General features: G+C 69.0%; 101 protein-coding genes and 2 pseudogenes (1 of these 103 running past the window's edge). 32 read left to right on the top strand and 71 right to left on the bottom strand.

The features are described from left to right. Positions 1-891, bottom strand: partial view of a DNA polymerase IV gene (locus IRT45_RS10160; RefSeq protein ID WP_375540083.1) — the 5' portion only. The gene continues 438 nt to the left of window position 1, outside the view; only the first 891 of its 1,329 coding nucleotides appear in the window; the start codon lies at positions 889-891; the stop codon falls past the left edge of the window. Between the two features lie 236 nt (positions 892-1,127). On the opposite strand from IRT45_RS10160, the gene IRT45_RS10155 reads away from it, so the two are divergent. After that, positions 1,128-2,006 carry a UTP--glucose-1-phosphate uridylyltransferase gene (locus IRT45_RS10155; RefSeq protein WP_039777434.1) on the top strand — a complete coding sequence of 293 codons (879 nt, stop codon included), beginning with the start codon at positions 1,128-1,130 and terminating at the stop codon, positions 2,004-2,006. Between the two features lie 80 nt (positions 2,007-2,086). Here the strand turns inward: IRT45_RS10155 and IRT45_RS10150 are convergent, their stop codons facing one another. Then, a complete protein-coding gene (locus IRT45_RS10150) occupies positions 2,087-2,500 on the bottom strand; it encodes a MarR family transcriptional regulator (RefSeq protein WP_309240872.1) in 414 nt (137 codons plus the stop codon). Between the two features lie 88 nt (positions 2,501-2,588). Between IRT45_RS10150 and IRT45_RS10145 the strand changes: the two genes are divergently transcribed. Beyond that, positions 2,589-3,746 carry an ABC transporter permease gene (locus tag IRT45_RS10145; protein WP_194805610.1) on the top strand — a complete coding sequence of 386 codons (1,158 nt, stop codon included), beginning with the start codon at positions 2,589-2,591 and terminating at the stop codon, positions 3,744-3,746. 118 nt (positions 3,747-3,864) lie between these two features. Here the strand turns inward: IRT45_RS10145 and IRT45_RS10140 are convergent, their stop codons facing one another. The 23 genes from IRT45_RS10140 to IRT45_RS10030 form a co-directional block, all read right to left on the bottom strand. Further along, complete coding sequence (locus IRT45_RS10140; protein WP_228534096.1) at positions 3,865-4,440, bottom strand: C40 family peptidase; 576 nt, start codon at positions 4,438-4,440, stop codon at positions 3,865-3,867. 937 nt (positions 4,441-5,377) lie between these two features. Beyond that, positions 5,378-8,605: an isoleucine--tRNA ligase gene (ileS, locus tag IRT45_RS10135; RefSeq protein ID WP_194805609.1), complete on the bottom strand. Its 3,228-nt coding sequence runs from the start codon at positions 8,603-8,605 to the stop codon at positions 5,378-5,380. A 309-nt stretch (positions 8,606-8,914) separates the two neighbouring features. After that, positions 8,915-9,115 carry a hypothetical protein gene (locus tag IRT45_RS10130; RefSeq protein WP_036500385.1) on the bottom strand — a complete coding sequence of 67 codons (201 nt, stop codon included), beginning with the start codon at positions 9,113-9,115 and terminating at the stop codon, positions 8,915-8,917. Positions 9,116-9,249: 134 nt separating this feature from the next. Next, entirely contained in the window at positions 9,250-10,080 is an 831-nt protein-coding gene (locus IRT45_RS10125; RefSeq protein ID WP_194805608.1) for a DivIVA domain-containing protein, read from the bottom strand. 75 nt (positions 10,081-10,155) lie between these two features. After that, positions 10,156-10,458: a YggT family protein gene (locus IRT45_RS10120; protein WP_025348651.1), complete on the bottom strand. Its 303-nt coding sequence runs from the start codon at positions 10,456-10,458 to the stop codon at positions 10,156-10,158. Positions 10,459-10,580: 122 nt separating this feature from the next. Continuing rightward, complete coding sequence (locus tag IRT45_RS10115) at positions 10,581-11,384, bottom strand: cell division protein SepF (protein WP_194805607.1); 804 nt, start codon at positions 11,382-11,384, stop codon at positions 10,581-10,583. Between the two features lie 187 nt (positions 11,385-11,571). Beyond that, complete coding sequence (locus IRT45_RS10110) at positions 11,572-12,342, bottom strand: YggS family pyridoxal phosphate-dependent enzyme (RefSeq protein ID WP_194805606.1); 771 nt, start codon at positions 12,340-12,342, stop codon at positions 11,572-11,574. Then, positions 12,339-13,064: a peptidoglycan editing factor PgeF gene (gene pgeF, locus IRT45_RS10105; protein ID WP_036500366.1), complete on the bottom strand. Its 726-nt coding sequence runs from the start codon at positions 13,062-13,064 to the stop codon at positions 12,339-12,341. The genes IRT45_RS10110 and pgeF overlap by 4 nt, the downstream gene beginning before the upstream one ends. 388 nt (positions 13,065-13,452) lie before the next feature. Further along, positions 13,453-14,673, bottom strand: coding sequence for a cell division protein FtsZ (ftsZ, locus tag IRT45_RS10100; RefSeq protein ID WP_062999062.1), 1,221 nt, complete (start codon positions 14,671-14,673; stop codon positions 13,453-13,455). A 424-nt stretch (positions 14,674-15,097) separates the two neighbouring features. Further along, complete coding sequence (locus IRT45_RS10095) at positions 15,098-15,799, bottom strand: FtsQ-type POTRA domain-containing protein (protein ID WP_194805668.1); 702 nt, start codon at positions 15,797-15,799, stop codon at positions 15,098-15,100. Positions 15,800-15,929: 130 nt separating this feature from the next. Continuing rightward, positions 15,930-17,375 carry a UDP-N-acetylmuramate--L-alanine ligase gene (murC, locus tag IRT45_RS10090; protein ID WP_194805667.1) on the bottom strand — a complete coding sequence of 482 codons (1,446 nt, stop codon included), beginning with the start codon at positions 17,373-17,375 and terminating at the stop codon, positions 15,930-15,932. Between the two features lie 98 nt (positions 17,376-17,473). Further along, a complete protein-coding gene (murG, locus tag IRT45_RS10085) occupies positions 17,474-18,649 on the bottom strand; it encodes an undecaprenyldiphospho-muramoylpentapeptide beta-N-acetylglucosaminyltransferase (RefSeq protein ID WP_194805605.1) in 1,176 nt (391 codons plus the stop codon). After that, positions 18,646-20,169 carry a putative lipid II flippase FtsW gene (ftsW, locus tag IRT45_RS10080; protein ID WP_309240871.1) on the bottom strand — a complete coding sequence of 508 codons (1,524 nt, stop codon included), beginning with the start codon at positions 20,167-20,169 and terminating at the stop codon, positions 18,646-18,648. Before ftsW ends, murG begins: the two co-directional genes overlap by 4 nt. Beyond that, the gene (murD, locus tag IRT45_RS10075) at positions 20,166-21,629 is read right to left on the bottom strand and encodes a UDP-N-acetylmuramoyl-L-alanine--D-glutamate ligase (RefSeq protein WP_194805604.1); all 1,464 of its coding nucleotides are present in this window, start codon (positions 21,627-21,629) and stop codon (positions 20,166-20,168) included. Before murD ends, ftsW begins: the two co-directional genes overlap by 4 nt. A 48-nt stretch (positions 21,630-21,677) precedes the next feature. Then, the gene (mraY, locus tag IRT45_RS10070) at positions 21,678-22,754 is read right to left on the bottom strand and encodes a phospho-N-acetylmuramoyl-pentapeptide-transferase (protein ID WP_062966230.1); all 1,077 of its coding nucleotides are present in this window, start codon (positions 22,752-22,754) and stop codon (positions 21,678-21,680) included. Then, the gene (gene murF, locus IRT45_RS10065; RefSeq protein WP_194805603.1) at positions 22,751-24,271 is read right to left on the bottom strand and encodes a UDP-N-acetylmuramoyl-tripeptide--D-alanyl-D-alanine ligase; all 1,521 of its coding nucleotides are present in this window, start codon (positions 24,269-24,271) and stop codon (positions 22,751-22,753) included. Before murF ends, mraY begins: the two co-directional genes overlap by 4 nt. Further along, the gene (locus tag IRT45_RS10060) at positions 24,268-25,929 is read right to left on the bottom strand and encodes a UDP-N-acetylmuramoyl-L-alanyl-D-glutamate--2,6-diaminopimelate ligase (RefSeq protein ID WP_375540079.1); all 1,662 of its coding nucleotides are present in this window, start codon (positions 25,927-25,929) and stop codon (positions 24,268-24,270) included. Before IRT45_RS10060 ends, murF begins: the two co-directional genes overlap by 4 nt. 207 nt (positions 25,930-26,136) lie before the next feature. Beyond that, on the bottom strand, positions 26,137-27,999 hold the full coding sequence (locus IRT45_RS10055; RefSeq protein WP_228534094.1) for a penicillin-binding protein 2: 1,863 nt from the start codon (positions 27,997-27,999) through the stop codon (positions 26,137-26,139). Positions 28,000-28,055: 56 nt separating this feature from the next. Beyond that, complete coding sequence (locus IRT45_RS10050; protein ID WP_228534093.1) at positions 28,056-28,976, bottom strand: hypothetical protein; 921 nt, start codon at positions 28,974-28,976, stop codon at positions 28,056-28,058. 84 nt (positions 28,977-29,060) lie between these two features. After that, on the bottom strand, positions 29,061-30,032 hold the full coding sequence (gene rsmH, locus IRT45_RS10045; protein WP_194805600.1) for a 16S rRNA (cytosine(1402)-N(4))-methyltransferase RsmH: 972 nt from the start codon (positions 30,030-30,032) through the stop codon (positions 29,061-29,063). Between the two features lie 164 nt (positions 30,033-30,196). Further along, positions 30,197-30,628 (bottom strand): division/cell wall cluster transcriptional repressor MraZ, encoded by a 432-nt coding sequence (gene mraZ, locus IRT45_RS10040; RefSeq protein WP_030514722.1) that lies wholly within the window; start codon positions 30,626-30,628, stop codon positions 30,197-30,199. Positions 30,629-31,115: 487 nt separating this feature from the next. Next, entirely contained in the window at positions 31,116-31,547 is a 432-nt protein-coding gene (locus tag IRT45_RS10035; RefSeq protein ID WP_194805599.1) for a DUF3040 domain-containing protein, read from the bottom strand. Between the two features lie 124 nt (positions 31,548-31,671). Then, positions 31,672-32,115, bottom strand: a complete 444-nt coding sequence (locus tag IRT45_RS10030; RefSeq protein WP_062999078.1) for an SAV_6107 family HEPN domain-containing protein — start codon at positions 32,113-32,115, stop codon at positions 31,672-31,674. Positions 32,116-32,354: 239 nt separating this feature from the next. Between IRT45_RS10030 and IRT45_RS10025 the strand changes: the two genes are divergently transcribed. From IRT45_RS10025 to IRT45_RS10005, 5 genes are all read left to right on the top strand, one after another. Then, entirely contained in the window at positions 32,355-32,981 is a 627-nt protein-coding gene (locus IRT45_RS10025) for an N-acetyltransferase (protein WP_194805598.1), read from the top strand. Next, positions 32,978-34,540: an NAD(P)/FAD-dependent oxidoreductase gene (locus IRT45_RS10020; RefSeq protein WP_194805597.1), complete on the top strand. Its 1,563-nt coding sequence runs from the start codon at positions 32,978-32,980 to the stop codon at positions 34,538-34,540. Before IRT45_RS10025 ends, IRT45_RS10020 begins: the two co-directional genes overlap by 4 nt. Next, the gene (locus tag IRT45_RS10015; protein WP_194805596.1) at positions 34,537-35,322 is read left to right on the top strand and encodes a carotenoid biosynthesis protein; all 786 of its coding nucleotides are present in this window, start codon (positions 34,537-34,539) and stop codon (positions 35,320-35,322) included. The genes IRT45_RS10020 and IRT45_RS10015 overlap by 4 nt, the downstream gene beginning before the upstream one ends. 74 nt (positions 35,323-35,396) lie before the next feature. After that, positions 35,397-36,104 carry an LppM family (lipo)protein gene (locus tag IRT45_RS10010; protein ID WP_194805595.1) on the top strand — a complete coding sequence of 236 codons (708 nt, stop codon included), beginning with the start codon at positions 35,397-35,399 and terminating at the stop codon, positions 36,102-36,104. Between the two features lie 67 nt (positions 36,105-36,171). Continuing rightward, positions 36,172-37,395 carry a glycosyltransferase family 2 protein gene (locus tag IRT45_RS10005; protein WP_194805594.1) on the top strand — a complete coding sequence of 408 codons (1,224 nt, stop codon included), beginning with the start codon at positions 36,172-36,174 and terminating at the stop codon, positions 37,393-37,395. Here IRT45_RS10005 and IRT45_RS10000 read toward each other — a convergent pair. Continuing rightward, on the bottom strand, positions 37,379-38,086 hold the full coding sequence (locus IRT45_RS10000) for a hypothetical protein (protein ID WP_194805593.1): 708 nt from the start codon (positions 38,084-38,086) through the stop codon (positions 37,379-37,381). The two genes, IRT45_RS10005 and IRT45_RS10000, sit on opposite strands and share 17 nt — an antisense overlap. A 150-nt stretch (positions 38,087-38,236) precedes the next feature. Next, on the bottom strand, positions 38,237-39,229 hold the full coding sequence (locus IRT45_RS09995) for a methylenetetrahydrofolate reductase (protein WP_083870699.1): 993 nt from the start codon (positions 39,227-39,229) through the stop codon (positions 38,237-38,239). A 474-nt stretch (positions 39,230-39,703) separates the two neighbouring features. Here IRT45_RS09995 and IRT45_RS09990 point away from each other — a divergent pair, with 474 nt between their 5' ends. The 5 genes and pseudogenes from IRT45_RS09990 to IRT45_RS09970 all read left to right on the top strand — a co-directional run. Further along, entirely contained in the window at positions 39,704-40,828 is a 1,125-nt protein-coding gene (locus tag IRT45_RS09990; protein WP_194805665.1) for a polyprenyl synthetase family protein, read from the top strand. Then, positions 40,825-42,402, top strand: a complete 1,578-nt coding sequence (gene crtI / locus IRT45_RS09985) for a phytoene desaturase family protein (protein ID WP_194805592.1) — start codon at positions 40,825-40,827, stop codon at positions 42,400-42,402. Before IRT45_RS09990 ends, crtI begins: the two co-directional genes overlap by 4 nt. A gap of 83 nt (positions 42,403-42,485) precedes the next feature. Beyond that, positions 42,486-44,102, top strand: a complete 1,617-nt coding sequence (locus IRT45_RS09980; RefSeq protein WP_194805664.1) for an alpha-(1->6)-mannopyranosyltransferase A — start codon at positions 42,486-42,488, stop codon at positions 44,100-44,102. After that, positions 44,099-44,272: pseudogene (locus IRT45_RS09975) on the top strand (squalene/phytoene synthase family protein); the annotation flags it as partial. The gene IRT45_RS09980 and the pseudogene IRT45_RS09975, both read left to right, overlap by 4 nt. Before the next feature lie 519 nt (positions 44,273-44,791). Beyond that, positions 44,792-45,421: pseudogene (locus IRT45_RS09970) on the top strand (phytoene/squalene synthase family protein); the annotation flags it as partial. Between the two features lie 177 nt (positions 45,422-45,598). Here IRT45_RS09970 and IRT45_RS09965 read toward each other — a convergent pair. Continuing rightward, positions 45,599-45,967 carry an Rv2175c family DNA-binding protein gene (locus IRT45_RS09965; protein WP_194805591.1) on the bottom strand — a complete coding sequence of 123 codons (369 nt, stop codon included), beginning with the start codon at positions 45,965-45,967 and terminating at the stop codon, positions 45,599-45,601. Positions 45,968-46,137: 170 nt separating this feature from the next. On the opposite strand from IRT45_RS09965, the gene pknB reads away from it, so the two are divergent. Next, a complete protein-coding gene (gene pknB, locus IRT45_RS09960) occupies positions 46,138-48,087 on the top strand; it encodes a Stk1 family PASTA domain-containing Ser/Thr kinase (protein WP_194805662.1) in 1,950 nt (649 codons plus the stop codon). Between the two features lie 8 nt (positions 48,088-48,095). On the opposite strand, the gene IRT45_RS09955 is transcribed toward pknB, so the two are convergent. The 3 genes from IRT45_RS09955 to IRT45_RS09945 all read right to left on the bottom strand — a co-directional run bounded on the left by IRT45_RS09955 (position 48,096) and on the right by IRT45_RS09945 (position 50,347). Continuing rightward, positions 48,096-48,410, bottom strand: coding sequence for a hypothetical protein (locus tag IRT45_RS09955; RefSeq protein WP_157126259.1), 315 nt, complete (start codon positions 48,408-48,410; stop codon positions 48,096-48,098). 145 nt (positions 48,411-48,555) lie between these two features. Further along, on the bottom strand, positions 48,556-48,948 hold the full coding sequence (locus IRT45_RS09950) for a hypothetical protein (RefSeq protein ID WP_194805590.1): 393 nt from the start codon (positions 48,946-48,948) through the stop codon (positions 48,556-48,558). 13 nt (positions 48,949-48,961) lie between these two features. After that, a complete protein-coding gene (locus IRT45_RS09945) occupies positions 48,962-50,347 on the bottom strand; it encodes a class II 3-deoxy-7-phosphoheptulonate synthase (protein ID WP_030514740.1) in 1,386 nt (461 codons plus the stop codon). A gap of 170 nt (positions 50,348-50,517) precedes the next feature. On the opposite strand from IRT45_RS09945, the gene IRT45_RS09940 reads away from it, so the two are divergent. Further along, entirely contained in the window at positions 50,518-51,033 is a 516-nt protein-coding gene (locus IRT45_RS09940; protein ID WP_194805589.1) for a polyadenylate-specific 3'-exoribonuclease AS, read from the top strand. Between the two features lie 54 nt (positions 51,034-51,087). Here IRT45_RS09940 and IRT45_RS09935 read toward each other — a convergent pair whose 3' ends face one another. From IRT45_RS09935 to IRT45_RS09890, 10 genes are all read right to left on the bottom strand, one after another. Continuing rightward, a complete protein-coding gene (locus IRT45_RS09935) occupies positions 51,088-51,813 on the bottom strand; it encodes a 1-acyl-sn-glycerol-3-phosphate acyltransferase (RefSeq protein WP_194805588.1) in 726 nt (241 codons plus the stop codon). Positions 51,814-52,172: 359 nt separating this feature from the next. Then, positions 52,173-53,231: an ROK family protein gene (locus tag IRT45_RS09930; protein WP_194805587.1), complete on the bottom strand. Its 1,059-nt coding sequence runs from the start codon at positions 53,229-53,231 to the stop codon at positions 52,173-52,175. Next, a complete protein-coding gene (locus IRT45_RS36750) occupies positions 53,228-54,031 on the bottom strand; it encodes a hypothetical protein (protein WP_228534092.1) in 804 nt (267 codons plus the stop codon). The genes IRT45_RS09930 and IRT45_RS36750 overlap by 4 nt, the downstream gene beginning before the upstream one ends. After that, complete coding sequence (locus tag IRT45_RS09920) at positions 54,028-55,272, bottom strand: ArsA family ATPase (RefSeq protein ID WP_309240887.1); 1,245 nt, start codon at positions 55,270-55,272, stop codon at positions 54,028-54,030. Before IRT45_RS09920 ends, IRT45_RS36750 begins: the two co-directional genes overlap by 4 nt. A gap of 53 nt (positions 55,273-55,325) precedes the next feature. Continuing rightward, entirely contained in the window at positions 55,326-55,763 is a 438-nt protein-coding gene (locus tag IRT45_RS09915; RefSeq protein WP_036500238.1) for an SRPBCC family protein, read from the bottom strand. A 23-nt stretch (positions 55,764-55,786) separates the two neighbouring features. Continuing rightward, positions 55,787-56,170: a hypothetical protein gene (locus IRT45_RS09910; protein WP_036500236.1), complete on the bottom strand. Its 384-nt coding sequence runs from the start codon at positions 56,168-56,170 to the stop codon at positions 55,787-55,789. Positions 56,171-56,282: 112 nt separating this feature from the next. Next, entirely contained in the window at positions 56,283-57,455 is a 1,173-nt protein-coding gene (locus IRT45_RS09905) for a glycosyltransferase family 4 protein (RefSeq protein ID WP_194805586.1), read from the bottom strand. Positions 57,456-57,681: 226 nt separating this feature from the next. Beyond that, on the bottom strand, positions 57,682-58,683 hold the full coding sequence (locus IRT45_RS09900) for a hypothetical protein (RefSeq protein WP_194805585.1): 1,002 nt from the start codon (positions 58,681-58,683) through the stop codon (positions 57,682-57,684). Between the two features lie 53 nt (positions 58,684-58,736). Continuing rightward, positions 58,737-59,834 carry an NlpC/P60 family protein gene (locus tag IRT45_RS09895; protein ID WP_084460732.1) on the bottom strand — a complete coding sequence of 366 codons (1,098 nt, stop codon included), beginning with the start codon at positions 59,832-59,834 and terminating at the stop codon, positions 58,737-58,739. Positions 59,835-60,008: 174 nt separating this feature from the next. Further along, positions 60,009-60,599, bottom strand: coding sequence for a C40 family peptidase (locus IRT45_RS09890; protein ID WP_194805584.1), 591 nt, complete (start codon positions 60,597-60,599; stop codon positions 60,009-60,011). A gap of 550 nt (positions 60,600-61,149) precedes the next feature. Between IRT45_RS09890 and IRT45_RS09885 the strand changes: the two genes are divergently transcribed. After that, positions 61,150-62,985, top strand: a complete 1,836-nt coding sequence (locus IRT45_RS09885; RefSeq protein ID WP_194805583.1) for a DEDD exonuclease domain-containing protein — start codon at positions 61,150-61,152, stop codon at positions 62,983-62,985. A gap of 22 nt (positions 62,986-63,007) precedes the next feature. Here IRT45_RS09885 and IRT45_RS09880 read toward each other — a convergent pair whose 3' ends face one another. The 5 genes from IRT45_RS09880 to IRT45_RS09860 all read right to left on the bottom strand — a co-directional run bounded on the left by IRT45_RS09880 (position 63,008) and on the right by IRT45_RS09860 (position 67,791). Beyond that, positions 63,008-63,283, bottom strand: a complete 276-nt coding sequence (locus tag IRT45_RS09880; protein WP_036500227.1) for an Lrp/AsnC family transcriptional regulator — start codon at positions 63,281-63,283, stop codon at positions 63,008-63,010. Between the two features lie 142 nt (positions 63,284-63,425). Then, complete coding sequence (locus tag IRT45_RS09875; RefSeq protein WP_194805582.1) at positions 63,426-65,054, bottom strand: cytochrome bc complex cytochrome b subunit; 1,629 nt, start codon at positions 65,052-65,054, stop codon at positions 63,426-63,428. After that, positions 65,051-66,223, bottom strand: coding sequence for a ubiquinol-cytochrome c reductase iron-sulfur subunit (locus tag IRT45_RS09870; RefSeq protein WP_084460734.1), 1,173 nt, complete (start codon positions 66,221-66,223; stop codon positions 65,051-65,053). Before IRT45_RS09870 ends, IRT45_RS09875 begins: the two co-directional genes overlap by 4 nt. Continuing rightward, positions 66,220-67,098: a cytochrome c gene (locus IRT45_RS09865; RefSeq protein WP_083870697.1), complete on the bottom strand. Its 879-nt coding sequence runs from the start codon at positions 67,096-67,098 to the stop codon at positions 66,220-66,222. Before IRT45_RS09865 ends, IRT45_RS09870 begins: the two co-directional genes overlap by 4 nt. Before the next feature lie 81 nt (positions 67,099-67,179). Next, positions 67,180-67,791: a heme-copper oxidase subunit III gene (locus IRT45_RS09860; protein WP_062999114.1), complete on the bottom strand. Its 612-nt coding sequence runs from the start codon at positions 67,789-67,791 to the stop codon at positions 67,180-67,182. Positions 67,792-68,000: 209 nt separating this feature from the next. On the opposite strand from IRT45_RS09860, the gene IRT45_RS09855 reads away from it, so the two are divergent. Beyond that, positions 68,001-68,438 carry a hypothetical protein gene (locus IRT45_RS09855; protein ID WP_194805581.1) on the top strand — a complete coding sequence of 146 codons (438 nt, stop codon included), beginning with the start codon at positions 68,001-68,003 and terminating at the stop codon, positions 68,436-68,438. 184 nt (positions 68,439-68,622) lie between these two features. Continuing rightward, on the top strand, positions 68,623-69,675 hold the full coding sequence (trpD, locus tag IRT45_RS09850; protein ID WP_194805580.1) for an anthranilate phosphoribosyltransferase: 1,053 nt from the start codon (positions 68,623-68,625) through the stop codon (positions 69,673-69,675). A 103-nt stretch (positions 69,676-69,778) separates the two neighbouring features. On the opposite strand, the gene IRT45_RS09845 is transcribed toward trpD, so the two are convergent. From IRT45_RS09845 to IRT45_RS09825, 6 genes are read right to left on the bottom strand one after another with little or no spacing between them, the layout of a single operon-like run. After that, complete coding sequence (locus IRT45_RS09845) at positions 69,779-70,231, bottom strand: MaoC family dehydratase (RefSeq protein WP_194805579.1); 453 nt, start codon at positions 70,229-70,231, stop codon at positions 69,779-69,781. Between the two features lie 40 nt (positions 70,232-70,271). After that, entirely contained in the window at positions 70,272-70,472 is a 201-nt protein-coding gene (locus tag IRT45_RS37730; RefSeq protein ID WP_309240886.1) for a hypothetical protein, read from the bottom strand. Next, the gene (locus IRT45_RS37985; RefSeq protein WP_375540078.1) at positions 70,417-71,421 is read right to left on the bottom strand and encodes an AMP-binding protein; all 1,005 of its coding nucleotides are present in this window, start codon (positions 71,419-71,421) and stop codon (positions 70,417-70,419) included. Before IRT45_RS37985 ends, IRT45_RS37730 begins: the two co-directional genes overlap by 56 nt. After that, entirely contained in the window at positions 71,418-72,575 is a 1,158-nt protein-coding gene (locus IRT45_RS09835) for an acyl-CoA dehydrogenase family protein (protein WP_194805578.1), read from the bottom strand. Before IRT45_RS09835 ends, IRT45_RS37985 begins: the two co-directional genes overlap by 4 nt. A gap of 20 nt (positions 72,576-72,595) precedes the next feature. After that, positions 72,596-73,354: a 3-oxoacyl-ACP reductase FabG gene (gene fabG, locus IRT45_RS09830; protein ID WP_194805577.1), complete on the bottom strand. Its 759-nt coding sequence runs from the start codon at positions 73,352-73,354 to the stop codon at positions 72,596-72,598. A gap of 25 nt (positions 73,355-73,379) precedes the next feature. Further along, complete coding sequence (locus tag IRT45_RS09825) at positions 73,380-74,531, bottom strand: acyl-CoA dehydrogenase family protein (protein WP_194805576.1); 1,152 nt, start codon at positions 74,529-74,531, stop codon at positions 73,380-73,382. 140 nt (positions 74,532-74,671) lie between these two features. Between IRT45_RS09825 and IRT45_RS09820 the strand changes: the two genes are divergently transcribed. Continuing rightward, complete coding sequence (locus IRT45_RS09820) at positions 74,672-75,337, top strand: TetR/AcrR family transcriptional regulator (RefSeq protein WP_194805575.1); 666 nt, start codon at positions 74,672-74,674, stop codon at positions 75,335-75,337. 89 nt (positions 75,338-75,426) lie between these two features. Here IRT45_RS09820 and IRT45_RS09815 read toward each other — a convergent pair whose 3' ends face one another. From IRT45_RS09815 to cysD, 5 genes are read right to left on the bottom strand one after another with little or no spacing between them, the layout of a single operon-like run. Continuing rightward, a complete protein-coding gene (locus tag IRT45_RS09815) occupies positions 75,427-76,563 on the bottom strand; it encodes a sulfotransferase (protein WP_194805574.1) in 1,137 nt (378 codons plus the stop codon). 13 nt (positions 76,564-76,576) lie between these two features. Next, positions 76,577-77,368, bottom strand: a complete 792-nt coding sequence (locus IRT45_RS09810) for an SDR family oxidoreductase (RefSeq protein WP_194805573.1) — start codon at positions 77,366-77,368, stop codon at positions 76,577-76,579. Beyond that, the gene (locus IRT45_RS09805; RefSeq protein ID WP_228534091.1) at positions 77,365-78,603 is read right to left on the bottom strand and encodes a hypothetical protein; all 1,239 of its coding nucleotides are present in this window, start codon (positions 78,601-78,603) and stop codon (positions 77,365-77,367) included. Before IRT45_RS09805 ends, IRT45_RS09810 begins: the two co-directional genes overlap by 4 nt. Positions 78,604-78,638: 35 nt before the next feature. Continuing rightward, a complete protein-coding gene (gene cysC, locus IRT45_RS09800) occupies positions 78,639-80,525 on the bottom strand; it encodes an adenylyl-sulfate kinase (protein WP_194805572.1) in 1,887 nt (628 codons plus the stop codon). After that, complete coding sequence (gene cysD / locus IRT45_RS09795) at positions 80,525-81,430, bottom strand: sulfate adenylyltransferase subunit CysD (RefSeq protein ID WP_194805571.1); 906 nt, start codon at positions 81,428-81,430, stop codon at positions 80,525-80,527. The genes cysC and cysD overlap by 1 nt, the downstream gene beginning before the upstream one ends. Before the next feature lie 626 nt (positions 81,431-82,056). Here cysD and IRT45_RS09790 point away from each other — a divergent pair. The 3 genes from IRT45_RS09790 to IRT45_RS09780 are packed head-to-tail and all read left to right on the top strand — an operon-like array spanning position 82,057 to position 84,088. Beyond that, complete coding sequence (locus IRT45_RS09790; protein ID WP_228534090.1) at positions 82,057-82,941, top strand: IclR family transcriptional regulator; 885 nt, start codon at positions 82,057-82,059, stop codon at positions 82,939-82,941. A gap of 36 nt (positions 82,942-82,977) precedes the next feature. Continuing rightward, entirely contained in the window at positions 82,978-83,277 is a 300-nt protein-coding gene (locus tag IRT45_RS37980) for a PASTA domain-containing protein (RefSeq protein ID WP_194805658.1), read from the top strand. 28 nt (positions 83,278-83,305) lie between these two features. Then, complete coding sequence (locus IRT45_RS09780; RefSeq protein WP_194805570.1) at positions 83,306-84,088, top strand: phosphotransferase; 783 nt, start codon at positions 83,306-83,308, stop codon at positions 84,086-84,088. Here the strand turns inward: IRT45_RS09780 and IRT45_RS09775 are convergent. Next, positions 84,070-84,837 (bottom strand): SDR family oxidoreductase, encoded by a 768-nt coding sequence (locus IRT45_RS09775; RefSeq protein WP_194805569.1) that lies wholly within the window; start codon positions 84,835-84,837, stop codon positions 84,070-84,072. The two genes, IRT45_RS09780 and IRT45_RS09775, sit on opposite strands and share 19 nt — an antisense overlap. 384 nt (positions 84,838-85,221) lie before the next feature. On the opposite strand from IRT45_RS09775, the gene IRT45_RS09770 reads away from it, so the two are divergent. Both IRT45_RS09770 and IRT45_RS09765 read left to right on the top strand, forming a co-directional pair. Then, entirely contained in the window at positions 85,222-86,133 is a 912-nt protein-coding gene (locus IRT45_RS09770) for a CPBP family intramembrane glutamic endopeptidase (protein WP_194805568.1), read from the top strand. A 28-nt stretch (positions 86,134-86,161) separates the two neighbouring features. Beyond that, positions 86,162-87,445, top strand: a complete 1,284-nt coding sequence (locus IRT45_RS09765) for an FAD-binding oxidoreductase (RefSeq protein ID WP_194805567.1) — start codon at positions 86,162-86,164, stop codon at positions 87,443-87,445. Positions 87,446-87,579: 134 nt separating this feature from the next. Here IRT45_RS09765 and IRT45_RS09760 read toward each other — a convergent pair whose 3' ends face one another. Both IRT45_RS09760 and IRT45_RS09755 read right to left on the bottom strand, forming a co-directional pair. Further along, positions 87,580-87,996 (bottom strand): cytochrome c oxidase subunit 4, encoded by a 417-nt coding sequence (locus IRT45_RS09760; RefSeq protein WP_036500184.1) that lies wholly within the window; start codon positions 87,994-87,996, stop codon positions 87,580-87,582. Positions 87,997-88,014: 18 nt separating this feature from the next. After that, the gene (locus IRT45_RS09755) at positions 88,015-89,013 is read right to left on the bottom strand and encodes a cytochrome c oxidase subunit II (RefSeq protein ID WP_194805566.1); all 999 of its coding nucleotides are present in this window, start codon (positions 89,011-89,013) and stop codon (positions 88,015-88,017) included. A 456-nt stretch (positions 89,014-89,469) separates the two neighbouring features. On the opposite strand from IRT45_RS09755, the gene asnB reads away from it, so the two are divergent. The 3 genes from asnB to IRT45_RS09740 all read left to right on the top strand — a co-directional run bounded on the left by asnB (position 89,470) and on the right by IRT45_RS09740 (position 92,290). Beyond that, on the top strand, positions 89,470-91,395 hold the full coding sequence (gene asnB, locus IRT45_RS09750; RefSeq protein WP_194805565.1) for an asparagine synthase (glutamine-hydrolyzing): 1,926 nt from the start codon (positions 89,470-89,472) through the stop codon (positions 91,393-91,395). Between the two features lie 225 nt (positions 91,396-91,620). Beyond that, entirely contained in the window at positions 91,621-91,980 is a 360-nt protein-coding gene (locus tag IRT45_RS09745; protein ID WP_194805564.1) for a hypothetical protein, read from the top strand. Between the two features lie 40 nt (positions 91,981-92,020). After that, positions 92,021-92,290, top strand: a complete 270-nt coding sequence (locus IRT45_RS09740; RefSeq protein ID WP_194805563.1) for a DUF2277 family protein — start codon at positions 92,021-92,023, stop codon at positions 92,288-92,290. A 13-nt stretch (positions 92,291-92,303) separates the two neighbouring features. Here IRT45_RS09740 and IRT45_RS09735 read toward each other — a convergent pair whose 3' ends face one another. After that, positions 92,304-93,767 carry an aminotransferase class I/II-fold pyridoxal phosphate-dependent enzyme gene (locus IRT45_RS09735; protein ID WP_194805562.1) on the bottom strand — a complete coding sequence of 488 codons (1,464 nt, stop codon included), beginning with the start codon at positions 93,765-93,767 and terminating at the stop codon, positions 92,304-92,306. 226 nt (positions 93,768-93,993) lie between these two features. On the opposite strand from IRT45_RS09735, the gene IRT45_RS09730 reads away from it, so the two are divergent. After that, complete coding sequence (locus IRT45_RS09730; RefSeq protein WP_194805561.1) at positions 93,994-95,766, top strand: metallophosphoesterase family protein; 1,773 nt, start codon at positions 93,994-93,996, stop codon at positions 95,764-95,766. Positions 95,767-95,950: 184 nt separating this feature from the next. Here IRT45_RS09730 and IRT45_RS09725 read toward each other — a convergent pair whose 3' ends face one another. From IRT45_RS09725 to IRT45_RS09700, 6 genes are all read right to left on the bottom strand, one after another. Beyond that, a complete protein-coding gene (locus tag IRT45_RS09725) occupies positions 95,951-96,670 on the bottom strand; it encodes a maleylpyruvate isomerase N-terminal domain-containing protein (RefSeq protein WP_194805560.1) in 720 nt (239 codons plus the stop codon). 21 nt (positions 96,671-96,691) lie between these two features. Beyond that, the gene (locus tag IRT45_RS09720) at positions 96,692-98,695 is read right to left on the bottom strand and encodes a hypothetical protein (RefSeq protein WP_194805559.1); all 2,004 of its coding nucleotides are present in this window, start codon (positions 98,693-98,695) and stop codon (positions 96,692-96,694) included. 39 nt (positions 98,696-98,734) lie between these two features. After that, on the bottom strand, positions 98,735-99,976 hold the full coding sequence (locus IRT45_RS09715) for an acetyl-CoA carboxylase biotin carboxylase subunit family protein (protein ID WP_194805558.1): 1,242 nt from the start codon (positions 99,974-99,976) through the stop codon (positions 98,735-98,737). Positions 99,977-100,270: 294 nt separating this feature from the next. Next, positions 100,271-101,011 (bottom strand): adenosylcobinamide-GDP ribazoletransferase, encoded by a 741-nt coding sequence (locus IRT45_RS09710; RefSeq protein WP_375540082.1) that lies wholly within the window; start codon positions 101,009-101,011, stop codon positions 100,271-100,273. Positions 101,012-101,336: 325 nt separating this feature from the next. Continuing rightward, positions 101,337-103,331, bottom strand: a complete 1,995-nt coding sequence (gene cobT / locus IRT45_RS09705) for a nicotinate-nucleotide--dimethylbenzimidazole phosphoribosyltransferase (protein WP_194805556.1) — start codon at positions 103,329-103,331, stop codon at positions 101,337-101,339. A gap of 356 nt (positions 103,332-103,687) precedes the next feature. Beyond that, positions 103,688-104,356, bottom strand: coding sequence for a DUF3043 domain-containing protein (locus tag IRT45_RS09700; RefSeq protein WP_062999860.1), 669 nt, complete (start codon positions 104,354-104,356; stop codon positions 103,688-103,690). A gap of 313 nt (positions 104,357-104,669) precedes the next feature. Between IRT45_RS09700 and IRT45_RS09695 the strand changes: the two genes are divergently transcribed. The 4 genes from IRT45_RS09695 (at position 104,670) to IRT45_RS09680 (ending at position 107,255) form a co-directional block, all read left to right on the top strand. Then, entirely contained in the window at positions 104,670-105,020 is a 351-nt protein-coding gene (locus tag IRT45_RS09695; protein WP_036500157.1) for an iron-sulfur cluster assembly accessory protein, read from the top strand. 102 nt (positions 105,021-105,122) lie between these two features. Then, positions 105,123-106,094: a carbohydrate kinase family protein gene (locus IRT45_RS09690; protein WP_194805555.1), complete on the top strand. Its 972-nt coding sequence runs from the start codon at positions 105,123-105,125 to the stop codon at positions 106,092-106,094. 104 nt (positions 106,095-106,198) lie between these two features. After that, positions 106,199-106,912, top strand: coding sequence for an MBL fold metallo-hydrolase (locus IRT45_RS09685; RefSeq protein ID WP_194805554.1), 714 nt, complete (start codon positions 106,199-106,201; stop codon positions 106,910-106,912). Between the two features lie 187 nt (positions 106,913-107,099). After that, a complete protein-coding gene (locus tag IRT45_RS09680; protein WP_194805553.1) occupies positions 107,100-107,255 on the top strand; it encodes a hypothetical protein in 156 nt (51 codons plus the stop codon). Here IRT45_RS09680 and IRT45_RS09675 read toward each other — a convergent pair. After that, on the bottom strand, positions 107,242-108,912 hold the full coding sequence (locus IRT45_RS09675) for a SulP family inorganic anion transporter (protein ID WP_194805552.1): 1,671 nt from the start codon (positions 108,910-108,912) through the stop codon (positions 107,242-107,244). The two genes, IRT45_RS09680 and IRT45_RS09675, sit on opposite strands and share 14 nt — an antisense overlap. A gap of 25 nt (positions 108,913-108,937) precedes the next feature. Then, positions 108,938-109,918 carry a formylglycine-generating enzyme family protein gene (locus IRT45_RS09670; RefSeq protein WP_194805551.1) on the bottom strand — a complete coding sequence of 327 codons (981 nt, stop codon included), beginning with the start codon at positions 109,916-109,918 and terminating at the stop codon, positions 108,938-108,940. A gap of 241 nt (positions 109,919-110,159) precedes the next feature. Between IRT45_RS09670 and IRT45_RS09665 the strand changes: the two genes are divergently transcribed. Next, on the top strand, positions 110,160-112,496 hold the full coding sequence (locus tag IRT45_RS09665; RefSeq protein WP_194805550.1) for an arylsulfatase: 2,337 nt from the start codon (positions 110,160-110,162) through the stop codon (positions 112,494-112,496). Positions 112,497-112,590: 94 nt separating this feature from the next. On the opposite strand, the gene IRT45_RS09660 is transcribed toward IRT45_RS09665, so the two are convergent. Both IRT45_RS09660 and gcvT read right to left on the bottom strand, forming a co-directional pair. Further along, positions 112,591-113,691 carry a branched-chain amino acid aminotransferase gene (locus IRT45_RS09660; RefSeq protein WP_039777238.1) on the bottom strand — a complete coding sequence of 367 codons (1,101 nt, stop codon included), beginning with the start codon at positions 113,689-113,691 and terminating at the stop codon, positions 112,591-112,593. 245 nt (positions 113,692-113,936) lie between these two features. After that, positions 113,937-115,037 (bottom strand): glycine cleavage system aminomethyltransferase GcvT, encoded by a 1,101-nt coding sequence (gene gcvT / locus IRT45_RS09655; RefSeq protein ID WP_194805549.1) that lies wholly within the window; start codon positions 115,035-115,037, stop codon positions 113,937-113,939. Between the last annotated feature and the right edge of the window lie 306 nt (positions 115,038-115,343).

Genomic DNA, 115,343 nt, shown 5'->3' with positions numbered 1-115,343 from the left:
GGGCAGCGTGAGCGAGCGCGTCACGATGCTCATATCGCTCTTCTTCAATTTCAGGACCACCGTGCGGGCCGCGCGGCCGTCGCGCAGCAGCCGCCGGTGCGCGGCCTCGGCCATCGCGTCGATCGCCGGACGCAGCTGCGCCAGCGTGAGGATGTCGGTCTCGTAGGTGGTTTCGGCGCTGATCTGTTTGGCCTCGGCCCGCTCGGCGACCGGTCGTTCGTCGATACCGCGGGCGAGCCGGTGCAGCGCCGCGCCGACACTGCCACCCAGCAGCGACGCCGCCTCCGGTTCGGGCAGGGCCGCGAACGCGCCGACGGTTTCGATGCCCACCGAACGCAGCCGGTGTTCGGCCACCGGCCCGATCCCCCACAGTTTGCGCACCGGCAGCCCGGCCAGCAGCGCCTGCTGTTCGGCCGGTGAAATCACCCGCACCCCATCGGGTTTCGCAAGTCCCGACGCGATCTTGGCCAATTGTTTGCCGGTCCCGGCGCCGACGGAGGCCACCAGCCCGGTTCGCTCCCGCACCGATTGCCGCAACTGCTCGCAGAATTCGCGCACCTGCGCCGCGTTCGCGCCGGCGAGTTCGGCGGGCTCGCCGAACGCCTCGTCGAACGACAGCGTCTCGAGCACCGGAATCCACGACCGCAGGGTCTCGAAGACCTGTCCGCTGACTTCGCCGTAGACCACCCCGCGCGGCGGGATCACCACCGCGGTGACGCCGACCAGCCGGCGCGCCTGATGCATGGGCATCGCCGACCGGGCGCCGAAGACCCGCGCCTCATAGCTGGCCCCCGCGACCACGCCCCGGCCGCCCATCCCGCCGACGAGTACGGGCCGGCCGCGCAATGTCGGGCGGGTCAGCTGTTCGACCGAGGCGAAGAAGGCGTCCATATCGATGTGCAGCACCCAGCGCCGCGCCGCGACCGTGCCGGCTCCGAAATTGCTGTCGGGTTCCTGTGCGTGCAGATGCACTGCCGACCCACCCCCGGCACCCGCATCGACCCCGGCGGATGCCCGCTGACCAGGCACGAGACCGCTGGTAGCCGCGTCGGGGGCAGAGTACATACCCGGAAATCTACGCCTGGGGACCGACATATCCGGCGGCGAAAGTGTGTGATGATCGGTTCATGACCATCCGCAAGGCAGTGATCCCAGCCGCCGGCATCGGCTCCCGCCTGCTGCCGCTGACCAAGGCCATCCCCAAGGAGATGCTGCCGGTCGGCGACAAACCGGTGATCGAGCACACCGTGCGGGAGCTGGTAGCCTCCGGCATCACCGATATCACGATCGTGGTGAGCGGCGGGAAGTCCCTGATCCAGGACCATTTCCGCCCCAATCCGGCATTGGTGGCGCAGCTGCGCGCCGACGGTAAATCCGCCTATGCCGACGCCGTGGAAGAGGTCGGCGAACTCGGCCGGCTCGGCCACATCACCTATCTGGACCAGCACGGCCCCTACGGCAACGGCACGCCGGTGCTCAACGCCGCCCGCGCGTTGGGCGACGAGCCGATGCTGGTGCTGTGGCCCGACGATGTCTTCGTCGCCGAGGTGCCGCGGGCACAGCAGCTCATCGACGCCTACAACAAGACCGGCTCGCCGGTGCTGGCGCTGATGCCGATGGATCCCGCCGACTCCCAGCGCTACGGCGTGCCGGTGGTCGAGGATTCCTACGAGCCCGGCCTCATGCGCATCAGCGGGCTGCGGGAGAAGCCGAAGCCGGAGGACGCACCCTCGGCCTACGCCGCGATCGGCGGATACGTCGTCACCCCCGGCATCGTCGACGAGCTGCGCAAGCAGGTCGACCAGTGGTACACCCACCACACCGGCGAGGTGTATCTGACCGACGCCATCAACGTGTTCGCCGCCTCGAACCCGGTCTACGGCCAGGTGATCCGTGGCCGCTGGTACGACACCGGCAATCCGGCGGACTATCTGGTCGCCCAGTTCGCCTCCGCGCTCAGCCACCCCCAATACGGGCCGCTGCTGCGCGATCTGTGCAACGAGTGAGAACCTGAGCGCCGCAACGGTTCTCGCGGCGTAGAACCGCACCCGCCGACTCCGGGACGGGCGTCGGTGAGGTGCGGCGTTCAGCCGCCGTCGGCGGCGTTGTAGCGCTGCAGATAGGTGGCGAGCCGGGCGACGTCATCATCGTCCCAGTCGCGGAAGCGTTCGTTCACCGCGGCACTGCGCGCCCGCTCCGATTCGGCCGCTACGCGCCGGCCCTCCGGCGTGGCGCGCAGGACGTGGTTGCGGCGGTTGGCCGGGTCCACCTCCTTGACGAGGTAGCCCTGCTGCTCCAGCGCCGCCACCTGCCTGCTCATCGTGGACTTGTCGAGCACGAAATACTCGGCCAGTTCGGCGGCGAGGCAGCCGTCGCGCGCGATCACCAGATCGAGAATGCTGTAGGCCACCAGCGGTAGTTCCGGATGTAGTTCGGCGGCACGCCCGCGGGCACGACGGGCGAACGCGGTGAGTTCGCGCTGGATTGTCTGAATCGCCACAGTGCGGGACGGGTATGGCTGCGACCCCTTCATGGTTGTATAGTACAACAAACAATAGTTGTATTTACCAACCTTTGGAGTGACGAGCATGTCCCTGCACCAGCTTCGGCACATGGCCGGACATCTGCTGACCCCGTTGCTGATGTGCCTGGGCATGGGCCTGGCCTACCTGGGCGCCTTCCACCAGCCCGAACCCCACCACGTACAGGTCGCGATCGTCGGCGACAGCCCCCAGGTCAAGGTGATGGCACAGACGCTGAAGGACCGGACCGGTGACGCGCTCGACGTCGTCACGATCGCCGACCGCGCCGACGCCGTGGACCGGTTGCAGCATCGCGATCTGGCCGGCGCCTTCGTCCCCGACGCGCAATCGCCCGAACTGCTTGTCGCCACGGCGAATTCGGATACCACCGCGATGGCGGTCGAGACGGTGTTCGGCGCCGTGACCGCCCAGCAGAATCTGCCGTTGCACACGACCGATATCGCGCCCACCGCCTCGGGCGACCCGACCGGACAGGGCCTGTTCTTCGTCCTCGTCGCGCTCAGCATCGGCGCCTACGGCAGCGTCGCCGCGATCAGCGTCGCCGGAGCGGGCACCCGCATGGCCGCGCGGGCGCTGACCGCGGTGGCGACCTCGTTCGTCGTGAGTGTGATCGGCATCGTGCTGGCCGGACCGGTCTTCCACGTGGTCGACCACGACTACGCCTCGATCTGGGCGATGGGCTGGTTGTACGCCGCGGGCATCCTCTTCATCGGCATCGGCCTGCACCCGTTCCTGAAGCGCTGGACCACGCTCGCGGTGATGGTGCTGTTCGTGATGCTGAACTTCACCACCTCCGGCGGCATTTACCGTCCCGAACTGCAGAACGGCTTCTTCGGCGCGCTGCATTCGTTCTGGAACGGCGCGGGCTTCGTCGAGGGCGCCCGCAGCGTGCTCTACTTCCACGGCGACGGCGGCCTCGGCGGCCGGATCGCGAGCCTGGCGCTGTGGTTCGCGGCCGGTGTGGTGCTGGTACTCGTGGGCGGCGCCTACGAACGCCGCCGCGCCGCGCAGTCCACGGCACATGTTCCGGCGCACGCGGCCACGCACGCCGCGGCACACGCACACGCCGCACCCGCCGTCCTCCCGGCCACCGGCGGAATTCCGGTCGAAGCACACCGCCCGCTCGAGAACGCCGCAGCCGGTGGAGAGGTCGACGAGGACTCCGGCGCCGAGGAGGAGATCGAACAGGCAGTGGGCGTCTGACCTCGCGTCGCCGTGAGCAGGTCGGCGGCAGATCGCGATGCGGGACGCCCTCACGCCGCCGAGTGGTCGGCGAGTGCCCTGGGCCGCGGTGAGAGAACCCGCAGCCCGGGCACTCGGCTCAGAAGAAGCGGCGGATCGCGTAGATGTCGAATTCGCTCAGCGGTGTCAGTCCGATCGGCACGCCGGGCCCGTAGGCGTTGAGCAGCATGCCGCCGCCGGCGTAGATGCCCTCGTGGGAACCGTCGGTATTCACGACGACCACATCGCCGGGCATCATCGCGCCGAACGGCACGGCACTGCCCGCGGTGGCCTGCTCCCAGGTGGTGCGCGGCAGCATGATGCCGACCTGCCGGAACGCCCACTGCACGAGTCCGGAGCAGTCGTAGGCATTGGGCCCGGTCCCACCCCACTCATAGGGCTTGCCCGCCTGGGAGCCGGCAACGCTCAGCGCGATCGACGCCCGCGGGCTGGGCAGCGGTAGCGCCGCCGAACCGCTGGCGCTGCCGGATCCCGATCCGCTCCCCGAACCGGAGCTGCTGCCGGTGTCGAGGGAGCCGGAGGAGCTGCCGGTGTCGGCGGGTGCGGCGGTGGCCGGACCTGCCCACATCGACACGGAGACGGCCGCGGCGATCGCGGCCAGGAGATAGCGGGTGTATCTGCGGCGCGAGGATCCGCGCACGGATAACGGTGCCATGTGCTCGCCCTTCGGTATGACATGCATCCACCACGGCACACCGACCGGCGATTACACAGCACACAGCATGGACTTGGGATGGCCGCTTCCCCACGGGCATCTCAGCCGGTCAACTACCTGGTAGTGCAGTTTCAACGGGGGTCGATCCGGGAAAAACGCCTAAGCTCAACTAAAGAGTGATGGTTGCTGTGACATAGCTGTTTTAGCGCAAGTCACACGCACACCACAAGTACCAATCCGCAACCGTGATCGGATTCGGTCTCAGGAGACACACCCCAGGTCATACCGGCAATCGGCGGCCACGCAACGCAGTCCGGGCCCATCCGGGCACTCGCGGGCGATGTGTGAACGCCGTCTACCTGGGTATACGCGGCCAGACACCGTGACAGGACGCCCCCAAAGTGACTGGTCCGGCCGACTTCGGAGCGAATGCCTCCCGTTATTTCATCTCCCCCGAGGCGCGCCGGCGACCACGCGGCGTGTCCGGCGGCCCACCTGCCGCCACACCGCCCCCCGCGCATGCGAGCGCCTTGGCGGGCACTGGCCGAACCCGTTCAACACCAGCCGTGGTTCATGGTGAGGCCGATATGGAACGCACCCGTCCCCCGGACCGCCCCAACCTGACCGGCCTCGGCCCGACCCGTCCGAACATCGCCGCCACCCGGGTCAGTCCGCGTCGGTTCGGCCGGTTCCGGCGCGGTGACGCCCCAGGCTCGCGAGGCCACTCGATCGCGGACTCACACTTCCCTGCTGCGCTGCGGACGCGGAGGGTCCGGCGCCGAGCCGCTGCGGTGACGCGATCAAGGCCGATACGACTCCGTTGGCCGCCGCACGCGCGCTTGCCCCGTGGAGCCGCGAGGCGCGCGAAGGATCGGGCACTGCCGAACGAGCCCGGTCCGACACAGCGGACCGGGCTCGTACTGGGATTCGCGCGGGCTCACACCTTGGTGATCGCGGCGCGCACACCGCCGACCACATCGGCCGCCTTCTCACCCGCAGGCGCGAAGCTCAACTCGGTGGCGAGGATTTCCCCGGCGATGAGATCGCGGTGGGTGCGTGCCCACTCCGCGCGCTCCTGCGGCACTTCCAAGACCACCGTGATGCGGTCGGAGACGTCGAGGCCCAGCGACTTGCGGGTCTCCTGCAGATCGCGGATCAGGTCGCGGGCCCAGCCCTCGGCCTCGAGTTCCTCGGTGACCTCCGAATTCAGCACCACCAGGCCGGCATTGCCGGGCAGGGCGGCGGTGGACTCGGGTTCGGCCGCCACCAGACGCTGAGTGTACTCCTCGGGCAGCAGCGCGATGCCGTCGTCGTGGCCTGCCACCAGCGCCGTGACCACGCCGTCGTCCTCGCGCCACTGGCCGGCCTTCACCGCCTTGATCACGTGCTGGACGTCCTTGCCCAGCCGCGGACCGGCGGCGCGGGCGTTGACGACCAGTTCGAACCGGCCGTGCGCGGCCACATCGGTGGTCAGGTCCACCTTCTTGACGTTGACCTCGTCGGCGACGAGATCGGCGAACGGACGCAGCCGCTCCGCATCGGGCGCGGCGATGGTGACCTCGGACAGCGGCAACCGCACCCGCAGGTTCTGCGCCTTGCGCAAGCTCAGCACGGTCGAGCACACCGAACGCACCTCGTCCATCGCCGACACCAGCTCCGGATCGCGCGGCAGTTCGGTCTCGCCCGGCCAGTCGGTCAGATGCACCGACCGCTCCCCCGTGAGTCCGCGCCAGATCACCTCGGTGATCAGCGGCAGCAGCGGTGCGGCCAGCCGGCAGGTGACCTCCAGCACGGTGTGCAGGGTATCGATCGCGTCGCGGTCCTCCTCCCAGAACCGCGAACGCGACCGGCGCACATACCAATTGGTGAGCGCGTCGGCGAACGAACGCAGTTCGTCGCAGGCGGTGGCGATGTCGTAGACCTCGAGCGCCTCGGTCATCACATCGCGGGCCGCAGCCAGTTTGGCGAGGATGTAGCGATCCAGCACATTCGCCGAATCCGTCCGCCACACACCGGGTTTCGAGGCGTAGAGCTGCAGGAACGTCCACGCGTTCCACAGCGGCCGCAGCGCGTGGCTCACCCCTTCGCGGATCCCGCGTTCGGTGACGATCAGGTTGCCGCCGCGCAGCACCGGCGACGCCATGAGGAACCAGCGCATGGCATCGGAGCCGTCGCGGTCGAACACCTCGTTGACGTCGGGATAGTTGCCCTTCGACTTGGACATCTTCAATCCGTCGTCGCCGAGCACGATGCCGTGCGCCACAACGGATTTGAACGCCGGCCGGTCGAACAACGCGGTCGAGAGCACATGCAGGTTGTAGAACCATCCCCGCGTCTGCCCGTTGTACTCGACGATGAAGTCACCCGGGCTGTGCGCTCGAGCAACGGACGTGCCCGCAGTGTTCGATGTGACGGCTCCGCCGTCGAACCACTCCTTGTTCTCGAACGGGTAGTGCACCTGCGCGTACGGCATCGACCCCGATTCGAACCAGCAGTCGAGCACCTCGGGGGTACGCCGCATCATCGACTTCCCGGTGGGGTCGTCGGGGTTCGGGCGCACCAGCTCGTCGATGCCCGGGCGGTGCAGATCCGCCGGGCGCACACCGAAGTCGCGTTCCAGCTCGTCCAGCGAGCCGTACACGTCGACGCGCGGGTAGGCCGGATCGTCGGAGATCCACACCGGGATCGGCGCACCCCAGTACCGGTTGCGGCTGATGTTCCAGTCGCGCGCGTTCTCGAGCCACTTACCGAACTGGCCGTCGCGGATGTGCTCGGGCACCCAGGTGATCTGCTGGTTCAGCTCCACCATGCGGTCGCGGAACTTCGTGACCGCCACGAACCACGAGGGCACCGCCATGTAGATCAGCGGCTGACCGGAACGCCAGCTGTGCGGGTAGGAGTGCTCGATCGTCTCGTGCCGCAACAGCTTTCCGGCGGCCTTGAGGTCCTTGATGATGACCGGATTGGCGTCGAAGACCATCAGGCCCTCGTACGGCGGCACCATCGAGGTGAACTTGCCGCCGGCGTCGAGCGGCTGCACCACGTCGATGCCGTTGGCCGAGGCGACGTCCATGTCCTCCTCACCGAACGCGGGCGCCAGATGCACCACGCCGGTTCCGGAGTCGGTGGTCACGTAGTCGGCGTTCAGTACGCGATGCGCGTTCGGGTGGCCGAGGAAGAAGTCGAACGGCGGCCGATAGCGCAGTCCCGCGAGCGCCGCGCCCGCATGCTCCGAGAGCACCTCGAGTCCGTCGTCGGCGGTGCCGAGTTCGCGGGCGTAGTGCGAGACCCGCTCGGCGGCCAGCACGTACCGCTTGCCGTCCTTGCCGCGCACGTGGGCATAGGTGATGTCCGGGTGGACCGCGATCGCCAGGTTCGACGGCAGCGTCCACGGCGTGGTGGTCCAGATCAGCGCGTTGGCGCCGTCGAGTTCGCGCAGCGGATGGTCGGGCGCGACCTCGAGCAGCATGTCGACGGTGACCGCCGGATCCTGGCGCATCCGGTAGGCGTCGTCGAGGCGCGCCTCCTGATTCGACAGCGGCGTCTGCTCGTACCAGCTGTAGGGCAGCACCCGGAAGCCTTGGTAGACAAGCCCTTTGTCGTAGAGCGACTTGAACGCCCACATCACCGACTCCATGAAGTCGAGATCGAGGGTCTTGTAGTCGTTGTCGAAGTCGACCCACCGTGCTTGGCGTGTCACATAGTCACGCCACTCATTGGTGTAACGAAGCACGGAGGATTTACACGCGGCATTGAATTCCGCGAGGCCCATCGCGTCGATCTGTGATTTGTCCGTGATACCGAGTTGCTTCTCCGCTTCGATTTCCGCGGGCAATCCGTGTGTGTCCCAACCGAAGCGCCGTTCCACGCGCTTACCGCGCATCGTCTGGAACCGCGGAACCAAATCCTTCACATATCCGGTGAGCAGATGTCCGTAATGCGGCAAACCGTTGGCGAACGGCGGGCCGTCGTAGAAGACGAACTCGTCGCACCCCTCCCCGCGGTTGTCGATGCTGGCACGGAAGGTGTCGTCGGCGGCCCAGTAGTCCAGCACCCGGCGCTCGAGCTCCGGGAACGACACGCTCGCGCCCTGCCGCGAGCCGGCGTCCGCATCGGTGAAGTCGACGCGGGGATAGGCGTTGCGGGTGGCTGTCTCGTCCGCCATGGCGGCTGTGGTCTCCCTCGTGCCAGTGCGCGCGTTCGGCGCAGTCGGTGGGCACGGGGACGACCTCGGCGCCTGTGCGCCGCTGCCGCGGTACCACCCCGCTTGTCCGGGCCGGATGTTCCGGCGGGCGGACCTCTCGTTGCGAGCTGTGACGGGCTCACCCGTTCGGTTCTACTGGGCGCCTGTGGCGCTGTTCTTCCGAAGGCTCCCCGGTGATGGCCGGATCACTGCCGATCTACAGGTTTGATTGTAGCCAGTGCGGGCAACGTTATTTCCGTGCCCTGTTGCCCCCCTGTTCACCGTGCCCGCTCAGCGTTTGGCGTGACGGCCGGGACGTGATTGCGGGCCTTCCTCGGGTTCACGCATGGCCAGCGCGCTGACCAGCAGCAGGACCGCACCGATCACGCAGACGACGATGCAACCCCACGCCCAGATCACCGATCCGGTGGTCAACGCCGTCACCAGCAGGGCGAAGCCGATCGCGGCCAGGACGAGCGTCAGAACGAGCATGGTCACCCCCTAGGCGGGCAGGGCAGGCCGCATCGCCCCGAAGGGCCCCGGCGGCTCGGCAGAACTACGACCACACAGCGGCATGCGACGCCGGACCCCGTCGTATCGGCGGGGTGGCGGGCACCCGGGACGAGCTATTTGCCACCCTTGGCGAACGACGGACCATGGCTGTTCGAGACCGCTTCGAAGGCCTCGCCACCGTCGACCGGCACGGCCGAACCGCGGTTCTCCAGCTCCTCGAGCTGCGATTCCAGGTAGGACTTCAGCCGCACTCGGTACTCGCGCTCGAACGTCTTCAGCTGCTCGATGCGGCTCTCCAGCACGCTGCGCTGCTGGGTGATGGTGGCCATGATCTCGGTGTGCTTGCGCTCGGCGTCGGCCTGCAGGGCGTCGGCCTTCTCCTTGGCCTGGCGAAGCTGGCTGTCGGAGCGGGTCTGCGCGTCCGAGAGCAGCGAGTCGGCCTTCTGCCGCGCCTCGCCGACCATCGCGTCCGAACGGGTCTGCGCTTCGCTGACCATTCGCTCGGAATTCGCCCGGGCGTTCGAGAGCAGCTGTTCGGCCTCGGCCTTGGCGTCGGTGGTGAGCCGGTCGGCCATCTCCTGCGCCAGGCTCAGCACCTTCGCGGCCTGCAGGTTCGCATCCGCGGCGGAGTTGTCCTTGGGGGCCACCGGCGCGGGGGCCGGCACCGGCACCGGCGGCGCCACGGGCGCGGGCTTCGGCGGTTCCGGTTGCGGCGGAGCGGGTTTCACCGCCTGCGGCGCGGGACGCGACTTCTTGGCATCCGCCAATTCGGCATCCAGCTCAGCAACCCGCTGGCGCAGGTCCGCATTCTCCTCGATGAGACGCGAGAGCTCCTGTTCGACCAAGTCGAGGAAGGCGTCGACTTCATCCTCGTTGTAGCCGCGCTTCCCGATCGGCGGTTTGCTGAACGCGACGTTGTGCACATCGGCTGGAGTCAGCGGCATGGAAGGATCCCTTCGCGCTTCGTACGGAGATCTAGCGTAGATCTTCTAGCAAGCTCTTCTTCTCGGCCCATTCTGTCACACCGGAGCTATCGGCTGCCCGAGCCTGCTGACGATGGACATCAGAATGAACACGATGAAAAGCAGGACCATAATCGACAGATCCAGGCGAATTCCTCCCAAGTTCACGGGAGGTATCAGGCGCCTCAACAGTTTCACCGGCGGATCGGTGATCGTGAAGATCGCCTCCAGAACGACGGCGACGAACCCCCGCGGATGCCAGTCGCGCGCAAAGCTGCGGATGAACTCGACGATCACTCGGCTGATCAGCAACAGCCAGAAGAGGAACAGGAGTACATACAGCACCTGAAACAAGGCCACCTGTCCACTTTGCCTCAGATTCGGTGTCCTGCAAACTCCCCGCGCCGTTCATTCGGCGTCATTTCCCCCCGTCGCGGCTCACCCGACCGGGGCCGCCGCCGCGCGCGGCACCCGGTTCGGGGTTATTTCTGGTTGTAGAAGCCGTTTTCGGCGATGCGCCGGCGCTCCTCGGCCGATACATCGACATCCGACGGTGAGAGCAGGAACACCTTGGTGGCCACCTTGTCGAACGAACCGCGCAGCGCGAACGCCAGTCCGGCGGCGAAATCCACCAGGCGGCGCGCGTCGGCGTTGCTCATCTCGACCAGGTCCATGATCACGGGCGTACCGTCACGGAAACGCTCGCCGATGATCGCGGCCTCGGCATAGGTGCGCGGACGCAGTGTCGTGATCTTGGACAACGGACCTCCGTCCTCGAAGACGGGGGCGCGGCGCGGAGCCGGCTCGAACCGGGCGCGCTCCTCCATCCGCCGCTCTTCCATCCGGCGTTCGGCCTCGGGATCGACCGCCAGCGCACCGTGCGTGGTGCCTCGCACCATCGGAGTGCCACCGCCGAGTCCGCGCGAGCGGCCCGAGGGTGCGGATTCGATCCGGGTCGGGCGACGCAGGGGCTCGTAGCGGTCGTCGGAGTAGGACTCGTCGGCGAACTCCGAGCGGCGCGGCACCGTGTAGCCGGGCTGATAGGGCGCCTTGTACGCCGGCTCCGGGTAGCCCGGTTCGTCGGCGAAGCGGTCGTCGCCGAAACGCGAGCGCCCGGCGTCGTACGGATCGTCGTCGAAACGCGAGCGGCGCACGCCGCGGTCGTCCGCACCGAGCGGGCCACGGTCGTCGATACCCCGGGGGCCACGGTCGTCGACGTAGTCGTCCTCGTATTCCTCGAGCGGGACCATGCCGAAGTAGGCCTTGAACCTGTGCAGCGTACTCATGCTCCCACCTCACTAACGCTGGGCTCCAGCACGAGCATGCTCGTGGCTGCGCTGATGTCTCGCTCGCTACGCTCGCTCATCCTGGTCGACCTTCCTACGGCCCCGACTGACCTGGGGTGTTGAAGTCCTGCTCAGTCCTCGTCAGCCCCAAGCATATGTTTCGAATGTGACTGATGAGGTTTCTTTGCTACTGCGAGGTTATCGGTCGTGCGCCCATGAGAGCAGTACCGACACGCACGCAGGTAGACCCGTGTCGAATGGCGACCTCCAGGTCGCCCGACATGCCCGCCGACAATTCGGTCGCGCCCGGATGCGCGGCCAGCAGCGTGCGATGCAGACCGGCCAGTTCGGCGAACGCCGAGTCCGGCTCCGCGCCCAGCGGCGGAATCGCCATCAGGCCCGCGAGCTGCAGGTTCTCGGATTTCGCAACCTGATCGGCCAGCGTCGGGAGATCATCGGGAACGACGCCGCCGCGCGCCGGATCGCGATCCAGGCTCACCTGCAATAGCACACGCAGCGGATCCGCGCGCGCTCCCTCCGCGCGTGCGGCCGCCGTGGCGGTGTCAAGGGCCCTCACCAGACGCTCCGAATCCACCGAGTGCACCGTATCGGCCCAGCGCACAACCGATTTCGCCTTGTTGCGCTGCAATCGGCCGATCATGTGCCAGCGCATCTGCGCCAGATGTCCTAATGAGGCCACCTTGGCGGAGGCCTCCTGTTCCCGCGATTCACCGAATTCCCGGCGCCCGAGCCGATACAGGATCTCCACGTCGGAGGCCGGGAAGTATTTGGTCACCGGCAGCAACCGGACGGTGTCACGATCGCGCCCGGCGGCACGGCATGCGGCGTCGATGCGGTGTTCCAGGCGGGTGAGCGCGGCGGCGAGCGCGGCCGCACGGGACTGCGGCGCGCCCGGCCCGGATGTGGTTGTGCCGAGCCCGGATTCGGCGTGGTTCACCGGTTCTCCTCCATCCAGATCACCCCGGCGATGCGGCCGGTGGGCGCGCCGCGGCGGTGGCTGAACAGGGTGGCGTCGGAGATGGTGGAGCGCGGATCGACCGCGACCGCGCCGACCCCGGCCGCTTCCAGCTGACGACGGATTCCGGCTCGCAGATCCAGCCCGGGCGTACCGCGCCGGGTCGTGGTGGCGCTGCCGGGCAGATGGGCCTCGACATCGTCGCGCATGGCGGCGGGCACTTCGTAGTCCTCGCCACCGGCGGCCGGACCGAGGAAGGCGCCGATGCGGTGCGGTTGGGCGCCGACCGAGATCATCGCCTCGAGAACCTTCGGGACGATTCCGATGCGGGCGCCGACGCGGCCGGCGTGTACGGCCGCGATCACCCCGGCCTCGTCGTCGGACATCAGCAGGGGGACGCAATCGGCGGTGAGCACGACCAGAGCGAGATTCGGCACGGTGGTGACGAGCGCGTCGGTCACCGGTACCGGTTCGGCGCGCGGGCCGTCGACGATCTCGACGTTGCGGCTGTGCACCTGTTCCATCCAGACCAGGCGGCCGGGCGGCAGGCCGATGCCCTCGGCGAGACGTATCCTGTTGCGCCGCACCGCTTCCGGATCGTCGCCGACGTGGTCGCCCAGGTTGAACGAGTCGTAGGGCGCCGCCGAGAACCCACCGGCCCGCGTGGTCGTCACCCGTCGCGTCCGAACCGAAGCCTGTGTCATATCTCCGAGATTAATAGGCCGCGCGGATCCGGAGTCGAGCGTGCCGCCGAGTGACCCGGAACGGATGTGGCGAGGCGGCGAAGCGGGGCACAGCGCGAGCATGCCCGGCGAAGTACCCACGGCGTGCGAGTTCATGCACACGACCTCGCCGCCACACGAGATCGCCGCGTTCACCGCCGCCGGGTGCGACACCTCCGATCGCGGTGTTCGGTTTCACACCTTGTTGCCCGGACAACGGCAGCGACACCGCGGAGACCTGCACCACACCGCGGCCCCGCGCCGGTAGGCCGGAGATCCAGTGGCACAGGGCAATTCGATCGGCCCCACGGCCCACGAACGCCGCTGCCCCCTCCGAGACGTTTCGGAGGGGGCAGCGAGATCGGCGTCTCTAGCGGCGCATGAAATCGGGGACGTCGACGTCGTCGGTGTCCTCGTCCGGCATCTGAATATGCGAACGGCTGTTGTGCGCGATGGTCGGCTCGGTGGCCGGGCGCGGTTCGTAGGACGGGGCCGGACCGCGGGCCGGCGTCGGATCGGCCGGGCGCTCGGGCTCGGACTGCCGGGTGCTGCCGAAATCGCGGCGGGTCGTGGACTGGCCGATGTCACCGGCCCGGCCCGCGCCGATATTCGTTCTGCCCGCCGGTTCGATGCGCCGGGCCGGGGTGCCACCGTCGAAGCCGGCCGCGATCACCGTGACCCGGACCTCGTCGCCGAGCGAATCGTCGATCACCGTGCCGAAGATGATGTTGGCCTCGATGTGCGCGGCCTCCTGCACCAGCGAGGCGGCCTCGTTGATCTCGAACAGACCGAGATCCGATCCACCGGCGATCGACAGCAGCACACCGTGCGCACCGTCCATCGACGCCTCCAGCAGCGGCGAATTGATCGCCGCCTCCGCGGCTTTCACGGATCGTCCCTCGCCGCGCGAGGAGCCGATGCCCATCAACGCCGAACCCGCGCCGGACATGACGCTCTTGACATCGGCGAAGTCGACGTTGATCAGACCCGGGGTGGTGATCAGGTCGGTGATGCCCTGAACACCGTTGAGCAGCACCTCGTCGGCGGAGCGGAAGGCGTCCATCAGACTCACCGCCGCGTCGCCGAGCTGCAACAGCCGGTCGTTCGGGATGACGATGAGGGTGTCGCAGGATTCGCGCAGCGCCTGGATACCGGCTTCGGCCTGGTTGCTGCGGCGCTTGCCCTCGAAGGAGAACGGCCGCGTCACCACACCGATGGTCAGGGCGCCCAGTTTGCGGGCGATCGAGGCCACCACGGGCGCGCCACCGGTACCGGTGCCGCCGCCCTCGCCGGCCGTCACGAAGACCATGTCGGCGCCCTTGAGCACCTCTTCGATCTCGTCCTTGTGGTCCTCGGCGGCCTTGCGGCCCACCTCGGGGTCCGCGCCGGCACCCAGACCACGGGTGAGTTCGCGGCCGACGTCGAGCTTGACGTCCGCATCACTCATCAGCAGTGCCTGGGCGTCGGTGTTGACGGCGATGAACTCGACTCCCTTGAGTCCCTGTTCGATCATTCGGTTGACGGCGTTCACGCCGCCGCCGCCGATACCGACGACCTTGATCACTGCAAGGTAGTTGTGCGGGGGCGTCATGGGCTCTCGCCTTCCTTCGATCCAAAGCCTGTCGTTTTCGGATTCTCGGCAGAGCGCCGATTCGAGGTCCCCGGTCCGCCCGGGGTTTCACTCGGACAAACCCTAAACCTGAACCATAGGGTTGGCGTTATGTCAAGTATCCGACTGGTGCGGAACGCTATTCGCACCCGTCGCGATCCGTGCGCAGGCGCGCCGACACGAGGGTCAGAATCTTGTGTGATCCGTCTCGTCCGAGCCCGTCGGGCATGGTACCGCGAACGGCCGCCACAGACACCGAGATCGGGTCTCGATCTCCGCGCGACCGCGGATTCACCGGCCCCGCACGCGACCGCAGCACCCGGACGGGCCCAGGTGCCACGGCCATCACGCACGGCCATCGACTCCCGGCCGCCGGTCGAAAACCGCAACGGCACAACGAGTGTCACTATCTTACCGTTACCAGATCGGGACTCGAAACGTCGAATACCGTTCCCGGGCGCGTCAGCACCGGAAGGACCACCGCGGCTTTGCGTTCGGAGTCGTCCGGGCCGCCCCAGACCACCGTCCGGTCGTCGCGCAGCTTCAGTTCGATATCCGAAACCGTCCGCGCCACAACCTCTCCCACCTGGGCGCGAAGCGCCGGCGGCGCGGCGTCGAGGACCGCGACCGCGGCCCGGGTCACCGGGTCGGCGCTGCCGGGATGGTCGGTGACCAGTTTCGCGACACCGGGCGGCGGCGGTTCGATCGCGAATTCGACACTGTCGGCGTCGAGCAGATGCGGTCCCTGCGGACTGTCGAAGAACACCACGGCGGAGCGCTCGTCCACCGTGACCCGCACCGTGGAGGGAAACACCCGCTGCACCCGCGCCGACCGCACCTTCGGCAGCGACGCCACCCGGCGCGCGATCGCGTCGGTGTCGATGCGCAACATGGAGCGGCCGTCGGGAATCTGCAGCACCGCGCGTACATCCTGTTCGGGCACCGTCGACACCCCCTCGACCTGCACGGTGCGCGCCGACAGCGCGGGAGTGAAGTAGGCGACCACGAGCAGCACGATCACCACGACCACGATCGGCGCGCCCCACAACAGGATCCGCCGCCACCGGCCGTCGAAGGGCAGCCGCGCGCGGGCCCCGGCCCGGTGCATGCGCTCGTCGCCTTCGCCGCCGTCCGTGGCGAATTCGGCCTCGGCGTCCGGATCGATGTCCTCGATCGTCCCGCGGCGTGTCATCTCCACCTCCCTCTCCGGCCGGCAGCGCCGGGCGGGGGCGCCGTGCTCACCGACCCGTCGACGGGCGCACCCGCAGTCCGTCCAGAATCTGCCCGCCGAGCATCGTCACGTCACCGGCGCCCATGGTGATCACCACATCGCCCGCGCGGGCCAGGCTCGCGGCCTGCCGGCCCACCCGCGACATATCCGGTTGGTAGTGCACGGGTTTGGTGACCGCCTGCGCCACCAGCGCACCGTTGACCCCGGGCAGCGGCTTCTCCCGCGCGCCGTAGACGTCGAGGACCACGATCTCGTCGGCCAGCGACAGCGCCGCGCCGAATTCCTCGGCGAAGGTCGCCGTGCGGCTGTACAAGTGCGGCTGGAACACCACGATCACCCGGCCCTGCCGGGAGCGGGCGCCGTCGGCCGCCTCCTGGCGGACCAGTTCGGCCGCCGCGCCCAGCACGGCTCGCACCTCGGTCGGGTGGTGGGCGTAATCGTCGAAGACCCGCACCCCGTTCTCGCGGCCCACGAACTGGAAGCGGCGGTGCACGCCACCGAATCCCTCCAGCCCCTGCAGGATTTCGTCCACATCGGCCCCGGCATCGCGGGCGGCGAGCAGCGCGGCGAGGGCGTTGAGAGCCATATGGCGGCCGGGCACCGACAGGCGCAGCGTGCGCGGGGCCGGTTCGTCGCCCAGGTGCACCGTGGCCACACCGCCGACGTCACGCGGTTCCCAGCTCACCAGCCGGGCCTGCATCGGCACCGGCACGTCGGCCGTCTCCGTCGAGCCGTAGCCGGCCACCCGGATATCGAGTTCCCCGGCCGCGACCCGGTCGGCGACCCGCCGGGCCAGCGCCAGCGAGCCGGGATCGTCCAGGCAGACCACGAGCAGTCCGCCCGCGACCAGTCGCGCCACGAAATCGTCGAACACCTGGACGTAGGCCTCGTCGGAGCCGAAGAAATCCAGATGATCGGATTCGATGTTGGTGACCACCGCGACGTCCGGATCGTATTGCAGCAGTGAGCCGTCCGACTCGTCGGCCTCGGCCACGAAATAGCCGCCGGTGCCGTGATGGGCGTTGGTGCCCGCCTCGTTCAGTTCACCGCCGACGGCGAACGACGGATCGAAGCCGCAGTGCTGCAACGCCACGACCAGCATCGAGGTGGTGGAGGTCTTGCCGTGGGTGCCCGACACCAGCAGGGTGTGGTGGCCGCGCATCAGTTCGGCGAGGACCGTGGGACGCATCAGCACCGGCACACCGCGCCGATTCGCCTCGACCAGTTCGGGATTCGTCTTCGGGATGGCGGCGTAGGTGGTGACGACCGCGCTCGGGCCGCCCTCCAGCAGATCCAGCGCACTCGCGTCGTGGCCGATGCGGACCTGGGCCCCGCGCGCCCGCAACGCCAGCACGCCACGGCTCTCCTTGGCGTCCGAGCCCGACACCTCGCCGCCGCGGGCGAGCAGAATCCGCGCGATACCCGACATGCCGGCACCGCCGATGCCGACCATGTGGACCCGCCGCAACAGCTCCGGCAGTTCGGCGGGGGCCTGCCCGATGTGGTTCACCGAGTCCGCGGCTCCCACTTCGGCCGTCTCGTTTCCTCCGGTCACCGTCCGGTCACCTCCAGCACGATTCGCGCCACCGTGTCCGCGGCGTCGCGATGTCCGGCGCCGGCGGCGGCGACCGACATGTTCGTCAGCGCGGCCGGGTCGGTGAGCAGCGCGATCACCTCGTCCATCACATACTTCGGCGTCATCTCCGCATCGGCGACGATTCTGCCACCGCCCTGCGCGACGATCGGGCGGGCGTTGAACTCCTGTTCGCCGTTGCCGTGCGGCAGCGGCACGTAGAACGCCGGCAGACCGACCGCCGACACCTCGGCCACGGTCATCGCGCCCGAGCGGCACACCGTGGCATCGGCGGCGGCATAGGCCAGATCCATCCGCGACAGATAGGGCACCGCAACGTATTTCGCGCCGTCGCGGCCGGATTCGGTATCGACCCCGTCCAGATCGAGCGTGTTCTTCGGTCCGTGCGCGTGCAGCACCGAGATACCCGCCGCCAGCAGTTGCGCGGCAGCGCCGGACACCGCCTCGTTCAACCGGCGCGCGCCCTGGGAGCCGCCGAAGACCAGCAGAACGGGCCCCTGCTGCGGCAGTCCGAAGTGCTCACGCGCCTGCGCCCGCAGTCCGGCGCGGTCCAGGGTGGCGATCGAGGCGCGCACCGGAATCCCGACCACCTCGGCATCGGCGCGACCGCGCGCGTGCACACCCGAATTCGGCACGGCGGCGAGCACCCGCGCCGCACGCCGGGCGCCGACCTTGTTCGCGATCCCCGCCTTCACATTGGCCTCGTGCACCACCAGCGGTATCCGGCGCGAGCGCCGCAGCACTCCCCCGCCGGCCGCGAGGTAGGCGGGCACCGAGACGTACCCGCCGAATCCGATGATCACATCGGCCTCGACCGCGTCGATCACCGCGCGGGTACGCGCCACCGCGGCGCGAACCCGGCCGGGCAGGCGCAGCAGATCGGCGGTGGGTTTCCGCGGCAGCGGGACCGGCGGAATCAACTCCAGCGGATAGCCGCGTTCGGGAATCAGCGTCGTCTCCAGCCCGCGCTGGGTGCCCAGTGCGGTGATCCGGATCGAGGGATCCAGCCGGCGCAGTGCGTCCGCGACCGCCATCGCGGGTTCGATATGCCCGGCCGTGCCCCCGCCGGCGACGATCACCGAGAGCGTCCGTTGCCCGGAACCCGTCGTGCCGCCGCTCTCGCCGGTTGTCACCTCGAATTACCTCGTTCTCTCGCATGTGTCATCGGATAGCTGGGCTCCCAGGCCCGGGTGGTGCGCCACGACGACGCTCCGCGCGCCTCCCGCCGTCCGGCGTCGGCGCTGCGTCGTCGTGCCGAATCCGAATCTATCGACCGCCGCGGTATCGCCGCACTCCCACCCCGCGCCGCAGCGGTCCCGCGGGACTTGCCCGCGCCGCGCGACTGACCGGATCTGTCGGACCGCTTACGCGCGGGCGGCAGTTCCCGGCGCCGCGGGCCCGAGACCGCGCGCGTGCGGCCCGCGCGGGCGGGTGCGTAGGTTTCGGGGACCGGCAGCCGCAGCAGCCGGCTGAACCGCCCGTCCTGGCCGGCCTTCAACGCGGCGATCGCCTCCGGTTCGTGCCGGGCCGCACTCGCGATCAGGCCGAACATCATCAGGGTGATCGCCAGCGACGAACCACCGGCCGACACCAGCGGCAACTGCAATCCCGTCACCGGCAGCAGGCCCACCACGTATCCGATGTTGATCAGCGCCTGACCGGTGATCCAGGTGGTCGCGGCCGCGGTCAGCAATCGCAGGAACGGATCGGACGACCGGGCGGCGATGCGCAGTCCGACGAAGACGAACAGCGCGAAAAGCCCCAGCACCAGGGCGCATCCGAGAAATCCGAGTTCCTCGCCGATGATGGCGAAGATGAAGTCGTTGTGCGCGTTGGGCAGATAACTCCACTTGGCCCGGCTCTGGCCGAGTCCGCGTCCCCAGATCCCGCCGTCGGCGAGGGAGAACAGCGCTTGGCGCGCCTGGTAGCCGATGCCCTGCGGATCGTCGCCGGGATTGAAGAACGCGCGCATGCGATCGGAGCGGTAGCCGGCCGAGAGCGCCAGAATGCCCGCCGCCACCCCACCCGAGACCGCGATGGTCACGAACAGCCGCACCGGCAACCCGCCGAACCACAGCAGCGCGACCAGCACCAGACCGACCGCGATGGTCGTCGACAGATTCGGTTCCAGCACGATCAGCAGACAGACCAGCAGGCCGGCCGGCACCAGCGGCACCAGGATGTCCTTGTACCCGCCCTGGTCGCTGCGGCGGGTCGCCAGCAGATGCGCACCCCACAGGATCAGGGTGACCTTCACGATCTCCGACGGCTGCACGGAGACGAATCCGAGGTCGAACCAGCGCCGCGAACCCTGGACTTGCGAGCCGATTCCGGGAATCAGCACCAGCACCAGTAACAGCACCGACGCCGCGAACAGCGGGAACGACAGCTGCCGCAGCACCCGCATCGGAATCCGCAGCGCCACATAGAACAGCGCCGCGCCCAGGCCCGCGAAGAACGCCTGCTGCATGAACAGCGAATAGGCCGAACCGCCGTCGGCATAGGCCTCCACACTGGAGGCCGACAGCACCATCACCAGCCCGAGCACGGTGAGCAGGGTGGCGATGGTGACGACCAGGTGGAAATCGGCCAGCGGGCGCGCCAGCCAGGCACCGAACCAGGTGCCCACGGGCTTGCGCGCCGGTTTCGTCACTGCTGGCTCCCGATATCTCTCTCGTCCAGGGCCTGCACCGCCGCGACGAAACTGCGGCCGCGGTGGGTGTAGTCGGCGAACATGTCCAGGGAGGCCGCGGCCGGAGCGAGCAGGACGGTATCGCCGCGCCCGGCATATCCGGCGGCGATGCGTACCGCACGGGCCATCACCGCGTCGGCGCCGTCGATCTCGGCGACCAGAGAGGCCGTGGAGGGTTCCCCGCTCATCTGTGCATCGTCACCCGAACCGAGCTCGACCACCGGGACATCCGGCGCGTGTCGCGCCATTGCCGCCGCGATGATCGGCGCGTCCTGACCGAAAACCACAGCGGCGACGAGACGCTCGGCGACCTCCTCGACCAGATCGTCGATGTGGGCGCCCTTGAGCTGACCACCGGCGATCCACACCACGTGCGGATGCGCCAGGATCGACGACCGCGCGGCATGCGGATTGGTCGCCTTCGAATCGTCGACGAACCCGACCCCGGCCAGTTCCCGCACGAAGGCGGCCCGGTGCGGGCCCACCTTGTGTTCGGCCAAGCCCTCCTTGACGAACTGCGGGGCCACATCGATGGCGCGGGTCAGCGCGGCCGCGGCAAGCGCGTCGGCGACACCGGCGGGTCCGGGCGGGCTGATGTCGCCGACCTCGGCGAGGATCGCGGCCTTGGTGAAGGCGCGGTCCAGCAATTTGCCGTCGACCACGCCGAGTTCGCCGTCGGCCGGCACGCCGATCCGGAAGCCGACGGTGCGGCGCGCCTTGGACTTTCGCGCCAGCGCGGCGGCCACGGCGTCGTCGAGTCCGACCACGCCCACCCGTCCGGTGAGCGCCCGCGCCTTGGCGGCGGCATAGGCGTCGAGGCCGCCGTGCCAGTCCAGATGATCCTCGGCCACATTCAGCACCACACCGGCCTCCGGGCGCACCGACGGCGCCCAGTGCAGCTGGAACGACGACAGCTCGACCGCGAGGATCTGCGGGCCCGGGGTGCGGCGCAGCGCGTCCAGGATCGGCAGCCCGATATTGCCGCAGGCGACGCTGGGCAGCCCGGCCGCGCGCAGAATCGCGTGGGTCATCTGGGTGGTGGTGGTCTTACCGTTGGTTCCGGTGATCACCAGCCATTTGCGCACCGGACCGTAGAGCCGGGCCTGATCCACCCACCAGGCGAATTCCACATCGCCCCAGACCGGAATGCCCTCGGCGACCGCGGAAACCAGCACCGGTGACTCCGGTCGCCAGCCCGGGCTGGTGATGACCAGCGCGAACCGTTCCAGCGCACCGGGTTCGAGCAGTGCGGCGCCGGTGGCGGTGTCGAGTCCGAGTTCGGCGGCCTCGGCCATCGCCTTCTCCCCGGCGTCGGTGACGACGGGGCGGGCGCCGATATCGCGCAGCGGCTCGATCAGCGAGCGGCCCGACACCCCCCATCCCGCGACGAGAACGTCACGGCCACGCAGAAATTCGAGCATGGGACCCGGTGATCGCAGGGCCCGCGGAGTATGTTCGACCATCGCTGCTTACCCGACCTGAGAGAGGTATTCGCTGTAGAACAAGCCCAGACCGACCGCCGCCGCGATTCCGGCGAGCAGCCAGAACCGGATGATGACCGTCGTCTCCGCCCATTTGCTCAGCTCGAAATGGTGATGGAACGGCGCCATCTTGAACAACCGGTTGCGGGTGGTCCGGAATACCGCCACCTGCAGCACCACCGACACGGTCTCGGCGACGAACAGTGCGCCGATCACGACCATGAGCAGTTCGGTGCGGGTGGTGATCGACAATCCGGCGAGCAGGCCACCGAGGGCCAGCGAACCGGTATCGCCCATGAAGATCTTCGCGGGCGCCGCGTTCCACCACAGGAATCCGACGCACGCGGCCGCGCCGGCGGCACACACCAGCGCCAGATCCAGCGGATCGCGCACGTTGTAGCAGCCGGCCTCGGCCTTGAATTCGCAGGCGTGGTAGTACTGCCAGAACGTGATGATCACGTAGGCGCCCAGCACCAGGCTCATCGACCCCGCGGCCAGGCCGTCCAGGCCGTCGGTCAGATTCACCGCGTTCGACCACGCGACCACGACCAGGCAGACGAACGCCAGGAAGATGATCACGCTCATCGAGACGGTGTTGATCTCGCGTACGTACGACAGATGCCGGCTGGCCGGGGTTCGCCCGCCCGCGCCGCGGAACTGCAGCGCGAGCACCCCGAAGATCACCGCCGAACCGAGCTGGCCGATGTACTTGCCGGCCGCGGTCAGGCCCAGATTGCGCTGCTTGCGCAGTTTGATGAAGTCGTCGATGAAGCCGACCACGCCCAGCGCGGTGGCCAGGCCGAGGACCAGCAGGCCCGAGACCGACGGCCCGTCGGCGTGATAGCCGATGCCGATCAGATGCGAGCCCAGATATCCGGCCCACATGCCGATCAGGATCGCGACACCGCCCATGGTCGGGGTGCCGCGCTTGGCCTGATGACTCTCGGGGCCGTCGATGCGGATCTCCTGGCCGAATCCGCGCCGCGCGAACATGCGGATCAGCAGCGGCGTCAGCAGGATCGATACCGCCAGCGCGATCCCCGCCGCGAACAGAATCTGCCTCATCCAGCTGCCTCCGTGCCCTGCTCACCCGATGCGAGCACGTGCTGCGCCACCGCCCACAGACCGGCGGAGTTCGACGCCTTGACCAGCACCACATCACCGGCCGCGATCTCGTTGTCCAGCAGGGCGATCGCGGATTCGATATCGGGTACGAGGATCGATTCCTCGCCCCACGAGCCTTCCATGACCGCACCCTGATGCAGCGCCCGGGCCGGGCGCCCGGTGCCGACCACGATCAGCCGGTCGACGTCCAGCCGCACCGCGAGCCGGCCGATGCCGTCGTGTTCGACGACCGAATCCTCGCCCAGTTCGGCCATTTCGCCCAAGACCGCCCAGCTGCGCCGGCCGCGCGGCGCATCCGGCGTACCGCCGGCGCGCGACATCGACACCAGCGCCTTGAGGGCGGCGCGCATGGAATCCGGGTTGGCGTTGTAGGAGTCGTCGACGACGGTGACCCCGTCGGGGCGGGTCCGCACATCCATCCGGTGCGCCGAATCGACCGTCGCACCGGCCAGGGCCTGTGCCACGGTGTCGAGGTCAGCACCGCATTCGAGCGCCACGGCGGCCGCGGCCAGCGCGTTCGAGACCTGGTGTTCGCCGTAGACTGCCAGATGCACCTCGGCGCGAGAACCCTTGGCGTGCAAGGTGAATCGCGCGCGTGCTTCGGAGTCAACCACGATGTCGGTGGCCCGCACATCGGCGCCCGACGCCTGACCGAAGGTCACCACCCGGGCTCGGGTCCGGGCGGCCATCGCCGCCACCCGTGGGTCGTCGGCGTTGAGCACCGCGACGCCGGTCGGCGGAAGCGCTTCCACCAGTTCGCCTTTGGCCTGCGCGATGGCGTCGCGGCCGCCGAACTCACCCAGGTGCGCGGTGCCGACGTTGAGAACCACACCGATCCGCGGGGGCGCGATATCGGTCAGCGCCTTGATATGGCCCGGGCCGCGCGCGGACAGTTCCAGCACCAGGAAGCGGGAGTCGGCCCCGGCGCGCAGCGCCGTCCACGGATGACCCAGTTCGTTGTTGAACGATCCGGGCGGGGCGACCACGGCGCCCAGCGGCGCGAGCACGCGCGCCAGCAGGTCCTTGGTGGAGGTCTTCCCGGCCGAACCGGTCACCCCGACCACGTCCAGGCCGGCGGCGGCCAGCCGGTCCACGCTCGCGCGCGCCAGTTTGGCCAGCGCGGCCAGCACGGCGGCGCCGGAGCCGTCGGTGTCGTGGGCCAGCACATAGGAGCGGTTCGCCACCGCGTCGGCGGCGGAGGCGAACGGTTCGACCACGATCGCCGGTACGCCGACCGGACGCGCCGCCAGCACCGCCACCGCACCGGAGGCCACGGCCTTGCCGGCGTAGTCGTGCCCGTCGACGTGCTCGCCCGGCAGCGCCAGGAACAGGTCGCCGGAATTGATTCGGCGCGAATCGAATTCGACCGCACCGGTCACCGTCACCGCGGGATCGCTCACGTCGTGCAACGTGCCGCCGACGATCTCGGCGATCTCCCGCAGAGTCATTTCGATCATGAAACCGTCAGGTCTTTCGTTTTACGTTCCAGGGCCTGTCCCAGCACCTCACGGTCGTCGAACGGATACTTCACACCCGCAATCTCCTGCCCGGTCTCGTGTCCCTTACCTGCCACCAGCACCACATCCCCCGGCCGTGCCCACTCCACGGCCGCGGCGATGGCGGCGGCCCGATCGCCGATCTCGCGCACCTCACCGCGCTCGGCCTCGGCGATACCCAGCGCGCCCGCGCGGATCGCGGCGCGGATCTCGGCCGGATCCTCGGTGCGCGGATTGTCGTCGGTGATGACCAGCAGTTCCGCGCCGCGCGCCGCGGTGGCGCCCATCAGCGGCCGCTTACCGGCGTCACGATCGCCACCGGCGCCCACCACCACGGCCAGGCGGCCACCGGTGTCGCGCAGATGCCGGCGCAGCGTCGCGATCACCGATTCCACCGCGGCCGGCTTGTGCGCGTAGTCGACGAGGGCGAGGAAATCCTGTCCCGCGTCGACCCGCTGCATCCGGCCGGGCACGTCCACCTCGCCCAGCGCCGCGGCAGCCACCGCACCGTCGACGCCCGCCGCGGCGCACACCGCGATCGCGAGCAGGCCGTTGGCGATGTTGTAGCGCCCGGGCAACCGCAGCCGGGCCGGGATCTCACCCTCGGGACCGATCGCGGTGAACTGTTGCCCGCCGTCGGCCGGCGCGGCCGCGCCGGTCACCGTCCATTCCGGTTCGGTCTCCCCGGTCGGGCAGTCCGCGGTCGCCACGGTGACGACCCGGGCGCGCCCGCTCGCCTCCCGCGCCAGCCGCCGGCCCCAGGCGTCGTCCACGCAGATCACACAGGTGTCGGCCGCGACCTGCCGCTGCGGCGATCCCGGATCCGGGACGAACAGCCGGCGTTTGGCGGCGAAATAGTCCTCGAAGTCGGCGTGGAAGTCCAGGTGGTCCTGCGACAGGTTCGTGAACGCGCCGACGGAGAAGTGCACACCGTCCACGCGGCCCAGCGCCAGCGCGTGGCTGGACACCTCCATCACCACGGCCTGCACACCCTGTTCGACCATCAGCGCGAACATCGCGTGCAGCTGCGGCGCCTCCGGCGTGGTCAACGCGCTGGGCACCCGGCGGTACTCGACGGCGGCGCTCGCACCGGCCGCGGTCTGCTCCGGGTTCGGATCGACGCGCCGCGCGATCCGCGTCTCGATCGTGCCGATCAGGGCGGTCGACAGGCCGGCGGCGGTCAGTCCGGCCTCCACCAGATAGGAGGTGGTGGTCTTCCCCGACGTGCCGGTGATGCCGATGACCTGCAACTGCCGCGACGGATGACCATAGATCGCCGCCGACAGTTCACCCAGCACCGCACGCGGGTCGTCGTGCACGAGGACCGGCACATCCAGCTCGCCGATCAGTGCGGCGCCGGCCGCGTCGGTGAACACCGCGACCGCACCACGCGCCACGGCATCGGCGGCGAACCGGGCGCCGTGGGCCTTGGCACCGGCCAGACCGGCGAACAGATCACCAGGCTGCACGGCGTTCGAGCGCTGTTCGATGCCGGTGATCTCGATCCCGGCAGTGTCGCCGGAGTTCAGCCGCGCACCGGTCAGTTCGGCAACGGCCTGCACCGGCGTCGGCAACGCAACGGCGGGGCGAAGCACCTGCGGGCTGGGCTGCACGGGCACCAGGCTCCTTTCGTGGGCGCACATCTGTGCATCGGGTCGAGATTCGGGGTCGGGGAGTCAGGTTACCTGTGGGCGATCGGCGACCACGCAGCGTGGCCGCCTCGCGCGCACCGGCTCCCCGGCCTCACCGCGCCCGCACCCGCCCGTGCGGCGGGCCGCACACGGACACCCACGCTTCCGAAACCGGACATTCAACCGCACACACCACTACATCGCCTGGAGCACAAGCTGTTTCGGCGGCACGGTCGACGGCGGAACGCGATCGCGCTGCAGCGCCCAGGAGGCGATGCTGTGGAACAGCGGCGCCGCCGACTGCCCACCGCTGCCGTCGGTGCTGCGCACGGGTGCGTTCAACATGATGCCGATGACGTAGCGCGGATTGTCGGCCGGGGCGATTCCGGCGAAGGTGATCCAGTAACGATCGGCGGAATAGCACTGGCATTTCTCGTCGATCTGCTGCGCGGTCCCGGTCTTCCCGGCGATCTGGTAGCCCTCGATCGCCGCGGGAGCGCCCGTGCCCTGCTGATATCCCATCGGATCGCGCTGCACCACGGCCTGGAACATCTGCCGCAGCGTACTCGCGGTCTGCGGGCTCACCACCCGCACGCCGTCCGGCTGCGGTTCGCTGGTGCGGTGCCCGTCGGGGCCGATCACGTCCTTGACGATGCGCGGCGGGATCCGCACCCCGTCGTTGGCGATGGCCTGGTACATCCCGGTCATCTGCAGCAGTGTCATCGAAAGGCCCTGCCCGATGGGCAGATTCGCGAACGTCGAGCCGGACCACTGGTCGCGTGGCGGCACGATGCCACCACTTTCACCCGGCAGCCCGACACCGGTGCGCTGCCCCAGCCCGAAGCGCTTGACCATATCCGCGAAGCGATCCTCGCCGATCCGCTGGGCGAGCATCAGCGTGCCCACGTTCGACGACTTACCGAAGATGCCGGTGGTCGTGTACGGCATCACGCCGTGCGACCACGCGTCGTGCACGACGACCCCGCCCATGTGGATCTCCCCGGGCACCTGGTGTACCTCGTCCGGGTTGGTCAGGCCGTATTCGATGGAGGCCGCCGCGGTGATGATCTTGTTCACCGAACCGGGCTCGTAGGCGTTGGTCACCGACGGATTGCCGATATCGGCCGAAGCCCAGAATTTCGGATTCTGCGCCGGATTGAAGGTGTTGTCGTTGGCCATGGCCAGCACCTGGCCGGTGTGGGCGTCCAGCACCACCGCCGAGGCGTCCTGGGCGCCGGATTTGTCCTTGGCCTCCTGGACCTGCTGCTGCACGTAGTACTGCAGATCGGAGTCGAGGGTCAGTTCGACATTGGAGCCGTTGACCGCGGGCACCTTGTCGCGCTCGCTGCCGGGGATGACGGCCCCGTCGGAGCCGCGATCGTAGGTGTGCGAACCGTCGGTGCCGGCCAGTGTCGCGTCCATCGACGCCTCGAGCCCCACCTGGCCGTGTCCGTCCCAGCCGGTCGCGCCCACCACGTTGGCCGCCAGCGCGCCGCCTGGATAGACCGGCGTGTCCTGACGTTCGGTCCCCACCTCGGGGAACTTCTCGGTGATCTCGTCGGCGACCCGGGAGTCGACGTTGTAGGCCAGATAGGTGAACTGGTCGTCGCTGCGCAGTTTGGCGAGCAGATCCGCTTCGGGGGGCGCGTCCTTGCCCAGCTTTTCGTGGATCGTCTCGGCGATCTCCTCCAGCCGCTTGTCCACCTCGGGCGCCTTGTCGCTCTTCGCGCGCGCGTCGGCCAGATCCTTGCGCACGGCCACCGGCCGGAAGTTGAGCTTCTTCGTCACGACGGTGAACGCGAGAGCGCGGCCGTCGCGATCGAGGATGGCACCGCGTTGCGCCCAGTCGGTCTGATGCACCGTGCGCTGGCTCGCCGCCTCGGCCGAGAGATTGGGCGCGGAAAACGTTTGCAGCCACAGCAATTGCATCGCGACGACGAGCAGCGCCACCAGCATGAGGACACGTCCGACTCCGAACCGCAGCCGCGTGGAGGCATCCGCGGGCGACCCCGCCCGCGGCCGGGGAGCGCGACGCGGCCGGGCGGATGTGGATCGCATCCCCGCCCGGCCGCGTCCGGTGGCGCCCCCGCCGGTTCTGCCTCCACCGCGGCCGGTCATCGATCAGCCCCCTCGGGTGCCGCCTGGACCACCGGCTGGGTGCCGGCCGGCAGCGCGGCGGGTGCTACGGGTGCGGGCGGACCGGCCGGTGCCGTCGGCTGGGTACCCGCGGGGGCGACCGGCGCCGCCTGCGCCGCGGGCTCCGGCTCGGCGGCCGGTGCGGCCGGAGCCGCCTGCGCCGCCGGTTGCGTCCCGGCCGGTGGTGCGGCCGGCGCTGCCGGTGCGGCCTGCACCGGTGCCGGAACCTGCGTCGGCTGGGCCGGCGGTTGCGGCGCGGTCGTGGTCGGCGCCGGGGCCTGGTTCTGCGGGGTCGGACCGGGAGCGGGAGCCGGCGTGGTGGTCACCGGGACCAGCCGTTCCCCTTGAGCCTGAGCGAGTTTCGGCGGCAGCGCCCCCGGTTTGGCCGGAGTCGTGTTGAGCGGCGGCACGGGCGCTCCCTCGGCGGGTGTCTCCTTACCGACCACCGTGACCGAACCGTCGGGCGCCACGAGCAGGCGGGCGGGATCCTTGGCCGGGATCATGCCCAGTTCGCGCGCGCGGTTGGCCAGTTCGGGCGCCGAGTCGGCGGCCTCGACCTCGCGCTGCAGGGCCGCGCGTTCGTCGAGCAACTGCCGATTGACGCGGCGGGCGTCGCTGAGCTGATAGCTGTCCTCGGCGGCATGGGTGGTCAACACCAGAGTCGCGAGCAGACCGCAGCCGAGCAGGGCCAGAATCGCCGCCACGAACGGCAACCGTCCGGCCATCACCGACCCGGCGCGCCCGGGTAGCGGCGGAAGCACGCGCTCCCCCGCCCGATTGCGCCGGCGCGCATACGCGCGTTGGGCCGCACCGGATTTCACGCGGTCGGCGCTGTGCGCTCGCCGCGGCGCGGACCGCTGCGTCCGCTGTGGTGCGTCCACCCGTGTCCGCACGCTCATATTCCTGCCTCCCCTACCAATTTCCTGTGGGACTGCCCGTCGTAGTGCTGCCGCACCGGCAATACCCCCGTAGCCGGATCGCTGTCACCCGGCCGCCTGTATTCGCTCCGCGGCCCGCATACGCACCGGCGCCGCGCGTGGGTTCTCCTCGATCTCCGTTTCGCTCGCCTTCTCCGCGCCCCTGGTCAGAATCGCGAATTCCGGTCCCATACCGGGCAATTCGACGGGCAGGTCCAATGGTGTGCGCGAGGCCGAGGCCTGCGCGAAGATCTGTTTGACGACCTTGTCCTCCAGCGACTGGTAGGACATGACGACGATCCGGCCGCCGACCTCCAGCGCGGCCAGCGCCGCCGGCACCGCGGCCTCGAGCGACTCGAGTTCGCGGTTGACCTCGATCCGCAAAGCCTGGAAGGTGCGTTTGGCGGGGTGCCCGCCGGTGCGCCGGGTCGCCGCCGGGATCGCGTCGTAGAGCAGTTCCACCAGTTGGGCACTGGTCGTGAACGGCCGCTGCGCGCGCCGGCGGAGGATCTCGCTCGCGATCCGGCCCGCAAAGCGTTCCTCGCCATAGGTTTTCAGGATGCGGGCCAGGTCGCCGTGGCTGTAGGTGTTGAGCACATCGGCCGCGGTGAGGTCGGAGGTCGGATCCATCCGCATGTCCAGCGGAGCGTCCACCGAATAGGCGAATCCCCGCTCGGCCTCGTCGAGTTGCATCGAGGAGACACCGAGGTCCATCAGCACCGCACGCACCGAACCGCGTTCCGGCAGCCCGGCCTGCCGCAGGGCGCCGGGCAGGCCGTCATATCGGGTGTGTACCAGCGTGATTCGATCGGCGAAGGGCGCGAGCCGCTCGCCCGCCAAGCGCAACGCCTCGGTATCGCGGTCCAGTCCGATCAGGTGGATCGCGGGGTAGGTCCGCAGAAAATGTTCGGCATGCCCACCCAAACCGAGCGTGGCGTCGACCAGGACTCCGCCGGATTCCAGTGCGGGGCCGAGGATTTCGTCGGCACGACGCAAGAGAACCGGAACATGGCGGGGGCGGTCGCTGTCACGATTCACCTCGACCTCCCGGATCCTGGCTCACGGTGCTTGCGACGGGTGGATGGCCTAACGAGTGGACAGCCAATGCCCCGGGGTCTCTGACCGAACACGGCACCTGGCGTTGGGGAAGTACGTCAGGGTCCGTGCCGGGCAGAGGCCGCAGGGCACTCGCCTGTCTCGGATCAGAAAATTCCGCCCAGCGACTCGTCTCCTGCCAGCGAGTAGTCCTCCTCGTGCTCGGCGAGGTAGGAATCCCACGCCTGTTTGTCCCAGATCTCGAGGAAATCGACCGAGCCGATCACCACGCAGTCCTTGGACAGGTTCGCGTAGCGGCGATGTTCGGCCGACAACGTGATCCGGCCCTGCCCATCGGGACGTTGTTCGTCCGTGGACGCCGCCAAGGCACGAACGAAAGCCCTTGCTTGCGGGTTGCTTCGGGACGCCGCCGCGGCTCGCCGCGCCAGGGCGGTGAACTCTTCTTTGGGATAGACGGCAAGGCTGTGGTCCTGACCTTTCGTGACCATCAACCCTCCCGCCAGCTCGTCGCGAAACTTCGCAGGCAACGTCAGTCGCCCTTTGTCGTCCAGCCGAGGCGTGTAGGTACCGAGAAACACAGTCTCGACACCTCCCGCTCGATCACCTCGTCTGATCGGCTCTTATCAGTGCGCGCTCCACATTACCCCACTTTCCCCCACTTTCAATCGAAAGCCGCGGTGATCTCGGTCCCCGGCTCGGGGATCGAGCAGGTCAGCTCAGCTATCACTGCGGTGGGGAGATTTCGTCGAGTTCCCCCGACACGCGCCGCCGGCGGGGCGGTCCGTCCGACAACCATCAGCAAACCCGCAGCTGGGAGCCGCCCCGACAGTCGGTGGGTGAGAGTGGGGGCCGGGCGTGGGGCAAGGTGGGGAAACGCGGGGGACGACGAATCCGGCGCAGCATGAACGCGATCCGGATCACTCCGCGACAAGAAAACGACACGCCGCAGATCACGGCGTGTCGTTCGAGGTTGTTCAGTTGCCGGCTACTCGGTGCCGGGCACGGCAATCATCACGCAACCCACATTCGGTCGCTCGCCGCCGCCTCCAGGACGCGAGCGCAGGCTCAGCTGTCTTGCTCGAAGCGGCGCCTGAACCGATCTTCCATGCGAGCGGAGAAGCCGCCGGCCTTGCGTTGCTTACTCTTTGCCGCACGGCCGGGAATCCCACCGGGGCCGGAGGAGGCGTCGTCGCCGCCGCCTCGGCCGCTCTTGGTCATACCCGAGCCGCCCAGCAGCAACAACACACCCGCGCCGAACATCACGATGAAGCCGAGCAGGCTGATGATGGGGAATCCGCCGGGCTTGACGGGCAGGGCGATTCCCGCGATGAGAAGAACGAGGCCGAGGACGAAGAGCGCGGCCGCCTGAAGTCTGCGTCTTCCGGTGGCAGAGCGAAGCCGACCACCACGCACGGTCGAGGCGAATTTAGGGTCCTCAGCATAGAGCGCGCTCTCGATCTGTTCGAGCATGCGCTGCTCGTGCTCGGAGAGTGGCACGGTACCTCCCCCGGCACTAGGTCCTGGTTGTCGCCTCCGGGTAGACGACAAGTAGCCGACCTTGGCGGCTACTGCCACCAATGATACGAGTTCGATCAGTGCGCTACCACCTACTCGCCGATGTTCACGCCGTGCCGTCCGCCAGCCAGCCCGGCGCGGGACGCAACCGGGCCGCGGTAATCGCCAGCGCATCCTCCACATCGCGCAGGAATGCCTCCACCCGCGAGGCGAATTCGTCGGCCTGGGTATCGCTGATCGCGCGGTCCAGTCCGGCCTCGAGCGCCGCCCTCGTTTCGGAGAAGGAACTGAAGTAGTCCGACCACATGACGAATTCCGGAGCGGCCTGTTGCATCAGCACCCACGCGTTGCGGGAGCGAGCCCGCGGCGCGCGGTCGGCCCCGGTCGCGGCCAGCACCGCCCCGGCGCCGCGCAGGGCCGCCAGATACGCGCTGCGCAGCCGCTCGCTCGGGTCGGGTTCGGCCCAGGCCTGCTGCACCATCGTGTCCGCCCGGTCGAGCAGACCGCCCGCCCGGCCGGCACGTCGCGGATCGTCCATCCGACCAGCCATCTCGACACCTCCACATTTCGCATACCGGGCCCGGTCGACCGCGCCGAACCGAACAGGTATTCGAACGTTTCAATTGAATGTGAATATAGAGACGACCACCGACAGACTTTCGCGCCGAACGAGAGCCGCGCACCCTGGATGGGGATCCCGCACCCCCGTCCGCCCCGCATCCGACGTCCGCCCCAGACCACAGAACCTTCGACAGACAGAGACGGCCCCGAAGATATGGCTCCCCGCACATGACCGCCGTCAGGCCCCGCCACACCCCCGCGCCCGTCGTCGTCGACCTCTCGGCCGCGACGTTGCGTCACCGGCTGCACGACGCCCTCGCCGTGTACGTCGCGGCGATGGACTATCCACGCGGCACCGAACACCACCGCGCCCCGATGTGGGCCGAGCACACCACCCGGCCGGGCTGGCAGGCCGTCGCCGCGGTGGTCCCCGACGACAGCGGCCACGTCGACCTGCGCACCGCGCCGATCGTCGCGATCGCCTACGGCTATCGCGGTGCGCCGCACCAGTGGTGGCATCAGCAGGTGCACACCGGATTGCGTCGCTCGGGCTGGCCGGAGCAGACCGCGCGGGCCCTGCTGTCGGACTATTTCGAACTCACCGAACTGCACGTCCATCCCTCCGCCCAAGGGCGCGGCATCGGCGAGACCCTGCTGGTGCGACTGCTCGAGCAGCGCACGGAAGCGGCGGTACTGCTGTCCACACCGGAGGTCGACCGCGAGGCCAACCGCGCCTGGCGGCTGTATCGCCGGCAGGGATTCACCGATGTGGTCCGGCATTTCGTCTTCTCGGGTGATACCCGGCGCTTCGCCGTACTCGGCCGCCGGCTACCGCTGCGGACGCCCGAGCAGTGACGACACTGATCCTCGGCTCCGGCCACAACGCACTGGTCGCGGCCTGTTATCTGGCACGCGCGGGACATCCGGTGGAGGTCCTCGAGCGCGACGAGGTGCTCGGTGGCGCGGTGTCGACGGTCGAGCGTTTCCCCGGTCATCTCGTGGACCGCGGTTCCTCTGCGCACATCATGATCCGCCACACCGGCATCATCGAGGAACTCGAACTGGAGAAGTTCGGGCTGCGCTACATCGACTGCGATCCTTGGGCTTTCGCGCCCGCGCCGGTGGGCTCGGGCGCCGAGCCGATCGTCTTCCACCGCGATGTCGACCGCACCTGCGCCTCGATCGCTCGGGCCTGTGACGCCCGCGACGCCGAGGCCTACCGGCGGTTCGTCCGGACCTGGGGGCCCCGGGCCCAGCGGGTGATGCGGGCGTTCGGCGGTGCGCCGACGCCGGGCCGGTTCCTGCGCGCGTTCTGGGGCCTGGACGCCCGGGGCGGTGGCAGCGCGCTGTCGCGGGAATTCCTGCAGTCCGGAGACGCCCTGCTGGACAGCTGGTTCGACGACGAACGGCTGAAGGCGGCACTGGCCTGGTTCGGCGCACAGTCCGGGCCGCCGATGTCGGAACCCGGCACCGCGCCGATGGCCGGTTTCGCCGCGCTGATGCACACGCTGCCGCCCGGCCGCGCGGTCGGCGGCAGCGGCGCGCTCACCACGGCACTCGTGGCGCGGCTGGGTGCCGACGGCGGAACCGTCTCCGCCGGTGACGAGGTGACCGAGCTGCGCCGCTCGGGCGACGGCTGGCGGGTCCGCACGGCAGGCGGCCGCGACCTGTTCGCCCGCACCGTGATTTCCGGCACACACGTGCTCACCACTCTGGAGTTGTTGCGGCGCGGCGGATTCGACGACACCGTCCTCACCGACTGGCGGCGCCGCATCCGGGTCGGACCCGGTATCGGCATGGTGGTGCGGGCCGCGACCACCGCCCTTCCGGCATATCCGGGCGCCGCACCGGAGGAGTCGACGCGCGGACTGCAACTGCTGGTGTCCGATCGACGGCACCTGCGACTCGCCCACGCCGCCGCGCTGGCCGGGGAACTGCCGCCGCGTCCGGTGGTGCTGGCGATGAGTTTCAGCGCGCTCGACCCCACGATCGCGCCACCCGGCGAGCATCAGCTGTCGCTGTGGGCGCAGTGGCATCCGCACCGGCTCGCCGACGGCAGCGACTGGCGCGCGCACGGTGAGCGCGAGGCCGACCGCATCATCGCCGAAGTCGACTCCTACGCACCGGGTTTCGCCGATTCGGTGCGGCAGCGCTATGTGCAGACCCCCGCCGATCTGGAGAGCGAGCTGGGGCTGATCGGCGGCAACGTCATGCATGTCGAGATGTCGCTGGATCAGATGTTCTTCTGGCGGCCCATTCCGGAATTGTCCGGGCAGAAGGTGCCGGGTGCGCCCGGGCTGTATCTGACCGGGGCCTCCACCCACCCCGGCGGCGGGGTGTCTGGAGCCAGCGGGCGTACCGCGGCGGGGCTGGTGTTGCGCTCGCTGCGCCGCGGCCGTTTCGCGCGGCGATGACGGCACGGCAGTGGCCGGCGGTGACCGCCGTGGCCTGGGTCGCGGCGCAGATCGCCTATCCCCTCACCGACGGCTCCACGCGGGATCGGGTGACGGTCCTGATCGTCGCGCTGTCGGCGGCCACCGCGCTGCTGCACGCCTGGGTGGCCCGGGGCATCGGCTGGGCGGCCGGGTACGCGGTGATCGTCGGCGGCGTGGGCGCGGTCGCCGAAATGATCGGTACCGCACGGGGTTTCCCGTTCGGCTGCTATCACTACGCGCACGGCCGGCTCGGGCCCGACCTGGCGCAGGTGCCACTGGTCGTGCCGGTGGCCTGGGTCGGCGGCCTCTATCCGATCTGGGTGGCGACCGGACTGCTGTGCCGCCGCACCGTCACCCGCGTTCTGGCGACCGCCGTGGGCGCGGTGGGCTGGGACCTCTACCTCGACCCGCAGATGGTGGCCGACGGGCAGTGGACCTGGTGTTCGGCCCATCCGGGCCTGCCCGGAATCGGCGATATCCCGTATACGAACTACCTGGGCTGGTTCGCGGTCGGCGCCCTGATGGCGACGTTGCTCGCGGCGTTCGAACGCCGCTGCGCCCCGCGCGGCGCCGGACCCGCGGTACCGATCGCGGTGCTGCTGTGGACCTGGTTCGGGTCGGCGCTGGCCCATGCGGTGTTCCTGGATCTGCCCGCGTCCGCGGGGTACGGCCTGATCGGCCTCGGAGTGGTGGCCGTGCCCACGGCGGTATGGGTGCTGCGGGAGGCCCGCTCCCGCGGGCGGCTGCCCGCGCCGCCGTAAACGCCCGTCGCGTGCCGACGATCACAGCGGCTCATGGCACGATGTGTGCCGTGCAGCCGAGTCCGACACCATCGATGCCAGAGTCGACCCACACGCCGCGGCGAACCCGGCGTCGTCGCCTCTGGTCCGTAGCCTTGCTGGTCCTGTTGCTGGCGCCGTTGCTGACCGGCTGCCTGCGGGTCCAGGTATCGATGGGTGTGTCCTCGAACGACCGCGTGTCCGGCCATCTGGTGGCCGCGGTGATCCCGGCCAACGACAAGGACAAGGGCCCGGAGCTGAAGGCGCCCGAGACGCTGGCCGCGAAGATCCGGGTCGAGCCCTACAGCCAGGACGGCTATGTCGGCAGCCAGGTCTACTTCGACGACCTGACCTTCGGCGAGGTGCAGCAGCTGGGCGCGCTGTCGGATCAGACGCAGGGCATGTTCAACCTGCAGTTCATCCGCACCGGCGACAAGGTGACGCTCACCGGCCGGGTCGACCTGAAATCCGTTCCGCCGCAAGGTTCGGACGTGCAGTTCACCGTCGCGTTCCCGGCCCGGGTGGCCACCACCAACGGCACCCGGCAGGGTGATTCGACGGTCTCGTGGAAGCTGCCGGCCGGCGATGTGAGCACCGTGCGCGCCGAGGTCAGCTACGCCGATCCGAATACCCGTTCCTTCGCCGGCTGGGCCGGAATCGTCGGCGGCATCACCCTCGCGGTGGCCGCCATGGTCGCGGTGCTGGCGTATCTGAATCGCAACCCCACGCCGCCGTGGCGTCCGCGGGTGAAGCAGGACGCCTGATCCGGACCACGATGGGCGCCGCGAGCACAGTCCCCGCCACCTCGGCGCAGCCGCCGGGAGAGGCCCCATGACGCCGCGCGGTGCGCGGTCGGTAGTCGAACCGATCGTCACGGCGGGCACGATCGTGGCCGGTGCGGGATGTGCGGTGGCACTGGTGAACCGGCTCGCGATGCGGCGGCTGCGGGCCGGCGCGACACCGGTGATCGAGCCGGTGATCATCGCGATCCCGGCCCGCGACGAAGCCACTCGCCTACCACTGCTGATCGCGGATCTGCGGGCCCAGCAAGGTGTTTCGCGCATGCGGATCTGGATTCTCGACGACGGATCCACCGACGGCACCTTCCCGGCCGCCGTCGAGGCGATCGGTGACGACGACCGATTCACCGTGGTCGCGGCCGACACCGACCCCGAACCCGGATGGACCGGCAAGACCGCGGCCTGCGCGCGCCTGGCCGAACTCGCGGGCGTCACCGCCGACCCGCCGCCCGGCGCGCTGATCTTCCTCGACGCCGACGTGCGGCTGCGCCCGCAGGCCATCGCCGCCGCGGTGAGCGAATTGCGCCGCAGCGGGGCGGGTTCGGTGTCGCCGTGGCCGTATCAGCAAGCCGGATCGCTCGCGGAGGCGCTGGTGCAACCGCTGCTGTGCTGGTCGTGGGCCACGACGCTGCCGGTGCGGCTCGCCGATCGCAGCCTGCGGCCCTCGACCGCGGTGGCGTGCGGGCAGTTCCTCGTCTTCGACGCCGCGGTCTATCGCGCGGTGGGCGGGCATGCGGCGGTAGCCGGTTCGATCACCGAGGATCTGGCGCTGGCGCGGGCGCTGCGGCGCGCCGGACATCGCACCGTGCTGGTGGCGGCGGGAACGCTGGCGAGTACTCGAATGTACCGGGGCGCGGCCGAAGTCGACGGCGGCTACACCCGCTGGTTGTGGTCGGCCTACGGCGGCCCGGCCGGTGCGGTGGCGGTGGATACGGTCGCCGCGGTCGCGTACGTGCTGCCCGCTCTCGCGGCGCTGTTCGGCCGCGGCCGGATCCGGCGCACAGGTGTCATCGGCTACGGCTCGGGTGTCGCGAGCCGGCTGCTGGCCCGCTCACTGGAATCCGGGACGGGCCCGCGCGGCGCCGATCTCGCTGCGGCGCTGGCACATCCGGTGTCGATCGGCGCGTATCTGCGGCTGTCGGGCCGGTCGTGGCTGCTGCATCGGCGCGGCGCGCTGCGCTGGAAGGGACGCCCGGTGCCGGACGGCCCGGGCCGCTCCCGGCCCGGGCGCACCGCACTCAGGGCACCGAGGTAACGCCGACCGTCGGCAGGAACATGCAGGTGTCGGCGCCGTTGCGGACCGTGCCGAACACCGCCGCCAGCACCGTTCCGGAGCCGGTGTCCACCGGCACCGCGCGCACCCCGCCGACCGGCAGCGACGCCAGGAAGAAGTTGCGGATCGCCTGTTCGAACGCCGGGCGCATCTCGGGCGGCAGATTCGGCGGCACCATCGAGCCGATGACCTGGGACAGCGGGCCCATGGCCGCGAATCCGCCGCGGCCGTTGGACACGTTCAACCAGGCCACCTGCATCCCGGTGGTGTCGGCGCCGTCGGGGCCCATGCCATAGGGGACGAAGGCGAACATCGTCTGGCCCGCCTTCACCGCGGACAGGTCCAGACCGGGTACCGGCACCGCCAGTTTGGGCCACGGCCCGGGCACCGCACCGGCCAGCGCCGGAACGAGCCCGAGAGTGCTGCCGTCCTGGCAGAACGCCGACCCGGACGGATACAGGAACGGCTGGATACCCAGCTGTTTCAGCGAGTCGACCGCCGTCTGATACGCGCTCAGCAAATCCGTCGCCGCCGCCGGGTTCTGGCCCAGGGCGGCGATGGTGGCGGCGGGGTCGGGCGGGGCGGCGGTCGCGGCGGCGGCGCCGGCGAAGGTCAGCGCACCGGTCACGGTGAGCGCTGCGGAAAGACGGACGAGACTGGTCACCACGGCCATCGGGGTTCTCCTGAGTTCGGCGGAACATCCGCACCAGGGTCGGTCCGCCGGGCCGCACAGCATGACTCGGGGACCTCCGCGTCGTCACGGTGCACGAGAGGGTACCGCCGGTGGAGGCGAATGCGTGGCAACACGCCCGCGAAACGCCGATCAGGCGCTGACGGCCGCCGGGGTCACCGTGTAGCCGAGGTTGGTGAGCACCTCGGTGGTCGCCTTGGCGAAGTTCAGGGTGATGAAATGCAGGCAGGGCGCGCCCTCGTCGATCAGTCGCTGCCCGATCTCGGTGGCGATCTCGATGCCCACCGCGCGCACGGCGTTGCGATTGGCCTCCGGATCGTTGCCGGCCGCCTGCTCGAGCCGCTGCATGACCCGCGCCGGCAGCGGCCGGCCGGACAGTTCCTCGGCGCGCTGCACCGTGCGCAGCGACGTGATCGGCATCAGCTCGGGAATGATCGGCTTTGCGCCCTGTTCGGCGTCGTAGGCCGCGACCCGATCCCGCAGGCGCAGATAGTGTTCCACGTCGAAGAACATCTGCGTGATCGAATATTCCGCTCCCGCACGCAGTTTCGCGGTCAGATAGCGGGTGTCGTGGTCCAGGTCGGGCGAGCGGTAGTGACCCTGCGGAAACGACGCCACGCCCACGTGGAAGTCGCCGAGTTCGCAGACCATGCGCACCAGTTCCTCGGCGTACTCGACACCGTCGGGATGTTTGCGCCACTCCCCCAGCGGATCGCCCGGCGGGTCACCTCGCAGTACGAGCATGTTGCGAATGCCGGCGTCGGCGTAGCTGCCGACGATGGATCGCAGTTCGGCAACGCTGTGCCCGACCGCGGTCAGATGCGCGACGGTGAGCAGTGTGGTCTCACGGGCCAGTTGCCCGGTGATGCGCGCGGTGCGGTCGCGGGTGGATCCGCCCGCACCGTAGGTCATCGACACGAACGCCGGATGCATCCGCTCGAATTCACGGGCGGCGCGCCACAGCCGCGCCTCGGCGGCCGCGTCGCGGGGCGGATTGAATTCCACCGAGAACGGAATGGTGCCGTCGGGGCGGCGGCCCAGCTGCCCCACCACGGAGGGAGTTCCGGACGGCGTCCGGGAAGGTCGGCCTGGGGTCGATCGTCCCCGTACGTTGTCGAAACTCACCGGTCCAGTGTAGTAGGGCACCCTCGCTCGACGGGCCGCCCGGTCCGGATCCGCGCCGGTCCAGCCGCCGGCGCCTCGGGCCGGAGCTGGACGTCGCCGTCGCGGCCCACCATCCGCCCAGGCGTCTCCGGGGCGGCGATCCGCACCCGCCTGCGATCTGTCGACCGGCCATCCCCGGGCACCACGTGACGGTCGCGCACGGACCGGCCGACCGGCCTCGATCTCGCCCGCCGGATGCGGTGCGGTGCCGGTCACGTGCCGGCTACGGCGCTGTCGGGCGGCGGAACCGACGCAGTAAGGTTCACGGTGGTCCGGCAGGCCGCGACGCGAACCCGTTCGCGATGGCCGGCCGGAGAATCGGCGGGACCGCCGCAGCCGTCGCCGGTGCAGACACAGGGTCTCGCCGGCCACATTCTCGGCACGCCGGATACGTCCCGGCGTGCCCGGTATCGGCTCGCCGATACGACGAACTATCTGGAGGTTGCGTTGTCCGTTGGTCCGGCCAGCCCGGCACGTCCGGCGCCGAACGACTCCGCGGCGCTGGTGCGCGCGGTCGAACAGGCGCTGACCGGATTCTTCGCCGGCCGCCGCGAACTGGTCGCCGAACTGGGGCCGGTCGTCATCTCCGCCACGGCCGCCCTCGAGGATTTCGTGCTGCGCGGCGGCAAGCGGACCCGGCCGTCGTTCGCCTGGACCGGATGGCTCGGCGCGGGCGGCGATCCGACCGGTGACCAGGCCGAATCGGTGCTGACCGCGTGCGCGGCGCTGGAACTGGTGCAGGCGTGCGCGCTGATCCACGACGACATCATCGACTCCTCCCGCACTCGCCGCGGCTTCCCGACCGTGCACGTGGACTTCGAAGATCGCCACCGCGACCGCGGCTGGGGTGGCGATTCGGCGCATTTCGGCGTGAGCGTCGCGATCCTGATCGGCGATCTGGCGCTGACGTGGGCCGACGACATGGTCGCCGCGGCCGGATTGGACGCCGCGGCCCGGGCCCGGTTCTCCCCGGTCTGGGCGGCGATGCGTACCGAGGTGATGGGCGGTCAGCTGCTCGACGTGCACGGTGAGGCCGGCGCCGACGATTCGGTGGCCGCCGCGCTGCGGATCAACCGGTACAAGACCGCCGCCTACACCGTGGAACGGCCGCTGCACCTGGGCGCGGCGCTGGCCGGGGCCGATCCGGAACTGATCGCCGCCTACCGCGAGTTCGGCACCGATATCGGCATCGCCTTCCAGTTGCGCGACGACCTGCTCGGCGTCTTCGGCGACCCGGCCGTCACCGGCAAACCGTCCGGTGACGACCTGCGCGAGGGTAAGCGCACGGTCCTGGTCGCCGAGGCGCTGCGCCGTGCCGACGCCACCGATCCCGCGGCGGCGCGGCTGCTGCGCTCCGCGCTGGGCACCGACCTCTCCCCCGAACAGGTCGCCGAGTTGCGCGACCTCATCACCGGACTCGGCGCCGTCGACGATGTGGAGCGCCGCATCACCGAACTCACCGACCGCGGTCTCGGCGCACTGGCGGCCAGCTCGGCCACCTCCGAGGCCGGCGACCGGCTGCGCGCGATGGCGCTGGCCGCGACCAGGCGAGTGGCATGAAAACCGTTGCCGGACAGTGCGATCGGATCGTCGTCGTGGGCGCCGGCCTGGCCGGGCTGGCCGCGGCGCTGCATCTGACCGGAGCCGGGCGCCGGGTCACCCTGCTCGAACGCGCCGATCATCCGGGTGGGCGGGTCGGCGTCTATCGCGGGCCGGATTACGAGATCGACTCCGGCGCAACGGTTCTCACCTTGCCCGGAGTGATCGACGAGGCGCTGGCCGCGGTCGGCACCGATGCCGCGGCCCACGGACTGCGGATCCACCGCCTCGATCCCGCCTATCAGGCGCGCTTCGCCGACGACAGTGTGATCGGCGTGTACGCGGATCCGGAGCGGATGGCCGCCGAGGTGCGGCGCGCGTGCGGGCCCGCGCACGCACAACGCTATCTGGACCTGCGGGGCTGGCTGGCCCGGATCTACGCCGGCGCCTACGACCAGTTCATGGACACCAATTTCGATTCCCCGCTCGACATGGTCCGCATCCCCGACAAGCGCGCCGCCCTGTGGGAACTGGTGCGCCTGGGCGCCTTCGGCCGGCTCGGCCCGCGCGTCCAGCGCATCCTGGGCGATCCGAAGTTGGCGCGGCTGTTCACCTTTCAGGCCCTCTACGCCGGGACCGCACCCGCGCAGGCATTGGCCGTCTACGGCGCGATTCCGCATATGGACACCTCGCTGGGCGTCTACTTCCCGGTCGGCGGCATGCGGGCGATCGCCGCGACGCTCGCGGCCGCGTTCACCGGCGCCGGCGGACAGTTGGAACTGAACTGCGAGGTCAGCGGTATCGACTATCACGCCGGGCGCGCCCGGCGGGTCCGCTCGGCGGATGGGCGCGACTTCGACTGCGATGCGGTGGTTCTGACCGCCGACCTCGGCTCGCTGCGCCGCTTCGGCATTCACCGGCGCCGCCCGTTGCGGGCGGCCCCTTCCGCCGTGGTGGCGCACGGCACCATCCCGGCCGAGGTGGCGGCGCAGTGGCCGCTACAGGCCCATCACACCATCGATTTCGGCCGGGCCTGGGACGAGACCTTCACCGAAATCGCCGCCCCGCGCGGCCGCGGGCGACTGATGAGCGATCCGTCGCTGCTGATCACCCGGCCCGCGCTCAGCGATCCCGGCCAGTTCGTCGATCGGGCCACCGGCCGCTACGAACCGCTGTCCGTGCTGGCCCCGTGCCCGAATCTCGATGCCGCGCCGCTGGATTGGCCGCGTCTGGGACCGGCGTACCTGGGAGAACTGCTGCACGTGCTGGAACAGCGCGGCTACCGGGGAATCGCCGAATATTTCACCGTCGATCACCTCGACACGCCGCAGACGTGGTACGAGCAGGGCATGATCGCCGGAACGCCGTTCTCGGCCGCGCACCTGTTCCGCCAGACCGGACCGTTCCGCACCCGCAACCTCGCGCGCACCCCGGCCAACGTGGTGCTGGCCGGATGCGGCACCACGCCGGGGGTCGGCGTGCCGACGGCGTTGCTGTCGGGAAAACTGGCCGCCGAACGCATTACCGGCGCCTTCCGGCACGCCGACGGCGCCACGTCGGCGACCGGCGCGCCAGGGTTGCCGGCAAACCGTTAAACTGGCCCGCGAACTGACCACTCCCGCGGTTCCGCACCGCACCGACATTCCCGGGGGGAAGACGAACCATGCCGACCCCCGATATGGACACTGCCCCCGTGACAGCACCGGTGACCAGCACGGTTGCCACGGTGCCGGTGACCGCCGTGCCGGTCCCGGAACCGGCCGTGCACACCGTGCGCTGGTGGGTCCGGTGGGCCGGCGACTTCTTCCGCAGCCCCGAGGGACACGCCGCCCTCCTCGGCTTCTGGGGTGCTGTCCTGATCACCTTCGGCGGCCTGGGCGCCGGCGCGGTGCGCCGCAGCGATCCGCTGCTGGAGGCGGCACATCTGTCCTGGCTGCGATTCGGGCACGGCTACGCGCTGGCCACCATCGTGGTGTGGCTGGGTGTGCTGTCGATGATCATCGCCTGGGTCCGGTTGGGGCGCATCACCATCGGCACCGGCGCGCGCCGCGGTCCCGGCAGCACCGTGACGCTGAACGAACTGCGGGTGATCGTCGGCATCTGGATCCTGCCGCTGCTGTTCGCCGTGCCCATGTTCAGCCAGGACGTGTACTCGTATCTGGCGCAGGGCGCACTGCTGCGCGACGGTTTCGACCCCTACAAGGTCGGCCCGGTGGTGAATCCCGGTGTGCTGCTGGACAACGTGAGCCCGGTATGGACCACCACCACCGCGCCCTACGGTCCGATCTTCCTGCTCATGGGGCAGGCCATCACCAGCATCACCGGTGACAACGTGGTGGCCGGCACCATCGCGATGCGCTTGGTCATGCTGCCGGGCCTGGCCCTGATGATGTGGGCCGTCCCGCATATGACCAAACACCTCGGCGGCAAACCGACGGTGGCGCTGTGGCTGGCGGTGCTCAACCCGCTGGTGCTGATCCACCTGATCGGCGGCGTGCACAACGAGATGCTCATGGTGGGCTTGATGGCCGCCGGCATCGCCCTGGTGCTGGAGCGGCACCACGCGGCCGGCATCGTGGTGGTCGCGATCGGCGTCGCGATCAAGGCGACGGCCGGTGTGGCGCTGCCGTTCCTGGTGTGGATCTGGATGATTCACGAACGCGAGCGGCGAGCCGCGGAGAACAAGGGACCGCTGCCGCATCCGATTCGCACCTTCGCCAAGATCGCCGGCCTCGGCGTGTCGGTATTCGCGGTGGTCTTCGTGGCCGCCTCCGCGGCCGCGGGTGTCGGGATCGGCTGGCTGACCGCGCTGTCGGGATCGAAGAAGATCATCAACTGGCTCTCGCTGCCGACGATCATGGCGCACACGGTCACCTGGGTGACGCCGCTGAATCTGGGTGAGGTGCTGGTGTGGACGCGCGGACTCTGTGCGCTCGCGCTGGTCGCCATCCTGGCGTGGACCTGGTGGCGCTACAAGAGCTCCGAACGCGATGCGGTGATGGGCATTCTCATCGCCTTCGTCGCGATCGTGATCCTCTCCCCCGCGGCGTTGCCCTGGTACTACTCGTGGCCGCTGGCACTGGCCGCCGGATTCGCCATGTCCACCACCACACTGATGATCCTGGTGGGGTTGTGCACCTGGTTGATGCTGGTGTTCCAGCCGGGCGGCTCGATCGGCCTGTACAACGTCTGGCACGTTGCGGCGGCCACCTTCGTCGCCGTGGTGGCGGCGCTGTCGCTGCGCAAGGTGGACCCGCTGCGGCTGCGCGCCGATTCGGGCAGACTCAAGCAATGACCGGCCGCGGCCCCGACGCCGAACTGGCGGCCGCATACCGGCACTGCAGGACCATCGCGGCGGAACACGGCCGCACCTACTTTCTGGCCACTCGCCTGCTGTCCCCACCACAGCGGGCCGCGGTGCACGCACTCTACGCGTTCGCACGGGTGGTCGACGACGTCGTGGATCATGCCGAAAGCGCCTGGGATACGGGCGGTTTCGCCGGGCCCGACCTCGGGCGTTCGAGGGCATGCGATGTCGGCTCCGCGGACCTCGATCACGACAAGGGCCAGGTCGCGCCCGTTCCGGGAACCGTCGATCGCACAGCGGCATGGCGCCTCGACCGGATCGAGACGCAGCTCCTTACCGCGTTGCACGAGGCGGGCATCTTCGGAACAGACGAGCGCACCCGCGGGCTCGGCGCTGTCGTCCGTAAGGGCGATTCGCCGGCCCTGGACACCGGCGGGTACGAGCCGGATACGGACTCGGATCGCTGGCGTTCGAGCGCGGGCACGCGAAGCTGTCACCGAGCCGAGGACGCCGTGCCGGTGGGCGTTGTCCATTCCCCCGCCCCGGCGGCTCGCGGTGCCGCGGCAGCACGCGGCGCAAACACCACCGGAACGGCCACGAGCCGTGTCGCGACCGGCAGCCGGGACATGACCGGCACCGCGGAGCCCGAGTGCCGTCTCCCGGAAAGCGCGGCGATCGACGGCCCGGTACTCACCGCACTCGTCGACACCATCGTCCGCTATCGCATTGCGCCCGAACACTTCCGGGTCTTCCTCGATGCGATGCGGATGGATGTGCCGGGGAGCGCGCTGTTCCGGAATCGGTATGCGGATATGGGCGAGTTGCGGGAGTACATGCGCGGTTCGGCAGCGGCGATCGGGCTGCAACTGCTGCCGATACTCGGCACGGTGGTACCGGTGGCCGAGGCCGAACCGGCGGCCGCGGCGCTGGGTGAGGCCTTCCAGCTCACGAACTTTCTGCGTGATGTCGCCGAAGACCTCGATCGGGGGCGCGTCTACCTGCCGGGTGACGAGCTCGCGGCCTTCGGCGTCGACGCCGATCTGCTCGCCCACTGCCGGCGCACCGGCCGGACCGAGCCGCGCGTGCGGCGCGCCCTGGCACATCTGATCGCGGTCAACCGCGCGGTCTATCGCACCGCCACGCCCGGCATCGACCTGCTCCGGCCGCGCGTGCGACCGGCCATTCGCACCGCGGCCGTGCTGTACGGCGGCATCCTCGACGAGATCGAGCGCCACGACTACGCCGTCTTCGACCGCCGCGCAACGGTTCCCACCTCGCGGCGGCTCCGGGTCGCGGTCACCGAATTCGGTTCCGGGCTGCGCCGCCCGGCGAATCCGGCCCCGCCTCTCCGCACCCCGCTCCCCCGCGCTTCTCGCACCGCGGTCCCCGGCGCGTTGCGCACCACGGTCCCCCGCGCATTGAACACGGCACGACCGAACGCGCCCCGCGCCTGACACCGGACTCTGCGCCCGGCGCCGCCCGGCTCAGAACGGTTCGGCCGCGGCCCGGCGGACGACCTCGCGGGCGAGCGGCCCGTGGATGGCGTCGATCGGACGCCCGGGCAGGGTGTCGTCCTCGGCGTACATCCACTCGAGGATTTCCTCGTTCGTATATTTCGCATCACGCATCACCGTGATGAGGCCGGTCAGGGGTTTGACGACCGCGCCCGACGAATCGAAGAAGTCCTTCGGGATACCGGCGATACCGCCGCGGCGGATCGCGATCAGTTGATGATCGCGCAGCATCTGATGCACTCTGGTCACCGCGATGCCCAGTTGTTCGGCCACATCCGGCAACGGAAGCAGGGTCACCGATTCGGGAACGACATCGTCGCTGCAAGGAAATGCACTCACCTGCACAACGGTAGTCCGTCGGCATCCGGATACGGCGTACGCCCGGTTTCGGCGGGGGCGTAAGCACGTCATCAGCGACCGTGACGGCGCACGCCTATACGATCGGGGGTGCCGTCACGGGGGCGGCAACCGCTAGGTGATATTCGGAGGACAGCAGTTTGATCGGCCAGATGCTGGACGGGCGCTACCGCATCGACGCGCCGATCGCGCGCGGTGGGATGTCGATGGTGTTCCGGGGAGTCGACACCCGGCTGGACCGGCCCGTGGCGATCAAGGTGATGGACCCCAAGTTCGCCGGTGACCCGCAGTTTCTGACCCGCTTCGAATTCGAGGCCCGCTCGGTGGCCAAGTTGAAGCATCCCTCGCTGGTGGCGGTCTACGACCAGGGCATCGACGGGGAATATCCGTTCCTCATCATGGAGCTCGTCGAGGGCGGCACCCTGCGCGAACTGCTGCGCGAACGCGGGCCGATGCCGCCGCACGCGGTGCGCGCGGTCGCCGAGCCGGTGCTGCGCGCGATCGGTGTCGCGCACGCGGCCGGACTGGTGCACCGCGACGTCAAACCGGAGAACGTGCTGATCTCCGATGCCGGTGAGGTGAAGATCGCCGATTTCGGCCTGGTGCGCGCGGTGGCCGGCTCGAATATGACCTCGGCCAGCGTCATCCTCGGCACCGCGGCGTATCTGTCGCCGGAACAGGTCACCGCCGGGAATGCCGACGCCCGCAGCGACGTCTACTCCTTCGGCATTCTGATCTTCGAAATGCTCACCGGCCGTGCGCCGTTCACCGGTGACACCTCGCTGTCGATCGCGTATCAGCGGGTCGAGAAGGATGTGCCGAGCCCGAGCCGGTTCATCGAGGGCATACCACCGGAATTCGACGAACTGGTCGCGCACGCCACCGCCCGCGAACCCGCGCACCGCTTCGCCGACGCCACCGAGATGGCCGCCGAACTGCACCGCATCGCCACCGCGCTGCACCTGCCCGACTACCGGGTGCCGGCCCCCCGGGAATCGGCGGAACACCTGTCCGCGCGATACCGCGTCGTCCAGACACCTGCCGCGGCACCCGGACCCACCCACACCCCGCAGCCGGTCACCGAGGCGACGACCCGGCTCGCGGCCGAACCGTCCCACACCCGGGTGATGACCGCGGCCCATCCGATGCCCGATCCGGAAGCGGATCGAGCGCATCAGCCGCCGCCCTCACCGCATCGACCGGAATTCGTGCCCGATCGCGGCAGATCCCGGCGCCGAGTCCTGATCTGGGCGGCCGTGGTGGTGGTTCTCGCACTGCTGCTGGGTATCGGCGGCTGGTGGCTGGGCGTCGGCCGCTATTCGTCCGTTCCGGCGATCGCCGGGATGACCACCGAACAGGCGACCGCGAAGCTGAAGGACGCCGGATTCGGGACGACCGTACGGGACAGGGCGTCCGACATCATTCCGGTCGGCGGGGTGGTCGGCACCGATCCCTCCGCCGGGGCGAAGGTGCTGAAGGGGTCGACGGTCGCCGTCCTGGTGTCCAGCGGACAGCCGCATGTGCCGCAGTTTCAGCCCGGCCAGGACACGAAGACGGTGAACCAGCTCATCCGCGATGCCGGCCTCACCCCCGTCGACGGCGGTGAGAAACCCAGCACCGCACCGAAAGGGTCGGTGGCGCAACTGGATCCGGCGCCCGGCACGGTCCTGCCGACCGGTGCCCAGGTGAAGGTCTATCGCAGTAAGGGTTCGCAGCCGGTGAAGCTGCCCGATGTGCGCGGCAAGACCGTCGACGAGGCGAAGGCGACGCTGCAGAACGCCGGACTCACCGTCGGTGACACCCGCACCGACTTCGACGGCAAGATCAAGCCGGGGCAGGTCGCGGGCACCGATCCGGCCGCCGGCACCCAGGTGCTCTCCGGTGCGACGGTGACGCTGATCGTCTCCGACGCCATCCAGGTTCCCGATGTCATCGGCAAGAACGCCGCCGCGGCCCGCTCCGAACTCGAGGCGATGGGCCTCAAGGTCGTGCTGAACCAGGTGTTCAGCGGCGACCGCGGCACCGTCCGGGTGCAGTCCCCGTTCGGCGGTGCGAATGTGGCGCCCGGATCGACGGTCACCCTCACCGTCCTGCCGTTCTGACCCCGGGCTCAGCCGAGCACACCGCCCACATCCGCGCCGCCGAGCAGTTCGGCCTCACTGATGCCCAGCCGCCGCCCGGCCAGGTCGAGCGCCTGCCGTAGCACCGCGCTGGCACTGGCGCCGACCACCTGGGACAGTTCGAGCCGGCCGTTGCCGCGCACCACCCGCACCCGGCAGCGCCACGCGATGCCGGCACGATCGACCTCGGGGCGTTCGATCACGATCGTGACCGGGACACCATCGATCTCGAGCACATGTTCGGCGAGGGCGGCGACCGGCCTGCCCGCAGTTTGCAATCCCCTGGCTACCGATGCGCTCTGCATAGCGATCCTCTCAGCACGTATCCCGCACAGCCTGTTGCCGCTGCAGTGTCACGCCTGGAAACCTAGTGCAGGTTCCGGCGTTCAGCAACCGGGCAGCTAACTTTTGCGGCTCATGTCACGATCGCGTGATTCCCGGACGGGCGGTTCAGCCGACCGCCAGCAACGGGTCACCGGTTTCCGGATCGTTGACCGCGACCACCGCGGCGGTGGTGAACACCTCCACCGGAACCCCGCCGATACTCGGGCTGATGTTGGTGGTGATCTGTGCGGCGGCCGCTGCGGGCACGTAGCCGTGGGACACGTCGAACCCCCAGGAGATCTCGTAGCCCCAGCAGATGTTGAAGATCAGCACGCGGCTGCCGTCACGCAGCACGACCTCCGACGGGATCCCGTCGCGGTCGCGATCGCGCAGCAAACGCAGAATGGTGCGATCGGCGTTGCCGATCCGGAGCGCGCTCTGCGCGCTCGCCGGACCTTCCCCGCGCGGGCGGCCGTCACCGCGCGAGGGGCCCTCGTCATTGCGAAATACGACGTCCACTACGGCCGATCCGTCACCGCAGCATCTCGGCGACCAGGAATGCCAATTCCAGGGACTGCTGCGTATTGAGGCGCGGATCGCAGGCCGTCTCGTAGCGGTCCTCCAGATCCAGATCCGAGATGTCCTGCGCGCCACCGAGGCATTCGGTGACGTTCTCGCCGGTGAGCTCGATGTGCAGGCCGCCCGGATGCGTGCCCAAGGCGTGGTGCACCTCGAAGAAGCCCTGCACCTCGTCGACGATGCGGTCGAAGTGGCGGGTCTTGTACCCGGTGGACGATTCGTGCGTGTTGCCGTGCATGGGATCGCACTGCCAGATCACCTGATGGCCGGTGGCCTGCACCTTCTCGATGATCGGCGGCAGCACGTCACGGACCTTGGTGTTGCTCATCCGCGCGACGAGGGTGAGCCGGCCCGGCTCGTTGGTGGGATCGAGCCGCTCGACGTATTCCACGGCCTGATCCGGCGTGGTGGTCGGGCCGATCTTGATGCCGATCGGATTGGCCAGCAGTTCGGCGAAGGCGATGTGGGCGCCGTCGAGCTGGCGGGTCCGCTCACCGATCCACAGGAAATGCGCGGACAGGTCGTAGAGCACCGGATCGCCCGCGGCGTTGTGGGACAGGCGCAGCATGGCCCGCTCGTAGTCGAGCACCAGCGCCTCGTGGCTGCAGTAGATCTTGGCCGATTGCAGGCTGGGGTCCTGCACCCGGCAGGCGTTCATGAACGCCAGGCCGCGGTCGATCTCGGAGGCCATCTGCTCGTAGCGGGCACCGGCCGGCGACTGCGCGACGAAATCGCGGTTCCAGTCGTGCACCTTGTGCAGATCGGCCATCCCCGCGCCGGTGAGCGCCCGCACGAGGTTCATCGCGGCGCTGGCGTTGGCGTAGGCGCGCACCAGCCGCGACGGGTCGTGCTCGCGCTGAGCCGCGTCGGCGACCAGCGCGTTGACCATGTCGCCGCGGTAGGACTTGAGGCCGAGCGCGTCGACATCGGCCGAACGGGGTTTGGCGTACTGGCCCGCGATCCGGGCCACCTTCACCACCGGCAGGCTCGCACCGTAGGTCAGCACCACCGCCATCTGCAGCAGGGTGCGGATGTTGCCGCGGATATGCGGCTCGGTGTTGTCGGCGAAGGTTTCCGCGCAGTCGCCGCCCTGCATCAGGAAGGCTTCGCCGCGGGCCACCTCGGCCAGTCGCAGCCGCAACTCCTCGACCTCGGCGGGCACGCACAGCGGCGGCACGCTCTCGAGAACGGTACGCATGGTGGCGGCCTGCTCGGGATCCCACGACGGCTGCTGCAGGGCGGGGCGGGCGAGGGCGGCGTCGAGTCGCCGACGGAGCTCGGCAGGCAGCGGTGGCAGTTCCGGCAAGCGATCGATCGGTACGTCGACGGTCCAGTTCACCAGATCAGAATACGGACCTTCCGCAATCTCGGGGTAACCCGGAGGGTAGGGGCGATGAATACGGCCGCGCGGGCGGGGCCGTAATCTCGAGCGCGGGGCCGGGTCGGGCGGTTCGGCCGAGATATCACCGCGAACGCCGGTGTACGCCGAATCGGAAAGGGCACTACCGCGTGAAATATTTTTATGACTGCGAATTCATCGAGGACGGAGTGACGATCGATCTGATTTCGATCGCCGTGGTCTGCGAGGACGGTCGGGAATATTACGCGGTGTCAACGGAATTCGACCCCGAGCGAGCCGGGCAGTGGGTGCGGCGCAATGTATTGCCGAAACTCCCCTCCCCCTCCTCGCCGCTGTGGCGCAGCCGGCAGCGCATCCGCGACGATCTCTATCAATTCCTGGTACCGCGTCCCACCGTGCGCCCGGAATTGTGGGCATGGGTGGGCGCCTACGACCATGTGGCGTTCTGCCAGCTGTGGGGTTCGATGGTCGATCTGCCGGCGGCCCTCCCGCGCTACACCAACGAACTGCGCCAGCACTGGGACCACCACGGCCGGCCGGACCTGCCCCCGGTGCCGGCCGACGCGCACGACGCGCTGGCCGACGCCCGGCACAATCTCGCCAAGTACGAGGCCATCGAGGCGTTCCGGCGCAGCGGCGCGATCACCGGCATCGATCGACGATAGAGACGAACTCGGCCCCCGGACGGTTGTCCGGGGGCCGAGAGCGTAGGGCGAGAGTCAGCTCGCCAGGGTCTCCGGGATCCGCTCGGCCTCGGGCCGGCTGCCGGAGGGCACGCCCTTCTTCAGGCTGGCGGCGTAGACGTCGACGTACTCCTTGCCCGACATCCGCATCAGCTCGTACATGATCTCGTCGGTGACGGCCCGCTCGACGAAGCGGTTACCGCCCATGCCCTCGTAACGGGAGAAGTCGATCGGCGCACCGAATTTCACGGTGACGCGGCGGCGGCGCCACCGGAACGGGCCGGGAGGACACACCTCGTCGGTCCCGATCAGTGCCACCGGGATCACCGGCACACCGGTCTCCAGGGCGAGGCGTGCCACACCGGTCTTGCCCTTGTACAGGCGGCCGTCGGGCGAGCGGGTGCCTTCCGGGTACAAGCCGACCATGCGGCCCTCGCCCAGCAGTTTGCGAGCGGTGTTGAGCGCGTCCTCGGCGGCGCTGGCGCCGCTGCGGTCGATCGGATACTGACCGGTGCCGGAGAAGAAGAACTTCTGCAGCCGGCCCTTGAGTCCCGGCGTGGTGAAGTATTCGGCCTTGGCCAGATAGGTGATGCGACGGGGGCTCAGCAACGGCGTGAACAACCAGTCGGTGAACGACAGATGATTGCCGGCGAGGATGACTGCTCCGTCGGCGGGGATATTCTCCACGCCCTCGACCTTCGGCCGGTTGTAGATGTGCATGAAGGGCCCGACCAGCACGAATTTGAGCAGCCAGTAGAACATTGCGTCCTTTCCCCTGTGATTGTCGAACGGGACCGGCCTCGTCGCAGGCACCTCCGTCGGCACCGACTCTACCGTCGCCGACCTGCTGCGACCAACCCCACACGAGGTATTTCACATGCCGGCAATCACATCGGTGAAATCGGGTACGCATGAGGTGCTTCCGCCGTGCGAAACCGACCGGCCGTCGAGTGAATCGGCGAGATGTGCGACGCCACGGATCATTTGCTCCCCACTCGTACGCCGCGCCCGGCGAACGAGCACGAGCAGAGTGGCCGATTCCGTTTCCGCCGCGCGGCATCGGCGCCGAGGAACCGGAGGCTTTTCCGGACCGCCGTGTTTTCCCGGAGCGCCGTGGAGGACTATTCCCGGCCCGCGGTGGAGCGGGCTCGCGGCAAGGCCGCCGAATCGCCGCGGCCGGTCGCCGGCGCATGCCCCTCGGCGGCCCCGGTCTCCAGGGCCGTGCGCGCGAGTTCGGCCGCGCCGATCATGCCCGCCGCCTCCCCCAGTTGCGTGGTGCGGATGCGGGCCAGCGGACGATGGCGGCCGCCGGTGATCGCGGCGGCGTAGTGCTCGCGCGCGTCGTCGAGGAACAGCGGCGCCGAGGAGCTGACGCCGCCCGCGATGACGATCAGATCCGGATCGAAGATATCGCTGACGAAGGCCAGTCCCAGCCCCAGCCAGCGGGCGAAATCGGCCATCACGTGCAGCGCCACCGGATCGCCGTCGTGGGCCGCGCCCGCCACCCGCCGCCCGGTCAGCGATCCCGGATCGCCGACCACCTCCCGCGCCAGGATCGTCGACGGCATCGGATCGGTGGCGAGCATTTCGATCGCGGTGTCGACCAGCGCCGTCCCGCTGCAGTAGCGCTCCCAGCAGCCGCGTTTGCCGCACGGGCAGATCCGGCCGTGCGGCACCACCTGCAGATGCCCCAATTCCGGTGCGACACCGTAACTTCCGCGATACAGCCGCCCCTCCACCAGCAGCGCCGCGCCGATCCCGGTGCCGATCGCGACCAGCACGCCGTTGTGCGCGCCCGCGGCCGCGCCGAACCGATATTCGGCCCACATCGCGGCATTGGCATCGTGTTCGAGAATCACCGGCAACCCGAGCCGACGTCCGAGCCGCCCGGCGACCGCGGTGTCCTCCCACGGCAGATGCGGTGCGAAGCGCACCGAGGACCGGGATTCGTCGACGAAGCCCGCGACCGCCAGCCCCACCGCCCCGATATCGTGCCGCGCGCACAATTCCCGTACCGCGCGGTCGAGACCGTCCTCGAGCGCGTGCGCCGAATGCGGGGTGGGCGCCTGGACGGTGTCGAGCACCTCACCGTCCCCGTCGACGACCGACGCCCGGATATTCGTCCCGCCGACATCGATGCCGACGGTGAGCGGAGCCTCTCGTCCGACCCGAGTGGTCATTTCTTGATCCGCACCGGGATGGGAACGTATCCGGGTCGCTCGACCGAATCCCGCCCTCGCCCAGTACGTTCGGCCGCGCGCCGGCCACCGCGGCGCGCCTTGCTCACCTGCTCGTCGGGCGCCTGCGCGCGCCCCGGCACACCGGAAGCCTCCGCTGCGCCGCCCTCCGCCACGCGCGCTCCCCGCGACGTCGATCCCCTCGTGGCACGCGCTTCGCCCCCGCGTCCGGCCCGGTCATCGCGCCTGCCCGAGGCTACGGCGCCGCGATGCTCGTCTTCGCCCCCGCGCCCGGCCGCCTCGGCACCGTGAGCATTCTCCGGCCCGCTGCCTTCGGCTGTTCGGGCGCCGCGACGATCAGGGTCGCCACTTCGGGCGCCTCCGCGCGGACCACGATGCTGTGCACTGGGCCCGCCCGCGATCCATCCGTCGTGCTCGGTTCGCACCGAAGTCGGATCGGCGCCGACTTCGGTTGCCGCGGAATCATATTCATCCGACGCGTCGTCGCCGGGATCCGGAATGTCGTCCGGGAGCAGCGGTTCGACCGGCACTCCGGCCAGCGCCTCGCGCAGCACGGTCACGATCGCGGTGCCGTGGTCGGCGACTGCCGCCACCACCTCGTGATGCTCACCGCGGACCAGTGCCGCGGTCGCGCAGACCGGGCACCAACTGCAGCTGTCCCATTCGCGGCCGTCGGCGGCCGCGCGACGCAGGGCGGGTTCGACGCGTTCGAGCAGGGTTTCGGCGAGGGCACGCAGTTCCTGGGCGAATTCGCCGAAACTGTCGTCGTGGGCGTGGGTCATTGCGGCCATACCCCCGGGTCGGGCCGGAAACGCACGACGAGTTGCTCACCGTCGAGTTCGGCGCCGTCGACCGTGCACCGCCGCAATACCGGCGCCAGTCGTAGCCGCCGCCGGACCCCGTCCGCTCCCACGATCACATCGTCCTCCACTCGTCCCAGTCGCAGCGTGCCCGGGTCGACCACCGGCAGACGCATCCGCAGCGTGAATACCGATTCCAGCCCGGTGCCCGACTCCCATCGCACCTCCGGCTCCCCCGTCGCACTACCGGGCTCCGGCGTCGTGTCGCTCAGCATAGGGTCTGGTTCGGCCGCCGGCGGGTTGCCACGAACGGGCAACGCCTGTGCCAGCCCCGACAACGCCCGCGGCCCGACCGGTTCCGGCCCGCTGTGATGAGCGATCACCACGGGCACATCCGGCATCCTGCGGCGCAGATCCGCGATCACGTCGAGCTGTTCGGCGCGACGCTGCAGATACCACTGCACCGCGGGGTGAGCGCTGCCCTCGGCCGGCGGCACCGGCGGCAGCACTTTGTTCACCACCACCGCGTCCAGACGTATACCCAGAAGCGCCGCCGCCGAACGCACCCGCGCCGATTCGGCCAGCGCGACTCGTTCGGCGCCGGTGATCAGCCGGGCCCCGGTGCGCCGCGCATCGGCCAGCAGATCCCGAATCGCCGTGACCGCGGCCGCGATCCGCTCCACCGTCGCCGCCAGCACCGCGCGCCGCATATCCGGACCGGTCGCGCTCATCACCCGGGCATGGGTGGGCCAGATCCGTTCCAGGTAGCCGAGCAGGGTGTCGGGTGCGGTGACGATGCGCAGCATGTCCGCCGAGGGCGGGCAGTCCACGATGATCAGATCCCAGTCGTCCTCCCCCGCGAACTGCGCGATCTCGGTCAACGCCAGCAGTTCCTGCACACCCGGCAGTCCGGTGAGTTCGGCCGGATCGAGTGCGGCGAGGTCGATGCCGTGATCGTGGCCGCCGCCGGACAGCATCCGCGCCACATCGCGGAACCGATCCTCCAGCAGCGCAAGCGAATCGATCTCGATGACGTCGAATCCGGGGGCGACGGTCACCACCCCGGCGACCGTGCCGGGATCGTGGGCGAAGCGGAAACCCAGTGCGTCACCGAGCGAATGGGCCTGGTCCACCGAGGCGACCAGCACGCGCTGTCCGGCCTGCACCGCGGCGATGGCCGCCGCGCAGGCGAGCGTGGTCTTACCGACCCCGCCCTTGCCGATGAACAGTTCGAGACGGGTCGTGACGGCACCACGACCGCGCTGCGGAGGCCGCGTCAGCCTTCGACCCGTTTCTTGAGTTCCTTGAGGGCCGTATCGGTGATCACCTTCTCGGCCTTGCGTTTGAACATCCCGATCATCGGGATGGTGAGGTCCACGGTCAGCTCGTACACCACCTGGGTGGTTCCGTCGGGCTGGTCGATGAGCTCGTAGGTGCCGTCCTGCGCCTTCTGCAGTTCGCCGCTGACCAGTTTCCAGCTCACCGCCCGGCCGTCGGCGCGCCAGGTGTAGGACAGCACGTAGGTGTCCTTGACGACGCCGGCGTCCAGCACGAATTTCGCCGTGCGGGCGCGCCCGTCGGGGAAGGTCTCCAGTACGTCCACCGATCGTGCCGCCGACACCCATTCCGGATACGACTGCAGATCGGCGATGACGGCCATCACCCGATCCGAGGGGGCATCGATGGTGATCGACCTCTGGGTCCGGTCGGCCATGACTGACAGCGTTTCCTTTCGACCTAGCGTGACGGCGCCACACCGGCCGGACGGCCGGCCTCCAGCCGCGATTTCACCTCGAACGACATCTTCTTGCCGGCTACCCGCCGGGAACGGTTGGCGGCCATCAGGGTTCGGGGCGAGAGCGCGGCCGCGCCCGGCGGTTCGGCGTGCATGAAGTAGTGCAGGATCACCCCGTCCAGCGACGGCTCCAGCCAGACCTCCATGGTGCCGGTCAGCGGCCCGCTGACCGACCAGCGAATTCCCTTGTCACCCCGGTCTTCTCGCACCTCGAGGGTGAGGTCGGGCCACCAGCGGTGCCACCGTGACCGATCGGCCAGGACCTCGGCGACCGCGGCGCCGGACGCGGCGACGAAGGTCTGGTCGGCCACCTGGATGCTGCTCACGGTTGGGGCTCGCTGCTGCGCTCGCTCATGAGGCCGAGCCTACTGGGTCGAAGCCCCGGGGCGGTAACGCAGTGCCGAGCCCGCACGACCCGCCGTCGAGCTTCGGGCCGGCTCACCGGCCTGCACCGTCGGATCCCCGGACGCCGGCTCGTGTGCTCGGGTCGAGCAGAGTTCGCAGCCGGCCGCCCAGAACGTCCCAGCGCCACTGGTCGGCGACCCATTCGCGGCCCGCGGCGCCCATCCGCGCCGCGGCATCGGGGTCGGACAGAATGTCCACGACGGCGGCGGCCACCGCGCTTTCGCTGCGCCCGTCGACCACCGTCCCGGTGCGGCCCTCGAGGACGGTTTCCGGTGCGCCACCGGAATTTCCGGCCACCACGGGCACGCCTGTCGCCGACGCCTCCAGATAGACGATGCCGAGTCCTTCCACGTCCAGCCCGGCGCCGCGGGTGCGCGAGGGCATCGCGAAGACGTCGGCGAGGGTGTGGTGGGCGGCCAGTTCGGCGGCGGGGACGCGGCCGGTGAACACCACGTCCGCCTCGAGGTCCAGCGAGCGCACCAGGCCGCGCAACGTGTCCTCATACGGACCGCCGCCCGCGATGACCAGCACCGCGCCGTCGATACGGCGCCGGATCTCGCGCATCGCCAGAATCAGCATGTCCTGGCCCTTACGCGGGACCAGCCGCGACAGGCACAACACCGTCGGCCGCTCGCCCAGGCCGTACCGGGCGCGTAGTTCCGCGCGCGCGGCGGGATCGGGGTGGAAGACGGTGCTGTCCACACCCGGCGGCAGATATTCCAGGGCCGCCTGGGCGCCGAATGCCGCGGCGAAGCGCCGACGAGTGTATTTGCTGACGTAGGTGACGACATCGGTGTGGTCGCCGATCACGCGCAGCACTTGCCGGGCGCCGGGCAGCATGGACCAGCCAACCTCGTGACCGTGGGTGCTGGCCACGATCCGGTGCGCACCGAAACGGCGCAGCGCCGGCGACATCAGTGCCAGCGGCGCGGCGGCACCGAACCAGACGGTGTCGCAGCGGTGCTCGCGCAGCAGTGTCGCGGCGCGGCGCAGCACCAGCGGCGTCGGCAGCATCAACGTGGTCGGGTGGCGCACGACCTCGAACGGCTGCTGGGCATCGAATCGCTGATGGGAGTCGCCGCGCCAGCGCGGTGCGTAGACCACGAGGTCCTCCGGCGGCATCCGCAGCGCGAGCGAATGAACGTACGACTGGATGCCGCCCGGCCGGGGCGGAAAGTCGTTGGTGATCAACAGGGTGCGGCCCATGGGGGCGAGTCTATGGGTGCGCCCGCGGTGACCGGCGCTATGGGCGTGGCTCCGCGCGGCCGGCGCTAGGGGTGCGGCCGCCACGACCGGCGCTATGGGCGTGGCTCTGCCCGGCCGATTCTTCGCGTGGCCGCCGCGACCGGCGCTAGGGGTGCGGCCTGTGCGTCCTGCTCCATCGGCGTGCGCCCGTGCGGCCGGCCCTACGGGTGGCCGCCGCGACCGGGTCCTAGGCCGCGACGCGAGCCTTGATCCAGTCGCGCCAGGCGGAGACGAATTCGGTGTGGCCGAGACCCACGGTGGCGCGCAGTCCCCGGTCCAGCGCGGCCTGGTCCTGCGGGCCGGTGGCGAGCCGGCGGTAGAGCGCCACGAGTTCGGTCTCTCCGAATCGGTCCGCGACGAACGCGTTGGCCGACCAGGCCTGTTCGTAGGCGAGGGCGGCGTCGGTGCCCGGGCTCGGCGCGAAGGCGGGGTCGCCGGGCAGATCCGCGGGCAGGTCGCCGGTGCGGGCGCGGGTGGTGACTGTCGGTGCCACCTGGGCGAAGCGCTGCTGGTCCCCGCGGTGGCCGCAGTATTCGGCGAACCCTTCCAGCACCCACTGCGGGGAGCCGTCGACGGTCCGAGCGCGGGCGGCGATGTGGGTGAGTTCGTGACGCAGGGTTTCGCGCAGACCGTCCGGGCCGAGCCGGCGGCCGGCATCGGGTGCGAAGACGATCCGCTGACCGGCGGGCTGGGTGCCGGGCACGAACGGATCCGACACCGAGGCCGCGGCGACCTCGCCGGACACCGGACTTGTGGCGTGGGTCAGCGCCGCGAATTCGGAACTGCTCGAGGCGACGGCCACCACGGCTTCGTGGGCCCACTCGGTACCCCACACCTCGGAGACGGCCATGACCGCCGGGCCGACCTCGCGGGCGAGCTGGTCGACGTCACCGCGCTGATACGGATGTCCCAGCACCACCGACAGCCTACCGTCGTCGCCCGAAACCTGTTGCGCGACAACGGGTCCGTACGAACTCATGACGCGGCGCAACTCGGGCAGCTGGGGATCGGCGTGCGCCGGCGCGGTATCGGACTCCGCGGCGGCGGGCACGGTGTGCAGGCCCGTCTTGGGTAGCAGCAGCAAGGCGCCACCGGCCGCGGTCAGCGCCACCACCACGGCGAGGGTGGCGACGAACTCGAAGCGCCCACGATGGGCCAGCCATGTCCGGACCCGCAACAATCCGCTCATACGACACGATCCTCACGTCGGTGTGATGACTCGCCGCCAGATTCTCGCAGTGTTTACGGCATTCCGATCCAGTATCGGCGCGCGGAATGGAAAGGCGTATTACCCATCGGCGCCACCGCCACCGGCACACCGAAGGTGGAGGCGTGCAGGATCATGCCATTCCCGGCGTAGATGCCGACATGGGAGGCGTCCGAATAGAAGAACACCACGTCGCCGGGCTGCAACGAGTCCCGCGACACCGGCGTGCCGACCGTGGCCTGCGCCTGGCTGGTGCGCGGCAGATCGATGCCCACGTGATGGAAGGCCCACTGCACCAGGCCGGAGCAGTCGAACTGGTCGGGGCCGGTCGCACCCCAGACGTACGGGTCGCCGACGCGGGTCAATCCCGCGGCCAGCGCACTGGTTCCGCTACCGGGGACCAGGCCGCGCAGCAGGGTGTCGCGGTCGAAGCCGGGTGGGAACAGCGACCCGGCGAGACTGGATTTCTCCCCGGCCGAGAGCGCACCCCAGGCCTGAATGACCTGGGCCATCGCACCCTGCAGATCGGCGCGCTTGTGCTCGAGGTCCGCGCGCACCTGATCGGCCTTCTGCGCGGCGGCCTGCGCGGCGTCGGAGGCGGATTTGGCGGCGGTTTCGGCGGCGGTGGCCGAATCGGTGGCCTTGGAGAACTGCGTCAGTTGATCGGCGGTCTGCGTGGACAGCACGTCCAGCGTCGACATCTGGTCGAGCAACTGCTGCGGGGAATCGGACACCAGCACCGAGAACAGCCGGTTGGTCCGGGCGCCCTGATAGGCGGCGATCGCGGTCCGGTCCACGGCCGGTTGATATTTGCGCACCTCGGCCTTGGCGGCGTCGAGGGCCTGGGTCGCGGTCGTGAGCCTGGCGTCGGCGTCGCGTGCCACGCCCTGTTTGGCTTCCAGATCGCCCTGCGCGGCCAGCGCCTGCTGATTGAGCTGTTCGGACTGATGCGACAACTCGATGAGCCGCTGCACCGCGTCACCTGCCGTGGCCGGTTGTTCCGCGGGCGCCGGATCGGCCGTTGCCAGGCCACCGGAGGACGCTCCGAACACGAGCGCACCCACCGCCAGTGAGCCGCCGACCAGGCGTCTGGTTCTGTTGTTGCGTTGCGCGTTGCCCTTGTGCGCTGTCACGGCCTGCCGTGCCCCGTTCTCTCGTCCCGAGCTGGAAACCACGAAGGTCTCGATAAGGTTACGGAACGGCGACCGTCCATGTCCAGCAGGGCACGAAACGATCACGCCGTATACCCCGAATGCCCGGATCGGCGGTCCGAACTGTGCGGAATGCGCCGATCCGGGCGGGGCGAATCAGTAGCGGCGAGCGCCCGCCACCGGCATCGAGGAGATCGGTGCGACCTTCACCGGCTCACCGGCGGTCGAGGCGTGCACCACGTTGCCGTCACCGACATAGAGCGCGGAGTGGCTGCCACCGTAGAAGGACACCACGTCGCCGGGCTGCAGCGCGTCGAGCGAGACGGGGGCGCCTTCCTCGAGCTGTTCGTAGCTGGTGCGCGGCACCTCGCGACCAGCCTGCTCGTAGGACCACTTCACCAGGCCCGAGCAGTCGAAGGCGTTCGGGCCGGCGGCGCCGTACGAGTAGGGCGCGCCGACCTTCGAGAGGGCGGCGTCGGCCGCGCGCTGGCCGACGGTCTGCTGCGGCGCGAACGGCGCGGGAATGCCCGGGATCTGGATGCCGGGGATCTGGATGCCCGGCGGGACGGCGCCGAGGACCTGATCGGGAACATCGACCGTGCCGACGCCCGGTACGGTGACCGGCGCGGCCGCGGCGGTGGTCGCCGGGAGCAGCAGAACGCTGAGGGTTGCTGCGCCAACGGCTCCGGCCGCAACGGCCCGGCGGGCGGTACGAGGCAGCCCCTGAACCTGTCGCTTGATCGCCATGATGCGGTACTCCTCATCTGCCCCACGACGCCGCACCCGGTGGTGCGTCGGACTCCGTGAGGTCTCGAAAAGGTTACGAGGCCATAACGGTGCGTTGTAAAGCCCCGACGATCCGAGCCGGGTTCAGGTAGGAGCTCCCGCTCGACAACATGCGAGATGGCTCACAGTAATCACGAAACGATAACGCCGACCGACGCGAGTGACGTTTACCCAGGTGCGCTCCCCCTCGCAGGCAAGCACGCCGACCCAGGGCCCGGGACGCGCCTCGGACGGGAAACCGCAAGTAGCCCAGAGCATGCCCGGCAGAAACCAACCGAACAGTCCGCAGGTTTGCGGCGAACGCCGAGTAGTCAAGTCCAGCCTCGCCGACGGCGGCGAAGACATCGACAGCACTCCCACCATTCATAGCGAAACCGAATTACCGTGACCCTGATCACTTTTCGGCATACTCGTGCAAACCGAACCTCGCACATCGCAAACCTCGCGCCGGCTCGACCGCCGGCGGGCATCCGGACCGATCCTGTCGGACCCTGCGCCTACGCTGCTCGCCGTGCCCTCCCCCGTTCCGCGACCGGCCCAGTTGGCCCTCGAACTCCCCGGTCACGGCGGTGATGAGCCCGAGCTCGCACTACGCGACGTCACCTTCGTCGTGGTGGACCTCGAGACCACCGGAACGCGGCCCGAGGGGGACGCCATCACCGAGATCGGCGCGGTGAAGGTCCGCGGCGGCGAAGTCCTCGGCGAATTCGCGACGCTGGTCGACCCCGGCTGCGCGATCCCCCCGCAGATCGTGCAGGTCACCGGGATCACCACCGCGATGGTGTCGGCGGCGCCGCGGATCGACGCGGTGCTGCCCGGATTTCTCGAATTCGCTTCGGGCGCGGTACTCGTCGCCCACAACGCCCGCTTCGACATGTCCTTCCTGAAGGCGGCCGCCCAGCGCTGCGACACCGCGTGGCCGGCCTTCCCGGTGCTGTGCACGGTCCAGCTGGCGCGGCGCATCCTCGACCGCGACGAGGCGCCGACGGTGCGGCTCTCGGCGCTGGCTCAGCTGCTCGGCGCCTCCACCCGGCCCACACATCGCGCCCTCGACGATGCCCGCGCCACCGTGGACGTGCTGCACGCACTGTTCGAGCGGGTCGGCAATCTCGGCGTCCAGACGCTGCCCGAATTGATCGACTATCTGCCGGAGGTCACGCGCCGCCAGCGCTCCAAACGCGTCCTCGCCGCCGATCTGCCCGCCGCACCCGGGGTGTATCTGTTCCGGGGTCCCTCGGAGGAGGTCCTTTATATCGGGACGGCGGTGAATCTGCGCCGGCGCGTGCGCAATTACTTCACCGGCTCCGAAACCCGCACGCGGATGCGGGAAATGGTCATGCTCGCCACCCGCGTCGACCACGTCCGCTGTGCGCACGGCCTGGAAGCCGGAGTGCGCGAGCTGCGACTGCTGGTGGCGCACACCCCGCCCTACAACCGGCGCTCGAAATTCCCCAAGCGCGCATGGTGGCTGACCATGACGGACGAGCCGTTCCCCCGGTTCGCCGTCAGCCGGACTCCGACCGCGGATGCCTTGGGGCCCTTCGGTTCCCGCACCGATGCCACCGAGATCGCCGCGACCCTCGCGGAATACAGCGGCCTGCGCACCTGCACCACGCGCATCCCCCGCGGCGGTGTGCACGGCGGCGACTGTCCGCCCGCGGCCGTGGGCGGGTGCCCGGCGGCGATCTTCGGCGAACGGGTGCCGGCCGCACAGTACGCGGCCGCCCCGCGGGCGGTGCGGGATCTGTTCACCGGCCGCGACGACGCGCCCTTGCGCGCCATCGCCGCCCGCATCGACGAGTACGTCGCCGCGGAGCATTTCGAGGCCGCCGCCCGGCTGCGCGATCGCACCTGCGCCGTGGTCCGGGCGCTGCGGCGCACGCAGCGCCTGGCCGCCCTCGCCCGGATCGCCGAGCTGATCGCGGCCCGCTCCGACGGCAGCGGCGGCTGGGAATTCGCGGTGATCCGCTACGGCCGCCTCGCCGCCGCCGGAACCGCCGCGCGCGGTATTCCACCGATGCCGGTGGTCGACAGTTTGGTCGCCGCCGCCGAGACGGTCCGACCCGCCACAGTCATATCGGGCGCTTGCCCGGAGCCGCGCATCCCCACCGGGACCGACGATCTGCACGACCCCGACCACCCACCGCTACGCGGCGCCCCACCCGAGGAGACGGGCGTGATCGCCCGCTGGCTCGACCAACCCGGCACCCGCATCGTCCGCACCAGCGAGGGCTATCGGGAACCGCGTCTGGGCGCCGGCCCGTGGCTGGAGTGGGTGGAGCGGGCCGACACCGCGCTGCGCACGGAATCGGCGGCGGGCGACTACCTTTCCCGGACCAGCGCCTGAGCGAAACACGGTGCGCCGGCGCTCACTCCCCCAGCGAGAATCCGGCCTCCACATCCGCACTCGAATACGACTTGAAGGCGATATGGGTGGTCGTGCGCAGGACTCCGGCGGTCTTGTTCACCCGGCCGGTCACCACCTCGGCGATCTGTTCGTGATCGCGCACTCGCACCACCGCGATCAGGTCGACGTCTCCCGCGCAGGAGTAGACCTCGGCGACGCCGTCGAGATCGGCCAGTGCCTGCGCGGTTTCGGGAATCCGGGCCGCCTCGGCGTGGATCAGAACGATCGCGGTAATCATGAGCGCGAGTCTAATTGCGCGCCCGCTACATACCCCCAGCGCGGGCCGAACCGGTGGCCGAACGAGCGACGGGCCCGCACCGGCCGCAGATGCGACGAAGCCCCGAGCCGAATGATCGACTCGGGGCTTCGTCACAGCGAACTCAGTGGCTGTGCTTGCCGCCGCTGCCGCTGGTCTGCTCCTGGTAGGTGGCCAGGACCTCCAGCTGCGTGTGCTCGGCCTCGTGCTCGCTCGCGGTGAGCGCCTCGGCCTCGGCGGGCGGATCGGCGCGCAGGAACGAACCCGAACCCGGCTTGCCGGCCCAGCCCAGCTTGTTCATCTTCTTCGGCACCGGCGCGCCCTGGTATTCCAGCGGAATCGGGTGGCCGTGCGAGTCGACCGGGCCCAGCGGCTGGTGCACCTCGATGTACTCACCGTGCGGCAGGCGCTTGATCACACCGGTCTCGATGCCGTGCTCGAGGACCGTGCGGTCGGCGCGCTGCAGACCCAGGCACAACCGGTACGCCAGGAAGTAGGCGAGCGGCGGCGCGACCAGCAGGGCGATACGGAAGAACCAGGTGGTCGCGTTCAGCGACACATCGAACTTCAGCGCGATGATGTCGTTGACACAGGCCAGGGTCAGCACCAGATAGAAGGCAATGGCCATGGCGCCGATCGCGGTGCGCACCGGCACGTCACGCGGACGCTGCACGATGTTGTGGTGCACCGTGTCGCCGGTGAGGCGCTTCTCGATCCACGGGTAGGCGATCAGCACCGCGAACACCAGACCCATGATCAACGCGACCCAGAACGGAGCCGGAACGGTGTAGCGGCCCAGATACAGCTCCCACGGCGGCATCAGACGGGCCATACCGTCGGTCCACATCATGTAGAAGTCGGGCTGCGAACCGGCTGACACCTGTGACGGGTTGTAGGGACCCAGGTTCCAGATCGGGTTGATCTGCAGCACACCACCCATGACGGCGACCACGCCGAGGGTGAACATGAAGAACGCACCCTGGTCGGCGGCGAACACCGGCACGATGCGGGCGCCGACCACGTTGTTCTCGGTGCGGCCCGGTCCGGGGAACTGGGTGTGCTTCTGGTACCAGACGATCGCCACGTGCGCCGCGATCAGCGCCAGCATGATGCCCGGGAACAGCAGCACGTGCGCGATGTAGAGGCGCGGGATGATGATCGTGCCCGGGAAGTCACCGCCGAAGATCAGCCAGTGCATCCAGGTGCCGACCAGCGGAATACCCATGGTGATACCACCGAAGGCGGCCCGCAGACCGGTACCCGACAGCAGGTCGTCGGGCAGCGAGTAACCGAAGAAGCCCTCGAACATCGCCAGGATCAGCAGCAGCGAGCCGATCACCCAGTTCGCCTCACGCGGCTTGCGGAACGCGCCGGTGAAGAAGATGCGGAACAGGTGGATGATGATCGAGCACGCGAACAGCAGCGCCGCCCAGTGGTGCACCTGGCGGACGAACAGGCCGCCGCGCACCTCGAAGGAGATGTTCAGCGCCGTCTCGTACGCCCGCGACATGGTGACGCCGCGCAGCGGCTGGTAGGCGCCGTGGTAGACGACCTCGCTCATCGACGGATCGAAGAACAGCGTCAGGTAGATACCCGACAGGATCAGGATGATGAAGGCGTAGAGCGCGATCTCACCCAGCAGGAACGACCAGTGGGTCGGGAAGACCTTGTTGATCGACCGTTTCACGAACGCCGCGGCACGATACCGCTCGTCCATCTCGTTGGCCTGTGCGACCACTTTGCTCGGACTCATGAACGACGCTCCCAGAAGGCCGGACCGAGCGGCTCGATGAAGTCGCCGTTGGCGACCAGGTAGCCGTCGGTGTTGACGGTGATGGGCAGCTGCGGCAGCGCGCGGGCGGCGGGACCGAAGATCGGCTTACCCCACTCGGTCGCCGAGAACTGCGACTGATGGCACGGGCACAGGATCCGGTTGGTCTGCTGCTCGAACAGCGACGTCGGGCAGCCCAGGTGAGTGCAGATCTTCGAGTACGCCCAGTAGTCACCGAAGTTGAAGCTCTCCTGGCCCCTGCGCTTGATCGCCTTCTGCCCGTCCTCCGGGCGCAGGCGGATCAACATGACCGCGTTGCGGATGCCACGCAGCGACTGGAGGGTCTCCTCCTCGTTGCCGCGCCATTCCTCTTTCCAGGGGAACACGGTCTCCATGGCGCCGCCGTCGAGGTCCTCCGGCCGCACCAGCACGATGTCCTCGGGCCGGCCGGTGTCCTTGCGCAGGTAGATGGTCTGGCCCGGGTAGTCCGGAGTCCAGCCCGACACCCACAGCGGGGACTTCATGCCCTTGGCCCACGGGTTCTTGATCATGCCGCCGACGAACAGGAACAGTGCGCCGATACCCAGCACACCCACGCCCAGTCCGGCGGTACGGGTGATCATCTTGCGACGACCCAGCGTCGAGGTCTCCAGCGCGTCCGACAGCTGCGCGCCCAGGGTGCGGCGGTCGACCTCGTCGGAGGGACCGTCGTGGCGGGTCTGGATGGAGATCTCGTTCGGGATGAACTTCTTGCGGATAATGACCGCGGCGACGCCGATGGCCAGCACCGCGATACCCAGCAGCAGGCCGTAGAGCGGCGTGGCCAGCGAGTACAGGCCGTTGCCGTCCTCGTTGCGACCCTTGTACTCCCACGGCCAGAACAGGTAGACGCCGATCAGCCCGGCCGCCGCGAGGGCGGAGATGGCGAACCAGAACGTCACGTGCCGCTCGGCCCGCTTCTCCGCGCGTGTGCCCGGAACCGGCCAGCGCGGAGCGCGGTAGACGACGTCGACGCCGTCGCGCGCGGTACCGAGTTCGACCAGCTCGGCGGTCGACATAGCGTCGAGCTGCTCCTCGGTGGGGTTCAGGTTCACGCCCTTACCGCCGCCATCCTCAGGCCGGCTCATCTCGTTTCGCTCCTGTTCGCTCATGATCGCGATCCGATCCACATCGCGGCGCCGACCAGCACGATGATGCCGGCGACCCAGATGGCGATGGCCTCGGTCGCGGGACCGAAACCGCCCAGGCCGTATCCGGCCTCCGGCGTGGTCTCGGTGCGGTCCTTCACATAGGCCACGATGTCACGCTTCTCCTCCGGAGACAGCTGCCGGTCGGAGAATTTCGGCATGTTCTGCGGGCCGGTGAGCATCGCGGTGTAGATCTGCTGCGCGTTGGCCGGCTCCAGCGGCGGCGCGAACTTGCCGGAGGACAGCGCACCGCCCTTACCGGTGAAGTTGTGGCAGGACGCGCAGTTGAGGCGGAACAACTCGCCACCGCGGCCCAGGTCGGCCCCCTTGATCAGGGAATCCTGCGCGATCTCGCCGTTCGGGTCACGGACCACGGTCGGTCCGCCGCCGTTGGCCGCCACGTACGCGCCCAGCGCGTCGGTCTGGCGGGCGTCGAACTTCGGGGGCTTGCGCTGGATCTGCGCGCCGTTGCCCGCGGCGGGCATGCGACCGGTGGACACCTGGAAGTAGACCGCCGCCTCGCCGACACCGATCAGGCTGGGGCCGCGGTCCTGCACACCCTGCAGGTTGGCGCCGTGACAGGTGATGCAGGAGGTCTCGTAGATCTGCTTACCCTCGCGGATCAGCGCCGACTGATCCTCGTTGGCCGTCGCGACCTGTGCGTGCGGGGTGAGCGCCGACGCCGCGAAGCCGGCTCCGACGAGGCCCATCAGAAGAACCAGACCGCCGGCGAGCTTGCGGCGCATCCGGCGCTGCTTGCGGGTCTTGATGGCCTGGTTGTTCTCAGCGCTGCCGATCCCGCTCGTGGGATCTGGCGCTGACGGGGGAGATGAACTCATCTGTGTCCCTTTGGAGTAGACGGAACCGACTTGTGCAAAGTGTGTATTTGTCGCGGACCGCGCGTGACGGCCGCCGCCCGGCTAGCGGACGAAGTAGATCGTGGCGAACAACCCGATCCAGACGATGTCGACGAAGTGCCAGTAGTAGGAGACGACGATGGCCGCGGTGGCCTGGGCCGGCGTGAACTTACTGACCTTGGTGCGAATCAGCAGGAAGATGAACGCGATGAGACCGCCGATGACGTGCAGACCGTGGAAGCCGGTGGTGATGAAGAACACCGAGCCGTAGATGCTGCTCGAGATGGTGGTGCCCTCTTGGTACAGCGCGTGGTACTCGGTGCCCTGACCGGCCACGAAGAACGCGCCCATGAAGAAGGTGACCAGGTACCAGCGGCGCAGGCCGAAGACATCGCCGCGCTCGGCCGAGAACACACCCATCTGGCAGGTGAACGAGGAGGCGATCAGCACGGCCGTGACCGGCACGGCGAGCTTGAGGTTCAGCTCGGTCGGTTCCGGCGGCCAGTTGCCATGAGCCTGGGCACGAGCGACGAAGTACATGGCGAAGAGGCCGGCGAAGAACATCAGCTCGCTCGACAGCCAGATGATGGTTCCGACGCTGACCATGTTGGGCCGGTTCAGCGAATGCACACGCTGAGTAATGGCCGATCCTGGGGTCCCTACTGCGGTCGTCACGCCGGTAAGTATGACTCGTCGTAGTACGACAGGCGTAGCCGGGTGCGAATTCGGGGTGTCGGGCTCGGAATCGTCAGCGCGCGTGCGGGTCTGGGGGCCGGTTCGGCGTGTCCGGTGAACCCGCAGGTCGAGCACCGATGTCACCATGGTGACCAGCGGATATCGCGGCTATGGGATGCTGCGTCCGGGCACGGAAGAAGGCGGGTGGAATGGGAATTCGATCGGTGTGGCAGCGGCTCTCGGGCCGGGGCGCGGCGGTGGAATTGGATCCGGCACGAACGGATCTGGTGGTCGTTGTGTCCAGTTTCGACGATGCCGAAGGCTGCTCGAGCGCGCTCGACCGCGCGAGCGCCTGGCGCGCCGACGAGCAGGCCCTGCTGCGTCATCATCTGCGCATCCCGGCCGCGGCCCGGGACGAGGTCGTGGACATCGCCGCCCAGGACGGCTACTCCACCGCCGCGCCATCCACGGCCGGCGATACGGCCGGCGGTCATATCGAACTGGTATTACAGCGCGTGCAGATTCTCGACGCGCTGCACTGTTCGCAGGAACGGTCGCGGATGGCCGGATTGGCACAACGGCACGAGGGCACGGCGGTGGGCTGGGACGCGCTTCAGCCGAGCGGATTCGAGCCGGGTTCTTCCTAGCCCGGTGCCACGCGGCGGCGGGCCGTCCCCGCCGGGCCGAGCGCCGCTGGTGGGGAAGACGCCGGGAGCAAAGAAATTGCGTCCGCCGATTAGGCTGCTAGCCGGGCGGCCGACGACGATCCGACGGCCCGCCACGCCCGCGCGGATCAACCCTGCGGGTGTCCGATCGCGAACGGGAGATGTGATGAGCGCGCGCAGCTGGCCCGAGATTCTCGGTGCCCTGACCGACGGGGTCGATCTGACCGCGGAGGAGGCGACGTGGGCGATCGACGAGATCTTCTCCGACAACGCCACCCAGGCGCAGATCGCGGCCTTCGGCGTGGCCATCAAGATGAAAGGCCCCACCGCGATCGAACTGTCGGGCCTCGCGACCGGCATGTTGAGCCATGCCCGGCGGGTCTCGCTCGATCTGGGCGCGGTCGACATCGTCGGCACCGGCGGCGACCGGTCCGGCACGGTCAATATCTCCACCATGTCCTCGATCGTGGTGTCCGCGGCGGGCGTCCCGGTGGTGAAGCACGGTAACCGGGCGGCCTCGTCGAAGAGCGGCGGCGCGGACGTGCTCGAAGCGCTGGGCGTGCGGATCACGTTGAGCCCGGAGTCGGTCGCCCAGTGTGTGCGCGAGGTGGGCATCGGTTTCTGCTTCGCCCCGCTGTTTCATCCGGCGCTGCGATTCGCCGGTCCGGCGCGCAAGGAGATCGGCATTCCGACGGTGTTCAACGTGCTGGGACCGCTGACCAATCCGGCGCAGCCGAGCGCGGGCCTGATCGGGTGCGCCTTCGCCGATCTCGTCCCGGTGATCGCCGGGGCGTTCGCCGAACGCGGCGCCAACGCGCTGGTGGTGCGCGGTAACGACGGCCTCGACGAGATCACCACGGCCGACACCACCGATGTGTGGGTCGTCGCCGGGGGTGAGCAGTACGAGACTCTCATCGATCCGACGCGCCTGGGCATCCCCCGCGTGGATCCGGCGGCGCTGCGCGGCGGCGATGCGACGGTCAACGCCGCGATCGCCCGCGACATGTTCAACGGCGCCCCGGGGCCGGTCCGCGACGCGGTCCTGCTCAATTCCGCCGCCGCGATCGTCGCCTTCGAGCTGACCCCCGAGACCGCCCGCACCGATATCCACGAGCTGCTGCGCCCGGCCCTGGAGCGGGCGGCCGCGTCGGTCGATTCGGGCGCCGCCACGCAACTCCTGGACCGCTGGGTGAAGGTGAGCAACGAACTCGGCGAGTGAGAGCCGCACGCGACAATCCGGCGCGGCCTCACACCGTTGCCTCGCAGACGACGTTGACGCCGCGGCGGGAGCGGACGAATTTTCGCCCCGCCGCGGCCCACGCTCACTTCAGGTAGCGCACGATGCTTTCCGCGACGCACGCGGGCTTGTCCGCGCCTTCCAGTTCGATGGTGACCGTCCGCACCGCCTGGATGCCGCCGGGGATCTCGGAGACCGAGTCGAGGTGGACGCGGGCGCGGATGCGGCCGCCGGACGGCACCGGCGTGATGAAGCGAACCTTGTTGAGCCCGTAGTTGATTGCCATCGTGATGCCACCCACCGTGGTCGCCTGATTGCTCAGCGGCACCAGCAGCGACAGCGTGAGGAATCCGTGCGCGATGGTGTGTCCGTAGGGGCCCTGCGCGGCCTTCTCGGCGTCGACGTGGATCCACTGGTGGTCGCCGGTGGCGTCGGCGAAGGTATTGATGCGGTCCTGGTCGACCTGCAACCAGTCGCTGACACCGAGTTCGGTGCCCACGGCCGCGGCGAGGGCGTCCAGATCGGCGAAATCGGTCATATCTCGTCCCTTTCCTGCTGCCGGGGCGCAAGCCGCCGGGTCACATGAAACGTTGCTTCAGTTCGCGTTTGAGAACCTTGTGCGTGGGCCCCAGCGGTAGCTCGGAGACGAACTCCACCCGCCGCGGATATTTGTACCGTGCCACATGCTCGCGTCCGTAGGCGATGACCTCTTCGGCGCCGATCTCACCGGCGGGCACGACGACCGCGACGATCTCCTCGCCATAGTTCTCGTCCGGCACCCCGATCACCGCCACCTGCGCGATCTTCGGATGCCGCAGCAGCGCCTCCTCCACCTCGGTGGGATAGACGTTGAATCCGCCGCGGATGATCATCTCCTTGATCCGGTCGACGATCCGCAGATAGCCCTGCTCGTCGCGCACGCCGAGGTCGCCGGTGCGGAACCAGCCGTCGACCACGGCCCGCGCGCTCGCCTCCGGATTGCCGGTGTACCCGCTGAACGATCCCGGCATCACCGACCGCGGCGATCTCGACGTCCACACCCCAGACCGGATGTCCGACGGTGCCGGCGCGCGGTCCGAAGACCGGCTGATTCACCGCGGCGGTCGGTGAGGTCTCCGACAGCCCGTATCCCTCGAGGATCTGCGCGTCGAACACCTCCTCGAACCGTTCCAGCACCGGCAGCGGCAGTGCCGCGCCACCGGAGATGCACAGCCGCAGTGCGGGGAGTTCGCCGGCATCGGCGGCCGCGTCGATCAGTCCGTGATACATCGTCGGGACGCCGTGGAAGGTGTTCACCCGCTCGGTCACCATCAGCCGAATCGCCTCGGGCGCGGTGAATCTCGGCATCAGCACGAGCGTCGCGCCGACCCGCCAGGTCGAGTTCATCGAGACCGTCTGCCCGAACACGTGGAACAGCGGCAGCGCACCGAGGGCGATGTCGTCGCGGTGCACATCGTTGGCGTCGAAGGCGTTCACGGTGGCGCACATGACCATATTGAGATGGCTCAGCTCCGCGCCTTTGGGCCGGCCGGTGGTCCCGCTGGTGTAGAACACCACCGCGGTATCCAGCGGGGAACGCTGGACGATCAGCGCGCCGGCCTGTTGCCTTGCCGCACGCCACAATTCGGCGAAGGTGAGCCGGCGGTCGCCCTCGATGAGCGCGACGTGATCGGGCCGGCGCCGCGCCGGTTCGGCGAGGATGCTCGCCAGCGACAGCGTCGCGTTCACAGACCCATGTCCTTGGCGATGATCATCTTCATGACCTCGTTCGTCCCGCCGTAGATGCGATTGACCCGGTTGTCGGCATACAGCCGGGCGATCGGATATTCGTTGATGAATCCGTAGCCGCCGTGCAGCTGCAGGCAGCGGTCGATGACGCGGGCGGCGACCTCGGTGCAGAACAGTTTCGCCGACGCGGCGTCGGCGGCGCTGAGTTCACCGGCGTCGAGGGCGTCGAGGGCCCGATCCACCACAGCCTCGGCCGCGTCGACCTCGGCCTTGCAGGCGGCGAGCTCGAATTTGGTGTTCTGGAACGAGGCGACGGGTTTGCCGAAGACATTGCGCTGCTGGGTGTATTCCTGCGCGAACCGCACCGCGGCCGCGGCCTGAGCGTAGGCGCCGGCGGCGATGGACAGCCGCTCCTGGGGCAGATTCTGGCCGAGATAGGAGAAGCCCTTGTTCTCCTCGCCCAGCAGGTCCTCGACCGGCACCCGGACGTCGGTGAAGTTCAGCTCGGCGGTATCGGAGCTCCGCAGGCCCAGCTTGTCGAGTTTGCGGCCGATCGTGTAGCCCGGCGACGTGGTGTCGACCACGAGCAGAGAGATGCCGAAGCGGCGGTCGTCCTCGCGGGGTGGCGCGGTGCGGGCGCAGACGATGACCCGGTCAGCGTTCACACCGCCGGTGATGAACGTCTTGGCGCCGTTGAGCACATAGTGCGCGCCGTCCTCGGAAAGCTTGGCGGTGGTACGCATTCCGGCCAGATCCGATCCGGTGCCGGGTTCGGTCATGGCGATGGCGAACATGATCTCCCCGGCGGCGAATCCGGGCAGCCAGCGCTGTTTCTGCTCCTCGGTGGCGAGCTTCTTCAGATACGGCAGGCACAGACCGACGTGCACGCTGGAGCCGCCGAACGACACACCCGCCCGTGCCGTTTCCTCCATGAGGATCGCCTGGAATCGGAACGACTCGATGCCGGCGCCGCCGTATTCCTCGGGCACCTCGATGCCGAAGACGCCCAATTCGGCCAGCTTGTAATAGAACTCGCGAGGCACGATGCCCGCCTCGAGCCACGTGTCGTAGACCGGGGCCACTTCGGTCTCGACGAATTTGCGGATGGTGCCGCGGAAGGCGTCGTGGTCGGCGGTGAAGCCTGTTCTGCGCATGGTGTTCTCCTGAAAGGATTTCAGAGCCGACGGCCGCCGTCGACATAAATGGTCTGGCCGGTGATGAAGGACGCCTCGTCGGAGGCGAGGAAGGCCACGGTGTTGGCGATGTCCTCGGGGCGGCCGACCCGGCGCACCGGCGTGATCTCGGCCGATTTCGCCTGCCACTCCTCGACCGACACGCCGACGCGGGCCGCGGTGGCGGCGGTCATCTCGGTGACGATGAAGCCCGGGGCGACCGCGTTGACGGTGATGCCGTAGGGGCCCAGTTCGATCGCCAGGGTGCGGGTGAGTCCCTGGATACCCATCTTGGCGGCCGAGTAGTTGGCCTGCCCGCGGTTGCCGAGCGCTGAGACACTGGAGGTGTTGACGATCTTGCCGTACCGGTGGGCGACCATATGCCGTTGTGCCGCACGGGAACACAGGAACGCGCCGCGCAGGTGGACCGACATCACGGTGTCCCAATCGTCGGCCGACATCTTGAACAGCAGATTGTCGCGCAGCACGCCGGCGTTGTTGACCAGGATGTCGAGCGACCCCAGTTCCGCGGCGACGCGATCGAAGGCGGCGTCGACGCTCGCCTCGTCGGTGACATCGCAGGCCAGCGGGACGGCCACCCCACCGGCGGCGACGATCTCGTCCACCATTGTCTTGCAGGCGTTCTCGTCGAGGTCGGCGATGGCGACGGCCGCCCCGCCGGCGGCCAGCCGGGCCGCGGTGGCCGCGCCGATGCCCCGGGCGGCCCCGGTCACCACGGCCACTCTGCGCTGATCTGTCATCGAATTCTCTCCTCGAAATCGGTTGTCACACGAAGGCGTTCACGCCGGTGAGGGCCCGGCCGATGAGTAGTTTCTGGATCTGGCTGGTGCCTTCGTAGAGGGTGAGCACCCGCGCATCGCGCAGATACTTCGACACCGGGTATTCGTCGATGTAGCCGTACCCGCCGAAGACCTGGATGGCGTTGTTCGCCGCCTTCACCGCGGCCTCGCTGGCGAACAGTTTCGCCACCGACGCCTCGGTCCCGAACGGCTTTCCCCGGTCGACCAGATCGGCGACCCGCCAGGCCAGCAGCCGAGCGGCCTCCACGTCGACGGCGATATCGGCGATCAACTCTTGGACCAGCTGGTAGGAGGCGATCGGTTTGCCGAACTGTTCGCGTTCTCCGGCGTAGCGCACGGCGGCCTCGAGGCAGGCGCGGGCGACCCCGACACATCCCGCGGCCACGCCCATGCGTCCCTTGTCGAGGGCGGCCATCGCGATCCGGAAGCCTTGCCCCTCGCCGCCGAGTCGCGCCGAATCCGGCACCCGCACCCCGTCGAGCACGATTTCCGCGGTGGCCTGGCCACGCAGGCCGAGTTTGCCCTTGATCTCGGTACGGCCGAAACCCGGTGCGTCCGTGGGCACGAGGAAGGCGGTGACGCCCTTGGGGCCCGGTTGGCCGGTGCGGGCGAAGATCAGCGCGATATCGGCCCAGGTGCCGTTGGTGATGAACATCTTGGTGCCGGTGAGGACCCAGTCCTCGCCGTCGCGGACGGCGCGGGTGGTCAGATTCGCCGCGTCGGACCCGGTGCCCGGTTCGGTGAGACCGAAGCAGCCCAGCGACTCCCCGGCGCACAGTCGCGGCAGCCAGTCCTGTTTCTGCTGTTCGCTGCCGTAGGTCGCGAGCGACTTGCCGACCAGGCCGAGCGAGACCGAGACGATGCCGCGCACCGAGCTGTCGCCGCGGCCGAGTTCCTCGAGCAGCAGGCAGTACGACAGCGCGTCGCCGCCCGAGCCGCCGTATTCCTCGGTGATCTCGATGCCGAGAAAGCCCATGTCACCGAGCTTGCACACGATCGCGGTATCCACCGCTTCGGCCCGATCCCAGGCCGCGGCGTAGGGCACGACCTCCTTGTCGACCCACGCGCGGGCAACCTCGCGCAGCTCGCGGTGGGCATCGCCGAGTTCCAGATCCATGACGGGAAAACTCCTAACCGAACGTTGTTAGGTATCTAGCGCACGATAAACTAACACTGTTCGGATGTTCAAGGCCCCGGCCCCGGACGGTGTAGGTTGACTCGGCACGGATCGGTGTCGCGGCGAAGGAGGTGGCGAGGATGCCCCGGCCACGGGTACCGCTACTCAGTCGCGAACGCATTCGCAAGACGGCACTGGAATTGATCGATCGCGACGGACTACCCGAGCTGTCGATGCGGAAACTGGCCGCCGAACTGGGTGTTCAGGCGGCCTCGCTGTACGGTCACTACCCCACCAAGGACGATCTGCTCGACGATATCGCCGCCGGCATCATGTCCCATGTGGACGCGTCGGCCTTCGAAACCGCCGACTGGCGCACCGGCCTCGTCTCGTGGGCGCGTTCCTATCGCGCGGCCCTGGTCCGCCACCCCAACTTCGTCCCCTACCTGGCCTCGGGCCCCGGTAAGCGCGAAGAGAATCTGCGCGCGGCCGACGCCGTGCACGGCGGCCTGGTCGGCGCCGGCTGGCCACCCCGCCAGGCCACCATGATCGGCGCGGCCACCCGCTACGTGGTGATGGGCTCGACCGTCGGGTCGTTCTCCCGCGGCTTCGTCGACGACGTGCAGGTCTATCGCGACCGCTATCCGCACCTGGAACAGGCACACCTGCTGCGCGCAAAGGCCGATGAAATCGACTCGGAGAGCTTCGAATTGGCGCTGGAGTCGTTCCTCACGGGCCTGGAGATCCGTTTCGCCGCCATCCAGCAGCGCCGCGCCCGCCGCCGCGAGAAATCCACCGAGGTCTGACACGTCCGCCTGACGGCTTGTGCGGCGGAAAACGCCGCGAGCCGGCTCGGACGATGATTCCGAGCCGGCCCGCGGCGGGTACAGCGATCTCAGAGATCGGCGAAGACCGACCTGACCTCGTCCTCGGTCAGCCCGTAGTCGGCCAGCGAATACTTGTGCGCGGGTTTGCGATCGCCCGATTTGCTCTCCTCGTCGAGCGTCCGCATCGCATTCCGGGCGGGTTCGGTGTAATCCAGCCCGAAGCTCGAATAGATCTTCTCGACGGTGCCGAACGGGTCCGCCCGCAAATCCTCGAATTGAACGTCGAGGAACTGCTCGGGGTTGTAACGCCCACGCGCGGAATTGAATTCGCGCAGTCCCCGAGACCACAACTCCAGCTGCGTGCGGCCGATCGTCTCGCCGACGAAGGTGTTCGACCAGCCCTTGGTGGCCTGTTCGGACAGGCTGCACGAGGACCCGACGATGGTCACCGGGTCGCGATGGGTCTGGATGATCAGCGCGTCGGGGTAGACCTCCATCAGCGCGTCCAGCGCGAACAGGTGGCTGGGGTTCTTCAGTACCCAGCCCCTGGAATCACCGAGGCCGATCAACTGCAGATTGCGCTTGTGCCGCTCATAGGCGTTGGTCCAGTCCTGCTTCTGCAACCACTGCGAATAGGTCGGCAGGTAGGCCAGCGATTCGTAGGCGATGGACTTCACCGTCTGGCGCAGCAGCTGCCAGCATTCCTCGACCTCGGCGGCACTCATGTAGTGCAGGCCCATGAATTCCGGATTGTCGATGTGATGCTGCGCGAAACCGGCATCGATCTGCTGGAACACCGGATTGTCGGCCCAGGTCTCGCGCGGCGGACGCGGCTGCGGCAGTTCGGTCAGCCACATCTCGAGCGCCTGATGCTGCGGGTCGGCGGCCAGCAGCCGGTGCAGCGCGGTGGTGCCGGTGCGGGGCAGGCCGGTGACGAAGATCGGCCGCTGGATGGCGGTCTCGGCGTAGCCGGGGTTGGCCTGCCAGGACGCCTCGCTCAACGCCCGCGCGACCAGTGCGCCGCGCAGGAAGTAGCGGTTCATCTTGGAACCGAGTTCGGTGAGGTCGGCGTCGCGCCGATACGAGTCGAGCAGCACACCGAGCGCCTCGGTGTAGTCGTCGGGGCCGAAATCGGTGAGACCGCACGCCTTGGTGGCGGATGCGTGCAGATCCTCGACGGTGCCGACGTTGGTACGAGCGGTCATGAAATTCTGCTCCTCACACGTGGTATTCGCCGCAGTTGACGTCCAGGGTCTGGCCGGTGATGGCACTGGCCCATTCGGACGCGAGAAACACCACGGCTCTGGCGATCTCGTCCGGTTCCGGCAGTCGCTTCAGATCCGACCGGGAGGCGGTCTGCTCGTACACCTGGTCGACGGTGATGCCGTATTTCTTGGCGACCTCACCGAAATACCACTTCAGCTGATCGGCCCAGATGTAGCCGGGCGCCACACTGTTGACCCGAATCCCCTTGGCGCCCAGTTCGGTTGCCAGCGTCTGCGACATGGCCAGCAGCGCCGATTTGGCGACCTTGTAGCTGCCGTAGCGCGGTTCGGAGTGCCGCAGCACCGACGAATTGATCATCACCACCGCGCCCCGGGTCTTGGCGAGTTCGTCGGTGAAGGCCTGGGTCGCCCGCAGCGTGCCCAGTACCGTCAGCTCGAGGCTGTCGCTGATCTGCTGAAAGTCCGTGCGTGCCAGCGATTTCATCGACGGCATCGCGAACGCGTTGTTGACCAGCGCGTCGACCCGGCCGAAGGTCTCGACCGTGCGCTCGACCAGATTCGCCACCGCGGCATCGTCGGTGATGTCGGTCGGCACGATCAGGCTCGTCCCGCCCGCGCCGTCGATCTCGTCGGCCACCTCCCGCAGTCGCGATTCGGTGCGTGCGGCCAGCACCACCTTCGCACCGGCCGCGGCCGCCTGAACGCACAGGGCGCGGCCCAGTCCGGGGCCCACGCCGCTGATCACGACCACCTTGTCGGCCAGCAGGCCCGTTCCGGCGCTCATCCGAGCATCCGATCGGCGAAACCGCGCTGGCGGTCGGCGATACGGGCGCGCCAGCCCTGCTCATCGATGCGGTTGAGGTCGTAATGCGGCAGCCGCGCCGCCACCTCGTCGAACGGCACCAGCGCGAACTGCGGCCCGTCCGCCGGGGTCATCTCCCGGGCGACGCGCTGCCAGCGGAACTGCAGGATGCCGCGACGGCGCCCCGTGGTCTCGATCCAGTTGGCGATGCCCGGGTTGCGTGCCGAGACCACCATGCGGATCTGCCCGTCCGGATCGACCTGGGCCTGCGCGCTGTTGAGGCTGGTCTGGTGATTGACGTAGTCGAGGGAGATGTACCAGCGGCTGCCGAGCTGGAAACCCTGATACGGCGCATCGGATTTCGGCACCGTGATCACCAGCGCCTGGTCGTCGTCGAGATCGAAGTGGCCGACCGAGGAGTACTGCGTGCTGAGCCCGCCCGCGGTCAGCCGCGGTTCGGTGAGGGTGTTCACCGGCAGGTCGAGATAGAACCACTTGGGAAAGTTGAACCAGGTGTGGATGCGCTGCACCAGCGCCCGCGCCGCGGCCCGATACCGCTTGCGCAGCTGATCGACACCGGGTTCGGGGGCCGCGGTGCCGACGGTGTCGAGGCGCTCGATGCGGATGCTGCCCTTCGTCTCCGCGTTCCAGTCGCCGTAGACCTCGCGCACCGCGAGCATCGAGGCACCCTCGCCGAGGACGAAATAGTTCGGCCCGGCATCGGCTTTCGGCGGGCCGAAGCGGAGCTGGTAGCTGCCGTCGTCGGCGATCTGCAGGCGGCGATCGTCGAAGGCGTCGTCGCCGTTGGGCACGTCGGTGGCGGTGTAGTCGCCGCGCAGCACCTGGAAGCTGAGGTCGACGGTACTGCCGCGGACACCGGTGAGCAGATATTCCGCACCCGGCTCGACATTGGCGTGGTAGTAGAGCGTATCCGGGTTGTCCAGGCCCATTTTCGCGTGCGGGCCGGTGGAGCTCACGAAGTACGGGTGGCTGGTGCCGTGCGTGCCCGACAGCTGCAGGCACGCGGCGATACTGCCCGCGAGGTAGTCGTAGCCCTCGGCGAGATCCTTCTCGTCGTGGATGAAATCCGCTGCCGCGATCAGCTTCTCGGCCTCGGCGATCGCCGCGGTGAACGGTTCGGTGAGCGACCCGCCGCCCGGAAGTCCGTTTCCGGCGGCGGTATCGGTACCCGGTGACGATCCTGTCGATGTACTCATGTCGTCCTAGCGTGTTGTGCGGGCGGTAGTGCGGTTCACAGTCTCAGTTCGCGGCGGATCAGCGCGGCGATTTCGGCGGGTGAGCCGTGTTCGGGGGTGATCACGAGCTCGGCGTGTTCGGGACGTTCGTAGGGTGAGTCGATGCCGGTGAACTCCGGCAGCCGGCCCGCGCGAGCCTTGGCGTACAAGCCCTTCGGATCCCGGCGCTCACATTCCTCCAGGGGTGTGTCGACGAAGATCTCGTGGAAGTCCAGGCCGCTCGCGGCGTGCACACCGCGCGCCTGTTCGCGCTGATCGGCGAACGGGCTGATCACCGAGACGATGGCGATCAGGCCGGCGTCGGCGAACAGCGAGGCGACCTGAGCCACCCGGCGGATGTTCTCGCGCCGGTCGTCGTCGGTGAAACCGAGGTCGGCGTTGAGCCCGTGCCGCAGATTGTCGCCGTCGAGCCGGTAGGCCGGGCGGCCCGCGGCCACCAGCTGGCGCTCCAATTCCACGGCGATCGTGGACTTTCCGGAGCCGGACAGACCGGTCAGCCACACCGTCGCACCGGCGTTCGGACGCTCGCCGCGCCCCACCGACGAGCTGTGCCAGACGACGTCGTCACGCACCACCGCGGGTGCGGCCGAGGAGTCGGGCACGGACTCCGGTCCGGTGTCGCGGGCCAGGATCATCCCGGCGGCCACGGTCTGGTCGGTGTCCTCGTCGACGAGGATGAAACTGCCGGTGCGGCGATTGTCGCGGTAGCTGTCGACCATCAGCGGACGCTGGCTGCGCAGGGTGAGGCGGCCGATGTCGTTGAGCGCCAGGGCTTCCGCGTCGGTGACACGGTGCAGGGTGTTGACGTCGAGCCGGTAGTCGAGTTCGTGGACCTGCACGCGGGTGGTCTGGGTGGCGGTGCGGATCGCGTAGCGCGCCCCGGGCCGCAGTTCGGTGGTCTCGGAGAACCAGCACACCATGGCGTCGACCTCGTCGGCGATATGTGGCCGGTTTCCCGGACGGGCCAGCATATCTCCGCGCCCGACGTCGACCTCGTCGTCGAGTTCCACCGAGACCGCCATCCCGGTGAACCCCTCGTCCACCTTCACCCCGCCCGGCCCCCAGATCCGCGCGACCCGCGACGAGCGCCCGGACGGCAGCACGACCACCTCGTCGCCGGGTTTGAAGATGCCGCCCGCGATGGTTCCGGCATAGGTGCGATGACCGGCCCCACCGGCGCCGGTGGCGTGCGGGCGGATCACGTACTGCACCGGCAGCCGCGCGTCGATCAGATTGCGGTCCGAGGCGATATGCACCTGTTCGAGGTGGCTCAGCAGCGGCGGGCCCGAAAACCACGGCGTATGCGCGGAATCGGTGACCACATTGTCGCCGTGCAGCGCCGAGACCGGCACGAAACTCAGGTCGCCGACGGTCAGCTTCGCCGCGAAATCGGCGAATTCCTCGCGGATCTCCTCGAACCGCGCGGCCGACCAGTCCACCAGATCCATCTTGTTCACACACACCACCAGGTGCGGCACCCCGAGCAGCGAGGCCAGGAACGCATGCCGGCGGGTCTGCTCGACCACGCCCTTGCGCGCGTCGACCAGGATCAACGCCAGGTCGGCCGTCGAGGCGCCGGTCACCATATTGCGCGTGTACTGCACGTGGCCGGGGGTGTCGGCGATGATGAACTTGCGGCGCGGCGTGGTGAAGTAGCGGTAGGCCACGTCGATGGTGATGCCCTGTTCCCGTTCGGCGCGCAGGCCGTCGGTCACCAGCGCCAGATCCGTTGCGGCATCGCCACGCTGGGCGCTGGCTCGTTCGATGGCGGCCAGCTGATCGGAGAACAGGCTCTTCGAGTCGTAGAGCAGGCGGCCGATGAGGGTGGATTTGCCGTCGTCGACACTGCCGGCCGTCGCGAGACGTAACAGATTGCGGCTCATCAGAAGTAGCCCTCCCGCTTGCGGTCTTCCATCCCCGATTCGGAGATGCGGTCGTCGGCGCGGGTGGCGCCGCGTTCGGTGAGCCGGGTGATCGCGGTTTCGGCGATCACGGCCGCCGGATTGTCGGCCTCGCTCTCGATACATCCGGTACAGGTGGCGTCGCCGACGGTGCGGAACCGGACCGTCGTCTCGAACACCGGCTCGTCCGCGCCCGGAGTCAGGAAAGGATTGGCGGCCAGCAACATTCCGTCCCGCCGGAACACCGGGCGGCGATGCGCGTAGTACAGCGGCGGCAGTTCCACCGCCTCGCGGTCGATGTACTCCCAGATGTCGAGTTCGGTCCAGTTCGACAGCGGGAACACCCGGATATGCTGGCCCGCACGGTGTTTGCCGTTGTAGAGGTTCCATACTTCCGGGCGCTGCGCCCGCGGCTCCCAGGCGCCGAATTCGTCGCGGAAACTGAACACCCGCTCCTTGGCGCGCGCCTTCTCCTCGTCGCGCCGCGCCCCGCCGAACACGGCGTCGAAGCGGTGTTCGGCGATCGCCCGCAGCAATGTGGTGGTCTGTAACCGGTTCCGGCTCTCCCCCGGGCGTTCGGTCACCCGCCCGACGTCGATATCGTCCTGCACCCGCGCCACCAGTAGCCGCGCACCGAGCCGGGCCGCCGTGCGATCGCGGAAGTCGATCACCTCGTCGAAGTTGTGCCCGGTGTCGACGTGCAGCAGCGCGAACGGCAGCGCCGCCGGCCAGAACGCCTTGCGCGCCAACTCCAGCATCACCGCCGAGTCCTTACCGCCCGAGAACAGCAGCACAGGCCGTTCGAAGGTGGCCGCCACCTCCCGGAAGATGTGCACCGATTCGGCCTCGAGGGCCGACAGATGCGACAGCTCGTATCCCGTCCGCATCACATTCGCCTTGTCCGCATCGCTCGCACCGCTTCCCGCATCCGAAATCTCGACCACTTCCGGGTTGCAGTGTCGAATATTCGACGCTATTGTTCGATATTGTGACACCGACGATAAGCGGATGCCCGTGCGTCGGTCAAGGGGCTGTAGACCCCCCGCGGGTTTCACCGCGCGCCTGGCCGCCGTACCGGCGCGAAGTCGCTGCATCGACCTGCTCCGGTAGCCGAGCTGCGATTGCGGCCCGGCGCACGCCGACCCGAGCCCAGCAGTGCCTCGAGGTCCCGGCCTCCACCGCGCCGCACCTGGCCCCTCGCCCACATTCGGCGCGCTCCGAGCCGGCCACCCCGGCTCACCTCTCACGTCGGACCGCACAGCAACGACCGGCACGGTGAGCCGCCTGTGCGCACCGAACGCAGCCACCGCCCGGCGCACCCGGGACCGAGACAGCGGCTTTGCGGCACCCGGGGCGTGGACATCCGCACCGACGCGGGCACCGATCCAGGCCGCCGCACTCGAAGGACCATGCCCGCGGCGACCGGTACGGTGAGCGGCGGTGTGACCCGTCACCGCCGGGGGCGGCGCGATCGGCGCCCGCGTGGATCAACTTGTGACCAGGAAAGGACGCCATGTCCGAGGGCACCGACATCGCTACTCCCGCCGCCTCCGCGGGATCACCACCCACGCATCGGGTGGTGCGGGTGATCGAACTGCTGTCGCGCCGACCTGCCGAGCACTTGTCGCTGGCGCGGATCGTGCGCGAGACCGGACTCTCGCGGGCGACGGCACATGCCGTGCTGACCCAGCTCACGGCCGACGGCTGGACCGTGCGCGATCTCGACGGCAACTACGGTCTGGGCATGGGGCTGCTGGCGGTCGCACGCCGCGCGGAGGCGGCGTTCCCGCTGCGCCGCCTCGCCGCGGATCTCCTGCGGGAATTCGTTGCCGAACAGGGCTTTCCGGTCTTTCTGGCCGAGCGCGACGACGGGTCGATCATCATCACCGAGGTCGCCGGGACCCCCTCGGTGCCGTGGATCCGGCAGGGCCGCCGCCTGCCCCTCGCACCGCCGGTCGCGCGCGAATTCATCGCCTGGGCACCAGCTTCCGAACGCACCACCTGGATCGACCACGCCGACCCCGCCCATCGCGAACGCCTGCTCGCGGTACTCGACGCCGTCCGCGCCCGCGGCTACTCCGTCGAACGCCTCGCCGACGAATCCGCGCCCATACTCGAAGCCCTTGCCGCCCTGCGCAATTCACCGGTGACCGACCCGCTCCGCAACCGCCTCGGCAGCATGATCACCGACCTGATCACCATCGACTACCTCCCCGACGAACTCGGTGCCGAAAACGCCGTCGTCACCGTCGCCGCCCCCATCTTCGCCGGCGACCGAGTCATCGCCGCCGTAGTCGCCTGCCCCGACACTCGCCTGTCGGCCCAGCACCTCACCGAACTCGGCGCCGCCATCACCGCCACCGCAGAAAAGATCACGAGAACAACCACCGGCACCTGATCGACCGGCCGGACGTCGGCCGCCACTGCGCATCCGATTACCGACGCGACCAGCACGCCGAAGGCCGCGCACCCCACCCGGCCCGCCGGCGCGACCACATCGCCCGCGCCCGGCACGGTCACCGTTCCCGATGTCCGAGGCGACCGTCCGGCCCTCGCCGATCAACTCCTCACCGCCGCGGGCCTGCACGCGCACATCACCGGCGGCACCGGCCGCGGGCCGGGCGGCGGCCAGTGTGTCATCACCGGCCAAACGCCTGGCGCGGAAGCCTCGGTGCCCACCGGCACCACGATCGAGCTCACCACCGGCGAGGTCGGCGGGCAGAGTCCCTGCTGAACCGGGACCATCGAGTTACGGTCGCGCCATGGAGTTTTCCGGAGGCTGGGACACCGTGGCGAGCTTGGTGGACGACCGCTGGGTCGAGCGGCGGCCCCGGCGCCCGGAGGTCGCCGCGCAACTGCTGCGTGAAACGCGGCTGCTGCCGTGGCTGGCGGCACAACTGCCGCTGCCCGTGCCGGTCCCTCGGGTGGCCGGGGAGGACCCGCTCGTCGTGCGCCATGCGTTGATTCCGGGTAGCGCACTCGAAACACCCCGTGCCGAACAGGGTTTCCTGGTCGGGCGATTTCTCCGCGCCCTGCACGACTGTCCCGCAAGGACGGCGATCGAGCACGGATTGGCGCCGAGAGAACAGACCCGGCGCGACCGCGACGAGACCTTCGAACAGTTCCGCGCCGACGTGGTTCCGCTGCTGCCGAACGCTCATCGTCGCGCGGCGCTGGAGCTGCTGGACGCGGCCCGCGACTTTCCCGCCGATACCGTCGTCCACGGCGACATCGGTCCGGAGCACATCCTGGTCGACGGCGGCCGCATCACCGGCGTGATCGATTTCGGTGACACTCACCTGGGTGATCCGGCCATCGACCTGGCGTGGGCGCTGTACGGCGCCCCACCCGAGTTCTCGAACGCCGTGACCGCCATGTACGGGGTGACCGGCGAACTCCGCAGCCGGGCGTCGGTGTGGCATCGGCTCGGACCGTGGCACGAGGTGACCCACGGCCTCGAGACCGGCTCGACAGCCCATATCCGCAGCGGGCTGGCCGGCCTGCTCGAGCGCCTGTCCCCGGCGGATCAACCACGCAGCCGATAGCTGGGGCTCGGGTTCGCCGCGACGTAGTCGGCCCACGTGCGGGTGCCGTCGGCGTGGTCGGGACAGGTGTTGTCGCCGGCCCGGAAGCTCCGCGCGATCTTGCCGGGGAGCGGGAGCGACACCGTCCGCCGAGGACGCCCGTAATGGTGCTGCCACGTCGTCACCAACTCGCCCAGCGTCGATACCTGCGGTCCGCCGAAATCCGCTGCACGGCCGCGGGGTTCCCCTTCCACCAGGTCGGCCAGGCGGGTGGCCACATCGTCGGTGGCGACCGGCTGGAAGCGGAAATCCGAGGGCAGCGGGGCGATCGGGAGCTTCTGCACACCGGCGAGCACCGCGGCGATCAGGTCGTGGAATTGGGTGGCGCGCTGAATCGTATGCGGCACACCGCTGTCGGCGATCAGGTGTTCGCAGGCGAGTTTGTTGCGGTAATAGCCGAAGGGGATGCGGTCGATGCCGACGATCGACACATAGATCAGATGCCGCGCTCCCCCGGCGACCGCGAGCAGATTCCGCGTCTGCTCGATATCCGGCTTACCGAACCGCCGGAAGTCCGAGGCCGCGTGCACGATCGACTCCGCGCCCTCGGCAGCGTCGCGCACCCCGGCCCCGGTCGTCAGATCCCCCGCGTGCGTTCCCGCACCCGGTCGCCGCGAGAGCACCCGCACGTCGTGCCCGCGTTCCCGCAGCCGATCCACGATGTGCCGCCCGAGCGCGCCTGTCCCACCGGTCACCAGCACTGTGCTCATACCTCCACCCAACCCCGCACCCGCGGTCCGGGCAAGCACCGACAGCCGATGTCACATCCGAATCACCACAGGCCGCCACCATCGCAAGGCGCCGCACGCGACGGTAAGCGGCTGTAGATCGGGTGATGGTGAACTAATCGTGCGAAGCTCGCCGAAATCGGCGGTTTTCCGCATTTCCTGTGGCGGTTTGCACGAAAAGTTCAGGGGCCAAGTCCCGCCTCCCCAACATCCCGCACGCCCGCACGTCGGCGAGCCCTCCGTCCGAACCACGCTGCGCGGGAACCGTTCCCACTTCTGCCGCGTCGAAGTATCCGGGGGCGCCGAATGCCGGAGAGGTGACGGCCGATCCCGATCGGCATCGGATTCAGTCGCAAGGACGGACATATGACTGCTCGGCGTTCGGATATCGCCACGTACATCGTGGTGGCGTACGCACTCGCATGGGTGCTCGCGTCGATTCCCTGGATCGACGGGAAGGGGCTGGAGTCCATACCGTGGCTCCACGACGGCGCGGCCCTGATGATGTTCGCGCCGACGGTGGCCGTTCTGGTGGTCCGGTGGCGACGACATCAGCCATTGCTCGCCCGGCCCGCCGCACCCGGGCTCCCGCCCGCATCGGGCTTCGCCGCCGACATCGGCTTGGGTCTGGGCCCCTCCCCCGCACGGACCGCCCGGCTCATCGTGGCCGCCTGGTTCGGCGTTCCGATGGTGGCATGGATCGCCTACGAGATCAGCGCCGCGCTCGGCTGGTTCCACTTCGACCTCAGCACCGTCGGCACCGATCTGATCGTCGCCATGATCATCGAGTCCCTGACCACCATGATCGTCGGGGCCGTCCCGCTGACTCTCGGCGAGGAGATCGGCTGGCGCGGATGGCTGCTGCCCCAGTTGATCTCTCGCTACGGCACCCCCGTGGCACTGACAGCCACCGGAGTGATCTGGGCGCTGTGGCACGCACCGCTGACTCTGCTGGGCTACGGCTTCACCGATATCGGCGCCTGGTCCGCCCTGGCCTACATCCCGTTCTGTGTGACCTTCGGTGCGGTGCTGGGCTGGCTGCGGCTGCGTTCCGGAAGCATCTGGCCCGCCGCGATCGGCCACGCCGCCTGGAACGCCGGGATCGTGGTGTTCGGCGCGCTGAAATCGACGGCGCCGGACGAGCAACCACATACGCTGCTGACAGGTTCCGGCGTCACCGGGTGGATCCTCTGGGCGGCCGTCGCGACCGCGTTGTTCGCCTTCGCGCCCATTGTGAAAACCCCCGCACCTGCACTGCTAACTTCGGTGCAGACGTAGCGCCGCTACTGTGGTTAGCTTTGAGGCCATGAGTACCACGCTCGCTGCTCTTCCGGAGGAATACCTGCCCCGCGATACCGCGGATGTCGTTCGCACAGTGCGAGATTCACGACCGCAACCGCTGACCGTGCGCGGCGGCGACCACAGCAGCGAGCAGCTCGACGACGAACCGGCCCCGCCCGACCGTCGCATCGTGATGTCGCTGCGGCGGATGAACCGGGTGCAGGCGGTCGACGCCGATGCGCGACTGGTACGGGTGCAGGCCGGCGCACGACTGTCCGATATCGATCGCACTCTGGCCGCACACGGCCTCGGGCTGCCGATCGTCGGCGACCACCGCGAGATCACCGCGGGCGGTTTCGCGGCCGTCGGCGGGCTCAGCGCGGCCTCACACCGCTACGGCATGTTCAGCGACAACGTGGTCGCCCTCGAATACGTGGACCCTGAGGGCAGATTCGGCACCTGCGGGCGCACCCACCACGCCGGCCGGTTCCGGCGCATCCTCGGCGGAGCCGGGCGCACCGGCATCATCACGGCGCTGACGCTGCAAGCCATCGAGGTCGACAAGGACCACACCTGGCTGACCTCCGACGCGCACCGATTCCTCGACTTCGACACCTTCGTCGAGCACTCCCACGCCGAGATCACCCGCCCCGGCGACGCCCTGCTGCAGGTCGGCCGCTGGGTCGACACCGCGCCGCTGCGCGTGTCGCGACCGGTCGGCACCGGAAACATCCAGCTCGGCACGGTCCGCTTCGGCCAGTGGTCGAGTCTGCATCCCACCACCGCCACCCCCTCGCTGCGGGCCCGCCGCGAACTGGGCGCGCGGGCGCGAAAGTCGTTGGGCGCCATCGCCTCCGCCGCGGGCGGCCGCGCCGGTATGCCGGTGCGCAACGCCGCCGCCGGTGCGCTGATGTTCGCGCCGAAGGTGCTCACGTTGCGCGACGCCGAATATCTCGCGGACACCGTGATCAGCTCCTCCGAGCGCGGCCCCGCCTACCGGGTGGCGGTCTTCGCGCCCATGAGCAGCTACAGCACCGTCTTCCACCGGCTGCACGACCTGTTCGCCGACCACCGCGAACGCAGCGGCGCCATCACGGTCATCTCCGCCATGACCTACGGCGTGCGCTCCCCGGATCTGCACGAATCCGCGGGCGAGGACCACGGCTTCATCACCTTCACCTGCCGCCTGCGCCCCACCGGCACCTACTCCGGCCGCTCCGGCGCCCCGGAACTGATGCGCGACATCACCTCCGGTATCGACGACATCTGCCGCTCCGAACGCGCCCGCCGCTACCACACCCCGGACTGATTTCCCTGCGTAGACCGAACGCCCCGGCAGACCTGTCGGGGCGTTCGGCTTTTCCGGCGATATCTCGCAATGGCCCCATAACGACGAAGCGCCCCGGCCGAAGCCGGGGCGCTCTCGAGACTGCCGTCAGGTGCTCAGTGCTTCTCGGGTCCCACGTGGTACTCGAACACCAGGCCGGCGACCGAGGCCAGGACGCAGAGCACGCCCAGGCCGATCAGCCAGTACTGGAAAAACGCGAAGCCGAGCGCGGTGACCGAGGCGGAACCGGCCAGCAGGATGGGCCAGAAGCTGCCGGGCGAGAAGAAGCCCAGGTCGCCGGCGCCGTCGATGATCTCGGCCTCTTCGTAGTCCTCGGGGCGCAGATCGAGGCGGCGCGCCACGAAGCGGAAGTAGGTGCCGACGATCAGGGTCAGTCCGGCGGTCAGCACGATGGCGGTTGTGCCCGCCCACTCGACGCCGGTGCGGGACTGGCCGGTGAAGAATCCGTAGACGACCGCCACGATGATGAAGAACACCGTGAGCAGCTCGAAGATGCGTGCTTCGACCTTCATGTCTGTTCAGTACCCTTCTTACTTGCTCTCGGCCTGGCTGGCTTCACGCGCGGTGCGACGGGTGTCGAACGGATGCGTGGTCGTCGCCACCGGCGACTCGCCGATGCTCGACAGGGCCTCGGCATTGGTCTTACCCGCTTCGCGGGCGGCGATGTACTTGTCGAACTTGTCCGGCGTCACGGCGCGCACTTCGAAGTTCATCATCGAGTGGAAAGTACCGCACATCTCCGCGCAGCGGCCGACGAAGGCACCCTCGTGCTCGATCTTGGTGATCTGGAAGGTGTTGTCGGAGTGGTTTTCCTTCGGGTTCGGCATCACGTCGCGCTTGAACAGGAACTCCGGCACCCAGAAGGAGTGGATGACGTCGGCCGAGGCCAGCTGGAATTCCACGACCTTGTTGGTCGGCAGCACCAGCACCGGGATCTCGTTGGACGAGCCGACGGTCTCCACCTTGTCGTAGTGCAGGTAGGAGATGTCGTTGGCGGGCAGGCCGTGCAGCGGACCCGGCTGCGGGTGGCCGTCGGCGGTGCGCTCCTTGTACTCGCTCTGAATCTGCTCGTTCATCGCCTGACGGGTCTGGTCGACACCGTCGTAGACCTGGCCGTTCTGGCCGACGGCCTTCTGGTAGCCGAACTTCCAGTTCCACTGGAACGCGGTCACGTCGACGACCACATCCGGGTTCGAGGTCTTCTCGTGCACGTAGTTCTGCACGACCACGGTGAAGTAGAACAGCACCGCGATGATCACGAACGGAATCGCGGTGTAGGTCAGCTCCAGCGGCACGTTGTAGCCGGTCTGCCGCGGGAACTCCGGGGAGTTCTTCTTCTTGCGGTGGAAGGTCACGGTCCAGAAGGTCAGGCCCCAGACCAGCACACCCATCGCCAGGGCGGCGACGACCGACCACGTCCACAGTTCCCGCATCCGGGTCGCCTGCGGGGTCACACCCGAGGGCCACCCGAACCGAAGCACGGGATTGTCGATCGAGCAGCCCGAGACGAGCATCACGGTGATCCCCATGGACACCGCCAGCCCGGCCCGCCGAAGGATGCGGCCCCGCCGTACCCGGGCGGGTCGTGCCCCTATCGCTTCGCTCGCCTTGTGCGCCACGCTCAACGCCTTCCTGGTCGTCCATCCGACACGGCGCCACCCGGATGCCGGGCAGCGCGTTTTCAGCACGTTCGGGAGCCTTCCGCGAGCCGCACCGAACGCACGGCCGACCACGAGAGTTCCCGAGTACTACGCAGCGTAGACCAAACCGCCTCCCGCGTTGTGCCCGGGTCGCTTTCGACACACCGGCCACCGGGTGCGATCCCCGGCCGTACCTTCGCGCCGGTCACGCACCCGGATGCGAAATCCCTGGCGAGCGCGACCGCCGCCCAGCGAGGCGACGAGCAGGCCCGCGGTGCGGCATACTCGGGGACTGGTTTCGAATGTTCTCCGCGTACCCGATCCGGAAACGAGGTTCTCGACGCAGTGTGTGGACTGCTGGGATTTCTGACCGCCGATGTGGCCACCGACTCCGTCGTACAACAGGTGTACGACGCCTTGCAGTGCGGGCGCCATCGCGGCCCGGACGAGCGCGGCACCTGGCACGACGAACACATCATCCTGGGCTTCAACCGCCTGTCGATCATCGACATCGAGCATTCGCATCAGCCGCTGCGCTGGGGTCCGCCGGAGAATACGGAGCGTTATGCGCTGGCGTTCAACGGTGAGATCTACAACTACCTGGAGTTGCGCGCGCAGCTGAGCGAGGAGTTCGGGGCGCGGTTCGCCACCGAGGGCGACGGTGAGGCGATCGTCGCGGCCTATCACCACTGGGGCACCGCGGCATTCTCCAAGCTGCGCGGCATGTTCGCCTTCGCCATCTGGGACACCGAGACCCAGGAGCTGGTGCTGGCCCGCGACCCGTTCGGCATCAAGCCGCTGTTCCTGGCCACCGGCCCGGGCGGCACCGCCTACGCCAGCGAGAAGAAGAGCCTGCTGGAACTGCTGCCGGCGCTGAACCTCTCGGACGCACTGGATCCGCGTGCCCTCGAGCACTACACGGTGCTGCAGTACGTGCCGGAGCCGGAATCGCTGCACGCGAACATCCGCCGCCTGGAATCGGGCTGCTACGCCACCCTGCGCCCCGGCGCCGCGCCGGAAGTGACTCGCTACTTCGAGCCGAACTTCCGGGTGCGCCCGTTCGCGGCCGGCTCGGAGGAGGCCCGCTACCGCGAGATCGCGGCGGTGCTCGAGGATTCGGTCGCCAAGCACATGCGCGCGGACGTCACCGTCGGCGCCTTCCTGTCCGGTGGCATCGACTCCACCGCCATCGCGGCGCTGGCGATCCGGCACAACCCGAATCTGCTCACCTTCACCTCGGCGTTCGAGCGGGAGGGGTATTCGGAGGCCGATGTGGCGGCCGAGACCGCGGAGGCGATCGGCGCGAAGCATTTCATCCGCACGGTCAGCCCCGAGGAGTTCGCGGGCGCGATCCCCGAGATCGTCTGGTACCTCGACGATCCGGTGGCCGATCCGGCGCTGGTGCCGCTGTATTTCGTGGCCCAGGAGGCCCGCAAGCACGTCAAGGTGGTGCTCTCCGGCGAGGGTTCCGACGAGCTGTTCGGCGGCTATACGATCTATCGGGAACCGTTGTCGCTCAAGCCTTTCGAGTATCTGCCGAAGGGTGTGCGGCGGCTGGCCGGCAAGCTTTCGGACCGGATTCCGGACGGGACGCGCGGCAAGAGCCTGCTGCACCGCGGTTCGCTGCCGCTGGAGCAGCGCTACTACGGCAATGCCCGCAGCTTCAGCGACGCCCAGTTGCGTTCGGTGCTGCGCGAGTTCCGCCCGGAGTGGACGCATCAGGATGTGACGGCCCCGATCTACGCGCGCTCGCGCGGCTGGGATCCGGTGGCGCGCATGCAGCATCTGGACCTGTTCACCTGGTTGCGCGGTGACATCCTGGTCAAGGCCGACAAGATGACCATGGCCAATTCGCTGGAGTTGCGGGTGCCGTTCCTGGACCCCGAGGTGTTCGCGGTCGCCGAGCAGATCCCGTATCAGCAGAAGATCACCAAGGAGACGACCAAGTACGCGCTGCGCCGCGCGCTCGAGACGATCGTCCCGCCGCATGTGCTGCACCGGCCGAAACTGGGCTTCCCGGTGCCGCTGCGGCACTGGCTGCGCGGACCGGAACTCTACGACTGGGCAGCCACCCAGATCGCGGAATCGCAGACCGATCATCTGCTGGACAAGTCCGCGATCAAGGCGATGTTGGAGGCGCACCGCGCCGGCAACGGCGACCACAGCCGTCGCCTGTGGACGCTGCTGGTGTTCATGATCTGGCACGGCATCTTCGTCGAGGACCGCATCAAGCCCGATATCCAGGAGCCCACCTACCCCGTGCGGCTCTAGCCGGCGGCTACCAGCGACGCGGGCGTCGTACCGCGGCCGATCACGGCCGGCGGTGCGGCGCCCGTCCCGTTTCCGGCGATTCCCTTCACACTCGTAGTCACGTCATCTTTTTGACGCTCTTGAACGTACCGTTAAACAGCGGTACATTAAGTGGCGTCACGCTAGTCGAGCGGCCCGATCGGGCCGCGGACGGATACGACCGAGACACGTACCGAAGGAATTCCGATGGTTCGAAACGACCTGCCCTCGAAGCTCCGCACCCGCATGTCACGCACCGTGATCACGGTCGCCATCGCGGCGGCACCGATCGTGGCGGCCGCCGCCCCCGCGCTCGCCGAACCGGCGGCGCCGGCCCGGTCCCAGGAAGTACAGACACCCGGAACGGATATCCAGTTCGTCCACGGCTGGGGCCATCATGGCGGCTGGGGTGGCTATCACGGCGGCTGGGGAATGCCCGGCTGGGGTCTGCCGCGCGGCGGTTACGGCGGCTTCTACCCCGGGTGGTACAGCCCGTGGACGGGTGGCGGCTACGGGTACGGATACGGCTACGGATATTCGCCGTTCTCGAGCGGCAGCGCCGCCTGAACCGGCTCGATCGCGACCGGCGCGGGGCCTACTCGTAGGCATGTGCCGAAACATCACCGCACTGCGCGGGCTCGAACCGGAAGCCACGGCCGAGGAGATCGAGGCGGCCGCGCTGCAGTACGTCCGCAAGGTGGGTGGTCTGAGCAGTATCTCCACGGCCACCCGCCCCGCGGTCGAGGAAGCCGTCGCCGAGATCGCCGCGGCCACCACCCGCCTGCTGGCGGCTCTGCCCGACCGCAAGGTGCCGCCGAAGTCGGTTCCGCCGCTGCGGCGGCCGGAGGTGCAAGCGCGCATCGCCGCCCGCGCCTGAGCCCGGAGCGGACCTAACCTTTCGCCACCACCCGGACCGTCGAGAGGGTCGGGTCGGTGGCATCGGGAAGTCGCATGCCGGCGGCGAGACCGCTGCGCAGATAGTCGAGTACCGCCGTGCTCAGCAGATCGCCCGGAACCACATCGGGGGCACCCGGCGGATACGGGGAGATGATCTCCGCGGCGACCCGCCCGGCCGCGGCGTCGATCGGGACCTGCTCGGCCGGGGCGAAGAACGCGTCGCGCGGCCGCATCGCGGTCTCGGGCTCCAGGCACGCGGGGCTCGGGACCTCGACGCGCGGCGCGGCCGGAAATTCGGGGGCGGCGACGGTCACCGCGGTGAGACCGTCGAGCAGGGTGTCCGCGGTCCGGGCGTCGTCGGCACAGGTGAACTGCGCGACGATGCGGCGGTGATCGGCCACCGCGACCGCGATGTGCCGCTGCCGATAGAGCCAATCCGCGACTTGATATCCGTCGACGCCCAGTCCGGTGACGTCGATGGTGATCTTGAACGGATCGACCGATGCGGCGAGACCGGGCCCGGCGAAATCGTCGTCGGCGACCGCGAGCCCCTCCACTTCCGCGCACCGCCGCCGAACAGCGCCGGCCAGCTCCATCCCCGCCTCGAGCAGGCTGTGCCCGTGCTGCATCATCTGCCGTCGCCAGCCGTCGATCGACGCGTACACCAGTGAGGTCGGGCTCGTCGTGTCGAGCAGATCGGACCGCTGACGCAGCAGTGACGAGTCGACTCGGTCGCCGCGCAGATGGAAGACCGAGCTCTGCTGCAGCGCCATCCCCATCTTGTGCACGCTGGTCACGCCCACATCGGCGCCCGAGGTCATCGCCCATTGGGGTAGCCGGTCGTGAAACGGCAGATGCGCGCCCCACGCCGCGTCGACGATCAGCGGCACATCACGCTCGTGGCACACCTCCGCGACGGTCCGCACGTCGGAACAGGTTCCGTAATCGGTCGGGCTGACCAGCAACGCCCCTACGGCCTCGGGATCGCGCGCGAACGCGGCACGGAACTCCTCCGGCCCCGGCGGATGACTCAGGCGCAGCCGCGTATCCCAGCGAGGGCGCACCCACCCCGGTCGCGCACCGCTGAGGATCAACCCCAGCACCACCGACTTGTGAGCGTTGCGGGGCACCAGCAGGGTGTCGTGCGGTCCGGCCACCGCCAGCATCGCGGACTTGACCGACAGGGAGCTGCCGCAGGTGGAAAACGTCGACTCGTCCGCGCCGACCGCGTCGGCCATCAGTTCCTGCGCTTCACGCAGCACCCCGTATCGCAGTAGACGATCGTCGAGCCCGTTGAGGGCGACCACATCCGCGGCGAACGCCCCCGGCCCGAGGACGTCGAGAACCCGGGAATCGACTCGCCGCCCCTGCTTGTGACCGGGCGGACTGAACGGCACGAAACCCCGCATCCGGAAGTCGCGCAGCGCGTCCAGCACCGGGGCTCTGTCGTGGTCCATAGTGCTCGGCTAACCACCGATCCGGCCGCCAAACTGCGAGGCACGGGCGCCGCCGAACGCCCGCGCCGGCCCGACCGGATCGCCGCGGCTCGCGACGGCGGGTCGGGAAACCCGCCCTACGACCACCGCGATGCCAGGACGAGCACTCGATGGCTTCGGCTCGTGATTCACCCGGCGTTCGCCGTGGCGTGGGGTTTTCTGAACCCGCGCACGGTTGGCTGGAGGTATGGACGAGCGGGATGCCTCGGAGCCGGTAGCGAAGCAGGCGGATAACGCCGAGACGGGGGCAGGCCCTGGTTCGGCATCGGGCGCCGGCCCCCACCGAGATGGCACCGCCGAGCCGGATACCGCTGCTCAGGCCGGCGGGCCGGAGGGCAGCGGCGCTCACCCCGGCCGGTCCCGCGGGGTGAGCCGACGGTGGTTGTTCGGCGCGTCGGGGGCGGCGGCGATCGCCGGGCTGGCCGTGGGCGCCGGAACGACGGCGGCGTTGCACGGCGACGGGTCGTCGACCGGTAGCGGCGGGCGATTCTGGCCGCTGTCACCGGATTTGGCGATGAGTCCGTCCCGGGTGGCCGCGCCGCCGGTGACGGGCTTGCATCTGCAGTTCGGCGCCGACGCCGCGCGCGAGGCCGTGGTGAGCTGGCAGAGTTCGGCATCCGTCCACAATCCGGTGGTTCGATTCGGCACGGCCACAACGGGATTCGGCTCGACCGCGCCGGCGCGGACCCGGGTCTACCGGGACGCCGCCTCGGGCACCGAGGTATACGCCCATCACGCGGTACTGACCGGGCTCACTCCGGACACCGACTACATCTACGCCGCCGGACACGACGGCGCCACACCGGAATTGGGCACCCACCGCACCGCGCCGGCGGGCCGGGCCGCGTTCCGCTTCACCAGTTTCGGCGATCAGGGCACTCCGACGCTCGGCAAGCTGGACAACGGCCGCTACGTCAACGACAACCTCGGCTCCCCCGTCGCCGGTGATGTCACCGCGGGGATCGAACATCTGGCCCCGCTGTTCAATCTCGTCAACGGCGATCTGTGCTACGCCAATCTCGCCACCGACCGGATCCGCACCTGGAACGACTGGTGGGCCAACAACTCTCGGTCCGCTCGCCACCGCCCGTGGATGCCGGCGCCGGGTAATCACGAGAACGAACGCGGCAACGGTCCGATCGGCTACGAGGCGTTCCAAACCTATTTCACCGTGCCCGACAGCGGCGCCGAGGACCTTGCGCGCGGGCTCTGGTACGCCTTCACGGTCGGCGCGGTCCGGGTGATCGCGGTGGCCAACGACGACATCTGCCTGCAGGACGGCGGCAACTCCTATGTGCACGGCTACTCCGGGGGTGCCCAGAAGCGTTGGCTGGACAAGGAATTGGCCGCCGCCCGCGCGGATCGCGCCATCGACTGGATCGTCGTGTTCATGCATCAGACCGCGATCTCCTCGGCCGACAAGGCCAACGGCGCCGATCTGGGTATCCGCCAGGAATGGCTACCGCTGTTCGACCGCTACCAGGTCGATCTGGTGCTGTGCGGCCACGAACACCATTACGAGCGTTCCCATCCCGTGCGCGGCGTCCTCGGCAGCGACACCCTGACACCGAAACCGGTCCCGGAGGCGGTCACGCCCGCCACCGCGACCGCGCCCGAGATCATCGACACCTCGCGGGGCACAGTGCATCTCGTGATCGGCGGCGGTGGTACCTCCGTCCCATCGAACGGGCTGTTCTTCCCCGGACAGCAGTGCCGGGTGATCACCGGTGTCGGCGCCGTCGACCCCGCCACGGGTAAGAAGGCGCCGATCTATGTGATGGAGCAGGCGCCCTGGTCGGCCTTCAAGGATCCCGACCATCCCTACGGCTTCTGCGCTTTCGACGTCGATCCCGGCGCCCCCGGCGGCCACACCACCATGACCGCCACCTACTACGCGGTGACCGACACGGTGAAGCCGGTGGACAGCTTCGTCCTCACCCGCCCACGTTCCGACCACTGACCCGTCCGCTGTCATCGACACCGGGGCGACGAAAGGCCCGGCCGCATATCCGTCCGCCCCGGCAACGCCGTACTGCTAGCGCGTTCCCGACCGCACCTGTCACGCCGCGGGAATGCCGTCTCGCGCGGTCATCAGCCCGGCCTTCAGCGACGTGTGCGACACGAACGATCCGGCCGTCCGACTGCTACGTGACGTGGATCAGATCGAGCACCCGGCGTGCCAGCTCGGCGTCGGTGGCCTCGGGTGGCGTGGCCGGTTCCCGATGCCACACGGTGAGAAGCAGATCCGCCGCACTGCCGGACAGAACCGTATCGGCCGCCACGGCGCCGTACTCGATCACCGGCTCCGGACGGGTCAGGCGCAACGTCCACGGCGGCAGGTCGAGGTCGGTGCAGCGCAATTGCACTGCGGCTCCGGCGAGTTCGCCCGGCACGTCCACTCCGGCCAGGCGACGCGGGACGAAGACCTGCAACCATTCGTCCACGCCGTCACCGGCGAGGTCGGCATCGAATCCCGCCGCGCCGGGCCGCGCCGCGTCCTGCGCATCCCACCGGTGCATCGCCGTCTCATGGGCCTGTCGCCGCAGCCAGAACCGCACGGTCCGCCGGCCGATGAAGGTGTCCACCTCGGCGTCGAGATCCATCCCGTCCAACTGCCCCAGCAGCAGGTCGCGGCTCTCGCGATACCACTGCGAGAGGTCCGCACCGCCGGGGCGTGGCACCGGCGTGTCGTCGCCGCGCAGGAATCCCGCCGCCCACCGATGCACGCGGCCCACGTGGGAGATCAGGCGCGCCACATCCCATCCGGGACAGGCCGCCACCGGCGCCCCGTACGCGTCCCGCGGTATCGCGGCGATCGCCTCGCTCTCGGCCACGAGTGCTGCCCGCCACCGTGAATCGTCCATGCACACAACGTATCCGCCGCGTCACGACGGCGCATCGCTCACGATCTCCGGTAGCCGGTCCGCACCCCAGCTGCGGTGGATGTAGCCGACGACCCGATCCAGTTCCGCGCGCTCCACCGCGGCCGGTTCGCCGCGTTCGAGCGGATCGAAATGGAAGATGTAGAGCCGCGACGCGAACTGTTCGAACGGCAGCGATCCCTCACCGAACCGCTCGCCGTGTCCGGCGGTGCCGACGACCACGCCGTCGCCCCAGTCCTGGCCGCTGTCGTTGTTCGGGTTGTAGAAGTAGACCCGCATGGTGTCCTGCGGATCGAGGCTGACCCGCAGGACGGTGATCGCGTGCCAGCCCACGAACCGGGCGGCGCTGTCGGTCACCGCGATACCGGCCGGCTGCGGGTGGACCAGCGGCTGATTGCCGTTGTAGAAGGGGTGGTAGCTGGCGTAGAAGTGCCGCAGGAATTCGTCGACGTCGATCAGCCGCCCGGTCTCCACATCGACGTCGATGCGGAATCCGCGCCCGGACCACCAGCCGTGGAATTCGGGGTTGATCCACCGATGCGGATCGCCTTCGCGGCCGGCGCAGCGCCGCCCCATCTCCGCGTAGATGCGATCGAGATGGGGCACGACCAGCAGCGATACCGGGTCCAGATCCATCGGCAGGGTGGTCGCCACCCCGGCGCCGGCTTCCAGCGAGGAAATCGGCTGTCCCTCGAAATGCATGACGATCTCGTCGTCGCGGGCCGCCCACGCCACGGTCTGCAGCAGGTAGTCGGGATCGTTGCAGGCCCACATCGACAGGGCGCGCGCCGACTGACAGGTCGGATTGTCGCCCTGCCCCACGCCGAGCGGCAGACCCAGGATCGACAGCATCCCGGACAGCAGCCGCGCCCGCGCGTCCGGCACCGGCCCGAACACCTCGTGCAGCCGTTCCCGGCAGCGCGGCGACACCGGCAGCGCGAGTTGGCGCCACAGCGCGGGCGCGACCGGCGGTTGATACAGAATCCCCCGCTCCAGCAGCAGCGCGAGCCCGTAGATGCCCTGCGCGGTCTCGACGTGCACGGCCTCCTCGATCAGGTTGCGCACAAGTTCGTGGTAGCACAGCAGGCTGTCGCGCCCGGTGCTCGACAATCCCAGCGCCTCGCCGAGCAGATATTCCCCTTTGGTCAGCAGGAACCGCAGCAGCACCGCGTGATACGGCGACACCAGCCCGGTGTCGTGCATCGAGCGCGCGAAACCCGTTGCCTCGTATTGCAATGCGCTGTCGTCCATACTTTCCAGACGCGTGCGGTAGACCTCCACGCCCGGATCCTCCCGGCAGGCGTCGGTGGTGCCGTAGAGACTGCTGATCAGCCGGTCCGCGCCCAGCCCGGTGGCGCCGAGGTCGATATCGGGATTGCTGCGGGCGACGGCGATCTGCGTGATCATCCGCTTCACCTGCTCGACCTGGATGGGACGCTGGCGCAGAATCCGCCAGATCTCGTCGACCAGATGCTCGAGCACCTTCTCGTAGCCGATTTCCTCGACCAGGTGATGCATCAGCTCCCGCGAGACCCGCGCCATCCGCCCCTGGTGCTCGCGTTCGGCCTCGCTCGGCGGAGTGAACAGCAAGCTCAGGTTGACGGCGAGCACCTGCGACAGATGCCCCAGCGCCTGTTCCGCACTCACCGACGGATGCGGGTAGTCACCTTTGGCCACTGCCAGCAACCGCAGATCGCTCACCGTCTCCAGCACCATCGTGTCGGCGTTGGCGCTGCGCAGCGAACCCACACTCAACGCGGGAATCAGGATCTCCGGATGCGCCCAATCGGTGCCGAGGAACAGCCCGGCCGCCTCGAGCCCGCTCGCCCGCGCTCGCACCGCCGCGCAGCCGCCGGGCAGCAGCAGCACCCGCCGCAGCGCACCCAGCACCCTGGACAGCTTGACCTGCTTACCGAAATCGCTGGTGGCGCCGAGAATACGGGTGGCATCGTCCAGCGTGGCGAGACGTCTGTCCAGAGTGTCGTCATCGCTGCCGAGTGGAGTCAATCTCCGACCCTCCCGTGATCCATTCCTGCCGAGAAGGAGTCATACGTAGAAGTCGAGTTCTTCCTGTCGCTTCAGCAGGTCCCGCAGAGCGTACGGGTCTTCGCCGAAGAAGTACAGCAGACCCCAGTGATTGCCGAATGCGGTTCGCTTGGTGACCTTTTCCGCCAGCGGGGCGGTGAGTTCGTGGGTTTCGAAATATTCGTGATCCTCCGTCTCCTCCGGGATCGACAACCGGCTGACCACTCGCCGTCGCGGATAGACGCCGAATGAACCGGCGTGCCCTTTCGCATCCACCACTTCGCGGGGGAAGAACGCCTCGATCTCCTCCTCGGTGGTCTTCGGATCGAAGGCGAGCACCAGCGCGTGATAGGCGTTGAAACCGTATGCGCGCTCCAGCAATTCGAACACCTTGAAACCTGGCGGGCGATAGGCGACCTCGCCGAAATACATCTCGCCGTCGCTGGTGACGAAGTATTCCGGGTGGACGAACCCGAATTCGATATCGAAGGTTTTGATCAGCTTTTCCACCTGCCGGGTGATCTCCGGACGATACTTCTCCAGCTCCGGCGTGGCGGGGACGAAGACGGAGTAGCCGAGCCGCACATATTCGGAAATGTTGAGGAATCGGATCCTGCCGTCGTGGATCCACGCCTCGACCGCGAATTCCCAACCGTCCAAATGGGATTCCATCAGCACCGGGAACTCGTCGTCGGGGATCGCGTCGACCTCGTCGGGGGTGCGGATCACGCGGTGGCCGAGGCAGCCGGCCTTGTCGAAGGCCTTGATGTGGATCGGATCGTTCGGATCGCCGTCGAGTTTCAGCAGGGTCTGGTTGACGCGCTTGAGGAACCGGATGACGTCGTCTCGCTCGTGCGCCTCCTCGAAGATGCCCACCCGGATACCACCCAGCTGCGCGCGCCGTTTCATCAGCGATTTGTCGCGCAGCAGCATGGCCTGCCCGAGCAGCCGCGGATTGTCCAACAGCACCGAATTGATCGCGCCCGCCCATTCCACGGTCTCCTCGAAGATCGGGATGGCGACGTCGACGCCCATCTCCTTCAGGGTTACCGCGATTTCCATGGACCGGTCGTTGAGTCGTTCGAAATCCCAGAGGAGATAGGGGATCTCGTGTTCGGCGCAATACTCCTCCGCCCACTCCGGAGCCACCACGATATAGCGCCGGTCGAATCGGTCCACCGCTTCGACCGCGTTCAGACTCCAACCCAGCAGGGCGACATAACCTTTGTCCGGGTTTCTGCTCTTCGATTCACGGGATGACATCGACAAACCTGCTCCCCTCTTCGACCTCGGTGCACGTTCGTCGATTGCGAGGTCGTCTGATCGCGCGGTGGTCCTGCGCTCGACACCGGGGACTGCGATTTCGGCGGGCTCCGGTATCGCCGCGCGTGCGCTCGGCATCGTCGGCGGGCGGCAACAACGGCGATCCGCTCTATCACCGTCATTGCCCACGGATACCCCGGTGGTTCATTCCCAAACGGGGGCAACGCCGTTGCGCTATTGATACACAATCATTTTCGCTGGTCGTCCCCTCCGGGAAGACCGTCCGGCAGGAGCTCAGGACACCGACAGCACCGCGGCGGTGACCGCGACGGTCACCTCGACGGCGGCACCGAGCACATCACCGTTGAGCCCGCCGAAACGCCGCACACAATGCCACACCAGCACAGCCGCGCCGGCCAGCGCCACGGCGACCGCGACCGGCCCGAGCCACCGCACGGGCGTGGCGACAACGCCGGCGACGAGCGCGACGAGCGTCCAGACCGCGAGTGTCACCACCGATTGCGTGCGCGCCACGAGTGCCCCGAACCCGGCCCCGGGAGCGGGCGCATACCCACGGCAGGCCAGCACGACGGCGACCCGACCGACCGCCACCGCGAGCCCCACCGCGAACCAGCGGCCGTGCTCGGCCAGGGCGGCGAACGACAGCGCCTGAATACCGATGGCGAAGATCAACGCCGCCACCCCGAAGGGCCCCGCCCCGCCGCTCTTCATGATCTCCCGGGCCCGTTCCGGCGGCCCGTAACTGCCGAGCCCGTCCGCGGTGTCGGCCAGCCCGTCCAGATGCATTCCGCGGGTGGCCAACCCCAGCGCGCCGACGGTGATGAGACCGGCGAGCGCGAAACTCATTCCTACCCAGGTCGATACCCACAGCAACCCGGCCGCGCCCGCACCCAGCACCACCCCGACCACCGGCGCGGCCGCGATAGCTCCCGCCGCCGCTGTCCGGTCGACCGTCGCGGGCCCACGCACCGGCAGCACCGTCAACCACGAGAGCGCGAGACGGGCAGCGGCGATCATCGCGCGAACCCCGGCTCATGGGCAGCTAGCTCCGTCACGCCGGATATGCCGAGCCGTCGACGGGCCGCAGTTGCGGGAACCGCCGTGCGGACGCTCGAGAAGCAATCCGAGCGAACGGTACTCACACGGTGCGCGTCCTCGGTTCGCGCACGACAGCTTCGATCGATCGCCCGCGACAACGGTCCGAGTGCCGAGCGAGCGACTCCCGCGGTTCCCGCGACGCGGCCCGCACACCGGCAACGCGACCGGCTCGGTGAGTGGTGCCGCGCGCGTCGGGCGCCGGCACCGCGTGCACAGGGCCGGCACGCACCCCTCGTCTTGCTCAGGACACGACTTCCGGTGCGGCCGAATCGGATTCGGCGGTGCTCACCCCGGCCTCACCGAAGGTCGACATCTCCGACAACGCGGCGATGGCCGCGCGCAGCAATGGCAGCGCGCTCACCGCGCCGGAGCCTTCCCCGAGCCGCATGTTCAGCTCGACCAGCGGTTCCAGGTCGAGTTTGGCGAGGGCGAGCGGGTGTGCCGGTTCGGTGGACCGGTGGCCGGCCACCCACCAGCGCTTCGCACCGGGGGCGAGCATCTCGGCGATGAGCGCGGCGGCGGTGACCACCACACCGTCGAGAATCACCGGCGTGCGCCGGGCGGCGGCCTGAGCGAGATATCCCGCGGTGGCGGCGAAATCCGCGCCACCGGCGATCCGCAGCAGCGCGAACGGGTCCTGGCGGTGCGGACGTGCGCGCCACATGGCGTCGCGGATCGCGGAGGCCTTGCGCATCCATCCGGCATCGTCGACGCCCGTTCCGCGGCCGATCGCCACCACCGGTTCGGTATCGGTGAGGGTGGCGATGAGAACCGTTGCCGGCGTGGTGTTTCCGATACCCATATCACCGGCGATCAGCAGGTCGGCTCCGCTGTCGATCTCCTCGTCGGCGATCGCGCGGCCCGCGGCCAGCGCGGCGTAGAGTTCGGCTTCGGTGAGGGCGTCCTCGCGGTCGATGGCTCCGCTGGAGCGGCGGATCTTGTGCGTGGAGACCGACGGATCGGTGTCGGCGTCCACCGCGATGTCGACCACGCGCACGGTCGCGTCGGCCAGTCGTGCCAGCGCGTTCACCGCGGCCCCACCGGCCAGGAAGTTGGCGACCATCTGCGCGGTCACCTCACTCGGATACGCCGACACCCCGTGTCGCGCCACGCCGTGGTCTCCGGCGAACACCACGACCCGGGCGCGCCGGAACTGATGCGGCGGGCACTCCCCCTGGCACGCCGCCACCCAATTCCCCAGTGTCTCCAACCGGCCCAGCGCCCCCGCCGGTTTGGTCAACTGCAACTGCCGCTGCTCGGCCTCGGCCCGTACGCGCGCATCGGGCGCGGCGACCGGACCGAATGCGGGTGTGGTGCCGTCGAATTCGGCGAGGCCGCGCGGTGTCGAGACCGCCGTCGAGCCGGCGGCGGCAGCCGCGGCGCCGGCGAACTCGCGACCCGACCCCTCGTCCGCAGCACCCGAGCCGGGGCGGGCACCCGCGCCCACATCCGTCACGTCACTCGTCCCGGTCGACGCAGCGGCGTCGCCCGCATCGTGACCGGATGCCAAAGCCCTTTCCGCCGCCGCGGAGTCGGCGAAACCGGAGCCGTGGAAAGGATGCTCCCGGCCCACGGCATCGGCACTGGCCGAAGGCGAAACCCGTTCCGCCGCACCACCTGCCAGTCCGGCTGCCGCGGCCGCCGCGGAGGCCGTCCCGATCCCGCGTCCCGTGGAAGCGCCCGCCGCTTCCGCGCCCTTCAGCACGACCGGCACTCCGGCGACGACCAGCACGACCTCGTCACACACCGCCGCGAGCCGCTGATTCAGCGTCCCGATCTCGTCCTGGAACAGTCGTCCCGACGCGGTCGCCGGAACCACGCCCAGTCCGACCTCCGGGCTCACGATCAGCAGGCGGTCCGCGTATCCGGTCACCGCCGCGACCAGTGCGTCGATATCGGGGCCGACGGTTCCGCGCGGCGATTCCCAGGCCGCGCGCGCGTCGATGCGGGCGGTCAGCCAGGTGCCGAGGTCGTCGATCAACGTCACCGGCGCCGCATCCCCGAGCACGGTGATCGGATCGCCTTCCACCACATGCCAGGTGCCGGGGCGCCGCACGCGATGGGCGGCAATACGTTCGGCGAAGTCCGCGTCGGCGGGATCGGGAACCGCGGTCGCCACGTAGCGCACCGGTCCGCTGCGGCCGGCCACCTCCTCGGCATAGGCGGATTTCCCCGAGCGCGCCCCACCGAGCACCAGCGTCCGCAGCCCTCGGCCGCCCGCAGCATCGTTCACCACGTCAGCACGGTACCAATCGGCCCGCACCCGAGCTCCCCGCGCACCCGAGGCCCGCCTGCGCGAGCCCGCGGCCCCCGCGACAGCAGAGTTCCATTCGTCCACCGCGGCGATTCAGCAGACGCGCGGCAGCACTCGACCGTGGCCCCACAGCAATCGTCGCGCCCGTCCACCAGGTCGGCCGCACCTGCGGCTCGGCCGGACACGGCGTGCGGCCGGACATGGCGTGCGACCGGACGGACGTGGGGCACGGCCGGACGCGGGGCACGCCCGAACACGCAGCTCGGCAGAACGCGCGGCCGGGCGAAAACGCGGGCTCGGCCGCGAGTACAACGAGCGTGCCGCGCGGGCCGCCGAACTCAGACGGCGTCGCCGGGCGAAACCCGCGGCTTCGGCGCGCGCATGCGACGGATCTGGGAGGCGCGGACGAACGCGTACCAGCCCAGCGACCAGCTCGAGGTGGTGTCGTCGGGATAGCGCTCGCTCACCCGCTTGTTGATGAGGCGGCCGATCACGAAGCCCTCGGCGACCATGAACAGCATCATCACGATCATCGCGAGGGTGACGTAGGCCTGCACCTGCGGCGTGAGGAACATGGTCAGGATCAGCACCAGCGCCAGCGGCATGAACAGTCCGACCAGGTTGCGCCGGGCGTCGACCAGGTCGCGGACGTAGGCGCGGACCGGGCCGCGGTCGCGCGGCAGCAGATATTTGTCCTCACCGGCGAGCATCCGGGCGCGGCGATCGGCGGCCGCGGCCCGGCGTTCGGCCGAGGCGACCTTGCGTTCCTCGCGGTTGCCACGGGTGGCCTTACGCCGGGCGCGGGCCTCCTTGGCGGTCAGCGGCGCGGGCGCAACCGGCCCGCGACGTCTGCCCTGGACATCGCGACGTCTGGGCGTCGGCCGGCCCTTGCCGGCGGTCGGTGCGGGCCGCTGCGCTGCCGTGGCCGTGTCGTCGTCGGTCGCGGCCGACGTGTCGTCGACGTGGTCGTCGGTGGTGCTGGCATCGCCACGGCGCAGGAACTTCACGCCGACCAGGCTATTGGATGGCATACCGGCCTGGAAATACGGTCTCCGAGGAGTCTGTGTGATCGGTCATACCGCCCATACCGGCAAACCGGCTCCGACCGGGCGGTCTGCACCCGCGACACGCCTCACGGGTGTGGCGATTCGCACGTCGGACCGCCGACAAACCGGCAATTCGGGGGTCGACGGGCCCGCACCGGCGCGCACAGTGGCAAGATTGGAATAGCCACCCGCGACGTGGCGTTGACAGCTACCGAGCCGTGCGCTGTTCACGGAAACAACGTTCACGGGTAACGAGGGTCTGCGAGGAGACTTCATGACTGTGCAGAACGAGACCACCACCCACGGTGTGATCCTGACCGACGCCGCCGCGTCCAAGGCGAAGGCGCTGCTGGACCAGGAGGGCCGCGACGATCTGGCGCTGCGCATCGCGGTGCAGCCGGGCGGTTGCGCGGGTCTGCGGTACCAGCTGTTCTTCGACGATCGCACCCTCGACGGTGACCTGACCGCCGAGTTCGGCGGGGTCAAGCTCGCCGTCGACCGGATGAGCGCCCCCTACGTCCAGGGCGCGTCCATCGACTTCGTCGACACCATCGAGAAGCAGGGCTTCACGATCGACAACCCGAACGCCACCGGCTCCTGCGCCTGCGGCGACAGCTTCAACTGACGATCTGCTCCCGGCGCGGAATCTCTGCGGAGGTTCCGCGCCGTGTTGTGCACACGGTACGGTAAAGCTGATTCCGCCCTCGACAGACAAGGACCGGGCTTCGTGACGATCGCTGTGTCCGCTTCCATCGCGACCGACCATTTGATGCGTTTTCCGGGGAAATTCTCCGACGTCCTGCTTGCCGATCAGTTGCAGCACGTGTCGTTGAGTTTTCTGGTCGACGATCTGGTGATTCGCCGAGGCGGTGTCGGCGGCAACATCGCGTACGCGATGGGGCTGCTGAACGGTAACCCGCTGCTGCTCGGCGCGGTCGGCGCCGATTTCGGTGAATACCGCGACTGGCTCGAGCGCCACGGCGTCGACTGCTCGGCGGTGCGGATCTCCGAGACCGCGCACACCGCGCGCTTCGTCTGCACGACCGACGAGACGATGGCCCAGATCGCGTCGTTCTATCCCGGTGCGATGAGCGAGGCCCGCGACATCTCGATCGCCGAGGTAGCCGAAAACCGTTCGCTGGACCTGGTTTTGGTGGGCGCCAACGATCCCGACGCGATGCTGCGCCACACCGAGGAGTGCCGCAAGCTCGGCATCCCGTTCGCCGCGGACCCCTCCCAGCAACTGGCCCGCCTCGACGGCGACCAGGCGCTCGCCCTGATCGACGGCGCCACATACCTTTTCACCAACGAGTACGAGTGGGGCCTGCTGCTGCAGAAGACCGGCCTGTCCCCCGAGGAGATCGGCCGCCGGGTCGGCATTCGCGTCACCACCCTCGGCGCCAAGGGCGCGCTGATCGTCGACGGCGACGGCGTCGAGGTGAATGTCGAAGTGGTGCCGGAACTTTCGCAGGTCGACCCGACCGGTGTCGGCGACGCGTTCCGGGCCGGCTTCCTCACCGGGCACACCGCCGGACTCAGCCTGCAGCGCGCGGCCCAGCTGGGTTCGCTGACAGCGGTGCTGGTCCTGGAGACCGTGGGCACCCAGGAGTGGTCGCTCGACCGCGACGACGCGCTGCGGCGGTTGCGCGGTGCGTACGGCCCGGAGGCCGCGGAGGAACTCGGCGCGCTGCTGAGCTGACGCCGCCCCCGGAGAACCGAGCGATTCGGCGGCCCGCGGCCGTGACGATTCACAACATTGCGTCCGGATGCGCGGAGTTCGCCGGCGAACAATAGGGTGTGCGTATGGGATCCGATCGTTTATATTTTCGTCAGCTGCTGGCGGGCCGGGACTGGGCCGTCGGCGACCCGATTGCCACTCAGATGCGCAATTTCTCGTATTTGATCGGCGATCGCGAGTCCGGCGAATGTGTGGTGGTGGATCCCGCGTACGCGGCGGGTGATCTGGTCGATATCGCCGAGGCCGACGGCCTACGGCTGACGGGCGTGCTGGCAACCCATCACCACCCCGACCACGTCGGCGGCACGATGATGGGTTTCACCCTGCGCGGAGTGAAGGAACTGCTCGAGCGGGTGCAGGTTCCGGTGCACGTGAACCATGAGGAACTGTCCTGGGTCGCCAACGTGACCGGCATCGCCCCGAGCGAGCTGACCGGCCACGACCACGGCGACACCCTCGCCGTCGGCGGCGTCGAGGTCGAATTTCTGCACACCCCCGGCCACACGCCGGGCAGCCAGTGCTTCCTGTTCGAGGACCGGCTCGTCGCCGGTGACACGCTGTTCGTCGACGGCTGCGGCCGCACCGACTTTCCGGGCGGCGATTCCGACGCCATGTTCCGCAGCCTGCGCCACCTGGCCGAATTGTCCGGCGACCCGGTCGTCTATCCCGGCCACTGGTACTCCGAAGAACCCAGCGCGGCCCTGTCGTCGGTGCGCGAGAACAACTACGTGATGCGCCCGACCACCCTGGAGCAGTGGCATATGCTCATGCCCGGCTGAGCATACGCACCCACCCTCCGAGCCCTTTCGCCTTGCGCGAGAGGGCTTTTCGCATTTCCGGCGCAGATTCGCGGCAGGGACGCGGCTCCGGGAAGGCCGAGGGCCCGCGCGCTCGTTCTCCCACTGCGCCCGGGCCGCGTGGGCGGAGCCGATCCGGCGCGGGCACCAGGACTGGCGAGGAGTCGAGATGGGCGATCTGCTCGTACTGCTGCTTCCCGAAGTGATCGGCCTGATCGTCACCCCGGGCGCCGTCGCCGGTTGTGTCCTGCTGCTGCAGTCGCATCGCCCGATCGCCAATGCCGGCGCTCTGTTCACCATTCGCGACATCGTCAATCCGACCTGAGCGCGGCGACCGCCCGGTCCACGGTGCTGAACAACCGCCCCTGCTGCTGCAGTGCGCGCCCGCGTGCGGTGCGGCGGACCGTGGCCAGGTTGCGGGCCGGCAATTCCGCGAAATAGACGGTGACACCGCTGTCCTGCAGTTCGTTGACCACGTCGAGGAATGCGCGCATCACGGTCAGCGTCACATCGGGTATCCAGGAGCAGTCCAGCACGACCGTACGCACCGGATGCCCGACCGCCGCGACCTCGTCCACGCGACGCCGGATGCCCTCGGTATTGGCGCGCACATTCGCGGTGTACAGGCCCGACGCGATCCGCAGCACCAGCGGATTCGCGGGTTCGGTTGCGGCCGTGGGTATTCCGCCTGTCCACCGGCCGTCCGCACCGCGCGTCAACTGCACCACGTGCGGGCGATCGAGTTCACGCAACACCAGATACAGCGTGGCGGCCACCCCGGCCGCGACCGCGGGCAGCAGCCCCATCACCAGGCCGACCACCGCGGTGCCGGTCGCGATCCAGAATTCGACGCGACTGACCCGCCAGAACAGCGCCAGCGCACCGAAGTCCAGCAGTCCGAGTGTCGCCACCACCACCATCGCACCGAGGGTGGCCTGCGGCAGATCGTCGAGGACGGGCGCGAGAAACAGCGCCACCGCGACCGCCAGCACCGCGGTCACGATCGCGGCCACTTGCGTTCGCGCACCGGCGCGTAACGCCACCGCGGTCTGTGAGAACCCGCCCGCCGGGGGCAGGGTGTGGAAGAACGAGCCCGCCAGCGACGCCATCCCGTTGGCCAACAGTTCCCGGTTGCTGTCGATGTGGGGTTCACTCGCGCGGCGCACGCCACGTCCCACCGCGATGGTCTCGAGGAACGCCATCATCGAGATGGCCAGCGCACCCGGCAGCAGGTCACCGATATCGCGCAGCCGCGGCACACCCGGCAGCGGGATCCCGGAGGGGACCGGCGAAATCAACGCCACCCCGTGATCGTCGAGATGCACGAAGGCGACCAGAGCGATTCCGACCGCCACCACCACCAGCGGACCGGGAACACGCGGCAGCAGTGTCGACATCGCGTACAGTCCCGCGATACCGGCCGCCGCCAGTATCACCGTCGCCGGATTCGCCGAGCCGAGGTTTCTCAGCGCCGACCACAGCACCCGGAAGAATCCGGTGGCGGCCGGATCGGCGGGCACGCCGAGAAGTTTCGGCAACTGCCCGGCCGCCACCGTGAGCCCGACACCGATCTTGATCCCGGTGAGCGTCGCGTCGCTGATGTTCTCGATGATCGAGCCCAAGCGCGCCAGCCGCGCGAGCAGCAGGATCACCCCGACCATCAGGGGCAAGGTCATCAGCGCGGTCTGCGCATCCTCGGATCCGGCGGCGATCCCGGCGCCGACCAGCGTGGAGGCGGTCAGGGTCGCGATGGTGGAGGTGGTGCTCACGCTCGCGGTACGTGACCCGCCCAGCAGCGCGTAGACGACCATCGGCACCATGCAGGTGTAGAGCCCGATCTGCACCGGCAGGTCCGCGATGGTCGCATACGCCATGGCCTGCGGAATCACCACCGCACCCGCACTGAGCCCGGCCACGATATCGGGCCGCAGCCAGGTGCGGCGATAGCCGGCCAGGGTCGGCGCCACCGTCACACTGCTCATCCGGCCTCCACTCCGCCGTCGCGGGTCAGCGTGCGGCAGCAGGGTCGGCGACCACCCGGAAGCCCAGATTTCCGGTCGAAGAGACCGGCTCGCTGCCCTGCCGTGCCGAGACCCGGTAGCGACGGCAGTAGGACAGGTGGCACAGATACGAGCCGCCCCGCATCACCCGGTCGCGGCCGAGATCGGGTCCGGTGGGATTCGCTTCGCGACTGTGCCGGTAGTAGTCGGGCGAGAAATAGTCCGAACACCACTCCCACACGTTCCCGGTGGTGTTGTAGAGCCCGAAACCGTTGGGCGCGTAGGTGTTCACGGGCATCGTGCCCAGATGCGCGCCGGGCGCCGTGTGGGGAAATTCGCCGGTGAAGACGTTCATCCGCCGCTGCCCGTCCGGCTCGAAGTCCTCGCCCCAGGGGAACGGGCCGGTGGATCCGCCGCGCGCGGCGTACTCCCATTCGGCCTCGGTGGGCAATCGAGTGCCCGACCACGCGCAGAAGGCTCGCGCGTCCTCCCAGGACACGTGGACCACGGGATGGTCGGCCAGGGCGCCGACATCGGAGTCCGGTCCGAACGGATGTGCCCAGTCCGCACCCTCCACCTGCCGCCACCACGGGGCGTTCACCACCGCGCGGGTCGGCGGCATATCCGGCGGCAGCAGTCCGGCGAAGACGAACGACCAGCCGTATTTCTCGGCATCGGTGCGGTAGCCGGTGTCGGCGGCGAAGGCGGCGAAGGCGGCGTTGGTCACCGCGTACCGGCCGATGGCGAAGGCGTCGACCGTGACCGGGTGGCACGGCCCCTCCCCGTCGCCGGGATACGCCCACCGGCTCTCGTCTCCCATGGTGAAGCTTCCGCCGGGGACCGGAACCACTGCGGGGTCGAACTCCCGGCCGTGTTCTCCCCCGGCCGGGCGACCGGTGACGCCGATGTCCTCGGTCGAATCGGCGCTCTTTCCCGCTGACGGTGCGCAGCAGGCGTGGTGGGTGCCGGAGTCGGTGCGATGTGGCATGACTTCCTCTCCCTCACTGTCCGAAACGTCAACGCAGGCAGCGATAGCCGACCGTACGCTGACCCGACCGTACCGCCCGATTCGCCCGGTCGGAGGCGGTATCGGCAACTGGGTACGCGGGCGCGCGGAAGGGCCCCGGAATTCACCCCGAGCGGATGAGGCTCGCCGCCGCGGCCGGTGCTGCACTCGCAGGCGGACACTTACTCCGTGACGCAGACCAGTCTCCGACAGGGGTTCCAGCATGAGCGATAGGCAGTTCAAGGGCGTCATCAATCTCGACATCCGGGATTCGGTTCCCGATTGGGACGCCTTCCTGGCGAAGAAGGCACCGGAGGGCGCACCGAATGTGCTGGTCGTGTTGTACGACGACACCGGATGCGCGGCCTGGTCGCCCTACGGCGGGCGGATCGAGATGCCGACCATGGACCGGCTGGCGCGCGAGGGACTGACCTACAGCCAGTGGCACACCACGGCGCTGTGCTCGCCGACCCGCTCCACCTTCCTCACCGGCCGCAACCATCACCTCAACGGATTCGCCTCGATCTCGGAGACCTCCTCCGGATTCCCCGGGTACAGCTCCCACATCCCCCCGGAGAACGCCTCGATAGCCACCGTATTGCGGAAGGCCGGCTGGGGCACCTACTGGGTCGGCAAGAACCACAACATCCCGGTCGACGAATGGACCGCCGGCTCGTCCCGGGAGCGGTGGCCGCTGGGACAGGGCTTCGACCGCTTCTACGGTTTCGTCGGCGGTGAGACCAACCAGTGGTATCCGGATCTGGCCGAGGACAACCACTTCATCGATCAGCCCTATCAGCCCGAGGAGGGCTACCACCTGTCGAAAGACCTTGCGGACAAAGCGATTTCGTTCCTGCAGGATCAGCGCCAGACCCACCCGGGCAAACCGTTCTACCTGTGGTTCTGCCCCGGGGCCAACCACGCCCCGCATCATGCCCCGAAGGAATGGATCGACAAGTACAAGGGCCGGTTCGACGACGGTTACGACGCCTACCGCGAGTGGGTGCTGCCGCGCATGATCGAACGCGGCGTCCTGCCCGAGGGCACCGAACTCACCGAGTTCAATCCGATGCCACCGGGCACGTTCGCCGAGGCCGATTCGGTGCGCCCGTGGTCGGAACTGAGCGAGCCGGAGCGAAAGCTGTTCGCCCGTATGGCCGAGGTGTACGCCGGCTTCTCCGAATACACCGATCACCACGTGGGGCGCATCATCGACTATCTGGAGGACACCGGCCAGCTGGAGAACACGCTGGTGATCTACGCCGCCGACAACGGCGCCTCCGGTGAGGGCTCGCCGAACGGCTCGGTCAACGAGAACAAATTCTTCAACGGCTATCCGGACAAGATCGAGGACAACCTCGGAATGATCGACCAACTCGGCACGCCGGACACCTACAACCACTACCCGACCGGGTGGGCGGCGGCGTTCTCCACGCCGTTCAAGATGTTCAAACGGTATTCGTATCAGGGCGGTGTCGCCGATCCACTGGTCATCTTCTGGCCCAAGGGAATCGAGGCGCGTGGCGAGATCCGCGACCAATACCATCACTGCACCGATATCGTGCCGACGATTCTCGAATGCTGTGGTGTGCCGATGCCGGAAACGGTCGACGGCGTCCACCAGAATCCGCTGTCGGGCGTATCGATGAAATACAGCTTCGATTCCGCGGACGCGCCCACCGAGAAGGAAACCCAGTACTACGAGATGCTCGGGCATCGGGCCATCTGGCACAAGGGGTGGAAGGCGGTCACCGTGCACGGGCCCACGAGCGGGCTCAGCAATTTCGACAAGGATCGCTGGGAGCTGTACCACACCGATGTCGACCGTTCCGAGAATCACGATCTGGCCGAGGAACATCCGGACAAGCTGCGCGAACTGATCGGCCTGTGGTTCCGGGAAGCCGAGATCAACAAGGTGCTGCCGCTCAACGATCTCGGCGTCACCGGTAAGGATTTGCAGACGTTCCTCGGGCTGGAGTTCAAGGTGCCGGTCCCGCCGGGCGGCCAGTACGTCTACTACCCCGGTACCACCGAAGTTCCGGAACGGGCCGCGGCCAATACGCACGCGGTGTCGTTCAAGGTGCTGGCGGAGGTGACCACGACGGCCGACTCGCAGGGCGTGATCTTCGCGCAGGGTTCCCGATTCGGCGGCCACGCCCTGTACGTCAAGGACGGGAAGGTCACCTACACCTACAACTTCCTCGGAATACCGCCGGAGCAGCAGGTGCGGGCCGACGCACCCGCTCCGGGACGGCACATCATCGGGATCGACTTCCGGAAGGAACGGCCCGGCGATCACGGCGAATTCTGGGGTACCGCCACGTTGTACATCGATGACAAGGCGGTGGCGCGATCCGAAATTCGCACGCAGCCCGGTCATTTCAGCCTCTGCGGAGAAGGACTGTGCATCGGCTACGACGTCGGGGATCCGGTCAGCAGCGAGTACAGCGGCAAATTCCCGTTCACCGGCGGTGACATCACGAAGGTGATTTTCGATGTGGCCGACGACGCCTACGTCGATGTCGAAAAGCATTACGAGGCAGCGCTCTCGCGCGATTGACCCGCTGCGGCGGTGCCGCGATAGAGCCCTCTGCGGCGGTGCCGCGATTGCCCCTCTGCGGCGGTGCCCCGGGCCGACCCCGGGGCACCGGCTTTCACGCCAGGGTGCGCAACCAGCCGTGGTTGTCGGCGAACGTGCCGCGCTGGATTCCGGTCAGCGTGTCGCGCAGCGCCATGGTGACCTCGCCGGGCTCCCCGCCGCCGATCTCGAATTCACCCTCGGCGGACTGCACCCACCCGACCGGGGTGATGACCGCGGCGGTGCCGCACGCGAAAACCTCGGTGATCTCACCGGATTCGGCGCCCTTGCGCCATTCCTCGACCGACACCTTGCGTTCCTCGACCGGATAACCGGAGTCGGCGGCCAGGGTCAGCAGACTGTCGCGGGTGATCCCCGGCAGCAGCGATCCCGACAGTTCCGGGGTGACCAACCGGGCCTCGGAACCGGAGCCGTAGACGAAGAACAGGTTGTTGGTGCCCATCTCCTCGACGTATTTGCGCTCGCAGGCGTCGAGCCACACGACCTGATCGCAGCCCTTGTCGGTGGCCTGCTGCTGGGCGAGCAGCGAGGACGCGTAGTTGCCGGCGACCTTGGCCTCGCCGGTGCCGCCGGGAGCGGCACGCACGTATTCGGTGGACAGCCACACCCGCACGGGCTTCACGCCACGCGGAAAGTACGCTCCGGCGGGCGAACCCAGCAGCAGGTACTTGTAGCCGGATGCGGGCTTCACGCCCAGCCCCGCCTCGGTGGCGAACATGAACGGCCGCAGGTACAACGACTCCTCACCACCGGCGGCCGGCACCCAGTCCGCGTCGACCTCGAGCAGCTGGCGCACCGATTCGATGAACAGCTCTTCGGGCAGCTCCGCCATCGCCAGCCGCCGCGCCGACCGCTGGAACCGCGCCGCGTTGGCATCGATGCGGAAGGTGGCGATACTGCCGTCGGCCTGCCGATACGCCTTGAGGCCCTCGAAGATGGCCTGACCGTAGTGGAACACCATCGTCGCCGGATCCATCGACAGCGGCCCGTACGGCTCGACCCGCGCGTTCGTCCACTGCCCGTCGAGGTAGTCGATCGACACCATGTGGTCGGTGAAGTAGCGACCGAACCCGGGCGCCGCCAGAATCTCCGTGCGCCGATCCGCCGGAACCGGGGCGGGATGCGGGGTACGAGTGAACTGTGCAGCGACTGTCATGACCTCGATACTAGAACTGCGGCCCTCGGCGCCGATGCTCGGACCTGCGTCGAGACTCGCCGGGCAGCAGGCCGGGAACCGGACAATCGCGGCGTAATGCGCCCTTGACGGCGTCCGATACGAGCCATTCGTTCCATCCGACCGAGCCCGCCTTGCGCCGTCGTGCAGGGCACATACCGGTCATCGGACACTTCACTCCGGAAATGTCATGATTTCCGTCACGCGGCGGGGTCCGCGACCACTGTTCAGGAGGTGTGCGGTGTGACGAACGGCGGGCGCACCACCTCGGCGCGCACGCGGCGGCCCCGTACGTCGACGGTGACCTCGTCGCCCGGCTCCAGTCCGGCGTCGGTATTCAGCAACGCCAGCGCGATGCCCACCTTGAGACTCGGCGAGAAGGTGCCCGAGGTGGTCTCGCCGACCGCCTCCTCACCGCGCAGCACCGTCTGGCCCTGCCGCAGCACACCGCGATCGAGAGCTTTGAGCCCCAACAGGATTCGCCGTGGGCCCGCCGACTTCTCCTGCTCCAGCGCCGCTTTGCCCCAGAACTCCGGCTTCTTCCAGCCGACCGCCCAGCCCGCGCGGGCCTGCACCGGCGAAATCTCCGGCGACAGTTCGTGACCGTGCAGCGGATAGCCCATCTCGGTGCGCAGGGTGTCGCGCGCACCCAGTCCGGCCGGCTGCCCGCCCGCCGCTTCGACCTGTGCCGCCAGCGCGCGGAAAACCGCCTCGGCATCGGCCCAGCGCGGCAGCAGTTCATAGCCGTGCTCGCCGGTGTATCCGGTCCGGCAGACACGCACCGGCCGCCCGTCCCATTCGGCATCGGCGAACGCCATGTACTCCATATCGGTCGGCAGGCCCAGTGCGGCAAGCACTTCCGCCGATTTCGGGCCCTGCACCGCGAAGACCGCGTACTCGCGATGCTCATCAGTGATCGTGATGCCCTCCGGCGCCGCCTTGCGCAACTGCGCCACCACCGCGGCCGTGTTGGCCGCGTTCGGCACCAGGAAGATCTCGTCGTCGGAGACGTAGTAGGCGATCAGGTCGTCGATCACCCCGCCCTGCTCGGTGCAGCACAGCGTGTACTGCGCCTTCCCGGGCCCGACGCGACCGAGATCGTTGGTCAGCGCCGCGTTCACGAACGCCGCCGCCGCCGCGCCGCGCACGGTCGCCTTACCGAGGTGGCTCACATCGAACACACCGACGGTGGTCCGCACGGCGGTGTGCTCGGCGACGGTGCCCGCGTACTGCACCGGCATCTCCCACCCCCCGAACGGGGCGAAGGTCGCGCCCAGCTCCACGTGGACGGCGTGGATGGGGCCCTGCTGCAGCGTCTCGTCGGTCACCCGGCGAGCTTATCGAGCGTCGTCCGCCGGTGGTTCACGGCCGGGCCGCCGTGTCGGTCCGGCGCTGCGCACTCCGCGAGCCCAGGAGTCGACGGCTCGGACGATCGAACGCCGGCCGCTGCTCCGACGTGGAAGACAGGCGTGTGCTCACCCGGACCGGCGCGGCACACCGCTTCCGCCGGTACGTCCCGCCGATCCCCTCGGGCTCGCCGGAGTCCAGTAGTGCGACCGCTTACGCCGGTTCGACCTGCCGATGCCCCTCGGAGTCGCGCGCATCCAGTAGTGCGACCGCTCATGCCGGTACGT

The sequence above is a fragment of the Nocardia sp. BSTN01 genome (assembly GCF_015354405.1).
Lineage (GTDB): Bacteria > Actinomycetota > Actinomycetes > Mycobacteriales > Mycobacteriaceae > Nocardia.
The sequence above is the reverse complement of the archived record's forward strand: the minus strand, read 5'-3'. Positions and strand labels throughout refer to the sequence as shown.

What these genes read in the sequence shown, in the direction of transcription:
- IRT45_RS10155 (WP_039777434.1), top strand. Translation starts at nt 1,128, where the DNA reads ATGACCATCCGCAAGGCAGTGATCCCAGCCGCCGGCATCGGCTCCCGC.
- IRT45_RS10145 (WP_194805610.1), top strand. Translation starts at nt 2,589, where the DNA reads ATGTCCCTGCACCAGCTTCGGCACATGGCCGGACATCTGCTGACCCCG.
- IRT45_RS10140 (WP_228534096.1), bottom strand. Translation starts at nt 4,440, where the DNA reads ATGGCACCGTTATCCGTGCGCGGATCCTCGCGCCGCAGATACACCCGC.
- ileS (WP_194805609.1), bottom strand. Translation starts at nt 8,605, where the DNA reads ATGGCGGACGAGACAGCCACCCGCAACGCCTATCCCCGCGTCGACTTC.
- IRT45_RS10130 (WP_036500385.1), bottom strand. Translation starts at nt 9,115, where the DNA reads ATGCTCGTTCTGACGCTCGTCCTGGCCGCGATCGGCTTCGCCCTGCTG.
- IRT45_RS10125 (WP_194805608.1), bottom strand. Translation starts at nt 10,080, where the DNA reads ATGCCGCTGACTCCAGCCGATGTGCACAACGTCGCGTTCAGCAAACCG.
- IRT45_RS10115 (WP_194805607.1), bottom strand. Translation starts at nt 11,384, where the DNA reads ATGAGTACGCTGCACAGGTTCAAGGCCTACTTCGGCATGGTCCCGCTC.
- pgeF (WP_036500366.1), bottom strand. Translation starts at nt 13,064, where the DNA reads ATGACACAGGCTTCGGTTCGGACGCGACGGGTGACGACCACGCGGGCC.
- ftsZ (WP_062999062.1), bottom strand. Translation starts at nt 14,673, where the DNA reads ATGACGCCCCCGCACAACTACCTTGCAGTGATCAAGGTCGTCGGTATC.
- IRT45_RS10095 (WP_194805668.1), bottom strand. Translation starts at nt 15,799, where the DNA reads ATGCACCGGGCCGGGGCCCGCGCGCGGCTGCCCTTCGACGGCCGGTGG.
- murC (WP_194805667.1), bottom strand. Translation starts at nt 17,375, where the DNA reads ATGGTCGGCATCGGCGGTGCCGGCATGTCGGGTATCGCGCGGATTCTG.
- murD (WP_194805604.1), bottom strand. Translation starts at nt 21,629, where the DNA reads ATGCTCGAATTTCTGCGTGGCCGTGACGTTCTCGTCGCGGGATGGGGG.
- mraY (WP_062966230.1), bottom strand. Translation starts at nt 22,754, where the DNA reads ATGAGGCAGATTCTGTTCGCGGCGGGGATCGCGCTGGCGGTATCGATC.
- murF (WP_194805603.1), bottom strand. Translation starts at nt 24,271, where the DNA reads ATGATCGAAATGACTCTGCGGGAGATCGCCGAGATCGTCGGCGGCACG.
- IRT45_RS10055 (WP_228534094.1), bottom strand. Translation starts at nt 27,999, where the DNA reads ATGCGATCCACATCCGCCCGGCCGCGTCGCGCTCCCCGGCCGCGGGCG.
- IRT45_RS10050 (WP_228534093.1), bottom strand. Translation starts at nt 28,976, where the DNA reads ATGAGCGTGCGGACACGGGTGGACGCACCACAGCGGACGCAGCGGTCC.
- IRT45_RS10030 (WP_062999078.1), bottom strand. Translation starts at nt 32,115, where the DNA reads ATGGCTGGTCGGATGGACGATCCGCGACGTGCCGGCCGGGCGGGCGGT.
- IRT45_RS10025 (WP_194805598.1), top strand. Translation starts at nt 32,355, where the DNA reads ATGACCGCCGTCAGGCCCCGCCACACCCCCGCGCCCGTCGTCGTCGAC.
- IRT45_RS10015 (WP_194805596.1), top strand. Translation starts at nt 34,537, where the DNA reads ATGACGGCACGGCAGTGGCCGGCGGTGACCGCCGTGGCCTGGGTCGCG.
- IRT45_RS10010 (WP_194805595.1), top strand. Translation starts at nt 35,397, where the DNA reads ATGCCAGAGTCGACCCACACGCCGCGGCGAACCCGGCGTCGTCGCCTC.
- IRT45_RS10005 (WP_194805594.1), top strand. Translation starts at nt 36,172, where the DNA reads ATGACGCCGCGCGGTGCGCGGTCGGTAGTCGAACCGATCGTCACGGCG.
- IRT45_RS10000 (WP_194805593.1), bottom strand. Translation starts at nt 38,086, where the DNA reads ATGGCCGTGGTGACCAGTCTCGTCCGTCTTTCCGCAGCGCTCACCGTG.
- crtI (WP_194805592.1), top strand. Translation starts at nt 40,825, where the DNA reads ATGAAAACCGTTGCCGGACAGTGCGATCGGATCGTCGTCGTGGGCGCC.
- IRT45_RS09980 (WP_194805664.1), top strand. Translation starts at nt 42,486, where the DNA reads ATGGACACTGCCCCCGTGACAGCACCGGTGACCAGCACGGTTGCCACG.
- pknB (WP_194805662.1), top strand. Translation starts at nt 46,138, where the DNA reads ATGCTGGACGGGCGCTACCGCATCGACGCGCCGATCGCGCGCGGTGGG.
- IRT45_RS09955 (WP_157126259.1), bottom strand. Translation starts at nt 48,410, where the DNA reads ATGCAGAGCGCATCGGTAGCCAGGGGATTGCAAACTGCGGGCAGGCCG.
- IRT45_RS09935 (WP_194805588.1), bottom strand. Translation starts at nt 51,813, where the DNA reads ATGTTCTACTGGCTGCTCAAATTCGTGCTGGTCGGGCCCTTCATGCAC.
- IRT45_RS09930 (WP_194805587.1), bottom strand. Translation starts at nt 53,231, where the DNA reads ATGACCACTCGGGTCGGACGAGAGGCTCCGCTCACCGTCGGCATCGAT.
- IRT45_RS36750 (WP_228534092.1), bottom strand. Translation starts at nt 54,031, where the DNA reads ATGACCCACGCCCACGACGACAGTTTCGGCGAATTCGCCCAGGAACTG.
- IRT45_RS09915 (WP_036500238.1), bottom strand. Translation starts at nt 55,763, where the DNA reads ATGGCCGACCGGACCCAGAGGTCGATCACCATCGATGCCCCCTCGGAT.
- IRT45_RS09905 (WP_194805586.1), bottom strand. Translation starts at nt 57,455, where the DNA reads ATGGGCCGCACCCTGTTGATCACCAACGACTTTCCGCCCCGGCCGGGC.
- IRT45_RS09900 (WP_194805585.1), bottom strand. Translation starts at nt 58,683, where the DNA reads ATGAGCGGATTGTTGCGGGTCCGGACATGGCTGGCCCATCGTGGGCGC.
- IRT45_RS09890 (WP_194805584.1), bottom strand. Translation starts at nt 60,599, where the DNA reads ATGGCGATCAAGCGACAGGTTCAGGGGCTGCCTCGTACCGCCCGCCGG.
- IRT45_RS09880 (WP_036500227.1), bottom strand. Translation starts at nt 63,283, where the DNA reads ATGATTACCGCGATCGTTCTGATCCACGCCGAGGCGGCCCGGATTCCC.
- IRT45_RS09875 (WP_194805582.1), bottom strand. Translation starts at nt 65,054, where the DNA reads ATGAGTCCGAGCAAAGTGGTCGCACAGGCCAACGAGATGGACGAGCGG.
- IRT45_RS09870 (WP_084460734.1), bottom strand. Translation starts at nt 66,223, where the DNA reads ATGAGCGAACAGGAGCGAAACGAGATGAGCCGGCCTGAGGATGGCGGC.
- IRT45_RS09865 (WP_083870697.1), bottom strand. Translation starts at nt 67,098, where the DNA reads ATGAGTTCATCTCCCCCGTCAGCGCCAGATCCCACGAGCGGGATCGGC.
- IRT45_RS09855 (WP_194805581.1), top strand. Translation starts at nt 68,001, where the DNA reads ATGGGAATTCGATCGGTGTGGCAGCGGCTCTCGGGCCGGGGCGCGGCG.
- trpD (WP_194805580.1), top strand. Translation starts at nt 68,623, where the DNA reads ATGAGCGCGCGCAGCTGGCCCGAGATTCTCGGTGCCCTGACCGACGGG.
- IRT45_RS09845 (WP_194805579.1), bottom strand. Translation starts at nt 70,231, where the DNA reads ATGACCGATTTCGCCGATCTGGACGCCCTCGCCGCGGCCGTGGGCACC.
- IRT45_RS09835 (WP_194805578.1), bottom strand. Translation starts at nt 72,575, where the DNA reads ATGCGCAGAACAGGCTTCACCGCCGACCACGACGCCTTCCGCGGCACC.
- fabG (WP_194805577.1), bottom strand. Translation starts at nt 73,354, where the DNA reads ATGACAGATCAGCGCAGAGTGGCCGTGGTGACCGGGGCCGCCCGGGGC.
- IRT45_RS09825 (WP_194805576.1), bottom strand. Translation starts at nt 74,531, where the DNA reads ATGGATCTGGAACTCGGCGATGCCCACCGCGAGCTGCGCGAGGTTGCC.
- IRT45_RS09820 (WP_194805575.1), top strand. Translation starts at nt 74,672, where the DNA reads ATGCCCCGGCCACGGGTACCGCTACTCAGTCGCGAACGCATTCGCAAG.
- IRT45_RS09815 (WP_194805574.1), bottom strand. Translation starts at nt 76,563, where the DNA reads ATGACCGCTCGTACCAACGTCGGCACCGTCGAGGATCTGCACGCATCC.
- IRT45_RS09810 (WP_194805573.1), bottom strand. Translation starts at nt 77,368, where the DNA reads ATGAGCGCCGGAACGGGCCTGCTGGCCGACAAGGTGGTCGTGATCAGC.
- IRT45_RS09805 (WP_228534091.1), bottom strand. Translation starts at nt 78,603, where the DNA reads ATGAGTACATCGACAGGATCGTCACCGGGTACCGATACCGCCGCCGGA.
- cysC (WP_194805572.1), bottom strand. Translation starts at nt 80,525, where the DNA reads ATGAGCCGCAATCTGTTACGTCTCGCGACGGCCGGCAGTGTCGACGAC.
- cysD (WP_194805571.1), bottom strand. Translation starts at nt 81,430, where the DNA reads ATGCGGACGGGATACGAGCTGTCGCATCTGTCGGCCCTCGAGGCCGAA.
- IRT45_RS09790 (WP_228534090.1), top strand. Translation starts at nt 82,057, where the DNA reads ATGTCCGAGGGCACCGACATCGCTACTCCCGCCGCCTCCGCGGGATCA.
- IRT45_RS09780 (WP_194805570.1), top strand. Translation starts at nt 83,306, where the DNA reads ATGGAGTTTTCCGGAGGCTGGGACACCGTGGCGAGCTTGGTGGACGAC.
- IRT45_RS09775 (WP_194805569.1), bottom strand. Translation starts at nt 84,837, where the DNA reads ATGAGCACAGTGCTGGTGACCGGTGGGACAGGCGCGCTCGGGCGGCAC.
- IRT45_RS09770 (WP_194805568.1), top strand. Translation starts at nt 85,222, where the DNA reads ATGACTGCTCGGCGTTCGGATATCGCCACGTACATCGTGGTGGCGTAC.
- IRT45_RS09765 (WP_194805567.1), top strand. Translation starts at nt 86,162, where the DNA reads ATGAGTACCACGCTCGCTGCTCTTCCGGAGGAATACCTGCCCCGCGAT.
- IRT45_RS09760 (WP_036500184.1), bottom strand. Translation starts at nt 87,996, where the DNA reads ATGAAGGTCGAAGCACGCATCTTCGAGCTGCTCACGGTGTTCTTCATC.
- IRT45_RS09755 (WP_194805566.1), bottom strand. Translation starts at nt 89,013, where the DNA reads ATGGGGATCACCGTGATGCTCGTCTCGGGCTGCTCGATCGACAATCCC.
- IRT45_RS09745 (WP_194805564.1), top strand. Translation starts at nt 91,621, where the DNA reads ATGGTTCGAAACGACCTGCCCTCGAAGCTCCGCACCCGCATGTCACGC.
- IRT45_RS09740 (WP_194805563.1), top strand. Translation starts at nt 92,021, where the DNA reads ATGTGCCGAAACATCACCGCACTGCGCGGGCTCGAACCGGAAGCCACG.
- IRT45_RS09735 (WP_194805562.1), bottom strand. Translation starts at nt 93,767, where the DNA reads ATGGACCACGACAGAGCCCCGGTGCTGGACGCGCTGCGCGACTTCCGG.
- IRT45_RS09730 (WP_194805561.1), top strand. Translation starts at nt 93,994, where the DNA reads ATGGACGAGCGGGATGCCTCGGAGCCGGTAGCGAAGCAGGCGGATAAC.
- IRT45_RS09725 (WP_194805560.1), bottom strand. Translation starts at nt 96,670, where the DNA reads ATGGACGATTCACGGTGGCGGGCAGCACTCGTGGCCGAGAGCGAGGCG.
- IRT45_RS09715 (WP_194805558.1), bottom strand. Translation starts at nt 99,976, where the DNA reads ATGTCATCCCGTGAATCGAAGAGCAGAAACCCGGACAAAGGTTATGTC.
- IRT45_RS09695 (WP_036500157.1), top strand. Translation starts at nt 104,670, where the DNA reads ATGACTGTGCAGAACGAGACCACCACCCACGGTGTGATCCTGACCGAC.
- IRT45_RS09685 (WP_194805554.1), top strand. Translation starts at nt 106,199, where the DNA reads ATGGGATCCGATCGTTTATATTTTCGTCAGCTGCTGGCGGGCCGGGAC.
- IRT45_RS09680 (WP_194805553.1), top strand. Translation starts at nt 107,100, where the DNA reads ATGGGCGATCTGCTCGTACTGCTGCTTCCCGAAGTGATCGGCCTGATC.
- IRT45_RS09675 (WP_194805552.1), bottom strand. Translation starts at nt 108,912, where the DNA reads ATGAGCAGTGTGACGGTGGCGCCGACCCTGGCCGGCTATCGCCGCACC.
- IRT45_RS09670 (WP_194805551.1), bottom strand. Translation starts at nt 109,918, where the DNA reads ATGCCACATCGCACCGACTCCGGCACCCACCACGCCTGCTGCGCACCG.
- IRT45_RS09665 (WP_194805550.1), top strand. Translation starts at nt 110,160, where the DNA reads ATGAGCGATAGGCAGTTCAAGGGCGTCATCAATCTCGACATCCGGGAT.
- IRT45_RS09660 (WP_039777238.1), bottom strand. Translation starts at nt 113,691, where the DNA reads ATGACAGTCGCTGCACAGTTCACTCGTACCCCGCATCCCGCCCCGGTT.